Source organism: Mesorhizobium sp. Root157, from assembly GCF_001427385.1.
Classification (GTDB): domain Bacteria; phylum Pseudomonadota; class Alphaproteobacteria; order Rhizobiales; family Rhizobiaceae; genus Mesorhizobium.
Window position 1 is genome coordinate 286550 of record NZ_LMGJ01000012.1, and the last position, 114008, is coordinate 400557.

A 114008-nucleotide genomic window follows, 5' to 3' on the forward strand; every position below is an offset into this window, starting at 1 on the left:
GATGAGCAAGATAGGTGCGATGAAGGCGAACTCGACTGCCGCGACCGCCCGGCGGTCCTTCCCGAACCGGACCAGCCGCGACAGGAAGCCGGCCATTGGTCGATGTGCCCCCGCACGAAACATTTTCTTCGTTCCCTCTACGCAGCGCCCGAAAAGGCGGCTTGTCGTCAGTATGGTTCGTTCTGCCAGGTCATCGAGGCAAAGTGCAGCGTGGTTCCGTCATCCATGTTGGAGAGATATTTGCTCATGAAATCGGTCATCACCGGCCATTTGTAGAAGACCCGCAACATATTCTTGGACGATGCGGGGCCGAGCTTTACGTCGAATTCGTCGTCGCTGCCGTTGTTGGTCAGGACGACCTTGTCGCCGCTGATCCTGAAACTGAACTTTGCTGCCTGTTCGAACGTATCGAAACTGCGCAGGTCGACACTCAGGCCGGGGCAATCCTGTGAAACGATGATATCGAGCCGATCGCAGACAAGCTGCTCGAGGTCGACCTGATTGATTGTCTTGATCTGCCCCGTGCGCATTTGCCGGGCGATATCGTCGGTTGCGTTGGCCAGCACTTCCTGCCCGGCGAATGCGATGCAGCTTTCCAGGATGGCGAAGACCAGCATCGAGAAGGGAATGGCAAGCATCGTGAACTCGATGGCCACGCTGCCGTTGCGGTCGCGTCGGAACCTTCCCAGAAGGCCGCTTCGCCCTGTCCTGCCGCAGCTGTGCGCGATGCTGGAAACGCTGCCCATGTCTTGATCTGCCCCGACCCTTTTACGGTATCGGCCAGACAGTATCGAAGAGCCGTTGAAGTCCGGTTTGAATGACCGCTAAATTGCTTCGGGCGCTGTTAACGTTCGGCTAACCTTGCCGGACATCGGCCGGATGCGAGTTGGAGCGTCGCGATCCTTCAGATCCGCTGGCGCGCTCCAAGTTTTTGTTTTTATGCATGTCGTCATCCCGAAACCGGTTCCCACCTTCGGGCGACATGCATTAGGCAGCTTACTGGCTGCTCATCTCGGCTTCGGACAGCCGCTCGGCGTCGCTCTTGTAGGAGCTTTCGCAATAGGGTGAGCATGACATCGTCTGCACCTCGGCACGGCGATAGATCCGGACGGTGGACGCAGCCTGGCGGACGACCGTGACCTGCTCGTCGATGATCGGGTTGCCCTCCTTGTCGAGGATCACCAGATTTGTGACGCCGAAGCCCTTGCCCGTCAGCACCACCGTCGAGGCGTCCTGCACCGAGGCATCGGCAATGGCGGGATTTCCGACCACGATAGTGTCAGCGGCGCGCGCAAGTTTGACGATCTTGGCCTGGTTCATGATGACTTCGATACCGGAGGCCGCTGACGCCGGCGCAGAATATGCAGCCCCGACAAACAGTGCTGCCGCAAGAAAAACCGATTTCGACATGGCCATATCTGGTCTCCCGCCCCGCAGAGTGTTCAACGGAACATGAACGAGATTGGTGAACCAACGGTTAAAACCTGCTGGCGTGCGGGCCACGTCGAGTGTTCTCGTGCCGCATCGCCGAGGGTAATTTTCCCCTTTGCGCTCACCGATCCTTAACGCAGCACGCCTATAGAACTTCCATATTGCGATCGAACTGTCAGGTGAGGCCCATGCTTGAGGCGCTGATCTTTGTAGTCTTTCCCTTCTGCATGGTATTCGCTGCCGTGTCGGACATGTTGTCCATGACGATCGCCAATCGGGTGTCGCTTCTCCTCGTTGCCAGCTTCGTGGTGATTGCCCCGCTCACCGGCATGGGTTGGACGGATTTGGGCTGGCATCTGGTCGCGGGCGCGCTGATGCTGAGCCTGACCTTCACTCTGTTCGCTGTAGGGGGGATGGGCGGCGGCGACGCCAAGCTTATGGCCGCGACGGCAGTATGGATGGGCTTCGATACCGCTCTCGTCCAGTATCTGGTCGTCGCATCCGTGATCGGCGGTCTGCTGACGCTGGCAATCCTGATGTTTCGTAGTTCGATGCTTGCGCCCATTACCAGGACCAACATCTTCCTGCGCCATTTTGCAGATGAGAAGACCGGTATACCGTATGGAATTGCACTGGGAATCGGTGGTCTCATGACCTATCCGCAGACGCCGCTGATGGTCTGGGCGCTCGAACGTCTCTCTACCTGACACTTTCCATATCTGTACTGACTTGATGTCTGTTTACTGCCGTTGGAACGCGCAAAGCGGGGACGCTGTTCGTTGCCATTTGTATAAACGTTAAATTAATCACATTCGTAAGCATTGCATTAACCATAATTTGACGATTGCGGCTGCAAAGTCCCGCCTGGCTGAATGGTTTGCCAAGGGCGAGGTTCAAACATATGCCTGCATCCCGATTGATAATCCTGGGCGTGGCCGCGGTCGCCGCCGGCGGCGCGGGACTTGTCGCCAAGAACATGGTGGCGCCTCCGCCGGCACAGGTCGTCGTATCACCCGGCCCGCAAGCTCCCGCCGTTCCCGTGCAGGAGGTAGCGGTTCTTTCGGGCGATGTCCCGATGGGAAGTCCGCTGGGCAACAACATCAAGTGGGCGCCGTGGCCCGCCGATTCGATCAACACCAGTTTCGTGACGCGCGCCGCTGAACCCGAGGCGCTCGACAAGCTGAAGGGCTCGGTCGCGCGCATGTCGATGTACAGTGGCGAACCGCTGAGGCGGGTCAAGCTGATCGACGAGGGTCAGAGTTTCATGTCCTCGATGCTGCCGGCGGGCTCGCGGGCCGTGGCAACGTCCATCGCCGCCGACACTTCCGCCGGCGGCTTTATCCTGCCGAACGATTTCGTCGATGTGATCATGACCCGTCGAGCCGATGAGGCCGGCGGCGGCAGCGGTTTCAGCACCGAGACGATCCTGAAGAACATACGCGTGCTCGCCATCGACCAGACCATCCAGGAAGACGAGGAAGGCAAGAAGACCAGGGTAGGCCAGACGGCGACCCTGGAGCTTACGCCTGAACAGGCAGAGATCATCACCGTGGCACAGCAGATGGCCGATCGGCTGACACTGTCGCTTCGCTCGATCAGGGACACGCAGGAGACGAACCTGGACCAGGCCGACTATCTCGTGAACGGCGCGGGACGCCGCGGCACGGTGCGGCTGATCAAATCCGGCGAGATTTCCGAAGTGGGGGCAAGGAAATGAGGTCACATCGCAAACTGCCGCTCACGCTGGCGGCAACGCTGGCCCTGGTCTTCACCGGGGCGAATACGCTTCTGCCGACCGATGCGAATGCGGCCAGCAGCGCTCGTGTCGGGGCGACCGCCGCCAATCAGCGCATCAAGCTGGGCCTCAACAAGTCCGTCGTGATCGACCTGCCGAGCGACGCCTACGACATCCTGGTTGCCAACCCCGCCGTCGCCGATGCCGTCACACGCACGTCGCGGCGTATCTACCTGTTCGGGAAGTCGGTGGGGGAAACCAATATCTTCGTGTTCGGGCCGAACGGCGAGCAGATCGTGAGCCTCGATCTCGCGGTCGAGCGCGACGTTGCCGGCCTTGAGGATTATCTCGAGCGCTTCATCCCCGGCTCCGACATCAACGTCGAACTGCTCAATGACAACGTCGTCCTGACCGGCACCGTCGAGACGCCGCTGGATGCCAAGCGCGCCAGCCAGTTGGCGCAGGCGTTCGTGAAGGGCGGCGAAGCAACCACGGGTCAGTATTCGCAGACCGCCTCGGGCGGCTCGGGCGACGGTGGCGTCGACATCAACAATCCGGACTCCGAGCGCCAGCAGAGCGCCATCATCAACATGATCGAGATCATGGGCGAGGACCAGGTCACCTTGAAGGTGACGGTCGCCGAAGTCAGCCGCTCCGTCATGAAGCAACTCGGCGTCAACATGATCGGCAATGGCGGCAGCAACGGTATCAGCTGGCAAGCGATCGGCAGCAACAATTACGGGCTAGGCAAGCCTTTGTCCCAGTTTTCGGGTCTTTCCCTTGGCTCGTCGGGGCTGGACATGTACCTGAATGCAATGGAACAAAGCGGCGTCATGAAGACGCTGGCCGAGCCGACCCTGACTGCCATCTCGGGCGAGAAGGCAACCTTCCGGGTGGGTGGCGAATACAACCTCATCACCGGCCGTTCCAGCGCCAAGTCCGACGACAATCAGGACGGGGCAACGACTTACAGCAGCCAGAAGATCGAGTACGGCATCGGATTGGAGTTCCAGCCGGTCGTCCTGTCCGCCGGGCGCATCAGTCTCAAGGTCAGGACCTCCGTTTCCGAGCCGACGACGGAAGGCGCCACGACGCTTGAAGGCTTGAGAGGCTTGCCGGGCACCACCATGCTCTCGATCCGCAAGCGATTGGCCGATACCACCGTCGAACTGCCTTCCGGCGGCTCCATGATGATCGCCGGGCTTGTCCGCGACGATATCCGTCAGGCGGTCAGCGGCTTGCCCGGCCTGACCAAGATACCGGTGCTGGGCACGCTGTTCCGCAGCAGGGATTTCGTCCGCAACGAGTCCGAACTGGTCGTCATCATCACGCCGTACCTGGTTCGACCGGTTGCGCGAAACGACCTGGCCAGGCCTGACGACAATTTCAATGCCGCAAGCGATGGGGCAGGCATGTTCCTTGGCCGCGTCAACCGTGTTTACGGCACCATGCAGACCGACAAGCCCGCCGGGCGCTATCACGGCGTGGTTGGCTTCATCTACAAGTGAGCGGGGAAACGGGCATGTCCGAGGCAGCATTCGACACAAGGACCGCCGCTGTGGCGAGCCGGTCCACCCCTTTGCGCAGGTTCAAGCCGGCGCTGCCGGTCCTGGCCGTGGCGATCGCAGTCCTGCTGGCAGGCTGCGCCAACCGTGACAGTGTCGTCGTCGGCTCCATCCCCGACGACTACCGGACCAACCATCCGATCATGATCTCGGAGAAGGACCAGAAGCTGGATCTCCCGGTCGCGGCTTCCGCCAAGGGCATGACCCAGACGCAACGCCAGGCGCTGCTCGGCTTCTTCGATGCCTACGACACAGGCGCGGCACCCGTTCTGACCATCGCCGTGCCGTCCGGCTCGGCCAACGAGCTTGCCGCCAGGGCGGCGGCGCGCGACTTCGCTCGGCTGGCAGGTGCAAGCGGCATCCGTTCGAACCGCATTGCCATGGCAAGCTATCAGGCTTCGGGGGCCGAGGTCGCGGCCCCTGTCAGGCTGATCTACACCTCGATCCGAGCCCACACCGACAAATGCGGACGCTGGCCGGACGACCTTCTGGAGACGACCGAGAACAAGCACTACGCCAATTTCGGCTGCTCTTACCAAAACAACCTTGCTGCCCAGATTGCCAATCCGACCGATCTGCTCGGACCGCGCAAGCGCACGACGATCGATGCGGAAAACCGCAGCGAAGTGATCGACATCTACCGCAGGCGCGGCATCTCGGACGAGTTCCTCGGCAATTCGGAAGTCAATTACTAGGCGGCGCGAAGTCAAGGAAAGAGCACGACCATGAGCAATCTGGCCTATGAGCCCACAGACGATGCCGGCGAACTCGCGCAGCGCGAAATCTCGGCCCTGCAGGCGCTGCGTCCGATACCGCGCATCTCCATCCAGGCGTTCTGCGACACCGATGGCGTTGCCAACCCGATCGAGCGCGCCGCCGAAGATCGCCGCATGGCCAAGGCGCACGTCAAGGTCCACATGGGCGGCATCGCCACGGCCATCGAATTCTACCAGTCGGCGCCGACGCCCAACCTGATCATGCTGGAATCGCGCAGCGAACCGAAACAGCTGCTTGAACAGCTCGCACAGTTGTCGGAGCATTGCGATCCGACCACGAAGGTCGTCGTCATCGGCCACTATAACGATGTCGGCCTTTATCGCGAACTGATCCGCAACGGCATTTCGGAGTACGTCATCGCGCCCGTGTCGATGGCCGACATCGTCAGTGTCGTCTCCACGATCTTCGTCGACCCGGACGCCGAGCCGATCGGCCGCTCGATCGCCTTCGTCGGCGCCAAGGGCGGCGTGGGATCTTCCACCCTTGCCCACAACGTCGCCTGGGCGATGTCCACTCTGTTCAAGTCCGAGGTGGTGGTCGCCGATCTCGATCTTGCCTTCGGCACGGCCAACATCAACTTCGACCAGGATCCCGCCCAGGGAATCGCCGAAGCGGTATTCTCACCGGAGCGGATCGACGAGGTCTATCTGGACCGCCTGCTAGCGCAGTGCGCCGAACATCTGTCGCTTTTGGCCGCGCCCTCGACGCTGGAACGCGTCTACGATTTCGATGCCGACGCATTTTCGCAGATCATCGATACGGCGCAGCGCACCGCGCCTGTCCTCATACTCGACGTTCCGCACATCTGGAGCGGCTGGAGCAAGACCACGCTCATGAAGGCAGACGAGGTCGTCATCACGGCGACGCCGGAACTGGCCAATCTGCGCAATACCAAGAACCTCATGGACATGCTGAAGCGGCTGCGTCCCAACGATCCGCCGCCGAAGCTGGTCCTCAATCAGGCCGGCGTGCCGAAACGGCCAGAAATCACGGCCCAGGATTTCGCCGAGCCGCTGGGCATCACCCCGATGGCGATCATTCCCTTCGAGCCGCAGTTGTTCGGCAATGCCTCCAACAACGGCCGCATGCTGGGCGAGATGGACACCAAGAGCCCGATTGTCGCCACGGTCAACGAAATCGCCCATGTGCTGACGGGGCGCAGCGAGATCAAGGTCAAGAAGAAGGCCGGCCTGGGCAACTTTCTGGGCAAGTTGAAGCGCGGCAAATGACAGCCGCTGGGCGGGACGGGTAGTCGATCATGTTTGGTAGAAGAGGCAATGACGATGTCGGCAGGCCTGCTGGTGCACGGCCGGCTCCGGCATCCTCGCAGCAAAAGACGGTTGACGCGGCGCTCGTACTCTCCGCCAAGCCGGCTGAGCCGAGCGCGCCGGTAACGCCGCGGCGTGCCGTCGAGGCGCCGCCGCTCGCATCGGAGCCCCGGCAGGTCCAGCGTGAGCGCAACGAAAACTACTACGACACGAAGAGCCAGGTCTTTGCCGCGCTCATCGACACGATCGACCTGTCGCAACTCGCCAAGCTCGATCCCGAAAGCGCGCGCGAAGAAATTCGCGACATCGTCAACGACATCATCGCGATCAAGAATTTTGCGATGTCGATCGCCGAGCAGGAAGAACTGCTCGAAGACATCTGCAACGACGTGCTGGGCTATGGTCCGCTGGAGCCGTTGCTGGCCCGCGACGACATCGCCGATATCATGGTCAACGGCTCCCGGAACGTCTACATCGAAGTCAACGGCAAGGTGGAGCAGACCAGCATCCGCTTTCGCGACAACCAGCAGCTTCTCAATATCTGCCAGCGCATCGTCAGCCAGGTTGGACGCCGCGTCGATGAATCCTCGCCGATCTGCGATGCACGCCTTCCCGACGGCTCGCGCGTCAACGTCATCGCCCCGCCATTGGCCATCGACGGCACAGCGCTCACCATCCGCAAATTCAAGAAGGACAAGCTGACGCTCGACCAGTTGGTCAAGTTCGGAGCCATCTCGCCCCAGGGCGCGGAGGTTTTGAAGATCATCGGCCGCGTGCGCTGCAATGTCGTCATCTCGGGCGGTACCGGCTCCGGCAAGACGACGTTGCTCAATTGCCTGACCAACTATGTCGACCGCGACGAGCGCGTCATTACCTGCGAGGATTCGGCCGAACTGCAATTGCAGCAGCCGCATGTCGTACGCCTTGAAACGCGTCCCCCCAATCTCGAGGGCGAGGGCGAGGTGACGATGCGCGATCTGGTCAAGAACTGCCTGCGCATGCGGCCCGAACGCATCATCGTCGGCGAAGTGCGCGGACCGGAAGTGTTCGATCTCTTGCAAGCGATGAACACCGGCCATGACGGCTCGATGGGAACGATCCACTCCAACAGCCCGCGCGAGTGCCTGAACCGCATGGAATCGATGATCGCCATGGGCGGCTTTTCGCTGCCGCAGAAAACGGTGCGCGAGATCCTTGTCGGTTCCATCGACGTGATCGTCCAGGCCGCCCGTCTGCGCGACGGTTCGCGCCGCATCACTCATATCACCGAGGTGATCGGCCTCGAAGGCGACGTTATCATCACCCAGGACCTGGTCGTCTATAACATCAAGGGTGAAGACGCGAGCGGAAGGCTGATCGGCGAGCATGTATCGACCGGCATCGGCAGGCCTCATTTCTGGGATCGCGCCCGCTATTACGGCGAGGAGCAGCGTCTCGCCAACGCACTTGAGGCGATGGAGAAGCGCGCTGACTGAGCGATCGCGATTCGTGGGGTCCTGCATTCATGTTCGGAATTGACAGCACCGTATTGGCTTTCGTCTTGCTTGCCGGCTTGAGCGCCGGTGCGATCGCATATGCGTTCCTGTTCAGCAGGATCAGCGATGAGAAGAACGTCGGCAAGCGCCTGCAGTCGATCAAGGCGGCGGAGTCCGACCGCGCTGTCGTGAAGGCTTCACGCGACCGTGTCGCCGAGGCTGCAAGGCGGCGCAAGTCGGTGCAGGATTCGTTGAAGGAACTGGACGAGAAACAGAAGGACCGGGACGTCAATGTCCGCAAGCCTCCGCTCAAGATCCAGATCCGTCAAGCCGGGATGCATGTGACCATCGAGCGCTTCTACCTTTATTCGGTGGTGTGCGGGGTTGTGATGACCCTGGTGGCCTTTGTGGCGGGATTGCCGCTGATCGTCCTGCCGGGCGTGCTTGTCGTCGGCGCCCTTGGCCTGCCGCGCTGGTTCGTGTCGCTGCGCCGTGCCCGCCGCGTCAAGGCCTTCCTCAAGGAGTTTCCGAACGCGCTGGACGTCATCGTGCGCGCCGTGAAGTCGGGACTGCCGCTGAACGACGGTATCCGCCTGATTGCCAATGAATCGCCGGAGCCGGTCAAGACCGAGTTCCGCCGCATCGTCGACGCCCAGCAGATGGGCCTGTCGATCCCCGAGGCGACGTTGCGCATGCCTGAAACGATGCCGTGCACGGAAGCAAGTTTCTTCGGCATCGTCATCCAGATCCAGGCGCAGGCCGGCGGCAACCTGTCGGAAGCGCTGGGCAATCTTTCACGCGTGCTTCGTGACCGGAAGAAGATGAAGGCCAAGGTTCAGGCGCTGTCGATGGAAGCGAAGGCCTCGGCCGCCATCATCGGTGCGCTGCCCTTCATCGTCGGGCTTCTCGTTTATCTGAGCAGTCCCACCTACATCATGCCGCTGTTCACCACCAGCGTTGGCCATCTGATCCTCGGCGTATCGGCCTTCTGGATGTCGATCGGCATTTTCGTGATGCGCAAGATGATGAATTTCGATGTCTAGAGCCTTGATACTGGCCGAAGTCAATTGATGAGCAGGCAACCATGACCGAGCAAGTCGTCAAGACCCTTACCGACCCGGCCTTCCTGATCGCGATGCTTGTCGGGATCGCCGTCTTTGCGACCGTCTTCACCGTGCTTCCAGCCTTCGGCGGCAATCAACTCAAGTCGCGCATGAAGTCGGTTGCGCTCGAGCGCGACGAATTGCGCGCCAAGCAGCGTGCATGGCTGGCGGCCAACGCCGACCGGCGTGGCAAGGGCGGCTTGCGCGAAGAGCAGTCCGTCGGCATGCGCAGCATCGTCGAAAAACTGGACCTGAGGCGCTTGCTGGCCGACGAAGGGACTATGCGCCAGCTCAGGGTGGCTGGTTTTCGTGGCCAGAACCCGCTGACCAGATTCTTGTTCTTCCGGCTCGTCCTGCCTTTCGTCGGTCTGGCTCTGGCCGTGCTGATCGTGTTTGGCCTCGGTTACCTGGCCGACAAGCCGATGATGGTCAAAGTCCTGGTGTGCGTGGTCGCCGCCTATGCGGGCTTTTACGCTCCGATTCTCTACGTCTCCAATCGCGCCAGCAAACGCAGGCAGTCGATCCAGATGGCTTGGCCGGACGCGCTCGACCTGATGCTCATTTGCGTCGAATCCGGCATGTCCGTGGAGGCTGCCATGCGCAAGGTCGCCGAGGAGATCGGCGCGCAGTCGGTCGAGCTTGCCGAGGAATTCGTATTGACCAATGCGGAACTCTCCTTCCTGCAGGAGCGGCGCCAGGCATATGAGAATCTCGCAACGCGCACCGGCCTTGAATCGGTCAGGTCAGTGGCACAGGCGCTCGTCCAGGCCGAGCGCTACGGCACGCCGGTTGCCCATGCCCTGCGCGTGCTGGCCAGCGAGAGCCGCGATATGCGGCTGAACGAGGCTGAGAAGAAAGCTGCGGCGCTTCCCCCCAAGCTCACGGTGCCGATGATCCTGTTCTTCCTGCCGGTGCTGTTTGCCATCATCCTTGGCCCGGCCGGCATCCAGATCAGCCAGCGCGGCATTTTCGGCGACAAGGCGAACAACTCCTCGGACATCAACACGCAATAGCGCGCGCAGAAGCAGACAAGAAAAAGCCTTACCGGCGGAAAGTCCGGTAAGGCTTTTTAATGTTTGAAGCTGCTGCGGGGCTGCCGCCACGGATTGTCAGTTTGTGGCAGGCTTGGCCTTGTCCTGCGCCTTCAACTGGTTCCAGGCGTTCTGCTGCGACAGCATGGAACGCAGATAGGTGACGTTGGCCTGAGCCTGCTGCGGCGAGAGTTCCTGCGAGGCAATCTGCTCGGCCTCGTCGAAGCGGCCCTGCAATCCGACCACCAACGCCAGGTTCTGGCGCACGCGGCTGTCGGAATTCGGCTGCTGGGTTGCCGAACGCAGATAGGTTTCCGCCGTCCTGAGGTCGCCGCTCAGCACATAGGACATGCCGAGATTGGACAGGATCGACGGTTCGTTCGGCTTCAGGTCGAGCGCCTTGCGGTAGGTCTGGCGGGCTTCATCCTTCTGCCCGATCTGGTCGAGAATAGCGCCTTCAGCCGACATCAGCCGCCAGTCGGGATATTCCGGTGTCTGCGCCCGGCGCACCGCATCCAGCGCCGGTTCAAGCTGGCCGCTAGCGGCGAGCGCCTTGCCGTAGGCGGCAAGGACATCCCGGTCTTTCGGATAGGCGATGGCCAATTTGCGCATGACCGCAAGCGACTGGTCGGCATTGCCGTCCATCTGCAAGACGGTCGCGAACTTGATTGCTGTGGATTTGTCGCTCGGATTGGCCGCGTAGGACTTTCCAAGCAGGGCCGACGCGTTGCTCAATTCGTCCGTCGACATGGCCTCGATCGGCTTGCCGCTGGATCGGGCAATCGAACCCGTGGTCATCTTGCTGGTCGATGCGCACCCGGCAGCGCCGGCCATCAGCGCGATTGCAAATGTCGTCGCAAGCAAGCGGCTGGATGTCACGGTGTGGGTGCGCGTGCGCGGCATCGGAGCTAGACCTTCCGTTCGTGGCTGCGGCAATCGAATGGCCGACTTCCCTAGTCGAGAAATATTCTGTTAACCCTAATGGTTGGTTAACAAGGCCGACTCGCGCTCGGGTCAAAGGGGGAGAAATGGCTGTCGAGCTGGCGCCAAACAAATTTGCCAAGGCTTTGCCGGTTCATCTGGTGGCCAGGGATGGTCTGGAGACGGCGGGGCTTTCGCTCTCGACTGTCGTGTGGGCCAAGGCCAACGGATTTTCAGGCGAGGCGGGCAGGGTGCTCGTGCTGCCGGGAGAGGGCGGCGGCGTGGGTGGCGCGCTGTTCGGCATCGGCAAAGGCGAAGGCGCCCTGGCGGTGGGGGCATTGGCGAAAATGTTGCCGGACGGCGACTGGCAATTCGCCACGGCGCCCGCCAATGCGGATCTTGCCGCGCTGGCCGTCGTGCTGGGTGGCTACGCCTTTACGCGCTATGGCAAGAAACCCGGCCGGGCCTTGCGCTTTGGGCTGCCGGCAGGCGCGGATGCGGCCCGTATCCGCCGCATCGCCGATGGCGTTTTCCTGGCGCGCGATCTCGTCAATACGCCGACTAACGACATGGGCCCCGATGCGCTGGAGAAGGCCGTGCGGGATCTGGGGGCGGCGCATGACGCGGACGTCAAGGTAACGGCTGGCGAATATCTGCTGCGCAAGAATTTTCCGATGATCCATGCGGTCGGCCGGGCGTCTTCGCAGGCGCCGCGTCTGATCGACCTGCGCTGGGGGCCGAAATCCGCACCCAAGGTGACACTGGTCGGCAAGGGCGTCTGCTTCGACACCGGCGGCCTCGATATCAAGCCTGCCGCCGGCATGCTTTTGATGAAGAAGGATATGGGCGGCGGGGCCAATGTGCTGGGGCTGGCCTCGATGATCATGGCGGCCCGCCTCAAGGTTCGGCTGCGGGTGCTGATCCCGGCGGTGGAAAACGCCATCTCCGCCAACGCCTTTCGCCCCGGCGACGTTCTGACCAGCCGCAAGGGCATCACCGTCGAGATCGGCAATACGGATGCCGAAGGACGGCTGGTTCTTGCCGATGCATTGGCGCTGGCCGATGAGGACGAACCGCAGATGCTGGTCGACATGGCGACGCTGACGGGGGCTGCGCGGGTGGCGCTCGGCCCCGACCTGCCGCCGTTCTACACCGACGACGAGAAACTTGCGGCAGAGCTTGCGGCGGCGTCCGTGGCGGTGGAGGACCCGTTGTGGCGCATGCCGTTGTGGCGGCCCTATGAGCCCAAGCTTGCTTCCAAGATCGCCGACATGAACAACGTCACCACCGACGGGTTTGCCGGCTCGATCACTGCAGCACTGTTTCTCAAGCGCTTTGTCGAAAAGACGCCCGCATGGGTGCACTTCGACATCTTCGCCTGGAATCCGGTCGACCGTCCGCACGGCCCTGCCGGCGGCGAGGCCCAAGGCATACGGGCGCTGGAGCAGGTGATAGTCAACCGCTTCGGATAGATTCAGATGAAGGCGGCCTGCGAAAGGCGGCTCGCCCGACCTGAATTTGATCTCAAGCGGGAATGAAACGGAACCGAAACAATTTGCCGCGATAATGGGCGCATGGCGATTTCCATGCGTCCGATCCAGGCATTGCGGCTGTGGCAGCAGGTGGCGCTGCACGCGGTGCAGGGCGACGCGCACGATCTCACCATGCGCCAGATGGCGATCCTGTTCACAATCTATCTGGACGCGCCGCCGCATACGGTGCGCGGGCTGGCCGCCAAGCTCAACGTCACCAAGCCGGTGATCACCCGCGCTCTGGATACGATGGGTGCGATGAAGCTGGTGTCGCGCCATCGCGACGAGCGCGACAAGCGCAACGTCCTGATCCGCCGCACGGTGGAAGGTGCGCTCTATGTAGAGCGCTTCGGCGATGATATCATCGCCAAGGCTCTCGACCTCCCATTGTGAAAGCACCAGCCTTGACCGTTCGCGATACCCGCCTTCATGCCTTTCGCCCCGACCTGGCCGACGCCCGCCTGCAAGGCGAAGTCGTTGCCGAGCGCTTCGTCGCCGGCACGCCTGCACGCCTCGCGGTGCCTGTCGCCGATGTGCTGAAGACGCCGGCGGTGGGGGCCGGCATCGATACGCAGTTCCTCTATGGCGACGATGTCCTTGTCTTCGAAGCGGCCGCCGGCTTTGCCTGGGTGCAGGCCGAACGCGACGGCTATGTCGGTTATGTCAGGGAAAGCGATCTTGCTGGACGCGACGGCCAGCCAACGCACATCGTGTCGGTGCCGCGCACCTTTCTTTATCCCGGACCGGACCTGCGTTTTCCAAGGGCCGGGCAATTATCGATGGGCTCGACGGTGACCGTGACTGGTGCAGCCGAAACGCGTGGCACCCAATATGTCGTGCTGGCCAGCGGGCAGGCACTGATCGCCAAGCACTTGATGCCGGTGGTGGACCGCGCCGCCGACTATGTCGCAGTGGCCGAGACGTTTCTGGGTACGCCCTATCTTTGGGGCGGTGCATCCGGCTTCGGCATCGATTGCTCAGGCCTTGTCCAGCTTGCCATGCGCATGACCGGTCGCGACGTGCTGCGCGATTCCGACATGCAGGCGGAGGGGCTTGGCGCGCCGCTCGATCCGGGGGCGGATTTTTCCGGCCTGCGCCGTGGCGACCTGGTGTTTTGGAAAGGCCACGTCGCCATTATGACCGATGCGGAAAATATGATCCACGCCAACGGCCACACCATGCTGGTGTCGCGCGAAGGCTTGCGCGAAGCCATCGACCGCATCGGCTATCTTTATGGTGTGCCGACGGGATTCCGGCGGCCCTGAATTGCCGTGCTATTTGCCGCCGCGGCGCAGATGCTCGTCCAGCCGGGGCATGATTTCCACGAAATTGCAGGGCATGTGCCGATAGTCGAGCTGGGCCTTCAGGATGCTGTCCCAGGCATCCTTGCAGGCGCCCGGCGAGCCGGGCAGCACGAACACGAATGTGGCGTTGACGACGCCGCCGGTGGCGCGTGACTGGATCGTGGATGTGCCGATCTTGTCGAAGGAGATGCGGTGGAAGACTTCGGAGAAGCCATCCATGCGCTTTTCAAAGATGGCTTCGAGCGCTTCCGGTGTGACGTCGCGTCCGGTGAAGCCGGTGCCGCCGGTGGTGATGACGACATCGATGCCGCCGTCCTTCGACCACGCAAGCACCTTGTCGCGGATCTTGTCCTTGTCGTCGGTGACGATGTCGCGCGCCGCCAGCACATGGCCGGCTTCCACGATGCGGTCGGCCAGCGTCTGGCCTGACTTGTCGTCGGCGGGCGTGCGGGAATCCGACACGGTCAGCACCGCGATGCGCACCGGGATAAAGGTACGGACCTCGCTAGGCGTCGCCATCGTCGTTGGCCTCCCATGCCATGCTGCGCGTTGCGGCAACGAACCAGGTCGGGTGCTTGGCCCTGATGGAAACGGCGGCGCGCTTGGCGACGTTGCCGGTTTCGAACAGGCCAAAGCAGGTCGCGCCGGAACCCGACATGCGCGAAAATCCGGAACCGGCCTTGTTCAGCGCGGCCAGCGCTTGACCGATCACCGGCTGGATGCTGCGGGCTGCGGGTTCGAGGTGGTTGTGCGTCGTTTCCAACCAATTCCGAAGCGAATGGAAATCCACTTTCGAAGGAAGCGGCGGCAGGTTTTCGTTGTCGCGCCGTTCAAGTTTTTCGAAGACGTCCGGGGTCGAAACGGCAACGCCCGGATTGACGAGGACCAGCGCCAGGGCCGGAAAATCCGCGACAGGCTCGACGAGGTCGCCGATGCCCTTGGCAAGCAGCGGGCGGGCGGACAGGCACATGGGAACGTCGGCGCCGAGGGAACGGGCGATTTCGGCCAGTTCATGCTCTCCAAGGCCGCAGTTCCACATCTGGTTCAGTGCCTTGAGGACGGCAGCCGCGTCACTCGATCCGCCACCGACGCCTGAGGCGACGGGCAGGTTTTTCTCAAGCCGGATGGAGACGGGTGGGAAGCCAGAGGGGTGTGATGAGGAGCGCAAGCCGTCACCTGATCGGCCAAGGCAGGCCCGCCGCAACGCGTCGCGAGCGCGAATGACGAGGTTGGTGTCATCAGCGGCGAGGTCGCCGCCGAAAGGACCGGTGATCGAAAATTCGTGCGCGGCCGCCGGTTCCAGATGGATACGGTCGCCGAAGCGGGTGAACACCGCCAGGCTTTCGATGTCGTGATAGCCGTCGGAGCGGCGGCCCGTCACATGCAAGGCCAGATTAATCTTGGCCGGCGCCAGCGCGACACTGGCCGCCGACACTGCCGGCACGATCGCAGGCTGGGGCACGCTCAATCCTTCGACAGCCGGTATTCGCCTGTTTCGGGATCCTTGACCAGCGTGCCGGTAGCGCCGTTGGCAGCCTGTTTCTCGGCGCGGCGGATTTTCGCCGTCACGCGCTCGGCCTCCTTGATGAAGGTCCGGTAGCCGACATAGGCGACAAGGCCGACGGCCGTGAAGAAAATGATCTGCGGCATCTCAAAACTCCTCCGGCACAGCGTCGGCACGCGAGGCCGATTGGGTCGGGTAGCTTGTCATCCTAATGGTTTCCCGCGGCTTTTCAAAGACCGAAGCGCGACCACAGCGCGCGTTCTTGTGCCGCATCGATGAGGCCTTCGGCGGCGGACGCGGCAATTTGGGATGCCGAGATTTTCGAGCCGAACGGCGTGAAGCGCGAAAGCAGGCCGCGCTGGGCGCTGATCAGCTTGACCTGGGTCTTGGGTCCGTAGCGCGCCTTCAGCACCGAGCGCATGTCGCCCAGCGCATCGACAAGGCCGAGTTCCAGCCCCTTCTTGCCGGTCCAGAACAGGCCGGTGAACATATCGGGGTCGTCCTTGAGCTTGGCGCCGCGCCGGCTCTTGACCAGATCGATGAAGGTGTCGTGGACTTCGAGTTGCAGCGCCTTCAGCCGCTCGATGTCTTCCTTCTTTTCCGGTTTGAAGGGGTCGAGCACCGATTTGTTGTTGCCGGCGGTGTGGACACGGCGCTCGACGCCGATCTTCTTCATCAGTTCGGGGAAACCGAACGAGGCCGATACGACGCCGATCGAGCCGACGATGGAGGAGGGGTCGGCGATGATCTCGTCGCCGGCAGCCGCGATCATGTAGCCTCCGGAAGCCGCGACGTCCTCGACGAACATCAGCACTTTCTTGTTCTTCTCCACGGCAAGGTCGCGAATGCGCTTGAAGATGAGGCGCGATTGCACCGGCGAGCCGCCCGGCGAGTTGACGGAGAACGCAACTGCCGGCGCGTCGAAGGCGAAGGCCTTCTCGATCAGGCCGGCGCTGGAGGCGAGCGAAAGCGAAGGCCGTAACTGGCCGCCGCCGGCCATGATGGCGCCGTGCAGGCGCACGACCGGAATGGTGACGACGCTCGAACGCCAGGATTTCGGCAGCATGCGGTTGATGAGGCGCTTCAAGGCAGATGTCTCCATGATCGTGCGAGGCATGTAGGCATTCGCACGGGAACGGCAATGCTGCCGCGCCCGTCAATCGCCGAAAAGCGACGCCATACCGTTGTTGATCATGTCGGTATGTTGGGAAAAGCCCTCGCCCGGCATGTCGTGCAGGACAAGGGCGGGGCAGATCGAAAGCTTGCCGCGCGCGCCGCGAGTGCTGCGTACCACGATGCGGATGGCGGCAGCGTCGGCGCGCGGGTGCACGGCCTTCAGTTCGGTGTTGCCGAAGCGGCCGGTCAGCGCGTCGAGGATCGGGCGCAAGGATTCGGGGCGTGCGATGATGGCAATGCCGCCGCGCGGGCGGGTGACGGCGGCGGCACTGCGCACCCAGCGCTCGAACAGGCCGTCTTCCATCACATGCGCTTGCCGTTTGAGGTCATCCGGGGTTGCCCGGTCCCATGCCGCATTGAAGGGCGGGTTCATGACGACGAAGTCGAAGGAATTGTCGGCAAGGCCGGCGGCGTTGCGGGCGGCACCGCTCAGCGTCACATCGGCGCGAAGCACCGAGGCGCGGTGACCGAGATGGGCGTTGGCGGGATGGGCCAGCGTCGCGTCCGCAAACGCAGCCATTTCCGCCGAGCGCTCGACCAGGACGGCGCTGGCGCTGGAGCAGCGTGTAAGTGCGGCAAGGCCGGCAGCACCGGCCCCGGCGCCGAAATCGGCCAACCGGCCGGCGAAATCGGAGGGGACGGCAGCACCCAGCATCATGGCGTCCATGCCGGCGCGATGGCCGCTCCTGGCCGGCTGGACAAGCCAGAAGCGTCCGCGATGGAAGGCATCGACGGTATGGGCCGGCGTCACGTCCAAAGCGGCCTGCGTGCTCATGGTTCGCGGATTTCGTTGGCGATGCCGGCATCAGTAAGGATCTTGCGCGCGGCGTCGGCCTGTTCGGCATCGACGAGGATGCGGCGCGGCAGGATACCGAGCGACCCGTCCAGCACGCTCATGTTCTGATCGGCGACCAGAAAGGCGATGTCGGCATCGCGCATCAGCGACTCCACGAAGGAGATGATGACGGCGTCGTTGGTGCGGACAAGTTCGATCATGATGTGACGTTCGCAGTTTGCCGCGCCGATGTAAACGCAGGCAGGCCGCAGCGCCAGTGCCGCGCCTTCGTCATTGCTGCCGGAAGTAGGCCTTGAGCCTTTCGATGTTTGTGCTGGACCAGCCCTTGACATCGGTGACCTCGACCCAGGCGTCGATATAGTGCTGCGGCGCATAGACGTGGCCGTGGCCCATGGGCGCGGTGGTGGCGGTTGCGATATCGACCAGAAGTTGCAGGAAGCTGACGACCGGGTACCAGCGCAATTCCGGCGACACGTCCGGCCCGCGCGGCTGGCTCATCCACTCGGGCGCCCGGTAGAACGACAGCGGGTCGAAGAAGGTGACGGAATCGCTGGCATACTGAAGATAGACGACCCGCATCGGCCCCCAGTGCGCATTGGGAAGGGCAAGCGCGTCCTGCTGGCTGGTGAAGCGGACATAGGAGCCGTCCCGGAAGCGGGGCAGCCAGAACGGCGAGCCTTCGTTGCGGCGATCGGTGATCGAGCGCCAGACGCGGCTGGCAAAGGGCGGGCCGCTCCAAAGCGCCCCCTGATAGGGGTCGCCAAGCACTTCGAACAACTCGCTCGACCGCTCCGAGTTCATGGCGCCGAGGCTGAGGCCGTGGAGATAAAGCTGTGGCCGGTGGTTCTTGGGCAAGCTTGTCCAGTAGCCGTAGATCTCGGTGAACAAGGCGCGCGAAGCTTCGCCGCCATAGCCGGGCTCGACCAGCAAGGAGAGCCAGCTTGCCAGATAGGAATACTGGATGGCGGCGCTGGCGACGTCGCCGCCATGCAGATATTCGAGCGTATCCATGGCGGCCGGATCGACCCAGCCGGTGCCTGTCGGCGTAACGATGACGAGGACCGAACGGTCGAAAGCGCCGACGCGCTTCAGTTCTTCCAGGACAAGCCTGGCGCGGGCTTGAGGCGTTTCGGCCGAATTGAGGCCGGCATAAACGCGGATCGGTTCACGTGCCTCGCGCCCGAGGAATGCGCCGATTTCCTGCGCTGACGGCCCGGAGGCAACGAATTCGCGCCCGGCGCGGCCAAGCTCGTTCCATTTCAGCAGCGAGGCCGAACTGCCGGTCTTGTCCGGGTCGGTCGGCCGCTTGGTGTCGGGCTCGATCAATTCGTCGAACGCCCGGTAGGAACCATCGGCGACGTAGAGCGCGTATCGGAACACCAAGCCGTTGGCGAGGCTGGCGAAGACGGCAAGTGCTGCGGCGGCGCCGATGACGTTGGCGACCCGGCGCGGTATGTAGCCGCCAAGCCGCCCGGCAATCAGGCCAAGCGTGAAGAAAAACAGGCGGCCGATCACCAGAAGCAGCGCAAAGGTGCAAAGGGCGATGAGCGCGATCCGCAGCGGGTCGACACTGTCGACCGGCTCCATCTGCATCAGGTCGCGGATCGAATTCTGCCAGCCTGAGGCACGCCACAGGAACAGCACGGCGATGACCGAGCACAGGGCCGCGGCGACCCGTTTGATCCACGATCCGACGCCGCCCTTCGGGGTAGGCAGTTCCAGATAGGTCCACAGCCAGGATGCGAAGACGCCGATGCCGTAACCTGCGCCGAACGCGAAGCCTGAAAGCACGCCTTGCACCAGATAGGCGCGGGGAATGAGGGAAGGCGTGAACGAGGCCGCGAAGAACAAGGTGCCGACGAGCAGGCCGACCGTCGAAAACGACCGCCATAGCCGTGAAGCGAGGTTTTTTATCATACTGTGGCTCTCGCGATCTCTGCTGCCATGGCAGATTAATGATAGGGCGGCCAAACGCAAACCCGGCATACCGCGCCAATTCGCCACTTGCCGTCCTTGTGCCATCTCCCTAGAGTCAAAAGAGGTGGGTGGACGCCGTCGAAGGCTATTTGGACGGGAGTGCTTTTTGGGTATCGTTGTCAATCTCGAGGGCGGCACACGCGAAGCCGCATCAATCAAGGATCTGATCGATCTGACCGCTTCGGACATGGGGCGCGTCAATGAGTTGATATTGTCCAAGGCCGGCTCGGACGTGCAGATGATCCCCGAGGTCGCCAATCACCTGATTTCATCGGGCGGCAAGCGCCTGCGGCCGATGCTGACGCTGGCTGCGGCGCAGATGTTCGGCTACTCCGGCGACGGCCACGTCAAGCTCGCGACAAGCGTCGAGTTCATGCACACGGCAACGCTGCTGCATGACGACGTGGTGGATGAAAGCGGCATGCGGCGCGGCAACAAGACCGCGCGCATGATCTGGGGCAATCAGGCGAGCGTGCTGGTCGGAGACTTCCTGCTCGGCCAGGCTTTCCGCATGATGGTCGATGTCGGCTCGCTGGACGCGCTCGATATCCTGTCGTCAGCCGCATCGATCATCGCCGAGGGCGAAGTGATGCAGCTTGCGGCCGCCAAGAACCTCGAAACCACCGAGGACGAGCATTTCGCTGTTATCAAGGCCAAGACCGCAGCACTGTTTTCCGCTGCCGCCGAGGTCGGGCCGGTGATCGCCAGTGCCTCGCGCAACGATCGTGCGGCGTTGCGCTCCTACGGCATGAACCTCGGCCTCGCCTTCCAGTTGATCGACGATGCCCTGGATTATGGCGGGTCGAGCCAGGATCTGGGCAAGAATGTCGGCGACGATTTCCGTGAAGGCAAGGTGACGCTGCCCGTCATCCTCGCCTATCGGCGCGGCACAGCTGATGATCGGACCTTCTGGAAGACGGCGATCGAGGACAATGCTGCCGACGACGCCGGGCTGGAAAAGGCAATCGGCCTGATGGCTCGCCATGGCGCAATCGCCGACACCATCGGCCGCGCGCGGCATTTCGGCGAAATCGCCCGCGATGCGCTGGCGCCGCTGGGCGCCACGCCGCAGAAATCGGCGCTGATCGATGTGATCGACTTCTGCATCAGTCGGGTCAACTAGGCGCGCTGATTCAGGTGATGGTGGCCTGCAAATGGCGGCTTTCTGTGCTTCCGGTGCTCATGTACCAAAACGTACACTGCGCTCCGGTTCTCAAAATCCACCATTCTCGGCTCACCCTGACCTGAATCTCGACACACCCTGGCTAGGTAGCTCCTGAAATCGCTGCTAGTGGGCGCAGCAGTTTTCTGTAGCGCCGCTGCTGTGTGCCGCCTGTACCGGCGGGCAGGCATCCGACCCGTAGGAACAATAGACGCAGCACTCGCCCGCTTTGGGCCTAAGCAGGGTGCCGCAGCCATTGCATTCATGGAAGAACTGGCAAGCGTCGGTGGGCATGGTCTCGGTTTCCCGGTGACCGCAGGCCGGACAGGTGATCGTGTTTTGCAGGTTTTCCATGATGCTTGTTATTTCCATTCCCTGTGCGAGTGAGTCTGATCCGCCAGCGTCTCGATGACGCGGCATTCGCCGATTCGGCCGCAGGCGCAGCCTTCGATCATCTTGTGCAATTCCCTGCGCAAGGCGTTCAGGCTGGCGATGCGCTGGTCCACTTCCTTGAGCCGCGCCTTGGCGATCTGGTCGGCCTGGGCGCAGGGCTGGTCCGGCTCGTCCTGGAGCAACAGCAGCGTGCGGATAGCGTCCACCTCGAAGCCGAGTTCGCGCGCATGGCGGATGAAGGCGAGCCTGGCGACAGCGGGCTTTCCATAGCGGCGCTGCTGCCCCTCGGTGCGGAATGTCTCGGGCATCAGGCCGATCTGCTCGTAGTAGCGGATGGTCGGGACCTTCACATCCGCGCGCCGCGCCAGTTCGCCGATTGAAAATGCCATGAAAATCCTCTTGATCCTCTAGTGACTAGAGAGATTACGGTGATTTTGAAAAGGAGTCACCAAGATGAGCGAACATTGTTGCGGGCACGAGGACGCCACCCGATCGGCAATCCATTCCCATCCTCATGGGCATTCTCATTCGGCCAAGGACATGGCCGCCGCGAAGTCGGGCGACGCCTGCTGCTCCGGCGGCGTGCCGGTGTTCGACGGCATGGATGTTCGCTACAAGCGCATCTTGTGGGCCGTGATCGCCATCAACGGCACCATGTTCCTGACCGAGATGACGGCGGGACAGCTTGTCGGCTCGCAGGCGCTGAAGGCCGACGCGCTGGATTTCCTCGCCGACACCGTGACCTATGGCTTGAGCCTTGCGGTGATTGGGGCAAGCCTGCGCACACGGGCGACGGCGGCACTGTTCAAGGGCCTGTCGCTCAGCCTGATGGCGGTCTGGGTATTCGGTTCCACCGTCTATCAGACACTGGTGCTGGGTGTGCCGAGTGCGGAGGTGATGGGCATCATCGCCCTGCTGGCGCTCGCCGCCAACGTTGCATCGGTGGTGCTCCTGCTGCCGTACAAGGACGGCGACGCCAATGTGCGCTCGGTGTGGCTGTGCTCACGCAACGATGCCATCGGCAATGTGGTGGTGATGGCGGCCGCACTCGGTGTGTGGGGAACGTCGTCGGCATGGCCCGACCTTGCGGTCGCGGCACTGATGGCCGGCATTTTCCTGACTTCGTCGGTGCAGATCCTCCGCCAGGCATGGGCCGAGTATCGAACGGACGCCCGGCACCCGGCCCTGCCGGCGGAATAGGAACGCAGCAGGCGGGGCAAGCCTGATTGCCCCGCCTGCTGCCAGGCTGCGTTACGCCGCGCGCTTCCCTTCCATGGGTCTTACGTTCTGGTTCATCCGGAACATGTTCATCGGGTCGTAGCGGCGCTTGATGTCGACCAGTCGCCTGTAGTTCGCGCCATAGGCCGCCTCGACACGATCCACCTCGTCTTCCGGCATGAAGTTGATGTAGGCGGTGCCGGCTGCAAACGGTTTGGCCGCTTCGTAGATGCCGCGAGCCCAGCCGATGCAGGTCTGGTCCATGCTGGCCTCGCGCCAGCGCGCATGGACATTCATGACGAAATGCGAGCTTCGCTGCGGAAATGCCGTGGCATGGGCCGGCACGCGACCGGCCGCACCGCCGACATGACCGACGAAGATTTCGCATTCGGGGCCTGGAAGCTTGCGGATGGCGGAGGCGAGCACACCCACCGCAGGATCCGGCAGATCCATGAAATCGTGGCTCTTCCAGTAGTTGCGGGCGCCGGGCGTCAGCAGCGGGTCGAAGGCCTGCTGCCAGCCGGTGAACGGGTGCGGCGCGACGACATCGACGATCGGCTTGCCGATGCCGCGCAACCGGGCCGTCGCCTTCTCGCCTTCCTCCAGGTCGCCGCCATAGCACATGGCCAGCACCACCACTTCCTTGCCGTGCCATTCGGCGGGCAGGAACGGCAGCGGCGGTGCCTGCCGCATCACCACCCAGCAGGTCAGTTCGTCCGGAGCTTCTTCGAGAGCGGCCCGATATTCGCGCATGACGTTCTCGACATCGGCGAAGGGATGAACGACGAGGCCGGACAGCACTTCCGGGCCGAATTTGTGAAGCTGGAAATCGAATGCCGTGACGATGCCGAAATTGCCGCCGCCACCGCGCAACGCCCAGAACAGGTCCGGATTTTCCGCCACGCTGGCGCGTACCAATTCGCCGTTGGCTGTAACCACGTCGGCTGAATGCAGGTTGTCCAGCGTCAGTCCGAATTTCCGCGTCGTCCAGCCGAAGCCGCCGCCGAGGGTAAGCCCGGCGATGCCGGTGGTGGAGTTGATGCCGGTGGGCACCACCAGCCGGAAGGCCTGCGTCTCCTTGTCGACATCGGCCAGCGTCGCGCCGGGTTCGACCGTAGCCCGACGGCCGGCCACGTCGACACGCACCGATTTCATCGGCGACAGGTCGATCATCAGCCCGCCGTCGCAGACCGCTGTCCCAGCGATGTTGTGGCCACCGCCGCGCACCGAGACGAGCAGCCGGTTGTCGTGTGCGAAGCGAACGGCGCTGACGACGTCGGCAGCGCCGGCGCATCGCACGATCAGGCCCGGCCGCCGGTCGATCATGGCATTCCAGATCGAGCGCGCTTCGTCGTAGGATGCATCTTCCTTGCGCAAAGCCGTGCCGCGCAACTGCGCTGACAAGGCTTCAAGCGCCGCGGCCTTGATGGTTGTCTTCCCGAACTCGAGTGTGGTGAGGGTCAAATCATTCATGGGTTCCTCCCGATTTGACTGCGAAGCGCCCCCTCCCTTACCCGCAGATAGTGCGCTTATATTAGAGATTGCACAAGTAAATGGCCGCTCGCGCCAGCCCCGGTTCGCACGTTTCGCCACGGTCTTTGAGAGGCATTTGTCGCCTGACCGGATTGTGACACGGTGGCGGATTGAAGCATGATCCCAAAAAATGCCATGCTTTACCGCGACATGAAGTGTTGCGGCGGGTCCAGGCAGGTTGCCGGGCCGCTTTCGCCTGAAAGGAATACGATGCGGCAAAGACGCGTTCTCTGGCTTGCGGGCCTGGCAGTGATGACCGGCCTGGTGTTTCCAGGCCAAGCCGCCATTGCCAAGGAAGCGGCAAAGCCTATTGAAATCACTTCATTTTCGGGCGCGTTCCTGGCAGCGCGCGTTGCCGAGGGCGACAATGACCTCGACAATGCGATCACCTACTACAAGCAGGCGCTGGCGTTCGCGCCGGACGACACCTCGCTGCAGCAAAGCCTGATGCTGTCGCTGATCGCACAGGGCCGTTTCGACGAATCGCTGCCCTATGCCGACAAGCTCAAGGAAGTGCCCGATGTGGAGCGCTTCTCCCGGCTGGCGCTGGCGATCGATACGTTTCGCAAGAAGGACTACGGCAAGGCCGAATACTGGCTGAAGCTGTCGTTGCAGGCCGATCTCGACCGGCTGATCGCCGGCATCATGACCGGCTGGGCGCGGGCAGGGGCTGGCGATGGCGTTGACGCAATGGCCTATATCGACAAACTGCAGGGGCCCGAATGGTTCGGCCTGTTCAAGTCGTATCACCGTGCCCTGATCGCCGACGCCGCGGGCCTGAAGAAACAGGCCGACGAAGCCTATGATGCAACGGTGAAGAACACGGCTGCTGCCGGTGCCGCACCCGAAACCTGGCTGCGCTGCGCGGAGGCCTATGCCCGTTTCCTGGCCATCAACGGCGAGAAAGACAAGGCGCTTGGCGTGCTCGACCAGGCCGAGACATTCGTGACCGGCAAGGTCGAGATCACGGCGCTGCGCGAAAAGATCACCAAGGGCGAAAAGGTCGAACCGATGGTAGCCGGCCCGGCCGATGGCGCTTCCGAGATACTCCTCGATCTTGCGACGGCGTTGAACCGGGGCGGCGGCGAGCCGTTCGTGCGGCTTTATCTGGAATATGCGCTTGCGTTGAAGCCGAACAGCGACGCGGCGCTGGTGCAACTGGCGGCCGTTGCCGAGCAGCAGAAGGATGGGGAGCGCGCCATCGGCTTCTACAAGCGCATTCCCGAGACCTCGCCGCTCAAGGCGGTGGCTGAACTGCAGCTTGGCCTCAACCTTGCCGATCTGGACCGCAACGACGAGGCGATCGCGCATCTGAAGAAGCTGGTCGAGGCGCACCCCGACGAAATGCGCGGTTATCTGGCGCTGGGCGGGGTCTATTCCTCGAAAGAGGATTTCCGCGCCGCCGCCGGCCTCTACGACAAGGCAGTGGAGCGTCTGACCGACCCGCAGCCGGCCAACTGGAATATCTTCTATCAGCGCGGCATCGCCTATGAGCGGCTGAAGGATTGGCCGAAGGCGGAGCCGAATTTCCGCAAGGCGCTCGAACTCAACCCCGAGCAGCCGCAGGTCATGAATTATCTCGGCTATTCCTGGGTCGACAAGAACATGAACCTGACCGAAGCGCTGGAAATGATCCAGAAGGCCGTCGATCTGCGGCCGAGCGACGGCTACATCGTCGATTCGCTGGGCTGGGCCTATTACAAGCTGGGCCGCTTCGAGGATGCCGTGCGCGAACTGGAGCGCGCCGTGTCGCTGAAGCCGGAAGATGCGGTGCTCAACGATCATTTGGGCGACGCCTACTGGCGGGTCGGCCGCAGGCTGGAAGCGACCTTCCAGTGGAGCTATGCGCGTGACCTGAAGCCGGAACCGGACGTGCTTGCCTCGGTGCAGGAAAAGCTCGCCAAGGGCCTGTCGCCGATCGAAGCCAACACCGCGCAGGACACGCCGCCGACCAAGCCGAAGCCGGTTCCTGCGCCCAAGGGGTGACAACCCGGTCTGCCCATTGGAGGATCGGAAGGTCCGACAACTGAAGGGCGCTTGAGGCGATCGCGCTATCCGTGGCTCGTCCGTCGCGACCATTGTCGCATCGGGGGAAGGGCCGTTTGCCTTGACGCCCATGGACAGGGGCACTAGGGAAAGCCGCATCCTGCCATTGCCGCCGAGGCCATTTCCGTGAGCGCCGACCTTCCCGCCCATATGCATCCCAGCCGCTCGTTCCAGGGGCTGATCCTGACCTTGCACAACTACTGGGCAAACTACGGTTGCGTCGTGCTGCAGCCTTACGACATGGAAGTGGGTGCCGGTACCTTTCATCCGGCAACGACGCTGCGGGCGCTGGGGCCGAAGGCATGGAACGCGGCCTATGTGCAGCCTTCGCGCCGGCCCAAGGACGGGCGCTATGGTGAAAACCCCAACAGGCTGCAGCACTACTACCAGTATCAGGTGATCCTGAAGCCCAATCCGGACAATCTGCAGGAGCTTTACCTTGGCTCGCTGAAGGCGATCGGCGTCGATCCGCTGCTGCACGACATCCGCTTCGTCGAGGACGATTGGGAAAGCCCGACGCTGGGCGCCTGGGGGCTTGGCTGGGAATGCTGGTGCGACGGCATGGAGGTGTCGCAGTTCACTTACTTTCAGCAGGTCTGCGGCATCGAATGCGCGCCGGTGGCGGGCGAACTGACCTACGGGCTGGAGCGGCTGGCCATGTATGTGCAGGGCGTCGACAACGTCTACGACCTCAATTTCAACGGCCGCGAAGGCGCTGACAAGGTGACGTACGGCGAGGTCTTCCTGCAGGGCGAGCAGGAATATTCGCGGCACAATTTCGAGTTCGCCAATACTGCGATGCTGCTGAAGCATTTCGATGACGCCGAGGGCGAATGCCTGGCGCTGCTGGCCGCCGGCGCGCCACTGCCGGGCAGCAATGTGCCGCACAAACTGGTGCTGCCGGCTTACGACCAGTGCATCAAGGCCAGCCACGTCTTCAACCTGCTCGATGCGCGCGGCGTCATCTCGGTGACCGAGCGGCAAAGCTACATCCTGCGCGTCCGCAACCTTGCCAAGGCATGCGGCGAAGCCTTCCTTTTGACCGACGCCGGCGGTTTTTCCCTTGTCGGGGAGGCCGCGTGATGCCCGATCTGCTTCTTGAACTTCGCTCAGAGGAAATTCCGGCCCAGCCGCACCCCCGCAGCGCCGCAGGCGCGAGGGCGTGCAAACCAAGAAAAAGCATGCGGGTGGAAAAACTCTGATGCCCGACCTTCTGCTTGAACTTCGTTCCGAAGAAATTCCGGCCCGCATGCAGCGCAAGGCGGCGGGCGATCTGAAGAAACTGGTGACCGACGGGTTGGTCGACGCCGGCCTGACCTATGAGGCGGCCCGTGAATACTGGACGCCGCGCCGGCTGGCGCTGGACATTCGTGGGCTGACCGCACGTTCGAAGGATATTCGCGAAGAGCGCAAGGGGCCGTCGACCAAGGCGCCTGAACAGGCAGTCCAGGGTTTTCTTCGCTCGGCCGGGCTAAGCTCGATTGACGAGGCGCACGTCCATTCCGATGCCAAGAAGGGCGATTTCTACGTCGCCCTCATCTCCAAACCAGGCAGGGCGGCGGAAGAGATCATCGCGGACCTGATGCCGGGCATCGTCAAGTCCTTCCCGTGGCCGAAATCGATGCGCTGGGGCGCGGCCTCCGGGCCGAAGGGGATGAGTTATGGCGGCGTCGAAGGGCGCGGCGGCGCTGCGCTGCGCTGGGTGCGGCCGCTGCAATCGATCCTGTGCACCTTCGGGCCGGAAACCGAGGAGCCGGTGGTGGTCGACTTCGAGGTCGACGGCATCCGGTCGGGCAACGTGACCTATGGCCACCGCTTTCATGCGCCGGACGCAATCACGGCCAGGCGCTTCGATGACTACGCGGCAAAGCTGGAGGCGGCTAAGGTTGTGCTCGATGCCGACCGCCGCAAGGAAATCATCCTTGCCGACGCGAAGAACCTGGCGTTCGCCAACGGGCTCGATCTGGTCGAGGACGAGGGCTTGCTCGAGGAAGTGGCGGGGCTGGTCGAATGGCCGGTGGTGCTGCTTGGCGAATTCGAGAAGGAATTCCTCGCTATTCCGCCCGAGGTGATCCGCTTGACCATCCGTGCCAACCAGAAATGCTTCGTTACGCGCCCGCAAGGCGAGAGCGGGGACCTCGCCAACCGCTTCCTGCTCGTCGCCAATATCGAGGCGAAGGACGGCGGCAAGGAGATCGCCTACGGCAACGGCAAGGTGGTGCGGGCGCGCCTCTCCGACGCGGTGCATTTCTGGAAGACCGACCAGGCCAATGTGCCGGACCTCGACCAGTTGCAGGCATCGGCCGAAAAGTTCGGGCTGGATCTCACTAAGCCGCTCGACCAGCGCATGGCGCGGCTCGATCATCTCGGCGTCACCTTCCATGCCAAGCTCGGCACGCAAGGCGAGCGCGTCGAGCGCATCCGCGAACTGGCGTGCGAGATCGCGCCGCTGGTCGGCGCCGATCCCGATCTGGCCGCCCGCGCGGCTGTGCTGGCCAAGGCCGATCTGACCACCGAGATCGTCGGCGAGTTCCCCGAACTGCAAGGAGCGATGGGCCGTAAGTATGCGCTTCTGCAAGGCGAGGATGCCTCGGTCGCGGCGGCAATCGAGGACCACTACAAGCCGCAAGGCCCATCCGACCGCGTGCCGACCGATCCGGTTTCGGTCGCCGTGGCGCTTGCCGACAAGTTGGATACGCTGGTCGGCTTTTGGGCGATTGACGAGAAGCCTACCGGCTCGAAGGACCCATTTGCACTGCGCAGGGCGGCGCTGGGCGTGATCCGGATTCTGGTTGAGAATGGGGTAAGGTTGGAATTGAATCCTCTCGCGGTCGAAGTTGGCGAAGTCCTGGCCGAGGAACTGGCTGAAAGGGAATTCGCTGATGAAGCTGAAAGTGCCTCGCTGCTCGACGCTTCGCTGGGTGGAGACTCGCGCTATGATGAAGTGCTCGAGCGTCGGGAGGTTGTCAGGCACACAAAAATCGGCGAGTGGAAATCTCAACAAAAGGACCTCCTCTCCTTCTTCCATGACCGCCTGAAGGTCTATCTGCGCGATCAAGGCGCAAGGCACGACCTGATCGATGCGGTGATCACGCCGAAGTCCGACGACCTTCTCACCATCGTCCGCCGCGTCGAGGCGCTGGGCAAATTCCTTGAGACCGATGACGGCAAGAACCTGCTCGCCGGCACCAAGCGTGCGGCCAACATCCTCGCCGCCGAGGAGAAGAAAGGCACCGCCGTTGCGGCTTCCGTCGAGCCTTCGCTGTTCAAGGAAGACGCGGAGAAAAACCTGTTCGACGCGGTGAATCAGGCCGAGAAGAAAGCTGGCGAAGCGATTCAAAACGAAGACTTTTCCGGCGCGATGCTGGCGCTTAGCGTTTTGCGTGAACCAGTTGATTCATTTTTTGAACAGGTGCTGGTCAACGATGACGATCTGGCGGTGCGGGCCAATCGCCTTGCATTGCTGACGCGCATCCGCGCGGCGACAGATCAGGTGGCCGATTTCTCGAAGATTGCCGGCTGAGCCACCGAGCCAGTCTTGAGCGCGCGTCGCGATCTTTCAGATTGGCTGGCGCGCTCCAAGTGTTGGTTTTTATGCATGTCGTTATCCCGAAACCGGTTCCCACTTTCGGGCGACATGCATTGGCACTGAACCCGGCCTTGGCCGGGTTTTGCTATTGGGCTTCCGGCACCGGCGTACGTTCGACGATGATCGGTTCCGACTTGTCTTGCGAAGCTGGGTTGGAAGGGCTGCGCGGTTGTGCGGAAGCCTGCTGCGTGCCCGGCGTACTGGCCGGCGTGAACGCATCGCCGACGATGCCGCCCCGGATGACCATGGGGGCGAAGTTGGCCTTGGACAGCGGCTTTTTCGGAATGGACGCCACCTTCTCGTAGGTGACAGGCGGCAGTGGCTCGCCGAGCGCAATGACCGAAGGGCTGATGACTTGCATCTCGGCGGTTGCCGCGACGGGCGCGTCCATCCAGCTTCCCGGCGTCATCTGGCGCAACGCCTGCTGGGGCGGATCGGCAGGGGCCGCCGTTTCCTCAACTGCCGTTGCAACGGCCTGGACGGGGTCGGGCGCGCCCATGACGACAATGGACGGCGTCGAGGCGGGCGCGGGGTCGCCGAAGGTGACGAACGACGAGGCAGCGGCGCTGCCCGTCATGGCCGCCATCGCCAGCACTCCAAACGTGATGATGCGTATGGACAAGAGCTTGTTCCCCCAGCTTCCGCCGGAACCTTAGCGCGCGAGCGTTGATATCCGCTTGTGCCTGCCGTTCGCATTTTAATGAATTGCCTTGACCAACGGGCGCTTGCCGCGTCCTGCCCGCCGCTGTAGGCAAGCGCTGGAAAGGTCGTACACAATTGGCTGAGATAGTTCCCGCCGACAAGGCCTTGGATCGCGCATTGGCGCTGCTTGGCGCAGGCGAGGTCGTCGCCATTCCGACCGAGACCGTCTACGGCCTGGCCGGCGATGCCACTAGTGGCGGGGCCGTCGCACGCATCTACGAGGCGAAAGGCCGGCCCCGCTTCAACCCGCTGATTGCCCATGTCTGCGATCTCGCCATGGCCGAACGCATCGGTGTGTTCGATCCGTTGTCGCGCAGGCTGGCCGAATTGTTCTGGCCCGGACCGCTGACGCTGGTGGTGCCGCTAAAGGCCGATGCCGGCATCCATCCGCTGGCGACCGCGGGGCTGGATACGATCGCGCTGCGCATGCCGCGCGGCTTCGGCGGCAAGCTGATCGCAGCACTCGGCAGGCCGCTGGCGGCCCCGAGCGCCAATACGTCTGGCCATATCAGTTCCACCTCGGCAGGCGCGGTGGCGGCCGATCTCGGCAGCCGCATCAAGCTGGTGGTCGATGGGGGTGCGACGCCGGTCGGTGTGGAATCGACCATCGTCAAGGTTCATGACGGCAAGCTGAAATTGCTGCGGCCGGGCGGCGTAGCCGCCGAAGAGATCGAGGCTGCTATTGGCTTGAAGCTGGAGCGCGGCGCCAAGGGCATCCAGGCGCCGGGCATGATGGCCTCGCACTATGCGCCGAACGCGGCGATGCGACTGCGTGCGGTGAGTGTCGACCAAGGTGAGGCGTTGCTCGCCTTCGGGGCGACGCGCGCCAAGGGTGCCGAAAATGCGGCGGCGGTGCGCAACCTGTCGCCGTCCGGCGACTTGCGGGAAGCGGCGACCAATCTGTTTTCCTTCATGCTGGAACTGGACCGCGCCGGTGCAAGCGTGATTGCCGTCGAGCCGATTCCGATGGAGGGGTTGGGCGAAGCGATCAACGACCGGTTGGCGCGCGCTGCCGCCCCGCGTGACATGGAAGCGGCTGGGGAATAGTTTGCATCCATGAACGATACGGCACGTCCTCTCGATCCCGCCCTGATCCAGCGCTTTGCGACAATCGTCGGCGACAGATATGCACTGCGTGCACCTGAGGATATCGCACCTTATCTGACCGAACGGCGGGGCTTGTGGCATGGTCGCAGCTCGCTCGTGCTGAGGCCGGGCAGCGTCGACGAGGTAAGCCGCATCATGCGGCTCGCCACGGAAACGCGCACGCCTGTCGTGCCGCAAAGCGGCAACACGGGGCTGGTCGGCGGGCAAGTGCCGGATGCCAGCGGGCAACAGGTGGTGCTGTCTCTGTCCCGGCTGAACCGCATTCGCGAGATCGACACGCAGTCGAACACGGTGACGGCCGAGGCGGGCGTCATCCTGCAGAGCCTGCAGGAAGCGGCGGATGCCGCCGACCGGTTGTTCCCGCTTTCGTTGGGCGCGCAAGGCTCCTGCCAGATCGGCGGCAACCTGTCTTCCAATGCCGGCGGCACCAACGTGCTTGCCTACGGCAATACGCGCGAATTGTGCCTGGGAGTCGAGGTTGTGTTGCCGACCGGCGAGGTGTTCGACGATCTGCGCAAGCTGAAGAAGGACAACACCGGCTACGATCTGAAGAACCTGTTCGTCGGGGCCGAGGGTACGCTGGGCGTGATCACGGCGGCGGTGTTGAAGCTGTTTCCGAAGCCGAAGGGCCGCGAGGTTGCCTTTGTCGGCCTGCCCTCGGCTGAGGCCGCACTTGCTCTGTTCGGCATGACGAGCGGGCGCGCCGGCAGCGCGCTGACCGCGTTCGAACTGATCGGCAAGCGCCCTTATGACTTTACGCTTTTGCATGGAGTAGGCGTGGTGCGGCCGCTGGAAGGCGATTGGCCGTGGTATGTGCTGATGGAGATTTCCTCCGGACGCTCGGCAGAGGATGCACGCGCCCTGATCGAGGATATATTGTCGGCGGCGATCGAAACGGAACTCGCCGGCGATGCGGTGATTGCGTCGAGCCTGGCGCAAAGTGCTGCGTTCTGGAGTTTCCGCGAGGTGCTGCCGGAATCGCAGAAGCCGGAAGGCGCCTCGATCAAGCACGATATTTCCGTCCCGGTGTCTTCGATCCCCGCCTTTATCGAGCGGGCGGAGAAAGCCGTCGCTTCGGTGAACCCCGATGCGCGTATCGTCTGCTTCGGCCATATGGGCGATGGCAATTTGCATTATAATATTTCGCGCCCGGCCGATGGCGACGACCAGGCCTTCCTCGACCTTTACCACGCGATGAACAAGGCGGTGCATGACGTGGTGCGGGCGCTTGATGGCTCGATCTCGGCCGAGCACGGCATCGGGCAGTTGAAGCGCGATGAATTGATCGCGACCGCCCCGCCGATGGCCGTCGACCTGATGCGGCGGGTGAAGGCTGCTTTCGATCCGGCCGGCATCATGAATCCCGGTAAGGTTATCTGATCCTTTCCAATCCGATCAGTTGGTCGGATTCCGATAACCATCTGGCAGATCAGCAAAATTTAACCGACTTTTTTAAGCCCGGCGGTAAGGTCGGCGCGCTACCGTCATCTCCATAACGAGGCCGGACAACCGGCCCGGAGAGACCGGAAAACCGGCTCTCAGGAGAAACAGGAAGGCACCGATGAAATCTGGACTGAAGCCAGTCTGGGCGGGACGCAACATGCGCCTCGACCCGTTCCGATTGCCGCAGGTGGTCAGCTATGCGACCCGCGACGACCATGGCGATGTGACCTCGACCATCGACCACCGCGGCGCTGTCATCCGCCGCACGCTCGAGATGAGCGGCCTTCCGGCGATCATCGCCTTGCCCGCCAATGCCTTCCGCGGCGTGGCGGCACGCGCCATGGAAGACGAGAGCGGCAATGTTACCGTGACGCTGGAATTGCTGCACAACGATCCGATGCTTTCAGTGCCGCTGCTGGTGGCGGACGATCTGGACGACGTGGCCGCGGACTGGCGCGCCTGGGCCGAGGCCTATCGGCTGCCGATGCTGCTGATCGAAGCCGATGGCGAGGCGCGCACGCTGGAGGAATCGCTGGGGGCGGCGATCAAGACATTGCCGCCGCAGGAGCGCCGCAAGGGCCGCGCCTCCAACCAGAGGCGGCCGCGCTTCCTTGCCCGCCGCCGCGCCGGTGACCTCGGCCTCAGGCTGGTGATTGACGGCGAGGAAATGATCTCGGCAGATTGTTGATTCAGGTCAGTGCGCCCTGACCTGAATCTCGGGCACCTTTCCAAGAGAGCGGGAGATGGCTACAGCAGCGGCTTGAGCGCCGCCCACGCCGCGCCACCGACGATGCCGAGGAAGATCAACCAGCCGACCTCGTTGTTCGACTTGAACAGACGCAGGCATTGGTCGGGATTGTCGATGTCGAGGGTGGCGATCTGGCGCGCCATATGCGCGCCGGCGGCGATCAGCCCGGCCATCACCGGAACCGGCGCCTGCGCATTGGCAAAGGCGACGGCGAAACACATCAGCGCACCCGCATAGAGGCCGATCAGCCACGACTGGGTGTTGTCGCCGAACAGGCGAGCGGTGGAGCGTACGCCGACGATGGCGTCGTCCTCCTTGTCCTGGTGCGCGTAGATGGTGTCGTAGCCGATGACCCACAGGATCGAGCCGATGTAGAGCAGCACGGCCGGGCCGTCGACGTCGCCGAATTCCGCCGCCCAGCCCATCAGCGCGCCCCAGGAAAAGGCGAGGCCCAGGACCAGTTGCGGCCAGTCCGTGAACCGTTTCATGAATGGGTAGATCGCGACGATCACCAGCGACGAGATGCCGAGCCCTACCGCGAAACTGTTGAACTGCAACAGCACCGCAAGCCCGACCATAGCCTGAAGTACCAGGAAGACCCATGCCTGGCGGCGCGTCACCTGTCCCGATGGCAGCGGGCGCGATCGCGTGCGCTCGACCTCGCTGTCGATGTCTTCGTCGACGAGGTCGTTGTAGGTGCAGCCGGCGCCGCGCATGGCGATTGCGCCAAGCGTGAACAGGGCCAGCGTCGACAGTTGCGGCAGCAGCGACAGCACCGGATCGCCGGGGCGCGCATAGGCCGATGCCGCGAGCGCTGCCGACCACCAGCACGGCCACATCAGGAGTTGCCAGCCGATCGGCCGGTCCCAGCGCGCAAGCTGCGCGTAAGGCCACAAGCGGCGCGGCAAGGCGCGGTAGACCCAGTGCCCGCTGGGCGCATCGGCGACGCGCCCCTGGGCGACTTTCGACTGAACAGGTTCCATGGCGCTGGAGTGGCAGCGCTGGGCGGTGCAGTCAAGTCAGCGAATTGCCCTTGATAAATTCCCGCAAAGCTTGACCGTGCGGCCCCGGAGCCATACCGAAAGTTTTCGCCACCGGTTTGGACAGCGAGGTGCACCAGGCATGAAAGTTCTTCTTCTCGGCTCGGGCGGCCGCGAGCATGCGCTGGCCTGGAGGCTTGCCGCGTCGCCGCTGCTGACCAAACTTTATGCGGCACCCGGAAATCCGGGCATCGCCAAGGAAGCGGAACTCGTTGCGCTGGACATCGCCGATCATTCGGCGGTCGGCCGGTTCTGTCTCGACAATAAGATCGACCTCGTCGTCGTCGGACCGGAAGCGCCTCTGGTAGCCGGCATCGCCGACGATTTGCGCGTGCAAGGCATCCGCGTCTTCGGCCCGTCCAGGGCGGCGGCGCAGCTTGAAGGGTCAAAAGGCTTCACCAAGAATCTGTGCGCCCGCTACGACATTCCGACCGGAGCCTATGGCCGCTTCGACAATCTTGCGGCGGCGAAAGCCTATGTCGAGGAAAAGGGTGCGCCGATCGTCGTCAAGGCGGACGGGCTGGCCGCCGGCAAGGGTGTTACCGTCGCCATGACGTTGGCCGAGGCGATTTCGGCGCTGGAAGCCTGTTTCGACGGTTCGTTCGGCAGCGCCGGCGCCGAGGTGGTGGTCGAGGAGTTCCTGGCCGGCGAGGAGGCAAGCTTCTTTTGCCTTTGCGATGGTAGCACGGCCTTGCCCTTCGGCACGGCGCAGGATCACAAGCGCGTCGGGGAAGGCGACACCGGGCCCAACACCGGCGGCATGGGCGCCTATTCGCCAGCGCCGGTGATGACACCCGAGGTGGTGGATCGTACCATGCGCGAGATCGTCGAGCCGACCATGCGCGGCATGGCCGAACAGGGCATGCCGTTCTCCGGCGTGCTGTTCGTCGGCCTGATGATCGATGGCAAGGGGGCACCGAAACTGATCGAGTTCAATGCGCGTTTCGGCGATCCGGAATGCCAGGTGCTGATGATGCGCCTGAAAGAGGATTTGCTGGTGCTGCTCAACGCCGCCGTTGACGGGCAATTGGCGCACATGTCGGCGCGATGGCGCGACGATACGGCGCTCACCGTGGTGATGGCAGCGAACGGCTACCCGGCCTCGCCCGAAAAAGGTTCAGTCATCCGCAACCTGGATGCAGCTGCAGGCAAGGGCGTCGAGATATTCCATGCCGGCACGGCGCTGCGCGGCGGCGATCTGGTCGCCAATGGCGGGCGTGTGTTGAATGTGACCGCGACCGGCGCGACGGCCAGCGAAGCGCAGAAGAAGGCCTATGCCGCGGTAGACCTGATTGACTGGCCGCAAGGCTTCTGCCGCCGCGATATAGGCTGGCGCGCGGTCGACAGGGAGTTCGTGAAATGAGCGTCACCATCTACCATAATCCCGCGTGCGGCACCTCGCGCAATACCCTGGCCATGATCCGGGCCTCGGGCGAGGAGCCGGAAGTCATCGAATATCTGGAGACGCCGCCGTCGCGGCAAAGGCTGCTGGAGTTGCTCGACCTGCTGCGCATGAGGCCGCGCGACCTGCTGCGCATGAGGCCGCGCGACCTGCTGCGCAAGAAGGGCACGCCCAATGCCGAGCTTGGCCTGGACGATCCGAAATGGAGCGACGATGAGATCGTGGATCTCATGATCGCCAACCCGATCCTGATCGAGCGCCCGATCGTCATAACGGACAAGGGCGCGGTGCTGGCGCGACCCTCGGAAAAGGTTCTGTATATCCTAGCCAATCCTGACATTGGCGAGTTCACCAAGGAAGATGGCGAGGTTGTTAAGGCGCGGCCGACCGCTCAGGGCCAGTAGGGCTGCGCGTCTTCCTTGATCGATCCCGTTGCGATCGGATCGACGGCAGGCTCTGCCTCGGCAACGAGCGATATTTGTGCCTCTTGCTTGGCGTATGCGTATTCGGCCATGCCGTGCCGATATGGGTTGTCGTCGACAGGTTCGCTGGCGACGACGGACTGCATCCAGCCGGCGCGGAACTTCGTCCAACCGGTGCCGAATGCCACCATCAACTCCTCGAAGGTCGGAGGGGTGGCGACCGCCGCATAGGTGATTTCAACCTTGCCTTTGAGGCCGTCCTCACGTGCGATCGGAACCGGAACGCTGGCCAGATAGTCGACCGGTACGTCGATCAGGTTGCCGAATGGCCACTGTGCGCGCAACTCCGCCGCGGTCATCGGTGCGACGTTGACATCGATGTCCATCGGCGTGCCGGGTGGCCGGTAGGGACAACTGCGCTTGTCGCAATTGGCCTGCGCGGAGAACTGCCACAGCGCGTAGCCTTGCCAGTTGCCCTTCGGGAAATGCATGTCGATCTCGGGTTTGTAGCGCGCATACCAGAGCGGCAGCCGGGACAGGAGGCGATAGCGGAAACGATTGTCGGCGATATGCTTTGCGGTGGAGCCGTTGGTGTAGAGGACAGGAAAGCGGCCGATGCGGCGATGAACCTGACGCACGAATTCCTCGGCGTCGTCCAGCGACATCCACTGCGCGGGATCGTTGTCCTCGATGTCGAGGGCAAGCAGGTCGTCGGGAGCCGGCTCGGCGAAATCGATGAAGTTGTTGGCCTGATCGACCGGATTGCCGGGGCGGGCAAGATGATAGGCGCCCCATTCGAGCCCGAGCGCCTTGGCCACCGTCCTGCGGGTATGGAACAGTTCGCGCGCCACGGCGTGGCGCTTCCACAGCGCCTTGCAAAGCTTGACCGCTTCTTCGTTGCCTGAGCAGGCGTAAGGCGGCGGCAGGCCATCCGATGCCTTGTTGATGAAACCGACGATGCGCTTGTCGGAGGCAAGCGCATTCCAGTCGATGGAATTGTATTCGTAAGCATCTATGACCAGCGCGCGGTCGGCCTTCTTCCAGGGCTGTGAGAAGTCCGAGGCATGGGCGGCCGGAAGTGTGGCTGCGGCCAGGGTCGCTGCTGCCAGTGCTGCCCGCCAGAAAGTGTGCGCTGGCAATCCCAAGCCTGATTCCCTCATGTCTGGCGTAAATACTGGATAGTTATGGTTAATGAATGCTTGCAGGGCTAACGATGCGTCCCGGTGCTCACGCCCTTATGCCTGCTTTTGGCCGGAAGTGAGGAAGAAGGGCTCAGGCACCGGCATCTGGCGGACCCATTCGATACAATGGTCTGATCTGGCGAGCATGGCGATGTGTTTCGCAATCCTGTATGAATCGCGCAATAGGCGGCATGCAAAAATCAGCGTGACAAAATTTGACGTTTACGTAAAGTGCAGTCCAATACGACTGGCAGTTGCATTTTGGCCGGCCGAAGCCCGAAAATGATGGCAGTCACAGGAGCAAGCTCGAATGTATCGCGCACCCGTCGAGGAAATAGCCTTTACGCTGAAGCATGTGGCCGGCCTCAAGGAAGCTCTGGCGACGGGCGCATTCGGTGACCTTGGCGAGGACCTGGTCGACGCCGTGCTGCAGGAAGCGGGGCGGTTTGCATCGGAGGAAATCGCGCCGCTCTACAAGGCGGGCGATGAGGCGGGCGCGGTGTTGAAGGATGCTGCCGTCACCACGCCGCCGGGCTGGAAGGAGCTATACAAGAACTGGGCCGGAGGCGGCTGGAACGCTGTGTCGGCGCCCGAGGAGCATGGCGGGCAGGGGCTGCCGATGATGCTGTCGGTGGCGGTGCTTGAAATGTGGAATTCGGCATCTGTCGCCTTTTGCCTTGGCCCGATGCTGACGATGGGTGCGGTCGAGGCGCTGGACAAGCATGCGACGGACTATCTCAAGCAGACATATCTCGCCAAGCTGGTCTCGGGCGAATGGATGGGGACCATGAACCTGACCGAACCGCAGGCCGGTTCGGACCTCGCCGCCTTGCGCACCCGCGCCGAACCTGTCGGCGACGGCACCTATCGTATTTTCGGCCAGAAGATCTTCATCACCTATGGCGAGCACGATTTCACCGACAATATCGTGCATATGGTTCTGGCGCGGCTGCCGGATGCGCCGGCCGGCACGCGCGGTATTTCCCTGTTCCTGGTGCCGAAATTCCTGGTCAACCAGGACGGCTCGCTAGGCGCGCGCAACGACCTGTTCTGCTCCGGGCTGGAAGAAAAGCTCGGCATCCATGGCTCGCCGACCTGCACCATGATTTATGGAGACGGTTTTGCCGGCGACAGGCCGGGCGCCGTCGGCTGGCTGATCGGCGAGGAGAACAAGGGGCTGGCGTGTATGTTCACGATGATGAACAACGCACGGCTCAATGTCGGCATGCAGGGCGTCGGCATCGCCGAGATGGCATTCCAGAAGGCGCTTGCCTATGCCAACGAGCGCCGTCAGGGCAGGGCCGCCAGCTACAATGGCAACGGCATGGCGCCGATCGTCCATCATCCGGATGTGCAGCGCAATCTCTTGACCATGAAGGCGCTGACGCAGATTTCGCGCGCCATCAGCTATAGTTGCGCCCACGCCATCGACATGGCGCGGGTGTCGAACGGGGCCGAGGCGGACAAGTGGCGCGGCAGGGCCGATCTGCTGACGCCGCTGGCCAAGGCGTTTTCAACCGATGCCGGTGTCGACGTCGCGTCGCTCGGCGTGCAGGTGCATGGCGGCATGGGCTTTATCGAGGAGACGGGAGCGGCCGCCCTTTACCGCGATGCGCGTATCGCGCCGATCTATGAAGGCACCAATGGCATCCAGGCTATCGATCTGGTGATGCGCAAGCTGCCGCTGCGGGACGGCGAGGAGGTGCACAGCTATATCGACGACCTTGTCGCCATCGCCAGCGCCGTGCGCACATCCGGGCAGGCAGGCTTCGGCCAGGCCGCCGACCTGCTCGACCAGGCGCTGGACGATCTGTCGGAGACGACGCGGTTCCTGCAATACCAGTTGGAGAAGGGGCAAACCGAGGCGGCGCTGGCAGGAGCGACGCCGTATCTCAGGCTATTTTCGCTCGCCGCCGGCGGCGCCTATCTGGCGCGCGCAGCACTTGCCGACCCGTCCGAGGCCCGTCTCACGCTGTGCCGTTTCTTTGCGGAGAACATGCTGGCCGAGGTGGCGGCGCTCAAGGACCGGGTCATCGAAGGCGCCTCCAGCCTGGTTGCGGCCGGCAAGACGCTGATTTCAGCCTGACCTTTCAATGAGGGAATTTCGGATTTTGACTGACCACATCCTCATCGAACGGCACGGCGCCGTGCAGATCATCCGCATGAACCGGTCGGAAAAGAAGAATGCGCTGACGCGCGCCATGTATGCGACCATGTCGGCGGCGCTGACCGAGGGCGATGCCGATCCGTCGATCCGTGTCCATGTCTTCCTGGGCGTGCCGGGCGCTTTCTCGGCCGGCAACGACCTCACCGACTTCCTCGCTGTCGCCACTGGCGCCGGGGGCGGCAATGAGGTCTGGGATTTCCTGATGGCGTTGGCCAATTCGCAAAAGCCGATTGTGTCGGGCGTCGACGGTATCGCCGTTGGCATCGGCACTACGCTCAACCTGCACTGCGACCTGACCTTCGCCACGCCGCGCACGGTGTTCCGCACGCCCTTCGTCGATCTGGGCCTCGTGCCGGAGGCTGGCTCAAGCCTGCTTGCCCCGCAGATACTCGGTCTGCAAGGGGCGTTTGCGCTGCTCGGGTTGGGCGAGGGGATTTCAGCCGAACGTGCCGTGCGGGCCGGGCTGATCTACGACGTGGTCGAGGAGGACGGCCTTGAGGGGGCTGTGCTGGCCGCGGCGGAAGATATTGCCGCCAAGCCGCCTGAGGCGCTCAAGATCGCGCGCGACCTGATGCGCGGTCCTCGCGACGGGCTCGTTGCCCGTATCCGGGAAGAAGCCGAGCATTTCCGCGAGCGGCTGCAATCGGACGAGGCGCGGGCGGCGCTGGTCGCCTTCATGAACCGCAAGAAGGCGCGATAAGGGCGCGGATCAGGGATACAGCCGCTTGGTGTCCCAATTGCCGCTGTCGTTGTGTGAAAACACGACGCGGTCATGCAGGCGGAACGGCCTGTCGTGCCAGAACTCGATCGTTTGCGGCAGGATGCGGAAGCCCGACCAGTGTTTCGGGCGCGGAATTTCGCCGATGGCGTAGCGGGCGGTGTATTCGGCGACGGCTTTCTCCAGCGCGAATCGGCTTTCCAGCGGCCGCGACTGTTTCGAGGCCCAGGCGCCGATGCGGCTGCCGCGCGGACGGGACGCGTAATAGGCATCGGCTTCCTCGTCGGTGACGATCTCGACCGCACCGCGCACCCGCACCTGCCGGCGCAGCGATTTCCAGTGGAAGCATAGCGCCGCCTTCATGCTGCCCAGGATTTCGCGGCCCTTGGCGCTTTCGAAATTGGTGTAGAAGACAAAGCCGCGCTCGTCGAAACCCTTCAACAGCACCATGCGCACATCGGGAAGGCCGTCGGTATCCACGGTTGCCACCGCGACGGCGCTGGGGTCGTTGGGCTCGGATTTGGTGGCGTCCTCGAGCCATTGCGAAAACAGCCGGTATGGCTCGACGGCTTCGGTAAAGTCATTTTCTGTTAACTTGCTATCGTTCATAGTTTATTCAAACTCTATTACCGTGTCGGGAGATACCGATTGTCGCGTATCGCGCAAGCTTTTGACAGTCGGCAAGACCGCATTTTCGCTTCAGCCAGCATGAAGATCGCGGCCATGGCTGGCGTGCTGGCGCTGGCCGGCTGCGGCGTTGGCGGCTTCAGTCTGGAAAAGGCCGCGATCGACCGTTCGATCGTTACCAGCAATGTACCGACGGACTCGGTAGCGGCGGATTACGGCCTGGTCGCCGACCAGGTGACGATCCGCAATGCGGTGTCGTCCGCCGACCTTGAGGAAATGGCTGGACGGCAACTGTCGTGGGCCAATGCCGACACCGGATCGCGCGGATCGATTACGGGGCTTGCCGAAAGCCGGACCAAAGGCGAGCTTTGCCGTGATTTCGCCGCCACGAGGGAAAGCTTCGACGGCATCGCGCTCTACGAGGGCCGCATCTGCATGGTCGGCGCGGGCGCCTGGCGCATCGACGCTTTCAGGGCTGCCTGACTTCTCCCGTTTTGTCGCGGCACTGGAATTTCTTCCTATTGAAGCGCATATAAGGGCCGACCCTACCTATTCCTCTTGCAGGCAGGATTGATGCGCGATCCCTATGAGGTGCTGGGCGTTGCAAAAAACGCTTCGGCCAAGGAAATCAAATCGGCGTACCGCAAGCTCGCCAAAAAGGATCATCCGGATCAGAATCCGAATGATCCCAAGGCGAAGGATCGCTTTGCCGCCGCCAGCCAGGCTTACGAGATTCTGGGCGACGAGAAGGCGCGCGCCGCATTCGACCGCGGCGAGATCGGCGCCGACGGCAAGCCGCGCTTCCACGGCTTCGAAGGGACGGCAGGCGGCGATCCGTTCGCCGGCTTCCGCCGCCAGCAGGGGCCGGGCGGCGCTCATTTCGAGTTCCGCGGCGGCGGTGCGGGGCAGGAAGGGTTCAGCAGCGACATATTCAGCCAAATTTTCGGCGATGCCATGGGACAGCAGGCACGTGGCCAGGGACCGTGGTCCGGGGCGGATCGCCGGCGCGCCGCGCCCCAGGGTGCCGATCTGAACGTGGTGCTGGACATCACCATCGAGGAGGCGGCAACCGCTCCCAAGGTCACGGCGCAGTTTCCCGATGGGCGCAAGGTTGCGGTCAAGCTGCCGGCCTATGTCGAGGACGGCCAGACCATCCGCTTGAAAGGGCAGGGCGAGCAGGGACCGGGCCGGGCGGGCGATGCGCTGATCAAGATCCGGTTTCGCCGCCACCCGCGCTATCGGGTCGAAGGGCGCGACTTGCACGCCGACCTGCCGGTAGCGCTGAAGGATGCGGTGCTTGGCGCAAAGGTGCCGGTCGAAACGCCCGCCGGCAGGCTGGCGCTCAATGTGCCGGAATGGTCGAGTTCGGACAAGGTTCTGCGCATAAAGGGCAGGGGCCTGCCGGAAAAGACGGGCGGCCATGGCGACCTTTACGTGCATGTGCGCCTGATGCTGCCGGAAGGCGGCGACAGTGACCTGGAAGCCCTGATGCGCGGCAAATAGAGCAGGTTTGCCCGCCACGCCCGCCGGAACTCCCGTTGTGGGCACGCGTTTGAGCGCTTGAAGGTAGGGTGAGCCTGTGCGATAGGGCACCCTCCAAGCAAAAACCTGCGGAGAACGCTGATATGGCGGGTGGACAGGGCCTTATGGCCGGCAAGCGCGGCCTCATTTTGGGCGTCGCCAACAATCGCTCGATCGCCTTCGGCATTGCCAAGGCCTGTGTCGACCATGGTGCCAAAATTGCGCTGACCTATCAGGGCGAGGCGTTCAAGAAGCGCGTCGAGCCGTTGGCGGCGGAACTTGGCGCCCATGTCAGCGGCCATTGCGACGTCACCGATCCGGCGAGCCTCGATGCCGTGTTTGCCGATGTCGCCGGCCATTTCGGCAAGATCGACTTCCTCGTCCACGCCATCGCCTTCTCCGACAAGGAAGAACTTGACGGCCGCTATGTCGAGACCAGCCGCGCCAACTTCGCACGCACCATGGAAATCTCGGTGTTTTCCTTCACCGACATCGCCAAGCGCGCCGAAGCGATCATGAATGACGGCGGTTCGCTGCTGACCTTGACCTACTATGGGGCGGAAAAGGTCATGCCGCACTACAACGTCATGGGTGTCGCCAAGGCGGCACTTGAGGCGAGCGTGCGCTATCTGGCCGTCGATCTCGGCGGCAGGGGCATCCGCGTCAACGCCATATCGGCCGGACCGATCAAGACACTGGCTGCCTCCGGCATCGGCGACTTCCGCTACATCCTGAAGTGGAACGAATACAATTCTCCGCTGAAGCGCACCGTGACCCCGGAGGAAGTGGGCGATTCGGGGCTCTACCTGCTGTCGGACCTGTCGCGCGGCGTCACCGGCGAGGTTCACCACGTCGATTCGGGCTATCACGTCGTCGGCATGAAGGCGGTCGACGCCCCCGATATTTCTACCGTCAAGGACTGAATCCCGGCACACCTTGAGCACCTGAAAGACCCCCGGACGCCATGTCTCCGCTCGTCTACATCGTGCGCCACGGCCAGACGGACTGGAACGTGGAGGAACGCCTGCAAGGGCAGGCCGATATCGACCTCAATGCCCAGGGGCGTGGCGAGGCGACCGGCAATGGCCTGAAATTGGCAGAACTGATTGCCGATCCGCAGTCTTTCGATTTCGTTGCCAGCCCGATGATCCGCACCCGTCACACCATGGAACTGGTGCGGCTGGCGATGGGTCTTCCCAACAACGGCTACCGCACCGACCCGCGCCTGATGGAGATGAATTTCGGCGATTGGCAAGGCTACACGATTGCCGAACTGGAAGCGCGCCATCCCGGCTCGACCAAGGGGCGAGTTCTCGACAAATGGGATTTCAGGCCGCCGGGCGACGCAGCCGAGAGCTACCAGATGCTGCTGGACAGGGTGCGGCCGTTTTTCGCAGAGTTAGACCGCCCCACTGTCTGCGTGACACATGGCGGCGTCATCCGGGCGCTGTTTCGCCTCGTCGAAAAGGTTTCGAAGGCCAAGGCCGGTTCCGTGGACACTCCGCAGGACCGTATCTTGCGCTGGCGGGATGGCCGTCTCGAGTGGCTTTGACGGCCGAATTGCCTACTCTGGCAATTGCATGTCGGTGATGACGTTTTCACCCTTTGTCACGTCGAAGGCGATGACGATGTCCATTCCGGGCTGCAGCGAATCGACATCCATCTCGGCGTTCAGCTTGTAGGCCTTGCCGTCGTCAAGCGTCAGCGTCATCGCTTCCTTGTCCACCTTCTTGATCACGCCTTCCGTCTGTGCGGCAAAGACGGCGGTCGAAATGAACAGCATGGCGGCAATCGCGCCAAGGAGCGTACGCCCGATCCGGGTAAGCATGGTCGTCCTCTTGGTTTCTTGCGCCCTTGGCCGCACCGGCGGCTGGGCGATTGTGGGGCTCGGCGAAGAGAGCAGAAACCAGCCCAATGTGTCAAAGCTTGGACAGCACTGATCACAGTTTGACCACTGCAAAAAACGCCAATAGAACGCGCAATTGAACCGGCCAGTCGCCGGGCAGGGCTATTTTGATGTCTCACAACACCTTCGGCCACCTGTTTCGCGTGACCACCTGGGGCGAGAGCCACGGCGTGGGGCTAGGCTGCGTGGTCGATGGCTGCCCGCCCGGCATCCGCTTCACGCTTGCCGACATCCAGGCCGAGCTCGACCGGCGCCGGCCCGGCCAATCGCGCTTCGTCACGCAGCGGCGCGAGCCCGACGAAGTCAAGGTGCTGTCCGGCTATGTGTTCGATGACGATGGCACAACCATGATCACCACCGGCACGCCGGTTTCGATGATGATCGAAAATGTCGATCAGCGGTCGAAGGACTATGGCGACATTGCGCGCCAGTACCGCCCCGGCCATGCCGACTACGCCTATGATGTAAAGTATGGCCTGCGCGACCATCGCGGCGGCGGCCGCTCCTCGGCGCGCGAGACGGCGGCGCGGGTGGCGGCGGGTGCTCTGGCGCGCAAGGTCGTGCCCGGCCTCGTGGTTCGAGGCGCGCTCATCTCAATGGGCGAGAAGAAGATCGACCGGGCGAACTGGAACTGGAATTTCGTCGGTGACGCCGAAAATCCGTTCTTCACGCCGGATCCAGCCTCGGTGCCGGTGTTCACGGCCTATCTCGACGGCATTCGCAAGGCGGGTTCTTCGGTTGGCGCGGTGATCGAGATCGTCGCCGACGGCGTTCCTGCCGGTCTCGGCGCACCGATCTATGCCAAGCTCGACCAGGACATCGCGTCCAACCTGATGTCGATCAACGCCGTGAAGGGCGTCGAGATCGGCAACGGTTTCGAAGCCGCAACCATTACCGGCGAACAGAATGCCGACGAAATGCGTATGGGCAATGACGGCAAGCCGGTCTTCCTGTCCAACCATGCCGGCGGGATTTTGGGTGGCATTTCGACCGGCCAGCCGGTGATTGCCCGTTTCGCGGTCAAGCCGACATCGTCTATCCTGACTCCACGCAAATCCATCGACAAGGATGGCCACGATGTCGACGTGATGACCAAAGGCCGCCATGATCCATGTGTCGGCATTCGGGCCGTGCCGATCGGCGAGGCCATGGTTGCCTGCGCCATTGCGGATCACTATCTGCGCCATCGCGGACAGACGGGACGAATTTAGCCAATAGCAAACAAGGAGTAGCGAAGAGGAAGAACGGCATCAGCGCAGCAGGACATCAAACCTGCTCTCTATTGTCTAATCCCTATTCGCTCACAACGCAGCGAGCACAAATGCCATACGACCAGAAGAAAATCGTCGAAGCCCTGCGCGCCTTCGAGCGCGGCGAGATCGTCGTGGTCATGGACGATGACGGGCGCGAGAACGAAGGCGACCTGATCGTCGCCGCCGTTCATTGCACGCCGGAAAAGATGGCTTTCATCGTGCGCCACACTTCCGGTATCGTTTGCGCCCCGATGCTGCGCGAGGATGCCAGGCGGCTGAACCTTGCGCCGATGGTGGCAGACAACGATTCGGCCCACACCACCGCCTTCACCGTCAGCGTCGACTTCAAGCATGGCACGACGACCGGCATTTCCGCCGATGACCGCACGCTCACCGTGCGCAACCTCGCCAACGGCAATGTCGGCCCGTCCGATTTCGTGCGCCCCGGCCACATCTTTCCGCTGATTGCGCGCGAAGGCGGCGTACTGATGCGCTCGGGCCATACCGAAGCGGCGGTGGACCTTTGCAAGTTGGCCGGCTTGCCGTCGGTCGGCGTGATTTCAGAGTTGGTCAATGACGACGGCACGGTCATGCGTGGTCCGCAGGTGTCGGCGTTTGCAGAACAGAACGGCCTCAAACAGGTGTCGGTTGCCGACCTCATTGCCTATCGCCAGCGCCAGGAAACGCTGGTCGAGCGCGTTGCCTGCACCGATATCGAAACATCCGGCGGCAAGGCCAAGCTCTACGCCTACACGCTGCCGTGGGATCCGATGCAGCATCTGGCGATCGTCTTCGGCGATATTCGCGACGGCGTGGACGTGCCGGTTCGCCTGCATCCCGAAGATGTCGTGGCCGACGTTTTCGGCACTGCCCACAGGCTGGACGCCATCATGAGCGCCATGGGCGAGCAGCAGCGCGGCGTGATCGTCTATCTGCGTGAAGGCTCGGTCGGCGTGGCGCATCAGGAACGCAAGCGGCCCGCCAGCGACCATGAGGATCATGAAGAGGCGCGGCGACGCGAGAGCGAGTGGCGCGAGATCGGTCTCGGCGCGCAGATCCTCAAGGACCTGGGCATTTCCTCGATCAACCTGATTTCATCGCGCGAGCGCCACTATGTGGGGCTAGAAGGCTTCGGTATTCATATCGCCAGCACCGAGATCGCTTAGGGACGTACCGCAGTGCATGTTGCCCGAAAGTGGGAACGGGTTTCGGGATAAAAACAAATATCTGGAATGCGTCCAGTGATCTGAAAGATCGCGACGCGCACGAGCGGAGCACGGCTTGGGCGCGCTGCGCCCAATCGGTTGACCTTCCGTCGTATTGTCTTCATCTTCCCGGCTCGCTGGTGAAGGGGGAATCAGGCGATGTGGGATTTCAGCGTCAGTGCCTCGCTGTCCATCATGATGCGGACATGGCCCTTCATCGTCCTGCGCATGATTGTCTATTTCGGCATCACGCTGGCCTATATCCTGGCCACCGGATCGGGCGCCGGTGTCGGGTATGGCGTCGGCCACATCTCCTCCGATCCCGATGGGCCGGCATCCTTCGCAGTATGGGGTGGCGTCGTAGGCTTCGGCCTGGTGTCGATTGCCGTCTACTGGGTCCGCGAATACATCCTCTACATCGTCAAGGCAGGCCATATCACGGTCATGGTCCATCTGGTCGATGGACGTGAGGTGCCGGATGGCCAGAACCAGATCGCCTATGCAAGGCAGATCGTGACGCAGCGCTTTGCCGAGGCGAACATCCTGTTCGTGGTGGGTCAGCTTGTGAAGGGCGCGACCCGCGCCATCACCGGCCTGATCGGAGGTATTGCCGCGTTCCTGCCCATACCGGGCCTCGACGGGCTGGTGCGTTTTGCCAACACAGTGGTGCGGATTTCGCTGACCTATGTCGATGAGATCATCCTTGGCTACAATATCCGCATGAATTCTTCCTCTCCATTCGAGAGCGCCCGGCAGGGCGTCGTGCTTTATGCGCAGAACGGCAAGGTGATGCTCAAGAATGCGGTATGGCTGGCGGTGATGATGTGGGTGGTGTCGTTCCTGATCTTCCTCGTCATGATCGCGCCGGCGGGAGCGATCCTCTATCTTATGCCCGGCCAACTCGGCGGCTGGGCCTTCGTGTTCGCAATCGTGTTTGCCTGGGCGTTCAAGGCGGCGTTCATCGAGCCTTTCGCCATAGCGTGCCTGATGCAGGTCTATTTCCGCGCCATCGAGGGCCAGGTGCCCAATCCCGAATGGGACCGCAAATTGGCGGAAGCATCGGGGAAGTTCCGCGAATTGAAGGACAAGGCGATCGGGTCATTTGGTGGCGGGCGGGCGGCGCCGGGTACCTGAATCTGTTGATCGTCGTGCCTTGAGGCCGTGAAAACATGGCCAAGCGGCGCCGGCGCGCCTATATCGGGGCATGGTCACGCGCCTCTACACCCATCCGATCTACCTTGAGCACATAACCCCGCCAGGCCATCCCGAGCGGCCCGACCGGCTGCGCGCCATTGAGCGGGCGCTGGGTGACGAGGCATTTTCTGCACTTGATCGCGTGCAAGCGCCGGAGGGCGACGAAGCAACCATCCTCTATGCGCATCCGGCCGACTTCGTCGCGCGCGTGCGCGCATCTGTTCCGGATACAGGTATCGCCCGCATCGACGCCGATACCACCGCCAGCCCGAAAAGCTGGCAGGCGGCGCTGACCGCCATAGGTGCTGCCAATGCCGCCGTCGACGATGTGTTCGAGGACCGGGCCGCCAATGCCTTCGTCGCTGCCCGCCCGCCGGGCCACCATGCCGAGAAGACGACGGCGATGGGCTTTTGCCTGTTCAACAATGCGGCCATCGCCGCCCGCCATGCCCAGAACAAGCATGGCGCCGAGCGTGTCGCCATCGTCGATTGGGACGTGCATCACGGCAACGGCACGCAAGACATCTTCTGGGACGATCCGAGCGTGCTTTACTGTTCGACGCATCAGATGCCGCTTTATCCCGGCACCGGCGCGAAGAACGAGACGGGCGCAGGCAACATCGTCAACGCGCCGCTTTCTCCGCAGACCGGCTCCGACACCTTCCAAGAAGCGTTCGAGACGCGGATTTTGCCGGCGCTGGACGAATTCCGGCCTGACCTGATCATCATTTCGGCGGGTTTCGACGCGCACCACCGCGATCCGCTGGCCGAGATCAATCTGGTCGAGGATGACTTCGACTGGGCAACCGGCCAGTTGATGGATCGCGCGGGGCGCTATAGCAGCAATCGGCTCGTCAGCCTGCTGGAAGGCGGCTACGATCTGCAAGGACTGGCATTTTCGGTCGCGGCCCATGTCGCGCGCTTGATGAAGGGATAGGACATGGCTGGCGAGGCGAATGAAGACGTCAGGGCGATGAGCTTCGAGCAGGCGCTCGACGCCTTGGAGAAGATCGTCGTGGACCTGGAGCGTGGCGACGTGGCGCTCGACCAGTCGATCCGCATCTATGAGCGCGGCGAGGCGCTGAAGGCACATTGCGACCGGCTTCTGAAGGCGGCCGAGGACAAGGTGGAGAAGATCCGCCTGTCGCGCGACGGCAAGCCGGTTGGCACGGAGCCGCTCGACGGCGAATAGGCCGCCGTTTCAGGCGGCGACGATTGAACAGTACGTCGCGGCTTTGCGGCTTTCTCGTCCAGCCTGCGGCGTATAGACTTTCCGCCATGTGCTGAAGCAAGGAGCCGCGCTAATGAGCTTCTTTCCCGGGAACGATCCCAGTATCGGCGATGCCTTCGCCTGCGACGCCATCGAATTGATGGTGATCCCCAACGCCCGCGACATTGACGGCTTCCAGGTACGGCGCGCCTTGCCGACCGCGCGGCGAAGATTGGTCGGTCCGTTCATCTTCTTCGACCGCATGGGGCCGGCGATCCTGAGGGCAGGGCAGGCGCTCGATGTGCGTCCGCACCCGCATATCGGGCTCTCCACGGTCACCTATCTGTTCGACGGCAAGATCAGGCACCGCGATTCTCTCGGCACCGAGATGGTCATCGAACCGGGCGACGTGAATTTGATGACGGCCGGGCGCGGCATTGTCCATTCCGAACGCACGCCGGAGGAATTGCGCGGCGCGCCGATGTCGGTGTCCGGCCTGCAGACATGGCTGGCCTTGCCTGACAGCAAGGAAGAAGTCGCGCCGTTGTTCGAGAACACGGCCAGCACCACCTTGCCGCAATTCGATGCGGAAGGGGTGAAAGGGCGCGTCGTCATCGGCTCTTTTTCAGGCATGCAGTCGCCCGTGCGGGCAACTTCGGAAACGCTCTATGCCGACATCAGGCTTTCGTCCGGAGCCAGGGTCAAAATTCCGGCAGATAGCGAGGAGCGGGCAATCTATACGCTGGAAGGCGAGGTTTCGATTTCAGGCGACCGCTTCCCGGCCGAGCGCCTGCTGGTATTCAAGCCCGGTGACGAAATCGTGGTGTCGTCGGAACTTGGCGCGCATTTCATGCTGTTCGGCGGCGCTTCGCTGGGCTCCAAGCGCTACATCTGGTGGAATTTCGTGTCTTCGTCCAAGGAACGCATCGAACAGGCCAAGGAAGAATGGAAGACCGGCCGCTTCGATATCGTGCCCGGCGACGAGGAGGAATTCATTCCGCTGCCCGAGGGCTGACGGGAGGCGTTCTCGCATTTACATTCGCGACTGCACGGCCTATCGGCTTGTCACCGATAGGAATCTGGATGGGCCGCTGACGTGAACCCCAAACCCGACACCCCGCTTCTGGACAAGGTTCGTATTCCAGCGGATCTGCGCGGCCTTGCCGAATCGGCCTTGCCGCAATTGGCGGCGGAACTGCGCATCGAGATGATCGACGCCGTGTCGCAGACCGGCGGCCATCTGGGCGCGGGACTGGGCGTCGTCGAACTGACCGTCGCCCTGCACTACGTCTTCAACACCCCGCAGGATCGCGTGATCTGGGACGTCGGCCACCAGGCCTATCCGCACAAGATCCTGACCGGCCGCCGCGACCGCATCCGTACATTGCGGCAGGAGGGCGGACTGTCGGGCTTCACCAAGCGCGAAGAGAGCGAATACGACCCCTTCGGCGCAGCCCACTCATCGACCTCGATCTCGGCCGGCCTCGGCATGGCGGTGGCGCGCGATCTGTCCGGCGGCAGGAACAACGTCATTGCCGTCATCGGTGACGGCGCGCTGTCGGCCGGCATGGCCTACGAGGCCCTGAACAATGCCGGCGCGCTGGGTTCGCGCCTCATCGTTATTTTGAACGACAACGACATGTCGATCGCGCCGCCGGTCGGGGCGATGAGCGCCTATCTGGCGCGTCTTTCGTCCGGCAGGACCTATCAGGGCTTCCGCGAACTCGGCAAGAAACTGACGGCTTATCTCGGCGAGCGGGCCGACCGGGCAATCACCCGCGCGGTGGAGCATGCGCGCGGCTATGTCACCGGTGGCACGCTGTTCGAGGAAATGGGCTTTTTCCACATCGGCCCCATCGACGGGCACAATCTGGAACATCTGGTTCCGGTGCTAAAGAACGTCCGCGACCACGGCACGGGACCTGTGCTGATCCATGTCGTGACGCAGAAGGGCAAGGGCTACGCGCCGGCCGAGGCCGCGGCCGACAAGTATCACGGCGTCAACCGCTTCGACGTCATTACCGGCGCGCAGGCCAAGGCTCCGGCCAACGCGCCGAGCTACACCAAGGTGTTTGCCGAAAGCCTGATCCAGGAGGCGCGCGCGGACGACCGCGTCGTTGCTGTCACAGCGGCCATGCCGGGCGGGACCGGTCTCGACCTGTTTGGCGAGGCGTTCCCGAGCCGCACCTTCGATGTCGGTATTGCCGAGCAGCATGGGGTGACGTTTGCCGCCGGCCTCGCCACGGAAGGCTATAAGCCGTTTGCCGCGATCTATTCCACCTTCCTGCAGCGCGCCTACGACCAGGTGGTGCATGACGTGGCGATCCAGAAATTGCCGGTTCGCTTCCCTATCGACCGCGCCGGCTATGTCGGGGCGGACGGCGCCACCCATTGCGGCGCGTTCGACACCACCTTCCTTGCCTCCTTGCCGGGCTTCGTCGTCATGGCGGCTGCGGACGAGGCCGAGTTGCGCCACATGGTGCGCACCGCCGCAAGCTATGACGGGGGTCCGATTTCCTTCCGCTATCCGCGCGGCAATGGCGTCGGCGTCGACCTGCCCGAGCGCGGTTCGGTGCTGGAGATCGGCAAGGGCCGGATCGTCAAGGAAGGCACCAGCGTCGCGCTGCTTTCCTTCGGAACACGGCTTGCCGACTGCCTGCTGGCCGCCGAGGAACTTGGCGCGGCTGGACTTTCGACCACTGTTGCCGATGCGCGCTTTGCCAAGCCGCTGGACGAGGACATGGTGCGGCGGCTCGCCCGTTCGCACGATGTGCTGGTGACGGTCGAGGAGGGTGCCATTGGCGGCTTCGCCAGCCATGTGCTGCACTTCCTGGCGCATGAGGGCCTGCTCGAAACCGGGCTGAAGGTGCGCCCGCTGGTGCTGCCGGATGCCTTCACCGATCATGGCAAGCCGGAAAAGATGTACGCCGACGCCGGGCTGGATGTGGCCGGTATAGTGCATGCCGTCTTTGCCGCGCTCGGCCGATCCGTCGATGCGCAACGCGCTTGATTGGGACGTCGGAACTTGAAGCGGCCCGTCTAGCCTGAGCCGTTTCCATGACCCGGCCTGCTCGTGGTGCTTGCCTTCGCTGCCGCCTTTCGTCAATGAAGACCGATGAAGCCTTTCCAGCCAGCCAGCGCGCGCCAGCGGCTTGACGAACTCCTCGTCAGCCGCGGGCTGTTCGCCAGCCGCTCGCGTGCCCGCGATGCCATCGAGCGCGGCACGGTGAGCGTGGAGGGTGCAATCATGCGCAAGGCAGGGCAGGGCGTGTCCTGCGATGTGGCAATCGCCGTCGACGATCCCGCACAGGCCTATGTCTCGCGGGCGGCGCTGAAACTGATCGCCGGGCTGGAGCATTTCCGCTTTGATGCCTTGGGTTGCGAAGCGCTCGACATCGGCGCTTCGACCGGGGGCTTCACTCAAGTGCTTCTGGAACGTGGTGCGGCGCATGTCAGCGCCATAGATGTCGGCCACGGCCAGATACACGAAAAGATTGCCGCCGATCCGCGCGTGACGTCCATCGAAGGGTTGAACGCCCGCGACCTCACCGTCGCCGATCTCGGCGGACGCATGCCCGATTTCATCGTGTCGGACGTCAGCTTCATTTCGCTGAAACTGGCGCTGCCGCCGGCGCTGGCTTTGGCCGAAACCGGCGCGAGGGCCGTCCTGCTCGTCAAGCCGCAGTTCGAGGCCGGCAAGGACGCAATCGGCAAGGGCGGCTTGCTGAAGAACCCGGACGATGGCGACCGCGTTGCCGAAGAGTTGCGGGCCTGGCTCGATGCCATGCCGGGCTGGCGGGCGATCGGATTTTGCCCGTCGCCCATCGAAGGCGGCGACGGCAACCGCGAGTTCCTGCTTGCCGGAGAAAAGACGCGATGAACGCGCGCTTTACCATCGAAAAACTTGGCTCGCAGGGCGACGGTATTGCCGAAACCGAACAGGGCGACGTTTTCATCCCGTTCGCGCTGCCGGGCGAAACGGTGAACGCCGCGCGTCAACGCGACCGCGCCACACTGATGGCTGTGATCGAGCCTTCGCCGCTGCGCGTGGCGCCTGCCTGCCGGCATTTCACCGAATGCGGCGGCTGCGCCGTGCAGCATCTGGAGGCGCAAGCCTATCTGCAATGGAAGCGTGGCAAGGTTGAGTATGCGCTGAAGATGAAGGGCATCACCGCCGAAATCGCCCCGATCGTGCCCTGCGAACCGCATAGCCGCCGCCGCGTCGTCTTCACCGCCCGAAAGGCGGCCGGTGAAATGTTGTTCGGCTTCGTCCGGGCGCTATCCAGCGAAGTCATTTCCATAACCGAATGCTCGATTACCCTGCCGGAAATCGTCGCCGCGCTTGACCCTTTGAAGGCGCTTGCCGGGCTGATCTGCGCGACAACCAAATCCTTCCATATGACGGTGACGGCGACCACTGCCGGCCTCGATATCGCGGCCCAGGATTCAGGCACGCTGGGCGAACACCAGCGCCGCATCGCCGCCAACTTCGTCATCGCCCAGAAGTTCGCGCGCCTGACCATCGATGGCGAAATCATTGTCGAGCCAAGGAAGCCTGTGGTGACGTTCGGCACGGTCGCGGTCGCCGTTCCGTCTGGCGCATTTCTGCAGGCGACGCAGGCGGCCGAGCAGGCGATGGCCGCGATGGTCGGCCAGCATCTGGCGCGCGCCAGGAAGGTGGCGGATCTGTTTGCCGGTTGCGGCAGCTTTGCGCTGCGGCTTGCGGCGAAATCGGAAGTCCACGCGGTGGAAGGGGATGCGGCTGCCCTTGCAGCGCTCGACCATGGCTTTCGCTTCGCCACCGGCCTCAAACGCGTCACCACCGAGCGCCGCGACCTGTTTCGGCGGCCGCTGACCTTCAAGGAATTGAATACCTTCGACGGCGTCGTCTTCGATCCGCCGCGTGCCGGTGCGGAAGACCAGTCGAAGCAACTTGCGAGGTCCGACGTGCCGTTCGTTGCCGCCGTGTCGTGCAATCCGGTAACCCTGGCGCGCGACCTCGCCATCCTCATCGACGGCGGCTACCGCCTGAAAAGCATCACTCCCGTCGATCAATTTCTATGGTCTGCGCATGTCGAGGCAGTGGCGCTGCTGGAGAAGCCGAAGAAGCGCCGGTAAGAGCCTGCGCTTGAATTGCACGTCTTTTGCGCCTATTTTGATGGTATCAAGTCAATTCATGCATGGAGGAGGCATCATGACCTCCGCAGTCCTTGAAATTCCGGCCTCGCGCTTCGGTGAGGGCAAGTCGCCATTTTTGTCGGCACGGCGGGTGGCCGAACTGCTTGGCGTCAACCTCACCGAACTGGCCGGCCTGATCGGCGTCGCCCGCAACACGCTTGCCGCCAAGGCGGGCGCGCGCAAGGTCGACGCGGCGCTGAGCCCGGTCGTGCGCATCCTGGCGATGGCGGGCGAGATGGCCGGCGACGAGCAGCGCGCCGCGATCTGGTTCAAGCACCAGCCCATCCCCGGCTGGGCGGGCAAGACCGCCTACGACCTCGTGCATGAAGGCAAGGCCGACAAGGTTCTCGCCTATCTGGAGGCCGTGCGCTCCGGCGTCTATGCCTGACACCGGGCAGAAACTGACCCTGTGGCGCGCCTTCGTGCCGCAATGGGCGCATATGCCGTTGTCGGGCGACGGTGCTGCCCGCTTCGGCGGCCGCTGGAATCCGGTCGGCGCCCCGGCGATCTATGCGGCGCGCGAACTCTCCACCGCTTGGGCCGAGTACAATCAAGGCTTTGTCCAGCATCCGGCCTTGATCGCGCAACTTGAATTGTCCGGCGCGCGGCTGGCCGACCTGACCGACCGAAACATACTTGCCGAACTCGGTGTGAGCGACGCCATCCACAAATGCGAGTGGCGCGATGCGATGGATCGCAAGCAAGTTCCGCAAACGCACAGATTGCGCAAGAGCCTGCTGAAGGACGGATGGCACGGCGTTGTCTATCCGTCCTTCATGTCGCCCGGCGGCACTTGCGTTGCGCTGTGGGACTGGAATGGCAAGGGCGGACCGCGCCTCGATGTCATCGATCCCGACCACCGCCTGCCCAAATCGCCCGCTTCATGGCTGTGACGTAAATTCAGACCTGGGTGCCGCCGACCGTCATCTGGTTCATGCGCAGATGCGGCTGGCCGACGCCGACCGGCACGCCTTGCCCGGCCTTGCCGCACATGCCGATGCCTGTGTCGAGCTTCATGTCGTTGCCGATCATGGAAACCCGGTGCATGGCATCCGGACCGTTGCCGATCAGCATGGCGCCCTTGATCGGCTGGGTGACCTTGCCGTTTTCGATCATGTAGGCCTCGGTGCAGCCGAACACGAACTTGCCTGAGGTGATGTCGACTTGGCCGCCGCCGAAGGACACGGCGTAGATGCCTTTCTTCACCGAAGAAATAATTTCGTCCGGCTCCATGTCGCCGGCAGTCATGTAGGTGTTGGTCATGCGCGGCATCGGCTGGTGGGCATAGCCTTCACGCCGCCCGTTGCCGGTGGCGGCCATGCCCATCAGGCGGGCATTCTGCCGGTCCTGCATGTAGCCGACCAGCTTGCCGTCCTCGATCAGCACGTTGTGGGCAGAAGGCGTGCCCTCATCGTCAACCGTGAGTGAGCCGCGCCGTTCGGCTATGGTGCCGTCGTCCACCACGGTGACGCCCTTGGCGGCGACCTGCTGACCCATCAGTCCGGCGAAGGCCGAAGTCTTCTTGCGGTTGAAGTCGCCTTCCAGCCCGTGGCCGACCGCTTCGTGCAGCATGACGCCCGGCCAGCCGCTGGACAAAACGATGTCGAAAGTGCCGGCGGGCGCAGGCACGGCCTCGAGATTGACCAGCGCTTGCCTGAGCGCCTCCTTGGCGGCGTGCTTCCAGCTATCCTCGATCAGGAATTCGCCGAAACCCTTGCGGCCGCCCATGCCAAAGGAGCCGCTTTCCTGCCGCTCGCCGTCACCGACGATGACGGCAACGTTGATCCTGACCAGAGGGCGGATGTCGCGCACCAACTGACCGTCGCCACGCAGGATCTCGACATGCTGCCACGACGACGCCAGCGAAGCAGTGACCTGCCGCACGCGCGGGTCTTCGGCGCGCAGCCATGCATCGATTTCCTGAAGGAGTTTGGCCTTGGCCTCGAAGGGCGGCGAGGGGATCGGGTTCTCGTCACTGTAGAGATGGCGGTTGGTGCGCTGAGGCGCTGCCGCAAGCTGGCCGGAATAACCGCCCTTGACCGCCGAGACCGCGTCCGAGGCTCGCAGCAGCGCCGCTTGCGACAACTCGCTCGAATGGGCGTAGCCGGTTGCCTCGCCGGCAACGGCGCGCAACCCGAAGCCCTGGTCGGTGTTGAAATTCGCCGTCTTCAGCCGGCCGTTGTCGAACATCAGCGCTTCGCTCTCGCTGTATTCGAGATAGAGTTCGCCGTCGTCGGCGCCTTGCAGCGTATCGGCGACCACTTTGCGGATACGGTCGTCGGAAATGTCGAACTGGCTGATGAGGCTGGTCATGGCGCGGCTACCTTCAGGGCAGGGTTTCGCAACCGATGTAGGCGCGCGAAGGCCGCTCGGCAATGCACATCGTTGAAGCGAGGCTTAAGGCAGCGCGGCGAAGCCGTCGGCGAAACCCTGGAGGTCGACCGGAATGCCTATGCCCTCTTCCGGCGTCTGGAAGATGATGAAGGTGGCCGCCGTTCCGGTCTTCAGCGTATCCAGCAACGACTTTTCCAGGATGACTTCCGCATAGCAGCCATCCTGGAAGCAGCGCACGAAGTAGGCGCGGCCGATATCCTTGCCGTCGACGTTGAGGCCGAGGCCGTTGGGAAGCAGGACACCCAGCGGTGCCAGCACGCGCAGAATCTCGGCTTTGTTGTCGGCCGTGCGCAAAACGACCACCGACAGGCCCATTTCGGGGCGATCCTCGGCGACGACGTTCTGCATCATCACGCATTGTTCGGCGCTGGCGCCTGCCGGGGTGTCGCAGATGATCGACCACGCACCATGAGTGGAGCGCACGCTGCCGCTTGGCTGCGCGGCGAGACTTGAGCCGGCGCACAACAAGGCGGCGAGAAAAATGACCTTCGCCAAGGTTCTCGAAACCCAAGAATTCATGACGGCTCCACTGCGAATCATGCCACTTTAAGCTGCGCCGAAGCCAAGCGAAAGGACGAGGATGGGTTCAATCGCCTTCGACTGCGGCAATAATGGGGTTTTCAAGCAATTTTTACATGAGTTGGCCACCGGTAGCGAGCCTCGATCCGCTTTTTACTCCAGGGTCCGCTTCGAATCCGCCTGCGTTTGGGCTGCCAGATGGCCTCCACCCCGGCCGCGCGCGCAAAAATGCCGCATGATGACTGGCCCTCCTTTCTTGCGGCGGGATAAAGAGTATGGTTTGAACCACCAACGGAATGTCCGGGATTCCCGTCCCGGCGTGCATTGTATATTCTTGCGGCCGAGCCGCGAGGCAGGGGAGATGATGAGGGCGATGAGAAATTTCGTTGCAGGTGGCTTGAGTGCTGCGGCCGCATTGCTTGCCGGGGCGTCGGCCCAGGCGGCTCAGCCGGCGGAATGGGAAATGAACTTTCAGCCGGCCGCCACCGACATAATGCACCAGATCACCTGGTTCGAGCATTATACGCTGTGGTTCATCGTGCCGATCACCCTGCTGGTCCTTTTCCTGCTCGCCTATTGCATCATCAAGTTTCGCGCCAGCGTGAACCCGGTCGCCTCGCGCACCAGTCATAACACGCTGATCGAGGTGATCTGGACGGTCGGCCCGGTGCTGGTCTTGCTGTTCATGGCGGTGCCCTCGTTCCAGCTCCTCACCGCGCAGTATTCGCCGCCGGAAGAGGCCAAGCTGACGGTCAAGGCGACGGCCAACCAGTGGAACTGGGACTACGAATACCAGACCGAGGACTTGCTTTCCTTCAACTCCGCCGTGCTGACCGATGCCGACCGCGCCGGTCTCGGCAAGGAAGACACCGGCGTCTATCCTCGCTTGCTGGCGGTCGACAATGAGATGGTGGTTCCCGTCAATACCATGGTCCGCGTGCTGGTTACGGCTTCCGACGTGATCCATGCCTTCGCGATGCCTGCCTTCGGTCTCAAGACCGACGCAGTGCCCGGCCGTACCAACGAGACCTGGTTCAAGGTCGAGAAGGAAGGCATCTATTACGGCCAGTGCTCTGAACTGTGCGGCAAGGACCACGCCTATATGCCGATCGCCATCCGCGTCGTTTCGCAGGCGCAGTACGATACGTGGTTCGCTGCGGCCAAGGCCGATCTGCCCGGCGCCAACAAGGCGCTGATGGCCGAGATCGGCAGCTCGAACAAGGTAGCGGTCGCCGGCAAGTGATGCCGCGACCCGTTTAGATCAGGCAACGGAGCCGAACATGGTATATGCTGCAGCTCACGACGATCACCACCATCCCCGCGGCTGGGTGCGGTGGGTCTACTCGACCAACCACAAGGACATCGGGACGCTTTATCTGATCTTCGCGGTGATCGCGGGGCTGATCGGCGGCTTCATGTCGGTGATGATGCGTATGGAACTGGCCGAGCCGGGCATCCAGATATTCACCGGCTTTGCCCAGATGGTCTACGGTTTCGAAGGCGACGCTGCCGTCGATGGCGGCAAGGCGATGTATAACGCCTTCACCACCATGCACGGCCTGATCATGATCTTCTTCATGGTCATGCCTGCCCTGATCGGGGGCTTCGCCAACTGGATGGTGCCGATCATGATCGGCGCGCCGGACATGGCTTTCCCGCGCATGAACAACATCTCGTTCTGGCTGTTGCCGCCGGCACTGATTCTACTGCTCATCTCCTTCTTCGTGCCGAGCGCGCCCGGTTCCTACGGCATCGGCGGCGGCTGGACCATGTATCCGCCGTTCTCCACTTCGGGCCAGCCGGGCCCGGCCATGGACCTGGCAATCCTGTCGGTCCACATCGCCGGCGCGTCCTCGATCCTTGGTGCGATCAACTTCATCACCACCATTTTCAACATGCGTGCTCCCGGCATGACGCTGCACAAGATGCCGCTGTTCGCCTGGTCCGTGCTGATCACCGCTTTCCTGCTTTTGCTGTCGCTTCCGGTGCTCGCCGGCGGCATCACCATGCTTCTCACCGACCGCAATTTCGGCACGAGCTTCTTCTCGCCCGATGGCGGTGGTGACCCGGTCCTGTTCCAGCATCTGTTCTGGTTCTTCGGGCATCCGGAAGTGTATATCCTGATCCTGCCGGGCTTCGGCATCATCAGCCATATCATCTCGACCTTCTCCAAGAAGCCGGTGTTCGGCTATCTCGGCATGGCTTACGCCATGGTGGCAATCGGTGCCGTCGGCTTCGTCGTGTGGGCGCACCACATGTTCACCAGCGGCATCTCGCTCGACACCCAGCGCTACTTCGCCTTCGCCACCATGGTCATCGCGGTGCCGACCGGCGTGAAGATATTCTCCTGGGTCGCCACGATGTGGGGCGGTTCCATCACCATCCGTACGCCGATGCTGTGGGCGATCGCCTTCGTGTTCCTGTTCACGGTCGGCGGCGTCACCGGCGTGCAGCTTGCCAATGCCGGCTTCGACCGCTCCGTGCACGACACTTATTACGTCGTCGCGCACTTCCACTACGTGATGTCGCTGGGTTCGGTGTTCGCCATCTTTGCCGGATGGTACTACTGGTTCCCGAAGATGACCGGCTACATGTATTCGCCGCTCATCGCCCGCGCTCACTTCTGGGTCACCTTCATCGGCGTCAACCTGGTCTTCTTCCCGCAACACTTCCTCGGCCTGTCCGGCATGCCACGCCGCTATATCGACTATCCGGATGCGTTCGCGGGCTGGAACATGGTTTCCTCCTACGGCTCCTACATCTCGGCTTTCGGCGTGCTGATCTTCCTCGTTGGCGTATTCGAGGCGTTTTCGAAGAAGCGGATCGCCGGCGCCAATCCTTGGGGCGAGGGTGCAACGACATTGGAGTGGCAACTGCCTTCGCCGCCGCCCTACCACCAGTGGGAGCAACTGCCGCGCATCAAGTGAGCGGCGGACTGTAGAAATCGAAGCCGCCGGCCATGGTCGGCGGCTTTGGCCAAACGGAATGATAGGACTTTTGAGTACGCATGGCCCTGGTCGACCATAGAAGCATCGAGGACGCCGACTTCCGCATGTCGGAAGCAACAGCCGGCGATTTCTTTGCGCTGCTGAAGCCGCGGGTGATGTCGCTGGTGGTGTTCACCGCGTTCGTCGGCCTGGTGGCGGCACCCGTGACGATCAACCCGTTCATCGCCGTGATTGCCATTTTGGCGATCGCCATCGGTGCGGGCGCCTCCGGTGCCCTCAACATGTGGTACGACGCCGACATCGATGCGGTCATGAGCCGAACCGCCAGCCGGCCGGTGCCGTCCGGCAAGGTTACCCCGGGCGAAGCGCTGAGCTTCGGTCTGGTGCTGTCGGTGCTCTCGGTTATGACCCTTGGCGTGCTGGTCAACTGGCTCTCCGCGTCGCTGCTTGCCTTCACCATCTTCTTTTACGCGGTCGTTTACACGATATGGCTGAAGCGCTGGACACCGCAGAACATCGTCATCGGTGGGGCAGCCGGAGCCTTCCCGCCCATTATCGGCTGGGCGGCCGCAACAGGCTCCGTCAGCCTCGAAAGCGTGATCCTGTTCCTGATCATCTTCCTGTGGACGCCGCCGCACTTCTGGGCGCTGGCTTTGTTCAAGTCTGACGATTATGCGCGTGCCGGCGTTCCGATGATGCCGAATGTCGCCGGCGAGGCTTCGACGCGCAGGCAGATCTTCGCCTATGCGCTGCTGTTGGCGCCAATTGGGGCGTTGCCCTGGGCGCTTGGCTATACGACCGCCGTCTATGGCATCGTTGCCGCGCTTTTGGGGGTAGGCTTCGTCTGGTATTCGTGGAAGGTGTTGCGCATGAGCGATACCGACCGCGCGATGAAGCCGGCCAAGGCGCTGTTCGGTTATTCGCTGCTTTACCTGTTCGCGATCTTCGCCGTTTATCTGGGCGACCGTCTCGTCGAACACGCACTGGGCCTTGGCGGAGTGTGATGGCGATGGACGATCTTGAACTCGTGACGCTTACCGAACGCCAGAGGAAAGCCCGGCGCAACCGTTCCATCGCGATCGGACTGGCGCTGGCAGCGCTGGTCGTCATCTTCTACGTGGCGACCATTGCCAAGTTCGGCCCCGCCATCCTCAATCGGCCGATGTGAGCGAGGCGATGAACGCAGCACCAGACATGGATAGGGCAAGGCAGAAGAGCAATCGCGCCGTTGCGGCCGTTTGCTTGGCCTTCTTCGTCGGGATGGTCGGCATGGCGTATGCCGCGGTGCCGCTCTATACGCTGTTTTGCCAGGTGACCGGTTACGGCGGCACCACGCAGCGCGTGACGCAGTATGCCGACCGGGTGCTCGATCGCGACATCACCATTCGCTTCGACGCCAACACCGCCGGAATTCCGTGGAAGTTCGAGCCGGTGGTGCGCTCGGTGACGATCAAGATCGGCGAGACGACGCAGGCGCACTACACGGCCACCAACGTGGCGAGCCAGCCGGTTACAGGGCGGGCGACCTTCAACGTCACGCCCGATCTCGCCGGCGCCTATTTCAACAAGGTGGAATGCTTCTGCTTCACCGACACCACGTTGAAGCCGGGCGAAACTATGGATATGCCGGTCGTGTTCTATGTCGATCCCGACATCGTCGATGTGCCGGAACTGAAGGATATCAAGACGATCACGCTGTCCTATACGATGTTCCCGATAGAGGGAGACAAGCCGGTAGCCGCAGCGCCGGTCGAGGAAAGCGGCAAGACAATTCCGAACACCGAAGGGAATCTCGGGGGCTGACATGGCAGACGCGCACGCAAAACCGCAACACGACTACCACATCATCGATCCCAGTCCGTGGCCGTTTATCGGCTCGGTCGGCGCGCTGGTCATGGCCATCGGCGGCGTTGGCTGGATGCAATACCTCAAGGGCAACGAGTTCCACCTCTTCGGTGTGAATTTGGCGACTCCATGGATTTTCGCCATCGGCGTGCTCATCGTTCTCTACACAATGTTCGCCTGGTGGTCGGACACCATCAAGGAAGCACACGAGGGCCACCACACCCGCGTCGTGTCGCTGCACCTGCGCTACGGCATGATCATGTTCATCGCCTCGGAGGTGATGTTCTTTGTTGCCTGGTTCTGGGCCTTCTTCGATGCCAGCCTGTTCCCGAATGAAGCGCACCAGTATGCACGCGCCGAGTTCACCGGCGGCGTGTGGCCGCCAAAGGGCATCGAGGTGCTCGACCCCTTCCATCTGCCGCTCTACAACACCATCATCCTGCTGCTCTCCGGCACGACGGTGACGTGGGCGCATCACGCGCTGATCCATGGTGACCGCAAGGGCCTGATCAACGGACTGGCGCTGACGGTCGGCCTTGGCATCCTTTTCAGCTTCGTGCAGGCTTACGAGTACATTCATGCTCCGTTCGCTTTCAAGGACTCGATCTACGGCGCGACCTTCTTCATGGCGACCGGCTTCCATGGTTTCCACGTTCTGATCGGCACCATCTTCTTGACGGTCTGCCTGATCCGCGCCATCCGCGGCGACTTTACGCCCAAGCAGCATTTCGGCTTCGAGGCTGCTGCCTGGTACTGGCATTTCGTCGACGTGGTGTGGTTGTTCCTTTTTGCCTCGATCTACGTCTGGGCCTCTTCCGGAGCGGTCATCGCTCACTGACCGGAAACAGGAATGCGACATCAAGGCGGCTGCGGCAACGTGGCCGCCTTATCTTTTGGAGCGGCTTGCTGGTAGTGTGACGCCGATGAATGAGGACAAGGCCATCTGGCCACCCATCGCTCCGGTTCAGGCCGGCCTTGCCGGCAGATGCCCACGCTGCGGGGAAGGGCGTCTGTTTTGCGGCTTCCTTACCGTCGGTAAGGGGTGCGGCAATTGCGGCCTGGATTATTCGTATGCGGACGCTGGCGACGGCCCGGCCGTTTTCGTCATTCTCATCATCGGTTTCATAGTGGTCGGGCTAGCCCTGTGGACGGAAGTTTCCTTCAACCCGCCGCTATGGCTGCATTTCGTGCTTTGGGTTCCGCTGGTGCTGATCCTGTGCCTGACCGCGCTGAGGCTGATCAAGGGCGTGCTTTTGACCCTGCAATACCGCAACAAGGCTGCCGAGGGCAGGTTGGACGAGGGCCAATGACAAGCTCTTCCGGGTCGGTTGGCGCGCCATCGCGGCGCCGCACCTTGATTGCAGCCGTACTTGGCTTGGCTGGTATCGCCGTTCTTCTGGCGCTGGGTACCTGGCAGGTGCAGCGACTGCACTGGAAAGAAGCCATTCTCCAGACCATCGACCAGCGCATGCATGCAGCACCTTTGCCGCTGGCAGAGGTCGAGACGAAGTTCGCCGCCGATGGCGACGTCGACTATATGCCGGTCACGGCGACGGGAACGTTCGTGCACGAAGCGGAGCGACACTTCTTCGCCACTTGGCAAGGCCAGTCGGGCTTCGATGTGTTTACGCCGCTCAAATTGGATGATGGCAGCTTCGTCTTCGTCAATCGCGGCTTTGTTCCTTATGAAATGAAGGACCCGGCCAAGCGTCCCGAGGGGCAGGTCGCGGGCATCGTGACTGTGACAGGCCTCGGCCGCAATCCGCTCACTGGAAAGCCGTCGGGAATGGTGCCGGACAATGATCCGGCCAAGAACATCTTCTACTGGAAGGACCGCGACGCCATGGCTGCGAGCGCCGGCCTGGCTTCCGGCTACCGCTTGGTGCCGTTCTTTATCGATGCCGACGCGACGCCCAACTCTGGCGGCTTGCCGGTAGGTGGCGTTACCCTTGTCGACCTGCCCAACAACCATCTGCAATACGTCATCACCTGGTATGGCTTGGCGGCGGCCCTTGCCGGGGTTCTGCTCATCTCGTTGCGACGCCCGAAAAGGCCGGGACGACCCTAGCCGACCTTGACAGGACGGGGATGCCCGTCCCATGTCGGGCCTCACACGAGATGCGGAATTCATGCAGCAGACGAGACTGGCCAACACCGAAGTGACCGAGACCAAGCCACCGCTGACGATCAGGCTTTGCCAGCCGCGCGGCTTCTGCGCCGGTGTCGACAGAGCCATCCAGATCGTCGTGCTTGCCTTGAAGAAATATGGTGCGCCGGTGTATGTGCGCCATGAGATCGTGCACAACCGCTATGTTGTCGAGGGGCTTCAAAACCTTGGCGCGGTCTTCATCGAAGAACTTTCCGAGATACCTGACGATCACCGCCACTGCCCCGTGGTGTTCTCCGCCCACGGTGTGCCGAAGTCTGTTCCCGCTGATGCCGTGGCGCGCAATCTCTTCTATCTCGACGCCACCTGTCCGCTGGTTTCGAAGGTCCACAAGCAGGCCATGCGCCACCAGCGCCTTGGCCGCCACGTGCTGTTGATCGGTCATGCTGGGCATCCGGAGGTGATCGGCACCATGGGGCAGTTGCCGGAAGGCGCGGTGACGCTGATCGAAACCGAGGGCGATGCGCGAAGCTTCACGCCGGCCGATCCGCTGGCGCTGGGCTTTGTGACCCAGACCACGCTGTCGGTCGAGGACACGGCGCACATCATAGAAGCGTTGCAGGAACGCTTTCCCGCCATGCAGGCGGCGGCGGCGGAATCGATCTGCTACGCCACAACCAACCGCCAGGAAGCCGTGAAGGAAACGGCACCGGGCGCTGATCTCTATTTGGTCGTGGGAGCACCCAATTCATCGAATTCGCGCCGGCTGGTCGAAGTGGCGGAGCGCGCCGGCGCGCGCATGTCACTGCTGGTCCAGCGCGCGACCGACATTCCATGGCAGGAGGTCGGGGACATTACGACGCTGGGTCTTTCGGCTGGCGCATCGGCGCCGGAAATCATCGTCGACGAGATCATCGACGCCTTCCGGGCGCGTTTCGATGTCTCGGTGGAACTGGCGGTTACGGCGACGGAGACGGAGGATTTCCCGGTGATGCGCGTTCTGCGCGATGTCGAATTGACCAAAGCCGACATGGCATTCGTCAACGGGACGCGCTAGCCGATGGCGGTCTACACCGATATTTCCGAAATCGAGTTGGCGGCATTTCTCGCCAATTACGACATCGGCGAATTGCTTTCCTACAAGGGCATCGCAGAGGGGGTCGAGAACTCGAACTTCCTGCTCCATGCATCGAGTGCGCCCTATATCCTGACGCTCTATGAAAAGCGGGTCGACCGCAATGACCTGCCGTTCTTCCTCGGCCTGATGCGGCATCTGTCCGACAAGGGCATCCGCTGCCCGCTGCCGGTCAAGCGCAATGACGGCGAGACTATCGGCGAACTGGCCGGGCGGCCGGCGGCTATCGTCACCTTCCTTGAAGGGATGTGGATGCGGCGGCCGACCGTCGAGCACTGCAGTGAAGTCGGTGCGGCACTGGCCGCGATGCATCTGGCCGGCCAGGACTTCGCGCTCCGGCGCAAGAACGGCCTCACCGTCGATGACTGGCGGCCCTTGTGGGAACGGGCGCGCGATCGCGCCGATGAAGTCGAGTCAGGGCTGGAGGCGGAAGTCGAGGCCGATCTCGCCGAGTTGGAAGCCAACTGGCCGTCCAGCCTGCCGACCGGCGTGATCCATGCCGATCTTTTCCCCGACAACGTCTTTTTTCTCGGCAAGAAACTGTCCGGCCTGATCGATTTCTATTTCGCCTGCACCGACCTTCTGGCTTATGACGTTGCCGTTTGTCTCAATGCATGGTGTTTCGAAAAGGACAATTCCTTCAATCTCACCAAGGGCATGGCGCTGCTTGGCGGCTACACCGCAGTCCGGCCTCTGTCGAAAGAGGAAGTGGAAGCGCTGCCCATGCTGGCGCGAGGCTCGGCGATGCGTTTCATGCTGACCAGGCTTTATGATTGGCTCAACACGCCCGCGGGAAGCTTGGTGGTGAAGAAGGATCCGCTGGAATATCTGCGCCGCATGCGCTTTCACCGCCGCATCGCCTCGGCGGCCGAATATGGATTGAGGGTGTAGCGTGAAGAACGTCGAGATATTCACCGACGGAGCTTGCTCCGGCAATCCGGGGCCTGGCGGCTGGGGTGCAATCCTGCGCTTCAACGGGGCGACGCGCGAATTGTCCGGCGGCGAAGCGCTGACCACCAACAACCGCATGGAATTGATGGCGGCGATTTCGGCACTGGATGCGCTGAAGGAACCTTGCGTCGTCGATCTGCATACGGATTCGAGCTACGTCAAGGACGGCATTTCCAGCTGGATCGAGGGCTGGAAGCGTCGCGGCTGGAAGACCGCCGACAACAAGCCGGTGAAGAATGTCGAGCTTTGGCAGGCGCTTGACGAGGCGCGCAAGCGCCACAAGGTCGCCTGGCACTGGGTGAAGGGACATGCCGGCCACCCCGAGAATGAGCGTGCCGACGAACTTGCCCGCACCGGCATGGCCCCATTCAAGAAAGGGCCGGTGAAGAAACCGGCGGAGACCGTGAAGGCGCTGAAGCCGAGCAGCAACGGTGCCGAGCCGGCTTCAAGGAAGCCTCGGCGTTCACCGCAAAGCTATTGATCGGCCCCCGCCCGCTACCGGTGGGTCTCGCCTTCACAACTGTTCGAGGACCTTTGCCGCGCCGGCCTCCACGGCCTGCCCTGCCACGCTCTCGATGTTCAAGGTCGTGACGGTGCCGTCATCGACGATCATCGAGAAGCGTTTTGAACGCAGTCCCATGCCGCCGCCGGAAAAATCCGCATCGAGACCGACCGATTTGACGAACTGGCCATTGCCGTCGGCAAGATAGACGATCTTGCCCTCTCCGCCGGTGAACCGTGCCCAAGCGCCCATGACGTGATGATCGTTCACAGCCACGACGGCGATCGTGTCCACGCCGCGCGCGAGTAGCGCATCGTGGTTCTCAAGATAGCCGGGAAGATGGTTGTTGCTGCATGTCGGTGTGAAGGCGCCGGGAACGCCGAACAGCACGACTTTCTTGCCGGCAAATATCTCCGCCGTCGTCAGGCTTTTGGCGCCCTCCTCGGTCATCGTCTTGAAAGTCGCTTCGGGCAGTTTCTCGCCAACGGAAATCGTCGTCATTACAGTCCTCATTCTTTCGAAAATTCAGGGAGAGGCGGCTCGGCGCATGTGACCTAGCCCAGCACAAGCCGGGCTGCAATCTTCGGGCTTTCACGGATAGGGCAACACCCCGGAGACGGCTTCACCGGCATTCGTCAGGGTGTAGAACAGCCCGTCGCCGCTTGGCGCCTCGGACGGGCGGTCGAGGATCGGCACCGTGAAGATGGTCTTGCCGGCCTCGGTGCTTTTGACCGGAGTGCCGAACATATAGCCCTGTTCACCGGCAACGAAGAAATCCGACGAGGCGGCATTACCGGGAACGGTAGCAGCCACGATCATTGTTTCCTCGTCGCCGGGCAGGGGGGTAATACCGAACTCGGGCCGGGCAGCGCCGGGCAATCCAGCCAGAGCCGCCATGATCACCGCAGCGTCGGCCCGGTCGTCGGAGCCGATGTCGGGATCGATGCTGAATCTGGCCTGCAGGGGGATACAGATCGTTTCGCAGATGCCGATCAGGACATCGGCTTCGATCCTGACGGGTTCGTCAGGGGAGCCGATGGTGAAGGCAATCGGCAAGGCGACAGGGTGGTCGTAGCCTGCCCATTTGCTGTAGCCGTCGTCGTGGCGTTGCGGGGCGGGGTAGGCCAGCACGGCTGTGGTGACATTGCTGCTGCGGGCCACGTCGATATGAGGCGGCACGCCGCTGTCGCCGGGGTCGCGCCAATAGGTTTTCCAGCCGGGCCTGAGTGCGATCTCCAGCACGCCTTGCAGCTTGCCTTGGGCGTCCGGCTTTCCGGTGGTGACGATGCGCACCTTGCCGCCTTCGCTGTCATGCCATTCGGATGATGACGCTTCTGCAGAGGCTGCAGCGGCCCCAAGGGCCAGGGCGGCGGACGCCATTATGATCACGCTTCGCATGAGAGCTGAAGTGAGTGTTACCCGACGGGAAGGCAACCGGTCTTGACGCGTCGCCGGCATCATATTTGCGTTACCATATGTGCGCTTCCAGGCTTCAAATAGTTTCGCCCTGACTTTGGCGCATCTTTCATAGAACAAGGAAACGCGCTACCCTTTGGATATGGATTTGTTGCGCGACAAGAGCAAGGCTGCCGAGGGCGGCTTCCTTGACGACCAGTTCCTCATCGCCATGCCCGGCATGAAGGACAACAGGTTTGCGCGCTCGGTTATCTATGTCTGTGCCCACAGCGACGAGGGCGCGATGGGGCTGATCATCAACCAGACCCAGCAGATGCTGTTTCCCGACCTGTTGGTGCAGCTTGGCATCATGGACGAGCAGGAGGCGATCCGATTGCCGGCGCCGGCACGCGATTTCGTGGTCCGCAATGGCGGGCCGGTGGACCGCAGCCGCGGCTTCGTGCTGCATTCTGGCGACTACCGTGTCGAGTCCTCCCTCAACGTGTCGGATGAGGTTTGCCTGACCGCCACGGTGGACATCCTGCGCGCCATTTCCACCGGTCGCGGGCCGCGCCGGGCGCTGATGGCGCTTGGCTATTCGGGCTGGGGCGCCGGTCAGTTGGAGAGCGAAATTGCCCAGAACGGCTGGCTGACCTGCCCGGCGACGCCGGAACTGCTGTTCGATCCCGACATCGACAGCAAATACGATCGTATCCTGGCTGCCATCGGCATCGACATCGCGCATCTGAGCTCCGCCGCCGGCCACGCCTGAACGGCACTCCTGCGACGCGTGCGGCAGTAGAACGTTCCCGTTACGCCTGAGCGAGCGGATACTGCTCTTTCAGCATCTTCAGCACCTGGTCGCCGGCCACCGGCGCCCCGAACATGAAGCTCTGAACGTATTCGCAGCCGATCTGGCGCAATTCCAGTGCATCGCTTTGATCGGAAACGCCTTCCGCCACGACCGACAAGCCAAGTTCGTGCGCCATGTTGACCATCGACTTGATGAGCATGGCGCGCTTTGGCGTGGTGTCGTCGACGAAGCTCTTGTCGATCTTGATGGTGTCGAAGGGAAAGCGCGTCAGGTAGGACAAAGATGAATAGCCGGTGCCGAAATCGTCCAGCGACAGGCCGATGCCGAGGCGTTTCAGCTTGTTCAGCACATGCACCGCCTGTTCGGGATTGTCCATCACCAGGGATTCGGTGAGTTCCAGCCTGAAGCAGCGCGCCTTGAGGTTGGCCCGGGCGATGACCGAGCGCACGTCGCTGACCAGATCGCGGCGGATGAGTTGCCGGCTGGACAGGTTGACGGAGACCGAGAGCGGCGCGTCGCTGATCTGTTTTTGCCACGAGGCCAGGTCCTCGGCGGCGCGCTGCATCGCGAACAGGCCAAGCTGGACGATGAGGCCGCAATTTTCAGCGACGGGGATGAAGTCGGCCGGCGGGATCATGCCACGACGCGGATGGTCCCAGCGCAGCAATGCCTCGAAGCCGGCTATGCTGTTGTCTTCCAGCCGCACGATCGGCTGATAGGCGAGCGTGAATTCGCGCCGCTCGATCGCGCGCCTGAGATCGGACTCGAACTGCAGCTTGTCGGTACCGACGGTACGGAAGGCGGGGCGGAAGGGTTCGATCCTGTCGCCGCCGAAGCGCTTGGCCTGGTGAAGGGCGAGCTCGGCGTCCTTGACCATGTCTTCTGCCGAAGTCTGGTCCGAGGTCCAGGTGATGAGGCCCATCGAGGCGGTCAGCACGATCTCGCGCTTGGCGAAGGTGATCGGTGCGCTGATGGCGTGCTTGATGGCTTCGGCCACCGCTGCGATGCGGGCCGGGTCTTGCTCGGACAACAGCATCAGCGCAAACTGGTCGCCAGCGAAGCGGGAAAGCGAATCCTTCGGCTTGAGCAAGCGGTGCAGGCGTCGTGCGATGGTGAGCAGGATGGTGTCGCCGGCCGAGATGCCGAGCCCGTCATTGACCTGCTTGAAACGGTCGATGTCGATGACGAATACTGTCGGGCGAACCTTTTCCTCGGTTCGCGCGATCGAGATCACCGCGTCGAGCCGGTTCATGAACAATTCGCGGTTGGGCAGGCCGGTCAGATTGTCATGCACCGCATCGTGCAGGAGCCGCTCCTCGGCCTTCTTCTGTTCGGTCACGTCGACCATCGTGCCGACGCAACGGATGACCTCGCCGTCCGAACCGATCACCGGGCGGGCGCGTAGCGCGAACCAGTGATAATGGCCGTCGGCGCCGCGCAGGCGGAAGTTCTGGGCGACACGGCCGCGCCGATGTTCAAGCACGATATCCAGCGTGGTGCGGAAGGTGTCGCGGTCGTCGGCATGCAGAACCGGCAGCCAGTTGCGGGCCGGGCCGCCGAGACTGTTGGGGGCGAGACCCAGTTGCAGGCTGACGTCGGGGCGTGTCACGACGCGGTCGCGCAGCACATCCCAGTCCCACACGATATCGCCCGAGCCGATCACGGCCAGCGCCTGGCGTTCGATATCGGAGAAAAGCCCCTGATGCAGCGCGCCGCCGGAAAACGCATGCTGCATGACGGTGAAGCCGATAAGCAGGATGATGAGGATCAGGCCGCCGCCAAGCGCCGGCTGGACGATATCGTTGTCCAGCAAGCCGTTCACCGCCATCCACGATCCGGCAAGCCACAACAGGACCATGACCCAGCTTGGAACAAGCATGATCGCCCGGTCGTAGCCGCGAATGCCGAGCATGATGATGAGGCCGACGCCGATCACCGCCGTTGCCGCGAACGACAGGCGCGCGATGCCGGCGGCCACAGCCGGATCGATGATGGCGATGCCGGCGATCAGCCCCAGGCCAAGCACCCACACCAATGCGCCATAACTGAAATGGCCGTGCCATCGGTTGAGGTTGAGATAGGCGAACAGGAACACCACGAAGGTTGCGGCAAGCCCGACCTCGGTGCCCGCTCGCCACAATTGCTCGTTGCCGGGCGACATCTCGATGATCTTGCTGAGGAAGCCGAAATCGACGCAAATATAGGCGAGGACCGCCCATGACAGGGCTGCCGTCGCTGGGAACATCGAGGTGCCCTTGACTACGAACAAGATGGTCAAGAACAGCGCCAGCAGGCCGGCGATGCCGATGACGATGCCGCGATAGAGCGTGTAGGAGTTGACGGAATCCTTGTAGGCTTCCGGCTCCCAAAGATAGACCTGCGGCAGCTTCGGCGACGCGAGATCGGCCACAAAGGTGACGACTGCGCCGGGGTTCAACGTGATTCTGAACACGTCGGCGTCCGGGCTTGCCTGGCGGTCGAGCGCGAAGCCTTCGCTGGGCGTGATGGCGGCGATGCGCGTCGAGCCGAGGTCGGGCCAGAACAGCCCGGAATTGACCAGGCGGAAATGCGGCGCAACGATCAGCCTGTCGATCTGCTGGTCGGTCGTGTTGGCCAGCGCAAACACCGCCCAGTCGCCGGTGGAGCGATTGTCGTTGGCTTCCACCTCGATGCGCCGCACGATGCCGTCAGGGCCGGGAGCCGTCGAAACCTGGAAGTTCTCGCCCTGATTGCGATAGATTTCGACCGCTCCGGAAAGATCCAGCGCCACGTCGTCGCGAGCGATCTTGATCGGCTCGATCGCATAGGTGGAACTTACCGAGCAAACGGTGACCAGAGCCGCGAGAAAGAATGCGAGCAGCGACCTGATTCGCGGAAATATCGTCAAAAATCAGCCCTTTGTTCGCGTGCCCGGCAGATCGTCCACGATCCGGGCGTAAAGATAGTGGTCTTGCCAGGAGCCATTGATCCTGAGGTAGGATCGTAACAGTCCTTCGCGCTGGAATCCGGCTTTTTCAAGCACGCGGATCGAGCGGGCGTTGTCGGGGATACAGGCAGCTTCGATCCGGTGCAACTTTAGCGTATCGAAAGCGAAACGCACCAGTACATTCAGCGCATCCGTCATCAGGCCGCGCCCGGCGTAACGCTCGCCCATCCAGTAGCCGATATGGGCGCTTTGGCAAACACCGTGGCGAATGTTGCCCAGCGTTATGCCCCCAACCAGCTTGCCGCTGGCCTTTTCCACAATGAAGAGCGCGATGGCGCTGCCTTGCGCGTAATCCTCGCGGTAGCGGCCGATCCTGTGACGCCACGCGGTGCGATCCAGTTCGTCCGGCATCCAGCGCGGTTCCCAGCGTTCGAGAAAGGCGCGGCTTGAGCCGCGCAAGGCGGCCCATTCCCGATAATCGTTGGCCAGCGGAAAACGCAGGGTTATTTTTTCGCCCTTCAGGGCCGGCAGGTCGCGGCGAAAGAAAGGAAGCGCGAACACAATGGTTTACACCAGCGGGGTTACACGAGGGGGCGCCCTTGCGGACGCTCAACTGGCGATTTGGCTTCGTGCTTCAGCATCGGAATATCCCAGAACCCGTTCTCGCGTCGCGGTCCGACGCTTCATACGGCGAAGCGGCGTGCCGCCATTGCGTTGGGCATGACGTCGAGTATGGATTCATAAGGCGCCAGCGTTCCCACCGGACCGACGGCGGTGAGCGTCGGCTTGGTGGTGAAGAGCCGTGCCGACAGATCGGTGAGCCTGCCGATGGTCAGAGCTGAAAGGCGCTCCATCAACTCTTCCTTGGGAATGGGTCGACCGAACAGAAGAAGCTGGCGCGCGATTTGCGAAGCGCGGCTGGCCGGGCTTTCCGCCGACATGATGAGGCCGGCCCTGTACTGCGCCCGCGCACGGTCCAGTTCTTCCTGAAAAATCGCCTCGCCGGCCTTCTGCAATTCGTTAGCGATTACCGGCACCAGTTCGCCGATGTTGCTTTGGCCGGTCGCGGCGTGGACGCCGAAGATACCGGTGTCGGAAAAGCCCCAGTGGAAGGCATAAACGGAATAGCAAAGGCCGCGTTTCTCGCGCACCTCCTGGAACAGGCGAGACGACATGCCGCCGCCGAGGATCATCGACAGCACCTGCGAGGCATAGAAATCGCGCACATGGTAGGCGCGCCCTTCGAAGCCCAGCACGATCTGCGCGTCCATGAGGTCGCGGTCTTCACGGAAGTCGCCGCCGACATATTGGGCATACTGCGGTGTGACGCTTTCGGCGTGCGGGCGAAAGCCGCCGAGCTTGTCTTCCACCTGCCGCACGAAATCGTCGTGCTTGATGTCGCCGGCGGCGACCAGGACCATGCGGTCGGCGCCGTACTGGCGCTCCATGAAGTCGTGCAATTGCTTCGAGGTAAAGGATTGCACCGTTTCCGGCGTGCCGAGGATGGAGCGGCCAAGGGTCTGGTGACGGTAGGCCGTTTCGGTGAAACGGTCGAAGACGATGTCGTCGGGCGTATCGTGTGCTGCGCCGATCTCTTGCAGGATGACGTGCTGTTCGCGCGCCAGTTCATTCGGATCGAAAGTCGAATCCTGCAGGATGTCGGCAAGTATGTCCACTGCCAGCGGCACATCGTCGGTGAGCACTCTGGCGTAGAAGGACGTGGTTTCCACGCTGGTCGCTGCATTGATCTCGCCGCCGACGTCCTCGATATCGGAAGCGATCTGGAAAGCGGTTCGCTTGCCGGTACCCTTGAACGCCATGTGCTCAAGCAGATGAGCCATTCCGTGCTCGTCGTCACGCTCGTTACGGGCTCCGGATTTGACCCAGGCTCCTAAAGCGACGGATTCGATGCTTGGAAGGGTTTCGGTGGCGACTGTCAGGCCGTTCGACAGACGGCTTACCTCAACACCCATATAACAAAAACTCCCTAGAGGGCCGCACGAGCGTGCTGGCCTATGTAATCTTCCAACATTTTCTTGTCGGATGGAAGCACTGTGTATTTCTCTTCCAAGGCCGTCAATCCGGCAAGCCAGGACGGCAATTCCGGCGAGACGCCGCAGGCGGCTTCGACGGCGGCTGGAAATTTCGCCGGATGAGCCGTTCCGAGAACGATCCTCGGAGCGTTGCTGTCCTTGTTCTTTGCAGCGACATGCACAGCCGTCGCCGTATGCGGATCGAGGAGGTAGTTGCTTGCGCCAAGCGTCGAACGGATGGTTTCGGCTGCCTTTGCCATCGAGGCGCGCCCGGCGTCGAATTCGGCGCGAATGGCGGCCAGTTCTCCAGCCTCGATGGTGAACGCGCCGGACTGCTTGAGGCCCGCCATGTAGCGCCTCACCGTTCCGGCGTTGCGGCCGGACGCCTCGAACAGGAGCCGTTCGAAATTGGACGACACCTGGATGTCCATTGATGGCGAGGTTGTCGCAACGACGCCTTGCATGCGGTATTCGCCGGTGGCCAGCGTGCGCGCCAGGATATCGTTGTCGTTGGTGGCGATTTCGAGCCGCTCGATCGGCAGGCCCATCTTCTTGGCGGCGTAGCCGGCGAAGATGTCGCCGAAATTGCCGGTGGGAACGGTGAACGAAACGGGCCGGTCCGGCGCGCCGAGCGACAGAGCCGAAGAGAAGTAATAGACGATCTGGGCCATGATCCGCGCCCAGTTGATCGAGTTGACGCCCGACAGGGAAACGCGGTCGCGAAAGCCGTGATCGTTGAACAGGTCTTTCAACAATCCCTGGCAATCGTCGAAATTGCCCTCGATGGCGAGCGCATGGACGTTGCCGGCTGTCGAGGTCGTCATCTGCTTCTGTTGCACAGGGGAGACGCGGCCGTTGGGAAACAGGATGAAGATGTCGGTGCGGTCACGTCCGGCGAATGCGTCGATGGCCGCTCCTCCGGTATCGCCCGATGTGGCTCCCACTATGGTCGCGCGCTGGCCGCGCTCGGCAAGCACATGGTCCATGAGGCGCGCAAGCAGTTGCATCGCCACGTCCTTGAAGGCAAGCGTGGGACCGTGGAACAACTCCAGCACGAAGGTGTTGGGCGCGATCTGCACCAGCGGGCAGACGGCCTGATGCCGGAATGTGGCATAGGCCTCGCGCACCAGGCGTTCGAACACCGGTTGCGCGATCTCGCCGCCGAGGAAGGGCGTCAACACGCGGATTGCAAGGTCGGGATAGGCAAGGCCGCGCATGGCCCGGATCTCGGCGGCTGAAAACTGCGGCCAGACGGCTGGAACGTAGAGCCCGCCGTCGCGGGCCAGACCGGCCAGGATCGTATCGGAGAAGCCGAGTTGAGGTGCCTCGCCACGAGTGCTCACATACTGCATTTGATCGGTCTTCCGTTGTTTGCGGAGTGTGGATTTGTTGCTTTCGTCAGTCGCATTTTCGCCGCCGGGTTGCTATAGGACACCAGCGTTGCGAGAGGGAAGTGCAGTTCATGGCAGTTCGTACATCGGGTCGTCGCTTTTTTACCGGATTGGCGTCGTTTGGCTTTATGTTTGTCGTCGCAGGCTGCCAGTCGGGCGGCAACGGACTGCTTGGCGTGGGCGACAAGCAGGCTCCCACGCAGGCTGACGCCCAGGCGCAGGGCAAGGTGCTGGCCAGCGAATTGAGGGCCTATTGCCCGAACGTGACACTGCGCGAAGGCACTGCCTACTTCAACACCTATGCCAGCGGCGGCCAGGACGATCAGTCCAAGCTGATCTATCAGGCCGCGATCGCCAACGTGACCCGCGACTGCAGCTACGGTACCGGCACGCTGACCCTGAATGTCGCCGTTGCCGGCAAGGTCGTGCCCGGTCCGCTCGCGTCGGCCGGCGCCATCACCATGCCTATCCGCATCGCGGTTACCCTGGGCGACCAGGTGCTTTACTCGCAACTCCACCAATACAAGGTGCAGATCGCCGATACTTCGACGGCCACCCAGTTCGTCTTCAATGATCCCAACGTCACCGTTCCTGCGCCGTCAGCGCGGAACTATCAGGTGTTCGTCGGCTATGACGAAGGCCCGCCGAAGGCCGCCCCGAAGCCGGCCAGGGTCGCGAAGAAGGTGGTGAAAAAGAAACCGGTTGCGGCTGTGGCCCCGGCGGCACCACCTGCTCAGTCCTCCATCTCGGACATTCCGCGCTAGCTGAACACCTGGACCATATCGCGGTCAGGGCGTCGTCGTTTACGCGCCGCAGCCTGACCGCTGTGTTGAAACGGCAAATGCTACGCGTTTTCGGACCACTCGGAGAGGGCGGCAAGCACGCTTTTCAGTTCGGCCCAGCGTCGGATGACTGTTTCCGCCCCGGCCTCGGTCAAGGCGTCGGCATGGCCCGGATAGCTGTGCGAGGCGCCGGTGAAGCCGATGACGCGCATGCCGGCGGCGGTGGCGCCGTTGATGCCGTGTACCGAATCTTCGATGACGAACGTGCGCGCGGGGTCGGCGCCGAGCGTTTTGGCAGCATGGAGAAATACGTCCGGAGCAGGTTTGGTCTTGCCGCTCGGCGTATCGAGCGCTGAAAAGATCCTACCGGCAAAGAGCGGCAAAAGCCGCGTCTTTTCCAGCATGAATTCAATGCGGTCGGCGCGCGAGTTGGAACAGATGCAACGTGGCGTGGCCACTTGCGCCACCGCTTCGTGAACGCCGTCGATGGCACGCACGTCCTGTTTCAGCCGCCGGTCGATCAATTCCTCGGCCTTGTCGATCAGCGAGGCTTGCAGCGGAATGCCCGCCCTTTGCTCGACGCTGAGAAGAATGTCCTTGAAGGTCAGACCGGCATAGGTTTCCGCCAGTTCTTCGGCCGATATCTCGAACCCCGCCTCTGTCAGCAACTGGGCCTCGACCCGCGCGGCAAGGATTTCGGAATCGACGAGCACGCCGTCACAATCAAAAATAACGAGGTCGAGCTTGTTCATGTCGGTCCGGCGAAACTCGGGGAAGGGGAAACCCGGTATTGCCCAGGCGGGGCGGGGATACACCAAAGAACCGCCCTTCGCAAATCAGCCCGTCCGCTTCACTGAATATTTACGCTGATCGGTAACCATAACAGCGGGTAAACAGTAACGTGTCTTGGGTGTCAAAATGTCAGCAGTCCGTCGACTCGACGAACTTTCGCATGCTCCTCACCGATCCGAGTGGCTGGATACGATTCTCAAGGGCGACTGCGTTGCGGCGCTGGACCGGCTGCCGGAAAAATCGATCGACGTCATCTTCGCCGACCCGCCCTACAATCTCCAACTCGACGGCGACCTGCACCGGCCCGACCAGTCCAAGGTCGATGCAGTCGACGACGATTGGGATCAGTTCGACAGTTTCGAGGCGTACGATGCCTTCACCCGCGCCTGGCTGCTTGCGGCGCGCCGGGTGCTGAAGCCGAATGGCACCATCTGGGTCATCGGCTCCTACCACAACATCTTCCGTGTCGGCGCCAAGATGCAGGATCTCGGCTTCTGGATCCTCAACGATGTCGTTTGGCGCAAGACCAACCCGATGCCGAATTTCCGCGGCCGCCGTTTCCAGAACGCGCACGAGACCATGATCTGGGCCACGCGCGACCAGAAGAGCAAGGGCTACACCTTCAACTACGAAGCCATGAAGGCGGCCAACGACGACGTGCAGATGCGCTCGGACTGGCTGTTTCCGATCTGCACCGGCAACGAACGCCTGAAGGACGAGCACGGCGACAAGGTACATCCCACCCAGAAGCCGGAGGCGCTTTTGGCGCGCATCATGATGGCCTCGACCAAGCCGGGCGATGTCGTGCTCGACCCGTTCTTCGGCTCAGGCACAACGGGCGCGGTCGCCAAGCGGCTCGGGCGACACTACGTCGGCATCGAACGCGAGCAGGCCTATATCGATGCCGCGAACGAGCGCATCGCTTCGGTGACGCCGCTTGAAGGGGCCAATCTCACCGTGCTTTCGGGCAAGCGCGCCGAGCCGCGCGTCGCGTTCGTCAGCCTGCTCGATACCGGCCTGATGACGCCTGGCGCGACCCTCTACGACGCCAAGCGGCGCTTCGCGGCCAAGGTGCGCGCCGACGGCACGCTCGCGATCGGCGACAACGCCGGGTCGATCCACAAGGTTGGAGCCAGGGTGCAGGGGCTGGACGCCTGCAATGGCTGGACCTTCTGGCATTATGAGCGCGCAGGCGGCCTTACCCCCATTGACGAACTGCGCCGCATCGCCAGGCTGGGCATGGAGCGGGCAGGAGCCTGAAACCGCGCAGCGGTAGCCGATTCAGCGGGTGAAGTCGCTGAACCGGCGTTTCGGACGTCGCCGCGACCGGTTCAATTCAAAGTGCAATTTCCATCCGACCGAGATCGGCTTCGAGAGCCGCCGCATCGGTGAACAGCACCGCCTGCCAGCCGGCGGCTTTGGCCCCATCGACGTTCTTCTGGCTGTCGTCGATGAACAGCGCATGGGCCGGCTCGATACCGAAGCTCGCGGCATGGTGATCGTAGATGCCGCGTTCCGGCTTGATCATGCCGATTTCGCCCGACACCGTGACGCCGCGTGGGCGCTCGAGGAACGGGAAACGTCCGCGCGCTTCGGCAAAAGTATCGGCGGCCCAATTGGTCAGCAGCGTCACGTCGTGCCCGGCATCGAGCAGGCGGCCGAGCAGCGCCACGCTGTCGTCATAGGCGTACGGAACCATCTCGTGCCAGTGGCGGCGGAAGTTGCGAATGTTTTCAGCATGGCCGGGGTGCTCGGCAATCAGCAGCGCCTCGGCGTCTTCCCATTTGCGGCCGCGGTCCTGTTCTATGTTCCAGGCGCTGGTGCAGATGTTGTCGAAGAACCATTTGCGTTCGGCAGGATCGGGAATGAGCCGGCTGAAGGGAAGGTCCGGATCGTAGTGGACGAGCACCTTGCCGATGTCGAAGACGATGTGGCGGATTTCCATTCTGTCAATGCCTTTGTTTTCGCGTTGCACCCGGAATGGCTAACTCGATGGCCTTTTTCATGACGGTCGGTAGGGCCTCGCCCGAAATTTCGGCTGTCCGCGACCAGAAGCAGCCGGCAGGCGTGCTGCCATCGGTCTCGGCCCGATAGACGTCGAGTTCCAACGTGAAATGGGTAAAGACGTGCGATATGCTGCCTGCGCGTCGCCACTTGGCGGCAAATGGCGCAGCCTCTACAGAAACGTCGCCGTCGATGCGCGCCGTCCATCCGGTCGTCGGCACTTCGCTCATGCCGCCAAGCAGGCCCTTCTCCGGCCGCTTTCGCAAAAGGATCGCGCCGTCCTTTCTGACCGCAACGAAGGCCGCACCCCGCCGCGAGGGCTTCTCCGGCTTGGCCAAGCGAACCGGATAAAGCTGCGGGTCGCCGGCCAGGATCGCGCTGCAATCCTCGCGTAGCGGGCACAGCATGCATTTCGGCTTACGCGGCGTGCAGATCGTAGCGCCAAGGTCCATCATCGCCTGGGCAAAGTCGCCGGAACGCTCAGGCGGAACCATGCCTTCGACATGCGTCCGGATTTCGCCCTTGGCCTGAGGCAACGGAGTGGAGATGGAAAAGAGCCGGGTGACGACACGCTCGACATTGCCGTCGACGACGGCCGCCGGCCGATCGAAGGCAATGGCGGCGATGGCCGCTGCCGTATAGGGGCCGATGCCGGGCAGGGCACGCAGCCCTTCCTCATTGTCGGGGAATTCGCCTCCGTGGCCGGCAATGAAGTTGGCGCAGGCCTTGAGGTTGCGGGCACGCGAATAATAGCCGAGTCCTGCCCAAGCCTTCATCACATCGTCAGTATCCGCCGCCGCTAGTGCGTCAATCGTCGGCCATTTGGCGGTGAAAGCGGTGAAATAGGATTTCACGGCCTCGACGGTTGTCTGCTGCAGCATGATTTCCGAAAGCCATACACGGTAGGGGTCGGGCCGCACGCCGCGGGACAGATCGCCTGGCGCCACACGCCACGGCAGTTCGCGGTGATGCGCGTCGTACCAGGCAAGCAGGCGGGCTGGAACGTCATCATTCGCCAAGGCGGGCTTGCGGCTTGTGTTGTGCGGTGCCATTGATCGGACGTTGGCTTCTGTGCTGAACGTTTTTGAAGATCGTCGCTGGAGAACGGACATGGCAGGGAAAAGGCCCTGGGGCAATCCCGTTCCGGTCAGCGACCTGGCAACGGAAATCCTCGACCCGATGCTGCGCAAGCGCGCCGGAATTTCCATTGGTCTGGTCCAATCCTGGGAAGAGATCGTGGGGGTGAAGCTGGCCGCCAGTTCGCGTCCGGAAAAGATCCAGTGGCCGCGCCGCATGCATGAGGACGATCCGTTCGAGCCGGCAACGCTGGTTGTCGCGTGCGAGGGCATGGCCGCACTTCATCTGCAGCATCAGACCGGAGAAATCATCGGCAAGGTCAACGCGTTTCTCGGCTTCATGGCCATTGGCCGCGTCAAGATAGTTCAAAAACCGCTGACTTCCGCCAGGCACCGCGAGATTCCAGTGTTGCGGCCACTGTCGGAGCCTGAGAAAACCCGGTTGGCGAGCACCGTCAAGCACATTGAAAATGACGAGCTTCGTGCTTCCCTGGAACGGCTTGGAGCGACCGTCCTTGGCAAAAAGAAATGAATTCTCGCAATTTCGTGATCGAAGGAGCGAGCTTTCGCGATTGGATTGGGGATGGCAATGCCTTAATTCGCGCCAACTCTCGCTTTTCCGTGCCTTTGCGTTGCAAAATCCAACCAAAATCAGGTGATTCGCATGATCCGTGTCTTGTCCCGCAGAACCGTTCTGACCTCGCTGGCCGCAGTGCCCGCCGCCGTGCTGCTTTCGGCCTGCAGCGATTCCGGTGAGGATGCCAAGGCGGCGGCTCCGACGGACGCGGCCAAGCCTGCCGAGGCGCCGGCGTCGACCGCCGCAGCGCCTGCTTCTGCAGGCGATGTGAACATGGCCGAACTCTTGAAGCCCGGTGCGTTGCCCGACAAGGCGCTCGGCAAGGAAGACGCCAAGGTCACCATCGTCGAATACGCTTCGATGACCTGTCCGCACTGCGCGCATTTTGCCGAAACGACCTACCCGGAGTTGAAGACGAAATATATCGATACCGGCAAGGTCCGCTTCATTTTCCGGGAGTTCCCGTTCGATCCGCGCGCCGAGGCCGGCTTCATGCTGGCGCGCTGCGCCGGCGACAACTATTTCCCCATGATCGAGGTGCTGTTCAAGCAGCAGCAGACCTGGGCAGCGGCCGAGAACGTCAAGGACGCGATGTTCCAGCTTTCCAAGCTCGCCGGTTTTACACAGGAGAGCTTCAACGCCTGCTTGACGGACCAAGCCCTTCTTGACCAAGTGAGAGCTGTCCAGAAGCGGGGCGCAGACGAATTCAAGGTCGACTCGACACCGACCTTCTTTATCAACGGGAAAACCTACAAAGGCGCGCTGTCGATTGAGGAAATGTCGGCCATCATCGACCCTCTTGTCTAAGGTTTCGGCTGCGCCGGGGCGGTTCGGCTTCGGCGTTCTTTCCGGCATGAGGCGCGCATGAAGTTTTCGCGCCTGCGTCTTCTCGGCTTCAAATCCTTCGTCGAACCCGGCGAGTTCGTCATCGAACGCGGCCTGACGGGCATCGTCGGGCCGAACGGCTGCGGCAAGTCGAACCTTGTCGAGGCGCTGCGCTGGGTGATGGGCGAAAGCTCTTACAAGAACATGCGTGCGTCCGGCATGGACGACGTGATCTTTTCGGGCTCGAACATGCGCCCGGCCCGCAATACCGCCGAAGTCACGCTTTTCCTCGACAATGCCGATCGCAAGGCGCCCGCCGCCTTCAACGACGCGGATGAATTGCAGGTGTCGCGCCGCATCGAGCGCGAAGCTGGTTCCGTCTATCGCATCAACGGCAAGGAGGCGCGCGCAAAGGACGTGCAGCTTCTGTTTGCCGATCAGTCGACTGGCGCGCGCTCGCCATCCATGGTGGGGCAGGGCCGCATCGGTGAACTCATCCAGGCCAAGCCCCAGGCCCGCCGCGCCTTGCTGGAAGAGGCGGCCGGCATATCCGGCCTGCACACCCGCCGCCACGAGGCGGAACTCAGGCTAAAGGCTACCGAACTCAATCTCGAGCGCCTGGACGATGTGGTCGGCGAACTGGAAGGCCAGATCGAGAGCCTGAAGCGCCAGGCGCGCCAGGCGTCCCGCTTCAAAAGCCTCTCTGCCGATATCCGCAAGGCGGAAGCTACCTTGCTGCACCTTCGCTGGACCTTGGCCAAGGCGCAGGAAGGCGAGGCGCGTTCGGCGCTGGCGGTCGCGACCTCTCTGGTTGGCGAACGGGCCGCCACGCAGATGAACGCCGCCAAGGACCAAGCCATCGGCGCGCACCGGTTGCCCGAGTTGCGCGATGCGTCGGCGGCGGCCGCCGCTGCCTTCCAAAGGCTTTCAATAGCAAAATCGCAGATCGAGGAAGAGGCTGGGCGTATCCGCTCGCGTCAATCCGAACTCGACCGCCGGCTGGAGCAACTCGACGCCGATATCGTGCGCGAGGAGCGCATGGTGGGCGACAATGCCGATGTTCTGGAACGTCTGGCTGTGGAAGAAGCCGGCCTGAACTCCGAAAACGCCAATGCGGCCGAGCGCGAGGCGGTAACGCGGTCGGCGTTCGAGCAGGCTGCGGCCACACTTGCCGCCAGCGAAGCCGGGCTTGCCGCATTGACGGCGGAACGCGCAGAGGCTGCCGCGTCGCGCAATCAGGTCGAACGAACCTTGCGAGAGACCGGCGAACGCCGCGACCGGTTCGCCCGTCAGCTTGCCGAGATGGACCGAGAACTGTCCGAGATCGGCTCCCGCATCGTCGGACTTGCCGATCCTGCCGAGAAAAGCCTGCTGGTCGAGCAGGCGTCCGGCCTTCTGGACGAGACTGAGGCTGCGGTTGAAGCCGCCGAACAGGCGGTGGCGGAAGCGCGCGAGGCTGAAGGTGAGGCGCGTGGCCCGTTGCAGGATGCCAAGGCGCAACTGGCCGGCATCGAAACCGAGGCGCGCACCTTGGCGAAGATCCTCAATGCGGCGAGCGGCGACCTTTTTCCGGCGGTGCTTGAGCAGATCAACGTCGAGCGTGGTTTCGAAACGGCGCTGGGCGCCGCTCTCGGCGAAGACCTCGACGTGCCGTTGGAGCGCAGCGCCCCTGTCCATTGGGGCGAGAACGAGCCGCAAGCCGGCGATCCCCTCCTCCCTGAGGGTGCGCGCAGCCTCGCAAGCGTTGTGCGCGCACCGCCGCAATTGGCGCGCAGATTGGCGCAGGTCGGTATTGTCGAGGCAATTGACGGTCCCCGCCTGCAGCCCTTGCTTGCGCCCGGACAGCGCCTTGTCAGTCGGGAAGGCGCCTTGTGGCGCTGGGATGGCCTGACCGCCAGCGCCGACGCCCCCACTGCGGCGGCACTGCGCCTTGCCCAGAAGAACCGGCTTGCCGAACTGGATGCCGAGGCGATCGACGCCACTCGCGTCGTGCGCGCCACGGAAGAAATATTGGCCAAGGCGGAAGCGGCAGTCCGCCAAAGCACCGAGGCCGAACGTTCGGCAAGGCAGGCATTGCGCGAAGCCCAGCAGGGTCTGGACAGCGCCAAGGCAGCCTTGGCTCAGGCCGAGAAGGCCGCGGGCGAACTGTCCAGCCGGCGCGAAGCGCTTGCGGATGCGCGCGCCCGCGTCATGGAGGAACACGAGGAAACCGCCGCCCTGTTTGCCGAGGCCGAAGCCTTGCTGCGGGAGGCACCCGACCTTGGCGATCTCCAGTCCAGGCTGGAACAGGCGGCATCGCATGTGTCGGGCGACAGGATCGCGCTGGCCGATGCCCGCGCCGTGCACGAGGGGCTTGGCCGCGAAGCCGAGGCACGCATGCGCCGGCTGCAGGCCATCGAAGGCGAACGCCGAAACTGGCTCGTGCGGGCCGAGAATGCCTCTGCCCAGATCGCTGCGCTCGGCGAGCGCAAAGCCGAGGCCATGGAGGAGCGCGAGAAACTGGCCGATGCGCCAGACGAACTCGATGCCCGGCGCCGCGCCTTGCTGACGCAGCTTTCCGAAGCCGAGGCGCTGCGTATGACGGCAAGCGACCGCTTGCAGGAGGCCGAAAACAAGCAGGCTGGACTCGACAAGGCAGCGACCGCTGCGATCCAGGGACTGGCCGAAGTACGTGAGGCACGCGCACGCGCCGAGGAGCGCCTGACGGCTGCCGACGAGCGTCGGCAAGAAGTCGAGGCGCGTATCCAGGAAGCGCTGAACACCCCGCCTCATCTGGTTGTCAGGCATACCGGGCTGGAAGCCGATAGCCCGATGCCGGACATGGGCGATATCGAACGGACGCTTGAGCGGCTCAAGGTTGAGCGCGAGCGGCTTGGAGCGGTCAACCTTCGCGCCGAGGAGGAGCAGAAGGAATTGTCGGAACGCCTGGAAGCCATCGTCTCCGAACGCGACGACGTGATCGAGGCGATCCGCAAGCTGAGACAGGCCATCCAGAGCTTGAACCGCGAAGGCCGCGAGCGTCTTCTTGCCGCCTTCGAGGTGGTCAACGGTCACTTCCAGCGCCTGTTCTCGCATCTTTTCGGTGGCGGAACGGCTGAATTGCAACTGATCGAATCGGACGATCCGCTCGAGGCTGGCCTCGAAATTCTTGCCCGCCCGCCTGGCAAGAAGCCGCAGACGATGACGCTTCTGTCAGGCGGTGAGCAGGCGTTGACGGCGATGTCGCTGATCTTCGCGGTGTTCCTGACCAATCCGGCGCCCATCTGCGTGCTCGACGAAGTCGATGCGCCGCTCGACGATCACAATGTCGAGCGCTTCTGCAACCTCATGGACGAGATGTCGGCGTCCACCGACACGCGTTTCGTGGTCATCACCCACAACCCCATCACCATGGCGCGCATGGACCGGCTGTTCGGCGTGACCATGGCCGAGCAAGGCGTCAGCCAACTCGTTTCGGTCGACCTTCAAGCCGCCGAGGCCATGCGCGAGGCAAGCTGATTGGTTGGCGTCCTCGCCACTCTGTCGCCGCAAACGTGATGAATAGGCCTCCGGAGGAGAGGATTGGCCCCCGGCATATCGGTGAGGGAGATTTTGACCGCGCCTGTCGGCCGTGGCCTTCGATAGAATGTTCAACCTGAACGAAAAGTTTTAGGTTCATTTCCCGCAAAGAGGGAATCGGTCCTAAAGTGCGTTGTTACGCGCGCGTTGCAGCGACAGAGGTGCAACGAAGGAGTGCAGGGATCAGATGGTGCTACGTGACGTCGTCAACGGGACCCGGCTTTGGCGGCTCGGCGGCTCCCTGCTCGATGTCTTCTCGGCCTCCACGGCATTCTGGCTGGCCTATTTTACCGCCTATGGAAACCAACTGTTGTACGCCGTGCCGGAACTGGGGCAGAAGACCCTGGGGTTCTCGGCGATCTTTCTTTTCTTTTTCTGGCTGTTTTCAATGCACCGGGGCTCGTGGCGCTACGTCTCGATCCCGGATCTCGTTACGGTCATCAAGGTAGCCGCGGCGTCGGTCGCCGCCTACACCATGGCCGCATTCGTCACGTCGCGCGGGCTGCATTTCCCCCGTTCCGTGCCTATTCTTTCGTTTATCTATCTGGTTATCGGCCTGTCCTCCACTCGGCTTGCATATCGCCTGGCGATGGAGCGGGCCCTGTTTTCGTGGCGTGATCTGGATGTCTCTCCTCCCAGGAAAGTCCGCGATGTCCTGCTCTACGGACTGACCGACAACGCTGACAGTTTCATTCGAGCGAACCGGCGGCGCGCCGGAAGCGAATTCAACATCGTCGGTGTTCTGGACGACAAGATCCTCAACCGAGCGCGCATGGTTCAGGGCGTGAAGGTGCTCGGCGGTTTGTCGGATCTCAAAACCGTCGTCGCCCGCCTTGCAAGAAAACGGATCGCCATTACGGAACTGATCGACACTGAAGTGGGGCCGGACCGTCAGCACCTTGCCGAACTGGTGGAAGCAAGCGCGCACCTCGGCATCAAAGCTTCGCGCCTTCCCGACTTCAGGGAAACGTCTCTGCTGACAAGCCAATCCATTCTGCAGCCCAAACCCATTGATTTGGGCGACCTGCTGGGGCGGCCAGAGATAACCGCCGATCTTGAAGGCGTGGCGTGGCTGGTCAGCGGCAAGGTCGTTCTCGTTACCGGTGCCGGCGGTTCCATCGGGTCGGAACTTTGTCGCCAGATCGCGGAGTATCGGCCTGATCAGTTGATCCTGACCGATAATTCCGAGTTCCATCTCTACAAGCTGGACATGGAGATTCGAGAGAACAATCCGAAGCTCAACGTGGCAACCGCGCTTATGAATGTGCGCGACCAAGGCAGGGTTACCAGTGTCTTTGCGCGCTTCAGACCCAATCTGGTCTTTCATGCCGCGGCGCTGAAACACGTGCCCATCGTCGAGAACGATTCGATCGAAGGCATCAAGACCAATCTGATGGGCACGCGTAACCTGGCGGACGCCGCGGTTCGCTCTCGCGTCAAGAATTTTGTCATGATTTCGACCGACAAGGCGGTGAACCCGACCAATGTCATGGGGGCTACCAAACGCGCGGCCGAAGCCTATTGCCAGGCCCTGGACCTCGCTTCGCCGGCCACAATGTTCACGACCGTGCGGTTTGGCAATGTCCTGGGATCCAACGGGTCGGTCGTGCCGCGGTTTGAAAGACAGATCAAGGCTGGCGGGCCGGTGACGGTCACCGATCCGGATGTCAGGCGGTTCTTCATGACTATCCCCGAAGCGGTTTGCCTGGTGCTCAACGCCTCCGCGGCACATGCAGACAGCAAGCGTGGGGACATCATGGTGCTGGATATGGGAAAGCCGGTGAAGATCCTCGATCTGGCGCAACGAATGATCCAGTTGGCTGGTTTCAAGCCGCATGTCGATATCGGCATCGTCTTTACCGGGTTGAGGCCCGGCGAGAAGCTCTATGAAGAGCTTTTCGATTCCGACGAGGTGAACCGGAGGGACCCGGATGCGCCCTATTTCTTTGCTTCGCCAAGGGTCGTCGACAAGGACGTGCTCTACAGGACGATCACAGCGCTGGAGAGCGCTATTGCCAACGAGGATCAGGCGCACGCAATAGAATTGCTCGGTCAAATAGTGCCGGAATATGTGCCTGCCAGCCACGGGATGTTGCGTGGAAACGGCCACCCCGGCGCGGAAGCCGAAGCTACAACAAAAAAATTCACGACACAGCCAAAGCCTGCCGCATAGAAACAGGTATTTAGAGCGCGGCCAGCGAATCTGAAAAATCGCGACGCGCTCTAAGATGGCGAGACGCAGCGCGCGGTCAGCCCAACAAGGGCGCCGCAAGGCATCGCTCCTCTTCAGTGGTCCTTTTTCACCTTGTCGCCTTGCCCGCGACCGCTGGCTGTTGCCATGATGATCCGAAAATCAAGCAGCAACGATTGAAGTGCCGCGTAGCGTGCGTCCCAGCGAGCCAAGGTCTCCGGTTCGCGCATGTCGATGCCGTTGACCTGGGCAAGTCCGCTGATTCCCGGCTTGAGTCGCAGCACGCCGCGCCGCCGCCTGGCCTCGATCAATTGCGTCTGGATTGGCAGGCAAGGCCTCGGGCCGATCAGGCTGATCTCGTTGCGCAGGATGTTCCAGATTTGCGGCAACTCGTCCAGTTTCGTCTTGCGCAGAAGACGGCCAAGTCTGGTCACAGAATTGGCCGAAACTTGGTCGGTCGCAGCCTGCACTGTGCCGACATGCATCGTACGGAACTTGTAGCAGGTGAACACAGCGCCGTTTCGCCCGACCCGTTGCTGGGCAAAAATTCCGGGGCCGGGCGACAGGATGCGCACCAATCCCCAAAGGAGAATGAGGCCCCACCAGAACAGGATGATCACCGCCAGAGCGAAACACACGTCGATGATCCGCCGGACGCCCCGATAAACGAGATTGCCGCTTTGGCCGTCCGACAGGATGATCTCGTCACCTTCGTCTTCGGCGGCACGATGTAACAGGAAGTCCGCCAGACGCGATACGTGCAGGACCGGTTTGAACGCCGCGAGTACCTGGAAAAGCATATGCGCCAGTCGCTTTGGCAGCTTGTTGAGAATGGCCAGCTTGCCGCTCCATTCGTTTCCGTAGACCGCCGGCAGAAACACGGAGATTGCTGCAATGCCCTTTACGCCGGCCAACTGCTTCCTGGCTTCCTGCTTGCTCCGCGCATAAGAGCTGCGGTTGTCGGGGTCCAGTGCATGGATCGATGAGATGTTTATGAAACGGGAGATGCCTGCCCGCTTGGCGGCGGAGGCAACCTCCAGAAGCTGCCTCACATTGACATCGTGGAATACGCTGGGAGGCACGTTTGCGTCATTGTTGACCACTGCCAGATGGACAAGCAGATCGAAGCCCGAAGCGTGTTGTTCGAGTTCGTCATATCCACAGGCCCGAGTGCCGGGAAAGCGCTGCGCTATCCGCTTGGGTTCCCGACCGACAAGAAGGAGTTCCACGCCGGCTTCATCAAGAATGGGGACCACGCTCCTGCCGACGAAACCCGTTGCACCCGTGACGGCAATCTTCATCCGACAGTCCCTCAAGCACGTCTTGCTGAATACACGCCGCCGTTCATCCTGCTAAGCCCGAAGCACAATCCGTACTAAAGCACCGAACCGAAAAGTTGACCCCATTTTTCGAATTCCGGCGCTGAATGTTGCCGTACGGGTGGCGAGAGCGCCTGCTGCAAATCTACAAAACCAGCAAGCCGCATATGGCCGTCGTCGGCCAGGTGCCGGGGCTGGAACACTATCGCAACATCGATCGCCACGAGGTGCTCACGCAGCCGCAGATATTGTCGATCCGTGTCGACGAAAGCCTTTACTTTGCCAATGCGCGCTACCTTGAGGACAGGTTCGACGTGTCGGCGCTTGAGAGCCTGGAAGAAATCAGCCGCCAGCTTGCCGATGCCGGCATTGGTTTCCATCTGTAGGAGATCAAGGGGCCGGTCATGGACCGGCTGAAGCGCACACGCTTCCTCGGCACCATCAACGGTCACGTGTTCCTGACCCAGCATGAGGCGGTCAGCACGCTGTCGAGCAGTGTAGCGTGACGGTGCGCCATGAGGTTGCCGCTTCCTTCTGCCGGGAAGAAAGCCGGTGGCTACCGGGAGCGCTGGCGCAAGTCGACGGCGCGCCCGTCGATGATCGTTTCCATCGAAAAGATGCCGGTCACTGTCGCCAGCTCGAAGTCGGTGATGAGTTTCTGGTAGAAGGCGTCGTAGCCCGCGATGCCCTTTGCGACGACCTTGATGAGATAGTCCCAGTCGCCGCCAATCCGGTAGAAATCGGTAACCCCCGGCAGTTTCTCGATATGGGCCCGGAATTTCTCCGCCCATTCCCGCGAATGATGGCGGGTGCGGATCATGACGAAAACCGTCAGGTCGTAACCCAGCGCCGACAAATCGATATGCGTGTGGGTTCCGCGGATGAGCCCGCTTGCCTTGAGGTTCTGCAGCCGTCGCCAGCATGCGTTCTGCGACAGCCCGACCTTGTCTGAAAGGTCGCGTTGCGAAATTTCGCCATCCTGTTGGAGGGCCGTCAGGATGCTTCTATCAATATCGTCGATTTTGATCATAGATTCGAATTTCTGACCCAATTTAAGGCCAGTTTTACATGACAACGGTGAGGTTTCAATTGTGCTTTTCGACTAAAAATCTCGCTAGCTGTCCTTGGAGGGTCTGATCGTGGTCGCACTTGCAAACAACCCGGTTTCGTCCGGTCTTCTGGAAGAGTTCAGGCAGTCGTTGGACGTCGCCGATCCGATCTCTGCCCTGCATGACGGGTTGATCGGCAATGACGCCATGGTGGATGGCCCGTTCGGCCAGCGCCATCTGATCTATGCCGACTATGTCGCGTCCGGGCGGGCGCTGCGGCAGGTCGAGAACTTCATTCTCGAACGCGTCCTGCCCTACTATGCAAACAGCCATACCGAGGCCTCCTACTGCGGAGGCTTCATGACCCGGCTGCGGCGTCAGGCCCGGGAGACGATAGCGGCATGTTGTGGTGCTGGTCCGGAGCATGCGGTCGTCTTCACCGGTTCCGGCGCGACCGCCGGCCTCAACCGGATCGTCAATCTGCTGGGCGTCTCCGGTACGATCGCAGCCGGGCGGCGGGTCCGCGTCCTCATCGGCCCTTACGAGCACCATTCCAATATCCTGCCGTGGCGCGAAAGCGGTGCCGAAGTCGTCGAAATCGCCGAAAGCGAAACTGGCGGCCCCGATCTTCGCATGCTCGAGGCAGCGCTGCGGCAACCGGCCGATCTCACCGTCTGTTCGTTTTCCGCGGCATCGAACGTGACTGGCATCGTCACGGATGTCGCCGCTGTGACGCGCATGGCCAAGGCGGCGGGCGCGCGCATGGTGTGGGACTATGCCGGTGCCGGCCCCTACCTGCCGATCGCGATGACGCCGGCCATGGACGCGGCAATCGACGCCATTGTCGTCTCTCCACACAAATTCATCGGCGGGCCGGGTTCTTCGGGCGTGCTGATCCTGCGCCGCGATGCGGTGGCAGTCTCCAAGCCGTCATGGCCCGGCGGCGGCACGGTCCGCTTCGTTTCGCCCGACGGCCACGACTATAGCGACAGCCTGGAGGCGCGCGAGGAAGCCGGAACGCCGAATGTCGTGGGCGATATTCGTGCTGCCCTTGCCTTTCTCGTCAAGGACGCCATCGGCGCGGAGGCGATGCAGGCGCGCAATGACGACCTGGTGCGCAAGGCTTTCGACGCCTGGAAGGGTCTGGGCCGCATGGAACTGCTCGGACCTTCGGGGCCGGCGCGACTTCCGATATTTTCGTTTCGGGTGCGCGACGGCCAAGGCGGTTTCGTTCACCAGCAACTCGTTACCCGCATGCTGAGCGACCGTTTCGGCATTCAGGCGCGCGGCGGTTGCGCGTGTGCCGGACCATATGTCCATCGCCTGCTTTCCATCGATGCGGAGGAGTCGCAGCGTCTGCGCGCGGCAATTCTCGAGGGGCAAGAGATGCTGAAGCCCGGCTTCACACGGCTCAATTTCAGCGTCCTTCTTCCGGATGCGAAAGTGCGCTTCATTCTGGAGTCGGTCGCCGAACTGGTCGCCGACGCCTCGCAATACGCACCGCGCTACGGGTTCGATGTCGCCCGTGCGATCTTCTTTCCGCTGGCGGCTGCGTAACACCAAAATTTGAAGTGCGTCGCCTGAATCTGTTCAAGAGCGCCGCGCTTCAGGCAACCACAAGGCAGGTCCCGGCCCACCGCCGGGGCCTGTCGTCTCTCGTTGATATTTGTAGCCGCCGACCGTTTGCGGCGATGGGGGCAATTTCATGAAAATCGGTGCAGCACGTGAAATCCTGACTGGGGAAAACCGGGTTGCCATGGGACTCGGCAAGGGAATTGGTGAAACTTGGCCACGAATGCGTCGTGCAGGCAGGTGCCGGTGCCGCCGCCGGGTTCCCCGATTCCGCCTGCGCGGGTATTGGTGGTCGGTGCGGGCGTCGCCGGCCTCGCTGCAATCGGCACGTCCGTCAGCCTCGGCGCGATCACCTACGCCTTCGATGTGCGGCTCGAGGTGACCAAGCAGATCGAATCGATGGGTGGCCGCTTCTTCGTCATCGGGAAAACGCAAACAGCCCGCCGCCGAGGAAAATGACGATCGTCACGGTCAGCCAGGCAAGGATGCCGACGCCGACTGCCGTGACGAAGTCGACGCGGGCGATAGCCCAATAGCAGGCCAGCAGGAAGGCGATATAGGCCGGGATGGTCTTCATGCCGGCAAGGCAGGTTTCGCGGAATGCCGCCATTTCGCCCTTGGCGCCGATCACGAGCAGGGCGATCAGGCCGAAGGTTGGAAACAGCGGCAATATTCCAGGCAGCACATTGCCGCGCTTGGAGAGCGCCACGATCAGTGCCGTGACAAGGCCGCCGACGATCCCTTTCCAGACGACGTCCATGGCCGCGCTCCCTTCACGTATTTTCGGGCGAACGTGTCAGGAATTTGAAATCGCAGCCATGTTCGGCCTGCAGCACTTCCTGCCGGTAGAGCCGGGCATAGCCGCGTTCCGGCAACGGCGCGGGCGGCGGCAGGGCGGCGCGGCGGCGTTCCAATTCGGCATCGTCGACGAGCAGGTCGATGCGCCGGTTGCTGATCGACAGCCGGATGCGGTCGTGGTTGCGCACGAGGCCGAGCGGCCCGCCGGATGCCGAATCCGGGCTGACATGCAGGACGATGGTGCCGTAGGCGGTGCCACTCATGCGCGCGTCGGAAATGCGCAACATGTCCTTGACGCCCTGACGAGCCAGCTTGGTCGGTATCGGCAGATAACCCGCCTCGGGCATGCGCGACGAACTGGTCGGCCCGGCATTCTGAAGCACCAGGATGTCGTCGGGCAAAACATCGAGATCCGGATCGTCTATGCGATTTGCCATGTCCTCGATCGAGGTGAAAACGATGGCGCGGCCTTCGCTCTCGAACAGGGCCGGATCGGCAGCGGCGCGCTTGAAGATGGCCCCATTGGGCGCAAGCGATCCGAATAGCGCGACGAGGCCGCCGACCGGCTGCAACGGCGTTTCCAGCGCATGGACGACGTTGCGGTCGACATAGGGGGCAACGTCGTCGTCCAGCCGTTCGCCCAATGTCGTGCCGGTGACGGTCATGCAGTCGAGATGCAGCAGCGGCTTCAGTTCGCGCAGCACCGCGCCGATACCGCCGGCGGCGAACAGGTCTTCCATGTAATAGGCGCCCGTCGGCTTCAGGTCGACCAGCACCGGCGTGGTATCCGACAATTCGTTGAGGCGGTTGAGGTCGATCTTGATTCCCGCCCGCCCGGCGATAGCCGTCAGGTGCAGGATGGCGTTGGTGGAGCCGGAGATGGCCAGCAGCACGCGAAGTGCGTTCTCGACCGATTTTTCGGTGATGATGTCGGTGGGCGTGATGCGCGACTTGGCCAGTTGCATCGCGGCGACGCCCGAAGCCTCGGCAGCGCGGATGCGGTCGGCATGGACGGCGGGGATCGCGGCCGTGCCGGGCAGCATCATGCCGAGCGCCTCGGCAAGCGATGCCATGGTGCTGGCCGTTCCCATCACCGCGCAGGTGCCGGCGGTCGTCGCCAGCCGCCCCTCGATCTCGTTGATCGTCTCGGTATCGAATTCGCCCGCCCGGTGCCGCGCCCAGAAGCGGCGGCAATCGGTGCAGGCGCCGAGCTTTTCGCCGCGCCAGCGTCCGGTCATCATCGGTCCGGTGACGAGTTGGACGGCGGGGATGTTGGCGGAAACGGCACCCATCAGCTGTGCCGGGACGGTCTTGTCGCAGCCGCCGATCAACACCACCGCATCCATCGGCTGGCCCCGGACCATTTCCTCGGTGTCCATGGCCATCAGGTTGCGGAAGAACAGGCTGGTCGGGTTGAGAAAGACTTCGCCGAGCGAAATGGTCGGGAACTCGAGTGGCAGGCCGCCGGCGGAAAGGACGCCGCGCTTCACGGCCGCGACAAGTTCAGGGACCAGACGGTGGCAATTGTTGAATTCGCTGTAGGTGGTCGCGATGCCCACAACCGGGCGCGCCAGCATTTCGTTCGAGTGCCCCATGGAACGTGCGAACGACATGCGCAGGTAACGGGAAAAATCCTTGTCCCCGTAGTTGGTCAGGCCGCGGGAAAGACCTGTCTCCGACGGTTCAGTCGTCATTGTTCGCCTCGAAATTAATGAAAATGCTGTTGGAGAGATTGCCGCCGATCAGTCGATCAAGGTTCCGAAGGTGCGCAGATATGCGTTCTTCGATGCGGGCAGATGGTTACGGCACAGATCTATCAGCGCCGCACGATCCTGGCGGGTGATCGCGTCGATCATCAGATGATGCTCGTCGCGGGCCCTGCGGCGCTGCGCCGGGCTCAGCAGGACATGGAAGCGGATGCCGTGCGCCCGCTGGGCGTAGGTTTCGATCGCTTCGGCGAGGAAGGTGTTTCCGCACAGATCGAACAGCTTGCTGTGAAAGCGCTGGTTCGAGCGAAACACCTGGACAAGATCGTCCTGTTCGATGGCCTTGTCATGGTCGCACTGGATTACCTTCAGCTCTTCCAGGTCTTCCGGCTTGACCGGAAACTCGATCTGCGCGGCAGCGGAGGTTTCAAGCATTTCGCGCAAGGAATAGAGCTGGTCGACGTCGCGGGTCGAAAAGGCCCGCACCAGCGCGCCGCGATTGGGAATCCGCTCGACGATGCCCATGCGGCTCAGTTCCGCAAAGACCAGGCGCAGGATATGGCGCGTCACGCCGAAGCGCTCGCAAAGATCTTCCTCGATCAGTCGTTCGCGTGGATGCAGCTTGCCGAGGACGATATCTTCCTCCAGCGCGGCCACGACGCGATCGAGGGCAGGGCCTTGGCGCAACTGGTCTTCCTGTGCGCTCTTTGGCGTCACCGGCGCCCTTGCTATTGCTGATGTCTTCAAAATTCCAACCCCGACATGCTTACCCAGCGAAATTGTATCGCTTGACTCGATCCGTACAATCACATTCGCATGCTCGGATTGGATTGTCGAATAAATTATCGACAATCTCGTTGACATAATGATTGACAGCCCATAACCCTATGGTGCGCAAGTTATGGGGCGCGTCACGCCAATCGTTTGGATGGGCGCGCCTGACGGTTCATCCGCCGGCAAAACCGTGCAGTGAGGTATGGGAACATGTGTTCAGAGTGCTTTGTAACTGCGGCAATGAAATCGCGCATCGCCGCCCACGGTGCGGCTTTCCGCAAGGCGACTGCCAGCCCGTTCGGTTCCGATGACGAGATCGGCATGCTGAACCTGGTCGACGCCGCCTCGCGTCAGGCGATCATGGATCGCGCCGATCCCACCAAGATCTATGATCTTTCGGTCGATAATTTCGTTGGCATGCCCGGCTGGTTCGGTGCCGAGGATCAGCCCTATCAGATCTGGATGACCCACACGCCTGAGGGCGAAAAGATCGATGACATCATGCGTGTCGGCAAGGAAGCGAACGACCTCGTCTCCTATTCGGGCGACTCGATCTCGATGTACACGCATACCGGCACCCATATCGATGCGCTGAACCACTTCGGTTACGACGGCAAGATTTTCAACGGCTTCTCCGCCAAGGAGCATCTGGGCAGCCGCGCCTGGCGCAAATCCGGCGCCGACAAGCATCCGCCCATCGTTGCGCGCGGCATCATGCTGGACGTGGCGGCGCTGCTCGGCGTCGACGTGCTGCCGCCGAGTTACGGCATCGGCGAGGCCGACCTGCGCGGCTGCCTGAAGCATCAGCGCGTCGAACTGCGCCCTGGCGACGTGGTGCTGATCCGCACCGGCCGCATGCGGCTGTGGCCCGACCGCGCCACATATCTGCCTGACCCTCCCGGGCTCAATCGCGAGGGCGCGGAGTTTCTGGCCAAGGCGGGTGCCATCATCATCGGAGCGGACAATCATTGCCTCGAACAGGCGCCGTCGGCCGATCCGGAAAACTGGCAGGTGGTGCATACCTATCTGCTGGCGGAGGCCGGCGTACCGATCCTTGAGATCGCCAACCTGGAGGATCTCGCCGAGGACAAGGTTCACGAATTCGCCTTCTTTGGTGCTTGTATCCGGTTTCGCGGTGCGACGGGTTCGCCGATGCGGCCCATCGCCATGCCACTGCGCTGATCGGGTGCCATTGCGTACGGGACTGTACGGATGTCGGCGCCGGCCGATGCCGCTTGGCGGGACGCGGCGTTTTCAATGCGGGAATTTCGAGGTGGCGGCGTGAGCACGCGGGTTCATTTGGTGACGGGGGCAGGCGGTCTGGTGGGGCGGGCGGTTGCAGCCCAACTGCGCGGCCGCGGCGACCGCGTCATCGGCGTCGACCGGGTGGCGTCCGGCGAGGGCGAGGAGCGCATCGTCGACTGCGACCTGCGCGATACGCATCGCCTGCACCAGCTGGCGTCCGACCCCGATCTGGATAGCATCATCCATTGCGGGGCTCATTCCGGTCCCATGGTGGCGCGCGACAACCCCTATGATCTCGTCGCCGTCAATGTGGTCGGCACGGCCAATGTGCTGGAAGTCGCCCGCATTCGTCGGCTGCGCCGCTTCGTCAACTGCTCCTCCGTCAGCGTCTACGGATCGACGGTTGCCGGGCCCGTCACGGAAGACATGTCGCTTCATCCGTCCACGGTCTATGGCGCGACCAAGCTTGCCGCCGAGCATCTGGTGACCGCCTATGCGAGAGAGCATCGGCTGGACACCGTGTCGCTTCGCCTTTCATGGGTTTATGGGCCGAACAGGACTACAATCTGCCTGCTGCGCCGCATGGTGGTCGATGCGATCGAAAGACGCCCCACCGCCGTCGACTGGGGTGCCGGGTTCCATCGCCAGTATATCCATGCCGACGATGCGGCTGCGGCGTTGATCGCGGCGGTCGACGCGGCAAGCGTCGACCAGCGCGCTTACAACATCACCGGCGACACCTATCAGACGCTTGCCGAAACGGCGGATCTGGTACGGCGCGTCTTGCCTCAAGCCGATATCCGGCTCGGCGAGGGCAATGACCCCGGCGACGATGTCCAGCATCGCTTCGACATCACCGCAGCCAAGCGCGACCTCGGCTACGTGCCGGCCGTCTCGCTGGAACAGGGAATCCGGCGCTTTGCCGAAACCATTGAAGCGCAGAGGCAATAGGTGAGCGACTTGGGTACCGATATTTTCTCTCTTGCCGGCCGCACGGCTGTCGTCACCGGCGGAAGCCGTGGCATCGGCGCAGCCATCGTCGAGCTTTTCCTTCGCTACGGCGCCAAGGTCGTCTTCTGCCATGCCGATGACGCTGCAGAGGCGCAGGCCCTGACGGCTCGCCTTGCCGGCGAGGGCTTTTCCGTATCCGGCCAGGAATGCGACGTCGCTGACCAGGCCGCGGTCGAGGCGTTTGCGCGGTTCGCAAAGGCCGAACTGGGTCACGTGGACATCCTGGTCAACAGCGCTGGCGTGAGCGGCGACAAGGCATTCGAGGACATCGCGGTCGCGGATTTCGACCGCATGACCGACATCAACCTGCGAGGAACGTTCCTGATGACACAGGCGTTTTTCTCCGAAATGGTCGAGCGAAAATACGGCCGCGTGATCAATCTTGCCTCGCAACTCGCTTACAAGGGCGCGCCGGCGATGGCGCATTATTGCGCCTCCAAGGGCGGCGTGGTCGGCTTTACGCGGGCGCTTTCCTACGATGGCGCTCCCCATGGCGTGACGGTCAATGCCATCGCGCCCGGTCCGATCGAAACGGCGCAACTCGCCGGAATGACGGACGATTGGCGGCGCATGAAACATGCCGAACTGCCGATCGGCCGTTTCGGAACCGTCGACGAGATCGCGCCGGTGGCACTGCTGCTTGCCTCCGCGGCAGGTTCCTATTTCGTCGGCCAGACGCTGTCGCCCAATGGCGGCGACGTGATGCTCTGACGCCATGCTGCAGCGCAACCCCGCATTTGAAGACCGAACGCCCCGACGTATCCTGCGCGGCGTGGACCGGCTCGCCGATCTGGTCGAGTTGACGCTTGGACCGGTCGGCCGTTCCGTGCTGATCGATCGCGGTGCTGCCTTGCCGCTTGTCGGCGACAGCGGCTATGCGGTTGCAACGCATTTCGATATGGCCGACCCGGTGGCGCAAAGCGGTGTCCAGGCGCTCCGCCATCTTGCCTGGGAAATGTCGCGCGATTTCGGCGATGGCGCGGCCACCGCGATCGTGCTTGCCCGTGCCGTCCTGGCCGGGTTGGTCAACATGATGGATGCAGGTTACGACCCGCAGCATCTCGGCGACGCGGTCGTTCGCCGTGCGAAGGCAATTGCTGCGCAGATCGAAGCGAGCGCCGTTCCGGCAAACGACATCGGCACGTTGAGGGCGGTCGCGACGACGGCAGCCGGGGGCGATGCCGGGTTGGGTGGCGCGATAGGCGAAGCCTTCCATTCCGTCGGCAGGGCGGGCACCGTCATCGTGGAAGCTGGGCACGGCGTTGGCGACGAGATCGAGACGCGGCCGGGACTGCATTTCGGCTCCGGCTGGCTTTCGCCGGCCTTCGTCACCGACGACGCACTCGGCAAGGCGATCTACGATGACGCCTATATCCTCGTCGCCAGTGGCCGTATCGATCGCTTCGACGAGATCCTGCCCATGCTGGAAGTGTTTTCCCAGCGCAAGAAGCCGTTGATCGTCGTCGCCGGCGAAGTGGCGGGTGAAGCGCTGGCAACGCTGGTGCTCAACCGGCGCAAGGCCGGTGCGCTGGTTTGCGCGGTGGCGGCGCCTGGCGCTGGCGACTGGAAAGCCATGAACCTGGGCGATATCGCGACTGCCACCGGCGCTACCTTGATTGGTGACGAGAGCGGCCATCGCTTGGCCGACATCAAGCCTGCAATGGTCGGGCGCGCCCGCCGCATCGAGATCGGCCGAAACCATACGGCGATTGCCGGCGGCGCCGCCGATCCGCAGGCGCTTGAAGCGCGCATGGCCCACATCCGGGGTGAAATCGCCAGCGCGCGGCATCTTGCCTACGACCGCGAGCAGCATGAACTGCGGCTTGCCCGTCTTTCCGGCGCAATTGCCCTTATCCGGATCGGCGCTGCGACAAAGCCCGCACTTGACCAAAGGCTGGAAGTTGCCAAACGTGCGGTCGCCGCGACAAGAAGCGCTCGCGCCGCCGGCGTCGTGCCGGGCGGCGGCACAAGCCTCTTTCGCGCTGCCGTTCAGGCAGCCGAAGCGGCGAGCGGCAGCGAGACCGAACTGATGGCCGCCAATGTTCTGGCGGGCGCGTTGGGCGCGCCGCTGCGCGCCATCGTCTCGAATCGCGGTCGCGACGCCGCGCACATGGCAGGCCTTGTAGCCGCCTCTTCCGATAGCTCCAGCGGCTACGACGCCGCCGGCGATCGGATCACGAACCTGCATGCGGCCGGCATCATCGACGCATGCGAGGTCATGGTCGAGGCTCTGACGCGAGCTGTCGCCACGGCCGCCACGCTTGGCTCGGTCGCGGCAGCGACTGCGTCTGCCTCGAAACGAAACGACCGGGGCGCAGCATGATGCCAAAGCCGTCCCGTCATACCACCACCCTCGCGACCGGCCCGACCGCCGGCCGTCAGGCGCGTCGGCGCGCCGATGCGCAAAAGGAAACCAGGATGCCAGAAGCAACACCGCAAACATTGCCGCCCGATGCCGGTTCCACGGCTTTGCCGCCCATGCTCGAAGTTATCGAGGCGACGCATCGCTATGGCGATGTCGTGGCGCTCGACGGCGTCACCGTGGTTGCCCGGCAGGGCGAATTCCTGACCATCCTCGGTGAAAGCGGCTCCGGCAAGACGACGCTGCTGCGCATCATCTCCGGGCTGGAGCGTCCGACCGCGGCCAAGGGCGTGCGTATCGGCGGCGCCGACGTGTCGGAGCTTGGCGCCAGCGATCGCGATTGCACGACGGTGTTCCAGCATTATGCCCTGTTTCCCCACATGTCCGTGCGGGAGAACGTGGAATACGGCCTGAAAGTGCGTGGCGTCGCGGCTTTCGAACGCCGCAAACGGGCCATGGAAGCGCTTGAACTGGTTCGCCTCGCCCATACGTCGGAGCGGCGCATCCACCAGTTGAGCGGCGGTGAACGTCAGCGGGTCGCGCTGGCACGCGCCTTCGTGACCCGGCCTTCCATCCTGCTGCTCGACGAACCGCTGGGCGCGCTCGACGAGAAGTTGCGCCTCGACATGCAGGAAGAACTGATCGCCATTCAGCGCAATCTCGGCATCACCTTCGTCTACATCACCCACAGCCAGGAAGAAGCCCTGACCATGAGTGATCGCGTGCTTCTTATGAAGTCGGGCAAGATCGCCCAGGAAGGGCAGCCGACCGAGCTTTTCGACCGTCCGAACAGCGCTTTCGCGGCCAGGTTCATGGGCGTGGAGAATATTCTCGAAGGCATCATCGAAAAAGTCGCGCTGCCTTACGTGACGCTCAGCACCGGCGGCCATTCCATCACCGGCCAATGGTGCGGCAAATCCACGCCTCGCGTGGGGGCAAAGGCGGTAACCGGCGTCCGCGCCGAGCGCGTGCGCCTTTCGAACGTCAATGAGGCCCCTGCGTCGGCCAACGGGTTTTCCTGCCGCCGCACGGCCTCGGTCTACAAGGGCAAATACCTCGACCTGACGCTGGATACGGAGGTCGGCCCGATCCGGTCCCGGCTCTGGGATGTCGACGCCGCGCCAGCCGAACCCACCTTCATCCACTGGTCGCACGACACGTGCACCGTCATGGATCCCTGAACGGATCCATCCACGATTCCGCGACCGTCAAGAAACGGCGATGGAACAACCGGAAGCAAAGGGAGTGAACATATGTCTACAGTAGAGAGCAACGACTTCGGCATGAGCCGGCGTTCGTTTCTGAAATCCGCCGGCGTCAGCGTCGCCTTTGCCGGCTCCAGCCTTGGCTTTGCCAGCCTCGGATTTGCGCAGGAAACCGTGCTGCACGCCTATGGCGTCACCACCGCGCAGATGGATGACCCCAGCCTGATCAGCAAGGCTACCGGCATCAAGCTGGAATTCACGCCGACGGATGCCGACATTGGCGTCTTCATGCGCGATGCGCTCGCCAACAATATCGGCGAAACGCACGACATCATGATCTTCGACGGCGGCACGCAGGATATCCTGGGCCCGCAGGGATTCTATGCCGAGATCGACGAGACGAACCCGGCGCTCGACCTTTGGGACCGGACGCCGGATTTCTGGAAAAAGTCCGACATCAGCGTCTATGACGGCAAGACCTACGGCGTGCCGATCCTCGGCAACTGCGACGCCTTCGCCTATTTCGCCGACGCCATCGGCGCCAACCCGAACGGCCAGGATGAAATCCCTTATTCGGTCCTCTACGAAGACGACCGCACCCGCGGCCGCGTCGCGCTGGATCGCGTTTTCTCCCAGTCGCTCGCCTGCATGGCCAATTTCCTCAAGGTCAATGGACGCCTGCAGATCGAAGACCCGGCGAACCTGACGCCCGAGCAGGCCAAGGCCGTCGTCGACTATGCGGTCGAGCGCAAGAAGGCCGGCACCTTCCGCACGCTGCACAACAGCTTCGAGGAGCAGGTGCAGCTCATTCAAAACCGCGAAGTCGACGTTCTCGAATGCTGGGAGCCGGCGGTGAAGGAAGCGGAAAAGACCATGAAGGACAAGGCTCCGGTCTATGCCTACGCGGTCGAGGGTGGCAAGAAGTGGGGTCACGGCGCCTACGTTCCGAAGCAGGCGCTGGAGCGCGGCAATGGCGAGGCCATCTACAAGGTCCTCAACTACTTCCTCGGCGGCGAGTTCCGGGCCTATCAGGCGCGCGACCGCTCCTATGCCGGACCCAACATGGATCTGGGCGTGGAATATGCCGAGAAGTCCGGCTGGAGCCCCGAGCAGGTCGAAGAACTGCGCGCAACCGACAAGAAGATCTCCCGCAAGATGTCGAACCCGAACGCGTTCTGGGCCAAGCCGACGGCACCGCACGCCGACGTCATGGAACAGGAGTGGCAGCGCTTCCTGAGCGCCTGACCACCGTCGTCAAAAGTACAAATCGAACCCGCCGGGCTGATCCTCGGCGGGGAAAGGTTGAGGCATGACCGCACTCGCTCTCTCATCATCGCCCCGTCGCCGCTGGCGGCTGCCGGGCACCGCCACAGGTTGGTTCACGGGCTGGTTCCTCGTGATGTGGATCGGCGTGGTCGTGCTGCCTCTGCTGATCATCTCGGCGTTCAGCTTCTTCAGCATGCGCCAGTATCAGATCGTCTACGATCCGACGTTCGCCACTTGGACCAGCCTTGTCGAGACGGGACGCTGGGTGGTCGTGCTACGCACCATCCGCTTCGCGGTGTCGGTGACGTTCCTCGAAATCCTGGTGGCGTTCCCCTTCGCGCTCTGGTTGGCAAAGGGCTGCCGCTCCGCTGCGGTCCGCGCCGGCGTCATCACGCTTTTGACCATCCCGTTTTTCATTGATGCTTCGTCGCGCATCATCGTCTGGCGTTCGATCCTGGGCACCAACGGCGTCGTCAACAATCTCCTCGTCGGCAGCGGCCTCATCGACAAGCCGCTGACATGGCTTCTCTATTCGGATTTCTCCGTCAGCTTCGGCATGTTCGGCAGCTATTTCCCGACCGCCGTGTTTCCGATCTTCCTGACGCTTAGCCTGATCGACGACGATCTCATCAAGGCCAGTGCCGATCTGGGCGCCAGCCGCCTGCAGACCTTGCGCCACGTCATCCTGCCTTTGGCCATGCCTGGCATCGTCGGTGGCATCGTGTTCACCTTCGTGCCGTTGATGGCGGCCTGGATCGAGCCGCAACTGCTCGGCGGCGGCCAGGTGAACCTGCTCGGCCAGTCCATCCAGAGCGCGCTGACCAACCTTAATTATCCCGTTGCGGCGGCGCTCTCGACCATCGTCATCGCGGTGCTCGTCCTGATGCTGGCGGCGCTGGTCGTCAGCCTGCGCGGACGCTTCAAGATGTCGTCCCTGTTCCAGAGCCTTGATCGTTAGGAGGCCCGCAATGACCCCCGCCGTGACCAGTGTCGCAGAAACAAACGCAATACCACCGCGCGGTCGCAAGATGCAGCGTCCATTGCTCGATCGGATCGCCGAAGCGTCGGGCTGGAACGTGGTTGCCATCGCGCTCGGCACGATCGCGCTCGCCCTCATCTATGGCCCGCTGATCTGGCTTGGCGTGATGTCGTTCAGCGCCGAGCCCTTGTCCGGAAAGCCCTATCCGCTGACGTTTGCCCACTACGGCTTGTTGTTTTCGAACGACAAGTGGCACGCTCCCTTCGTCAAGAGCGTCGTTCTGGGCCTTGTCGTGGCCCTGGCCTGCATGATCGTCGGCACCTTCCTGGCCCGCGCGCTTGTGCGGCTGAAAAGGCCGGGCGGCGTTTTGTTTGTCGCCCTTTTGCCGCTGTTCGTTCCGGGCCTGACGATCGGGGCTGCCCTGTTCATCTTCCTGCGCACGACGCTCGACCTTCGCCTGGGCATGTGGTCGCTGTTCATCGGGCACATGGTCTGGGCTTTCCCGTTCGCGTTGCTGCTGATCCTGATCGTCACCATCCGCTTCGACGTGAAGCTGATCCAGGCGGCCGAGGATCTCGGCGCCAAGCCGCTGCGCTGCTTCCTCGATATCGAATTGCCGCTGCTCATGCCCGGCATATCGGGAGCCGGCATCTTCAGCTTCCTTTTGTCGTTCAACGAGTTGCTGCGCTCCACCTTCCTGCGAGGCAGCGAGACGACCATGCCGGTCTACAATTGGGCCATGGCGTCGGCGCAGCAGTCGCAGGTGCCGATCGTGTTTTCGCTCTCGACCCTCATCCTGGCCGTCACCTTACCCCTGATGGGTGGCCTGTTCTTCATGCTGTTCGCGCGCAAGTGATCACTCAAAGTGACCACTCTTGGCGCCAAGCGCGATTTCCCTGAAACACAATTCCGGAGGCCCAATTGACCGACACCGTAACCGTTGCCGTTGCCCAAGTCCCTGCCAAGCTTGGCGATGTCCGTGCCAATCTGGACGCCATGGACGGCTATCTGCGCGAAGCTGCCGCCAAGCGGGCAAAGCTGCTCGTTCTGCCTGAATGCTACCTGTCGGGCTATATGTTCGACGACCGCGCCGCCGCTGCCGCCGCAGCCATCTCCGCCGACAGCGCCGAGATCGGCGAGATCGTCGCCATGTGCGCCAAGCACGGCCTCGAGTTGATCGTCGGCTTCCTCGAGGTGAACGGCGACAAGCTTTACAATTCGGCGGCTGTCGTGGGTGCGTCCGGCGTGATCGGCATCCACCGCAAGCGCCACCTGCCGTTCCTCGGCGCCGACCGCTTCGTCGACGAGCCGTCTGGCACCGAATTGTCGCTGTTTGAAACGTGCGTGGGCAAGGTCGGCGTGGCCATCTGCTACGAGATCCGCTTCCCCGAAATCATGCGCTCGCTTGCCCTGGCAGGCGCGGACTTCGTTGCCTTGCCGACCAACTGGCCGGTCCAGTCGGCGATCCTGGCGGAGCAGTTCACGCGCGTGCGCGCCGCCGAGAACTTCATCTACCTGCTCGTCGCCAACCGTGCCGACGCTGAAGGCGACGCCACCTTCCTCGGCCAGAGCCAGATCGTCGATCCGCTCGGGGCCGTGGTCGGCAATTCCGGCCGTTCGGAAGGCCTTCTCGTTGCCAGCGTCGATGTCGCGCGCGCCCGCAACAAGACGATCACCATCAAGGCGGGAGAATTCGAGGTCTCCCCCTTCAAGGACCGTCGCCCAGCCACCTACCGGATTTCGTAAGCGCGTTCACAGGAGGCTTTCATGCCGATCACCAGCGTCAAGGCGCAGGCCGTCTATATTCCGCTGAAGAAGCCGACGCGCATTTCGACGCGCATCCTCGACAAGCGCGACTTCGTCATCGTCACCGTGACCTGCGACGAGAGCGATGTCGTGGGCCAGGGCTATAGCTATCTGGGAACCGCCGGCGGCCGCGTTGCGGCGGCGGCCGTCGAGGACCTTTTGGCGCCGGTGCTCGTCGGAGCCGACACCGACGACATCCTCGGCCTATGGGACAGGATGTTTCAGGAGACGCTGCTGACTGGGCGGCGCGGCGTGGTCGTTCGCGCCATGTCCGCCGTCGACATGGCGCTGTGGGACCTCGCCGCCAAGCGTCGGGGAATGCCGATCGCGGTGATGCTCGGCGGCAGCGCGCGACCCGTCCCGGCATACGCATCGGGCGGCTATTATCGCCCGGACGACGGTTCGTGGACCGACGCCGTCAGCGCGGAAATCCGCTTTAACGTCGCCAACGGTTTCACCGATCACAAGATCAAGGTCGGCGGCTTGTCGATTGCCGAGGACGCTGACCGCGTCCGTGCCGCCATCGATGCGATGGACGGCAAGGGCCGGCTGGGACTCGACGCCAACAATGCCTACCGCGATTTCAGCCACGCGCTGGAGGCCGCCCGCGCATTCGAGCGGGCAGCGGGCGACCATGGCCTGTGGTGGTTCGAGGAGCCCTTGTCACCGGAAGACTATGAAGGCCATGCCAGGTTGAGCCGCGTTCTCGAGACCCGCGTGGCTACTGGCGAAATCCACCAGACGCGCCATGAGTTCCGGCGTCTGCTGGAGGAACGTTCGACGGACCTGTTGCAGCCCGACATCTGCGTTCTGGGCGGTGTCAGCGAATGGCTGCGCGTCGTCAAGACGGCTGAAAGCTTCGGCCTCAGCATAGCCCCGCACTGGCACGCCAATGCCCATGCGCCGCTGGCGGCGGCAGCACCCAACTGCATTGCCGTGGAGCACTTCATTCTTGAGAAGGACATCTACAATTTCGAGGCGATCATGACGCCCGAAAGCCGGCTGAAGACAGGCCGCAATTCGGTCGTTGTCAGCGACATGCCGGGGTTTGGCGTGGAACTGGATGACGAGAAAGTGCGCTTTTATAGCGGACGCCAATAAAACTTCGATCAATTCAGACCAGGGAGGAGTGATGGATTTCAGAACTGTGTATCGTAGATATGATATTACATTACAATTCGAAAGGCCGATTGAATGAACACTGAAGAACTACACCGTTGGGATCTCGCTCACGTCGTTCATCCCTGGAGCTATGCCGGGCCGTCGCTGATGATCGCCAAGGCCAAGGGAACGCGCTATTGGGATGCCGATGGCAAGGAATATCTTGACGCGCTGGGCGGTATCCAGAACTGCTCCGCCGGCCATAGCCGTCCAGAGTTGATCGAGGCTGCCAAGGCGCAGATGGACCAGCTCGAATATGTGCCGATGCACTGGAATTTCACCAACGAACCGGCGATCCGGCTGGCCAGGACGATCGCGGAACTGGCGCCGGGCGATCTGAACCAGACCTATTTCGTCAGCAGCGGCTCCGAAGCGACGGAAAGCGCCGTCAAGCTGGTAAGGCGCTATCACTATCTGCGCGGCGACACCAAGCGCGCCACCATTCTGTGCCTCAAGCAGGGCTACCACGGCGCGACGATCCTCGCGACCGCCGCCACCGGCTTCGACAATCTTCAGCAGGGTTTTGGGCCGCTTCCCGGCGGCATCAAGTTCCTCACGCCGCCGCATGCCTACCGCACCGAACTGTTCGGCAACGAAGACCCGGTCGAGTTCTGCATAAGGCAGTTGGAGCAGGTGATTGCCGAGGAGGGCGCCGATACGATCGCTGCCTTGATGGCCGAGCCGGTCCTGACTGTCGGTGGCGTGATCGTGCCGCCCGCCGAATACTGGCCTGCCGTGTCCGAGATCTGCCGCAAGCATGGCATCCTGGTCGTGGCGGATGAGGTCGTTACCGGCTTCGGCCGCACCGGCGCCTGGTTCGCCAGCCCCGGTCTTGGCCTCGTTCCGGACGCCATCGTCTTCGGCAAGGGCGTTAGCAGCGGCCATTTCCCGCTCAGCGGCGTCGTCATGTCGGACACGGTTGCCGAGGTGATCAAGGAGGCTCCCGACGGCTTGATGCACGGCTTCACCTATTGCGGCCATCCGGTCGGCTGTGCGGTCGCCAGCCGCAACATCGAGGTGCTGCGCGACAACAAGCTGCTCGAAAACTCCAGGGAGGTCGGCGGTTATCTGCTGGCAAGCCTGAAGGAAAAGCTGAAGGATTCCCCGATCGTCGGAGACGTGCGCGGTCACGGCATGTTGCTGGCTGTCGAACTGGTGTCCGACAAGACGACGCGCGCGCCGCTGCAGTTCAAGCGGCAACTGCTTGCCGACCGCATCCGCAACGAGCACGCGGTCGTCGTTCGCAGCATCGGCGCCAACATCATCATCGCGCCGCCATTGGTCCTCGACCGCTCTGAAGCCGACACCATCGCCCATGCGCTGGAACAGGTGATCGGCACGACCAACCCGGACGGAACGACCAAGTGACGCGCACCGGTTGAACCCGGTGCCGACACTTCGCTGCCGACGTTGAGGGGTGTTTGACCCCGCTGCATCGGCATGAGCAGAGTAATGAAACGCGGCCTGTTGCAGGGCCGCGTTTTCCATTCCGCGCTTTTGCGCCGCGCCGGCAATGCTGGCCGGGGGGAAGCCCACGCGCCAAAGGCCCGTCAAAAGGGCTATAGCCGCATCATTTTGTGTCGCTACCCGGCCAACCGTTTTCCAGTTATGCTTTGGAGTGTTCGATCCCGGCACCTGGGGCGGTTCAATGCGCTTGCTGCTGTTCCCGATCGTTTTCGTGTGCGGGCTGGCGGCCGTCGAGCGTAGTCACGCGCAACACCTCGTGTCATTCCTCATCGACGCGGGCAGCATGTTTCCAAAAGCTCCGTCAGTGGACTGCGAAGAGGCTTACGAACAAGCATATGACGCCTCGCAGCGCCTTGCCTTCAGCGCCGACAGGTTGCGCAGATGCGCGGAGAACGAGAGTGCTGACGGTTGCGTCGTCGAGTTGAGGCGCGTCCAGTCTGACCACTCGGCGTTTGCCAAGGCGATGGCCGGCGTCAATTCGAAATGCGGTTGACGATTGCCTTGAGCAAGCCCGGCGGCGATCCCGGTGCCCCGTTCATGTCTTTTGCCGTGGCACGCGTGAGTGATATTTCGCGAAATTCGCCATGAGATCGTTCAGGTTTTCGCCCTGGATCGCAATGTGGCTGCGCAGCGTGCGGGCGGCACGCTCGGCATCGCCCCTTTGAATAGCGTCCTGGACTTCGCGATGCTCCTGCATGGACTGCCCCAGCCTGCCGCGCACGCGTAGCTGGAGCCGCCGGAACGGTTTGAGACGCTTGTGCAGCTTGGACGCTTCCTGGGCGAGGAAGGAATTACCGCTGGCGTGATAGAGCACGTGATGGAAGCGCTCGTTTTCCCGATAGTATTCGTCGGTATCGCCTTTTTCCTCGGCCTTCTGGCAAGCGATCGCCGCCGCCTCCAGCCGGTCGAGTTCTTCATCGGTTATACGCCGCGCCGCGAGGCGCCCGCACATCGCCTCCAGTTCGGCCATGACGTCGAACATTTCGATCAGCTTGATGAAGCTCGGATAACGCACGAAGACGCCGCGGCGCGGGATCGTCTCCACAAGCCCGGAAGCGGCCAGCGCGTGCAGGGCCTCGCGCACCGGCGTGCGCGATACCGAAAAGCGCGTGGACAGCGTCATTTCGTCGAGCCGTTCGCCGTCGCCAAACTCGCCGGCCATGATGGCCTGTTCGAGTTCTTCGCGAATCCTGTCTGCATTTCTGAGTGCCATGGCCAACCTTAATGTGGGATTCTGCATTCAGCAATATCATTCTTGTATACAGAAATGTTGACATAGAGTGCACGACAAGTACAGTACGCGCGGCTTGGAGGAGCCGGACAAAACGCAGCGAAACGTCTGCAGGGAGGAAAACAAATGAAAACCTATCTCGCAATTCTGGCGACAGCCGTCGGTCTTTCGATCGCCTGCACAGGCAATGCCGGCGCGGTTACGTTGAAGGCGTCGCATCAGTTCCCAGGCGGCAAGGGCGATCCGCGCGACGAAATGGTGCAGATGATCGCCAGGGAAGCGAAGGCCGCCAATGTAGACCTTACCATCCAGGTCTACCCCGGCGCCTCGCTCTTCAAGGCGAAGGACCAGTGGAATGCCCTTATCAAGGGGCAGCTCGACATCACCTCTGTTCCGCTCGACTATGCGAGCGGGCGCGTACGCGAATTCGGCGCAACGCTTATGCCCGGCCTCGTGCGCAACCACGACCGTGCCCAGCGCTTGAACGATTCGCAGTTCATGAAGGACATCAAGGCCAAGATCGACGAAGCCGGCGCTATCGTCTTGGCGGATGCCTGGCTGGCTGGCGCGGTCGCCTCCAAGGAGGGCTGCATCCACAAGCCCGATGACATCAAGGGCCTGAAGATTCGCTCAGCCGGCCCGACCTTCGCTGCCATGTGGCAGGCGGCGGGCGCCTCGATCGTCTCGATCGCCAGCAACGAGGTTTACAACGCGCTGCAGACAGGCGTCGCCGATGCGACCGATACGAGTTCGGCGAGCTTCGTTTCCTACCGCCTCTACGAGCAGGTCAAGTGCATCACCGCACCTGGCGACAATGCGCTTTGGTTCATGTACGAGCCCGTGCTCATGTCCAAGAAGAGCTTCGACGGCCTCTCCAAGGAGCAGCAGGACGTCATAATGGCCGCATCCGAGAAGGCCGAGAAGTTCTTCGATTCAGAAGCGCGCAAACTCGACGAGAAGATGGAGAAGGCCTTCAAGGACAATGGTGTCGAGGTCATCACCATGACGCCCGACGAGTACGATGCCTGGATCGCCGTCGCCAAGGAGAGTTCTTACAAGCAGTTCGCCGAGGAAGTCCCGGATGGCCAGAAGCTGATTGATGAAGCTCTCTCCGTGAAATGACCGCAAGCAGACCGGATCGACACCGCGGGTGCCGGTTCGGCCTCTTTCGTCTCTCGGAGCACCGTGCGGCCAACCGGACGCATGAAGCGGCGCTCCGTCGGCAATCGCATTTCGGGCCGAGGCTCGACAGACCTCAAGCAAGTGAGGGATGATGGACGGATTCATCCGAACGGTCAGGCAAATGTCGACGTTGTGCGGGTTCGTCGCCGCTGGGCTCATCTCGGCCGGCGTGGTCGTCGTGTGCCAGATGGTCTTCGCACGCTTCGTACTCGGGTCGAACACGATCTGGCAGACCGATTTCACCACCTACAGCATCGTCGCGGCGACGTTCCTCGGCAGCCCCTACGTGCTTTTGACGCGTGGCCACGTCAACGTCGACATCCTGCCCCACTATCTCGGTCAGGCCGCGCGGTTTCGCCTGGCGATGCTGTCGGCGGTGATGTCGCTGTGCTTCTCGTTCGTCATGACCTGGCTGGCCTGGCACTACTGGTACGAATCGTGGTCGGGCAGTTGGGTGTCGGACACCATGTGGCGTGTCCGCCTGTGGATTCCTTTCGCGGCGATGCCGCTCGGCTTTGCCGTGCTCACGCTCCAGTACATCGTCGACGTCTACTGTCTCGCCGTCGGACGCGACCTGCCATTCGGCATAGAAGTCGAACATAAGGGAGAATCGGCATGAACCCGGCGATCGAAGGTGGCATCGTCCTGGTCGTAACGCTGCTCGTGCTGTTGTCAGGCGCTCCCGTGGCCTTTGGCCTCGGTGCCATAGCGCTGGTCTTCATCGCCATCTTCGAAGGGTTCGACGCGCTCAACGTCGCGGCCGAAACCTTCTACGGCGGCCTCAACGACTTCACGCTCGTCTCCATTCCGATGTTCGTGATGATGGGGGCAGCCATCGGTTCCTCGCCGGCCGGCCGCGATCTTTATGAGGCGCTCGACCGCTGGCTCTACCGATTGCCGGGCGGTCTGGTCATCTCCAACCTGGGCGCCTGCGCGCTTTTTGCGGCGCTGACCGGCTCTTCACCGGCAACCTGCGCCGCCATCGGCCGCATGGGCATTCCCGAAATGCGCCGTCGCGGCTATCCCGACGACGTGGCGACAGGCTCGATCTGCGCCGGCGGAACGCTCGGCATCCTGATTCCACCGTCCATAACCTTCATCCTCTACGGCATAGCGACCGAGACCTCGATCGGCCGGCTGTTTCTCGCCGGCGTCCTGCCCGGGCTCATGCTGACCAGCCTGTTCATTCTCTGGACCATCTTCCTGCTCTGGAAGCGCGGCTTCCACGCCTATGCCGCCGACTTCCGCTACAGCTGGAAGCAGAAATTCGAAGCCATTCCCAAGGTGGCGCCGTTCCTGGCGATCGTCATCGGCGTGATGTACGTCCTCTATGGCGGCGTCGCGACGCCGTCGGAGGCAGCCGGGGTCGGTGCTGCGCTCTGCGTGCTTCTGGCCGTGGTGATCTACAAGATGTGGCGGCCGACGAGCTGGTGGCAGATCCTGCGCGACACGACGCGGGAATCGGTCATGATCCTGATGATCATCGCCGCGGCGGTACTCTTCGGATACATGCTGACCTCGCTCTACCTGACCCAGACGCTGGCCCAGGCGATCGCCGACATGGACGTCAACCGCTGGGTGCTGATGTTCCTCATCAACATCTTCCTGCTCGTCTGCGGCTTCTTCATTCCGCCGGCCGCGGTGATCCTGATGACGGCGCCGATCCTGCTACCGATCATCACGGCGGCGGGCTTCGATCCGATCTGGTTCGGCGTCATCATCACCATCAACATGGAGATCGGCCTCATCCACCCGCCCGTGGGCCTCAACATCTATATCGTGAACTCCATCGCGCCCGACGTGCCGTTGACCAAGATCATCTGGGGAACGCTGCCCTTCGTCGTGTGCATGATGCTGCAGATCCTCATTCTGTGTTTCTTCCCCGAGATCGCCACATGGCTGCCTACCTATCTGATGGGGCCCGGCACGTGAGCAGGACCAGCTTCCTCCAGGATCTTCTCGCGACCATCTTCGAGCGGGCCGCGCCGCGCACGCCCAGCAACGATCGCCGCTCCATGAAGGAACTGTGCGCCGCGCTCATCTCGGAACAGGGCGAGGCATCCGGCTCGTCCATCGCCACGGCCATCCTCGATCGTTACGAGAAATCCTCGCCAAAGGAGAGGTCGGAGTTCTTCCGGCTGCTGGTCGAAGACCACGACATCGATGCCGATGCCATCATTGCGGCCGCCACGGCCTACAAGGCAACCCGCGACGCAGACATACTCGCCCGCCTTGTCGAGGAATCGGAACCGCCGAGACAGGAACTGCTGCGACGGCTGAACCGATTGCCGGGCGCCACGGGAAGGCTGGTCAAGATGCGCGAGGACCTGCTTGCCGCGCTGAAGGCCGATCCCTCCTTTCGTCGGGCCGATATCGATTTCCGGCATCTTTTCGCGTCGTGGTTCAACCGCGGCTTTTTGGTGCTGAGGCGGATCGACTGGGCAACCCCAGCCAACATCCTCGAAAAGATCATCGCCTACGAAGCCGTTCACGCGATCAACGACTGGGACGATCTGCGCCGCCGGCTGCAGCCGGCGGACCGTCACTGTTTCGCTTTCTTCCATCCGGCGATGCCGGACGAACCGCTGATCTTCGTCGAAGTGGCCCTGACCGATACCATTCCCGGCTCGATCGAAACGCTGCTCTCGGATGAGAGGCAGCCGATCGGCGAGACGGAGGCCACCACGGCCGTCTTCTATTCGATCTCGAACTGCCAGCGCGGGCTGGCCGGCATTTCATTCGGCAATTTCCTCATCAAGCAGGTCGCGACCGACCTGATGCTGTCGCTGCCGAATCTGAAGACGTTCGTGACGCTCTCTCCAGTCCCCGGCCTGACCAGGTGGATGCGCGACGAGGCGCAGTCGGCTGGCGATGATGACCGCCGCAAGCTGCTTTCGCGGCTGACCGAGGCGCAGTCGTTCGACGACCTTCAGGCCCACGGCCAGGTCCTGTCCACGCTGGCTGCCGAATATCTGGTCAGGGCGAAGCGCAAGGACGGTCTGCCGCTCGACCCCGTCGCACGGTTCCATTTCGGCAACGGTGCAAGCCTGGAGGCCATCCACCCGTTCGCCGACCTGTCGCAAAAGGCACTCGCCCAGTCCTGCGGCGTCATGGTCAATTACCGCTACGACCTCAAGACGGTAGAAGCCAACCACGAACTGTTCGCGCACAAGGGTGAGGTGGTCGCGACGCGGGCGATAAGATCAATGCTTGGCCCCGAACGGCCCGAGCGGAATTCACGGAGAACGGAAAATGCCCAACGTGCTCTATGATGCGCTGTTGGCGCCCCATCAGGGCAACCCCAAACCTTTCCTTTATCTGAAAGACGGCGCGGTCGTCTCTTACGACGCGTTTCTCAAGCTCTCCGCCCGCATCGCTCACGTGCTGCGGGACCACGGCGTCAAGCCCGGCGACCGCGTCGCGGTGCAGGTGAAGAAAAGCCCGCAGGCCCTGGCCCTCTACGCGGCATGCATCCAGGCCGGCGCCATATTCCTTCCACTCAACACGGCCTATACGCCGACCGAGGTGGAATATTTCGTCGGCAATGCCGAACCCGGCCTTGTCGTCTGCGACGAAGCGGCACGCGAGGCGTTGACGCCGATAGCAAAAAAGGCAGGTGCGCTGCTTTTGACGCTCGACGGCGACGGCAAGGGAACGCTGGCGGACGAAGCGGCGGCGCGCGACGAACGCTTCGAAACCGTCCCGCGCGGCGAAGACGATCTGGCGGCGTTTCTCTACACGTCAGGCACCACGGGGCGTTCGAAAGGCGCGATGCTGACGCACCGCAATCTGCTTTCCAACGCCCGCTCGCTGGTAGAAGCGTGGCGCTTCGACGAAAACGACGTGCTGCTGCATGCCCTGCCGATCTTCCACACGCATGGCCTTTTCGTCGCCTGCAACGTCATCCTGCTGGCCCAAGGCTCGATGATCTTCCTGCCGTCCTTCCAGATCGACGAGATGATCGAATGGCTGCCGAAGGCGACCTCGATGATGGGCGTGCCGACCTTTTATACGCGCCTGCTCGACGACCCGCGCTTCACCAGACAACTCACCTCCCACATGCGCCTGTTCACCTCGGGCAGCGCGCCGTTGCTTGCCGAAACGCATGTCGCCTTCGAGAAGCGGACGGGGCACCGCATCCTCGAACGCTACGGCATGACAGAAACCAACATGACGACATCGAACCCCTATGACGGCGAGCGGCGCGCCGGCACGGTCGGCTTTGCGCTGCCGGATGTCGAGATCCGCGTCGTCGATCCCGAAACGCGTGAAATCGTTCCGGGCGGCGAGATCGGCGTGCTCGAAGTGCGCGGTCCGAACGTCTTCAAGGGCTATTGGCGGATGCCGGAGAAGACCAGGGAGGAATTTCGTGAGGACGGCTTCTTCATCACCGGCGACGTGGTGACGATCGACAAGGACGGCTACGTCCAGATCGTCGGCCGTGCCAAGGATCTGATCATTTCGGGCGGCTACAACATCTATCCGAAGGAAGTCGAACTCCTGCTCGACGAGCAGGAAGGCGTGCTGGAATCGGCAGTAATCGGCGTGCC

111 protein-coding genes and 1 pseudogene (2 of these 112 running past the window's edge) are annotated in these 114008 nt (G+C 62.7%); 76 read left to right on the plus strand and 36 right to left on the minus strand.

Features of this window, described 5'->3' with window-relative positions; translation table 11 throughout:
• The 3 genes from ASD64_RS09370 to ASD64_RS09380 all read right to left on the minus strand — a co-directional run.
• Positions 1-96 carry the beginning of a TadE/TadG family type IV pilus assembly protein gene (locus tag ASD64_RS09370; RefSeq protein ID WP_244480747.1) on the minus strand. 498 nt of this gene lie to the left of the window's left edge, so the window shows 96 of its 594 coding nt (coding positions 1-96); the start codon lies at positions 94-96; its stop codon lies off the left edge, out of view.
• Positions 97-167: 71 nt separating this feature from the next.
• The gene (locus ASD64_RS09375) at positions 168-746 is read right to left on the minus strand and encodes a TadE/TadG family type IV pilus assembly protein (protein WP_056104094.1); all 579 of its coding nucleotides are present in this window, start codon (positions 744-746) and stop codon (positions 168-170) included.
• A 250-nt stretch (positions 747-996) separates the two neighbouring features.
• On the minus strand, positions 997-1410 hold the full coding sequence (locus tag ASD64_RS09380) for a pilus assembly protein N-terminal domain-containing protein (RefSeq protein WP_413813595.1): 414 nt from the start codon (positions 1408-1410) through the stop codon (positions 997-999).
• 209 nt (positions 1411-1619) lie between these two features.
• Here ASD64_RS09380 and ASD64_RS09385 point away from each other — a divergent pair, with 209 nt between their 5' ends.
• The 8 genes from ASD64_RS09385 (at position 1620) to ASD64_RS09420 (ending at position 10367) form a co-directional block, all read left to right on the plus strand.
• Positions 1620-2138: a prepilin peptidase gene (locus tag ASD64_RS09385; RefSeq protein WP_056104098.1), complete on the plus strand. Its 519-nt coding sequence runs from the start codon at positions 1620-1622 to the stop codon at positions 2136-2138.
• Positions 2139-2332: 194 nt separating this feature from the next.
• Positions 2333-3148: a Flp pilus assembly protein CpaB gene (gene cpaB / locus ASD64_RS09390; RefSeq protein ID WP_056104101.1), complete on the plus strand. Its 816-nt coding sequence runs from the start codon at positions 2333-2335 to the stop codon at positions 3146-3148.
• Positions 3145-4674: a type II and III secretion system protein family protein gene (locus ASD64_RS09395; RefSeq protein ID WP_056104106.1), complete on the plus strand. Its 1530-nt coding sequence runs from the start codon at positions 3145-3147 to the stop codon at positions 4672-4674. Before cpaB ends, ASD64_RS09395 begins: the two co-directional genes overlap by 4 nt.
• A 14-nt stretch (positions 4675-4688) precedes the next feature.
• Positions 4689-5426, plus strand: a complete 738-nt coding sequence (locus tag ASD64_RS09400; RefSeq protein WP_056104109.1) for a CpaD family pilus assembly protein — start codon at positions 4689-4691, stop codon at positions 5424-5426.
• A 30-nt stretch (positions 5427-5456) separates the two neighbouring features.
• Complete coding sequence (locus ASD64_RS09405) at positions 5457-6737, plus strand: AAA family ATPase (RefSeq protein WP_056104112.1); 1281 nt, start codon at positions 5457-5459, stop codon at positions 6735-6737.
• Positions 6738-6766: 29 nt separating this feature from the next.
• On the plus strand, positions 6767-8251 hold the full coding sequence (locus ASD64_RS09410) for a CpaF family protein (RefSeq protein WP_056104115.1): 1485 nt from the start codon (positions 6767-6769) through the stop codon (positions 8249-8251).
• A gap of 29 nt (positions 8252-8280) precedes the next feature.
• Entirely contained in the window at positions 8281-9294 is a 1014-nt protein-coding gene (locus ASD64_RS09415; RefSeq protein WP_056104119.1) for a type II secretion system F family protein, read from the plus strand.
• 41 nt (positions 9295-9335) lie between these two features.
• On the plus strand, positions 9336-10367 hold the full coding sequence (locus tag ASD64_RS09420) for a type II secretion system F family protein (protein WP_056104121.1): 1032 nt from the start codon (positions 9336-9338) through the stop codon (positions 10365-10367).
• A gap of 96 nt (positions 10368-10463) precedes the next feature.
• On the opposite strand, the gene ASD64_RS09425 is transcribed toward ASD64_RS09420, so the two are convergent.
• The gene (locus ASD64_RS09425; protein WP_056104124.1) at positions 10464-11288 is read right to left on the minus strand and encodes a tetratricopeptide repeat protein; all 825 of its coding nucleotides are present in this window, start codon (positions 11286-11288) and stop codon (positions 10464-10466) included.
• Between the two features lie 125 nt (positions 11289-11413).
• Here ASD64_RS09425 and ASD64_RS09430 point away from each other — a divergent pair, with 125 nt between their 5' ends.
• The 3 genes from ASD64_RS09430 to ASD64_RS09440 all read left to right on the plus strand — a co-directional run bounded on the left by ASD64_RS09430 (position 11414) and on the right by ASD64_RS09440 (position 14103).
• Positions 11414-12778 carry a leucyl aminopeptidase family protein gene (locus tag ASD64_RS09430; RefSeq protein ID WP_156460089.1) on the plus strand — a complete coding sequence of 455 codons (1365 nt, stop codon included), beginning with the start codon at positions 11414-11416 and terminating at the stop codon, positions 12776-12778.
• 102 nt (positions 12779-12880) lie between these two features.
• The gene (locus tag ASD64_RS09435; protein ID WP_056104130.1) at positions 12881-13231 is read left to right on the plus strand and encodes a MarR family transcriptional regulator; all 351 of its coding nucleotides are present in this window, start codon (positions 12881-12883) and stop codon (positions 13229-13231) included.
• 11 nt (positions 13232-13242) lie between these two features.
• Positions 13243-14103, plus strand: a complete 861-nt coding sequence (locus ASD64_RS09440) for a C40 family peptidase (protein ID WP_056105001.1) — start codon at positions 13243-13245, stop codon at positions 14101-14103.
• A 9-nt stretch (positions 14104-14112) separates the two neighbouring features.
• Here ASD64_RS09440 and moaB read toward each other — a convergent pair whose 3' ends face one another.
• The 7 genes from moaB to ASD64_RS09475 all read right to left on the minus strand — a co-directional run bounded on the left by moaB (position 14113) and on the right by ASD64_RS09475 (position 19535).
• Positions 14113-14661, minus strand: a complete 549-nt coding sequence (gene moaB, locus ASD64_RS09445; RefSeq protein ID WP_056104133.1) for a molybdenum cofactor biosynthesis protein B — start codon at positions 14659-14661, stop codon at positions 14113-14115.
• Positions 14648-15604: a 4-(cytidine 5'-diphospho)-2-C-methyl-D-erythritol kinase gene (locus ASD64_RS09450; RefSeq protein ID WP_244480748.1), complete on the minus strand. Its 957-nt coding sequence runs from the start codon at positions 15602-15604 to the stop codon at positions 14648-14650. Before ASD64_RS09450 ends, moaB begins: the two co-directional genes overlap by 14 nt.
• A gap of 2 nt (positions 15605-15606) precedes the next feature.
• Entirely contained in the window at positions 15607-15792 is a 186-nt protein-coding gene (locus ASD64_RS09455) for a hypothetical protein (protein ID WP_056104136.1), read from the minus strand.
• Between the two features lie 83 nt (positions 15793-15875).
• A complete protein-coding gene (locus ASD64_RS09460) occupies positions 15876-16733 on the minus strand; it encodes a S49 family peptidase (protein WP_056105005.1) in 858 nt (285 codons plus the stop codon).
• A gap of 69 nt (positions 16734-16802) precedes the next feature.
• On the minus strand, positions 16803-17597 hold the full coding sequence (locus tag ASD64_RS09465; RefSeq protein WP_056104139.1) for a tRNA1(Val) (adenine(37)-N6)-methyltransferase: 795 nt from the start codon (positions 17595-17597) through the stop codon (positions 16803-16805).
• Positions 17594-17818: a DUF2007 domain-containing protein gene (locus tag ASD64_RS09470; protein ID WP_056104141.1), complete on the minus strand. Its 225-nt coding sequence runs from the start codon at positions 17816-17818 to the stop codon at positions 17594-17596. The genes ASD64_RS09465 and ASD64_RS09470 overlap by 4 nt, the downstream gene beginning before the upstream one ends.
• Positions 17819-17888: 70 nt before the next feature.
• Entirely contained in the window at positions 17889-19535 is a 1647-nt protein-coding gene (locus ASD64_RS09475; RefSeq protein ID WP_056104144.1) for an alpha/beta hydrolase, read from the minus strand.
• A gap of 166 nt (positions 19536-19701) precedes the next feature.
• On the opposite strand from ASD64_RS09475, the gene ASD64_RS09480 reads away from it, so the two are divergent.
• Positions 19702-20718, plus strand: coding sequence for a polyprenyl synthetase family protein (locus ASD64_RS09480; protein WP_056104147.1), 1017 nt, complete (start codon positions 19702-19704; stop codon positions 20716-20718).
• Between the two features lie 165 nt (positions 20719-20883).
• Here ASD64_RS09480 and ASD64_RS21665 read toward each other — a convergent pair whose 3' ends face one another.
• Together ASD64_RS21665 and ASD64_RS09485 are read right to left on the minus strand one after the other, a co-directional pair.
• Positions 20884-21111, minus strand: coding sequence for a GDCCVxC domain-containing (seleno)protein (locus ASD64_RS21665; RefSeq protein WP_244480749.1), 228 nt, complete (start codon positions 21109-21111; stop codon positions 20884-20886).
• A gap of 8 nt (positions 21112-21119) precedes the next feature.
• On the minus strand, positions 21120-21539 hold the full coding sequence (locus ASD64_RS09485) for a MerR family transcriptional regulator (RefSeq protein WP_056104152.1): 420 nt from the start codon (positions 21537-21539) through the stop codon (positions 21120-21122).
• Positions 21540-21603: 64 nt separating this feature from the next.
• Here ASD64_RS09485 and ASD64_RS09490 point away from each other — a divergent pair, with 64 nt between their 5' ends.
• Positions 21604-22350: a cation transporter gene (locus tag ASD64_RS09490; RefSeq protein ID WP_056104155.1), complete on the plus strand. Its 747-nt coding sequence runs from the start codon at positions 21604-21606 to the stop codon at positions 22348-22350.
• Between the two features lie 51 nt (positions 22351-22401).
• On the opposite strand, the gene ASD64_RS09495 is transcribed toward ASD64_RS09490, so the two are convergent.
• Positions 22402-23841 (minus strand): FAD-binding oxidoreductase, encoded by a 1440-nt coding sequence (locus ASD64_RS09495; protein ID WP_056104159.1) that lies wholly within the window; start codon positions 23839-23841, stop codon positions 22402-22404.
• A gap of 270 nt (positions 23842-24111) precedes the next feature.
• Here ASD64_RS09495 and ASD64_RS09500 point away from each other — a divergent pair, with 270 nt between their 5' ends.
• The 3 genes from ASD64_RS09500 (at position 24112) to glyS (ending at position 29470) form a co-directional block, all read left to right on the plus strand.
• The gene (locus ASD64_RS09500; RefSeq protein ID WP_056105006.1) at positions 24112-25887 is read left to right on the plus strand and encodes a tetratricopeptide repeat protein; all 1776 of its coding nucleotides are present in this window, start codon (positions 24112-24114) and stop codon (positions 25885-25887) included.
• Positions 25888-26097: 210 nt separating this feature from the next.
• On the plus strand, positions 26098-27030 hold the full coding sequence (locus ASD64_RS09505) for a glycine--tRNA ligase subunit alpha (RefSeq protein ID WP_413813596.1): 933 nt from the start codon (positions 26098-26100) through the stop codon (positions 27028-27030).
• 118 nt (positions 27031-27148) lie between these two features.
• Positions 27149-29470, plus strand: a complete 2322-nt coding sequence (gene glyS / locus ASD64_RS09510) for a glycine--tRNA ligase subunit beta (RefSeq protein ID WP_056104163.1) — start codon at positions 27149-27151, stop codon at positions 29468-29470.
• Between the two features lie 151 nt (positions 29471-29621).
• Here the strand turns inward: glyS and ASD64_RS09515 are convergent, their stop codons facing one another.
• The gene (locus ASD64_RS09515; protein WP_056104165.1) at positions 29622-30158 is read right to left on the minus strand and encodes a hypothetical protein; all 537 of its coding nucleotides are present in this window, start codon (positions 30156-30158) and stop codon (positions 29622-29624) included.
• A gap of 155 nt (positions 30159-30313) precedes the next feature.
• Between ASD64_RS09515 and ASD64_RS09520 the strand changes: the two genes are divergently transcribed.
• The 3 genes from ASD64_RS09520 (at position 30314) to ASD64_RS09530 (ending at position 33476) form a co-directional block, all read left to right on the plus strand.
• Entirely contained in the window at positions 30314-31285 is a 972-nt protein-coding gene (locus ASD64_RS09520) for an L-threonylcarbamoyladenylate synthase (protein WP_056104167.1), read from the plus strand.
• 9 nt (positions 31286-31294) lie between these two features.
• Positions 31295-32725 carry an FAD-binding oxidoreductase gene (locus ASD64_RS09525; RefSeq protein WP_056104170.1) on the plus strand — a complete coding sequence of 477 codons (1431 nt, stop codon included), beginning with the start codon at positions 31295-31297 and terminating at the stop codon, positions 32723-32725.
• Between the two features lie 181 nt (positions 32726-32906).
• The gene (locus ASD64_RS09530; RefSeq protein WP_056104173.1) at positions 32907-33476 is read left to right on the plus strand and encodes a DUF6101 family protein; all 570 of its coding nucleotides are present in this window, start codon (positions 32907-32909) and stop codon (positions 33474-33476) included.
• Positions 33477-33535: 59 nt separating this feature from the next.
• Here ASD64_RS09530 and ubiA read toward each other — a convergent pair whose 3' ends face one another.
• Positions 33536-34519 carry a 4-hydroxybenzoate octaprenyltransferase gene (gene ubiA / locus ASD64_RS09535; RefSeq protein WP_056104176.1) on the minus strand — a complete coding sequence of 328 codons (984 nt, stop codon included), beginning with the start codon at positions 34517-34519 and terminating at the stop codon, positions 33536-33538.
• Positions 34520-34658: 139 nt separating this feature from the next.
• On the opposite strand from ubiA, the gene purD reads away from it, so the two are divergent.
• Together purD and arsC are read left to right on the plus strand one after the other, a co-directional pair.
• Positions 34659-35939 carry a phosphoribosylamine--glycine ligase gene (purD, locus tag ASD64_RS09540; protein ID WP_056104179.1) on the plus strand — a complete coding sequence of 427 codons (1281 nt, stop codon included), beginning with the start codon at positions 34659-34661 and terminating at the stop codon, positions 35937-35939.
• Complete coding sequence (gene arsC, locus ASD64_RS09545) at positions 35936-36382, plus strand: arsenate reductase (glutaredoxin) (RefSeq protein ID WP_056104181.1); 447 nt, start codon at positions 35936-35938, stop codon at positions 36380-36382. Before purD ends, arsC begins: the two co-directional genes overlap by 4 nt.
• Here the strand turns inward: arsC and ASD64_RS09550 are convergent.
• Positions 36370-37545, minus strand: a complete 1176-nt coding sequence (locus ASD64_RS09550) for a glycoside hydrolase family 25 protein (RefSeq protein WP_413813591.1) — start codon at positions 37543-37545, stop codon at positions 36370-36372. The two genes, arsC and ASD64_RS09550, sit on opposite strands and share 13 nt — an antisense overlap.
• Positions 37546-37891: 346 nt before the next feature.
• Between ASD64_RS09550 and ASD64_RS09555 the strand changes: the two genes are divergently transcribed.
• Positions 37892-39667 (plus strand): acyl-CoA dehydrogenase family protein, encoded by a 1776-nt coding sequence (locus tag ASD64_RS09555; protein ID WP_056104184.1) that lies wholly within the window; start codon positions 37892-37894, stop codon positions 39665-39667.
• Positions 39668-39692: 25 nt separating this feature from the next.
• On the plus strand, positions 39693-40448 hold the full coding sequence (locus tag ASD64_RS09560) for a crotonase/enoyl-CoA hydratase family protein (RefSeq protein WP_056105010.1): 756 nt from the start codon (positions 39693-39695) through the stop codon (positions 40446-40448).
• 9 nt (positions 40449-40457) lie between these two features.
• Here the strand turns inward: ASD64_RS09560 and pdxH are convergent, their stop codons facing one another.
• Entirely contained in the window at positions 40458-41075 is a 618-nt protein-coding gene (pdxH, locus tag ASD64_RS09565; RefSeq protein WP_056104187.1) for a pyridoxamine 5'-phosphate oxidase, read from the minus strand.
• 39 nt (positions 41076-41114) lie between these two features.
• Here pdxH and ASD64_RS09570 point away from each other — a divergent pair, with 39 nt between their 5' ends.
• From ASD64_RS09570 to ASD64_RS09585, 4 genes are all read left to right on the plus strand, one after another.
• Positions 41115-41576, plus strand: a complete 462-nt coding sequence (locus ASD64_RS09570) for an RT0821/Lpp0805 family surface protein (protein ID WP_056104190.1) — start codon at positions 41115-41117, stop codon at positions 41574-41576.
• A gap of 90 nt (positions 41577-41666) precedes the next feature.
• The gene (locus ASD64_RS09575; protein WP_056104193.1) at positions 41667-42596 is read left to right on the plus strand and encodes a DnaJ C-terminal domain-containing protein; all 930 of its coding nucleotides are present in this window, start codon (positions 41667-41669) and stop codon (positions 42594-42596) included.
• Positions 42597-42718: 122 nt separating this feature from the next.
• Entirely contained in the window at positions 42719-43537 is an 819-nt protein-coding gene (gene fabI, locus ASD64_RS09580) for an enoyl-ACP reductase FabI (RefSeq protein ID WP_056104195.1), read from the plus strand.
• Positions 43538-43578: 41 nt separating this feature from the next.
• On the plus strand, positions 43579-44166 hold the full coding sequence (locus tag ASD64_RS09585) for a histidine phosphatase family protein (protein ID WP_056104197.1): 588 nt from the start codon (positions 43579-43581) through the stop codon (positions 44164-44166).
• Positions 44167-44178: 12 nt separating this feature from the next.
• On the opposite strand, the gene ASD64_RS09590 is transcribed toward ASD64_RS09585, so the two are convergent.
• Positions 44179-44442, minus strand: coding sequence for a DUF1344 domain-containing protein (locus ASD64_RS09590; RefSeq protein WP_056105012.1), 264 nt, complete (start codon positions 44440-44442; stop codon positions 44179-44181).
• Positions 44443-44630: 188 nt separating this feature from the next.
• Between ASD64_RS09590 and aroC the strand changes: the two genes are divergently transcribed.
• The 11 genes from aroC to ASD64_RS09645 all read left to right on the plus strand — a co-directional run bounded on the left by aroC (position 44631) and on the right by ASD64_RS09645 (position 55453).
• Positions 44631-45731, plus strand: coding sequence for a chorismate synthase (aroC, locus tag ASD64_RS09595; RefSeq protein ID WP_056104199.1), 1101 nt, complete (start codon positions 44631-44633; stop codon positions 45729-45731).
• 110 nt (positions 45732-45841) lie between these two features.
• Complete coding sequence (gene ribB, locus ASD64_RS09600) at positions 45842-46939, plus strand: 3,4-dihydroxy-2-butanone-4-phosphate synthase (RefSeq protein ID WP_056104201.1); 1098 nt, start codon at positions 45842-45844, stop codon at positions 46937-46939.
• A 198-nt stretch (positions 46940-47137) separates the two neighbouring features.
• Positions 47138-48112, plus strand: coding sequence for a hypothetical protein (locus ASD64_RS09605; protein WP_056104205.1), 975 nt, complete (start codon positions 47138-47140; stop codon positions 48110-48112).
• 70 nt (positions 48113-48182) lie between these two features.
• Positions 48183-49109 (plus strand): histone deacetylase family protein, encoded by a 927-nt coding sequence (locus tag ASD64_RS09610; protein ID WP_056104208.1) that lies wholly within the window; start codon positions 48183-48185, stop codon positions 49107-49109.
• Between the two features lie 3 nt (positions 49110-49112).
• On the plus strand, positions 49113-49364 hold the full coding sequence (locus ASD64_RS09615; protein WP_056104212.1) for an exodeoxyribonuclease VII small subunit: 252 nt from the start codon (positions 49113-49115) through the stop codon (positions 49362-49364).
• Positions 49365-49476: 112 nt separating this feature from the next.
• The gene (locus ASD64_RS09620) at positions 49477-50397 is read left to right on the plus strand and encodes a pirin family protein (protein ID WP_056104215.1); all 921 of its coding nucleotides are present in this window, start codon (positions 49477-49479) and stop codon (positions 50395-50397) included.
• Positions 50398-50478: 81 nt separating this feature from the next.
• Complete coding sequence (gene dxs / locus ASD64_RS09625; RefSeq protein ID WP_056104218.1) at positions 50479-52392, plus strand: 1-deoxy-D-xylulose-5-phosphate synthase; 1914 nt, start codon at positions 50479-50481, stop codon at positions 52390-52392.
• A 105-nt stretch (positions 52393-52497) separates the two neighbouring features.
• Complete coding sequence (locus tag ASD64_RS09630; RefSeq protein ID WP_056104220.1) at positions 52498-53262, plus strand: TlyA family RNA methyltransferase; 765 nt, start codon at positions 52498-52500, stop codon at positions 53260-53262.
• Positions 53259-54500, plus strand: coding sequence for a class I SAM-dependent RNA methyltransferase (locus ASD64_RS09635; protein WP_056104222.1), 1242 nt, complete (start codon positions 53259-53261; stop codon positions 54498-54500). Before ASD64_RS09630 ends, ASD64_RS09635 begins: the two co-directional genes overlap by 4 nt.
• A 76-nt stretch (positions 54501-54576) precedes the next feature.
• Complete coding sequence (locus tag ASD64_RS09640; RefSeq protein WP_056105014.1) at positions 54577-54948, plus strand: antitoxin Xre/MbcA/ParS toxin-binding domain-containing protein; 372 nt, start codon at positions 54577-54579, stop codon at positions 54946-54948.
• Positions 54941-55453: an RES family NAD+ phosphorylase gene (locus ASD64_RS09645; protein WP_056104224.1), complete on the plus strand. Its 513-nt coding sequence runs from the start codon at positions 54941-54943 to the stop codon at positions 55451-55453. The genes ASD64_RS09640 and ASD64_RS09645 overlap by 8 nt, the downstream gene beginning before the upstream one ends.
• A 7-nt stretch (positions 55454-55460) precedes the next feature.
• Here the strand turns inward: ASD64_RS09645 and tldD are convergent, their stop codons facing one another.
• Together tldD and ASD64_RS09655 are read right to left on the minus strand one after the other, a co-directional pair.
• Positions 55461-56873 (minus strand): metalloprotease TldD, encoded by a 1413-nt coding sequence (tldD, locus tag ASD64_RS09650; RefSeq protein WP_056104227.1) that lies wholly within the window; start codon positions 56871-56873, stop codon positions 55461-55463.
• Positions 56874-56957: 84 nt separating this feature from the next.
• Positions 56958-57473 (minus strand): invasion associated locus B family protein, encoded by a 516-nt coding sequence (locus ASD64_RS09655; protein ID WP_056105016.1) that lies wholly within the window; start codon positions 57471-57473, stop codon positions 56958-56960.
• A gap of 373 nt (positions 57474-57846) precedes the next feature.
• On the opposite strand from ASD64_RS09655, the gene coxB reads away from it, so the two are divergent.
• The 11 genes from coxB (at position 57847) to rnhA (ending at position 66940) form a co-directional block, all read left to right on the plus strand.
• Positions 57847-58716, plus strand: coding sequence for a cytochrome c oxidase subunit II (gene coxB / locus ASD64_RS09660; RefSeq protein WP_200957819.1), 870 nt, complete (start codon positions 57847-57849; stop codon positions 58714-58716).
• A 37-nt stretch (positions 58717-58753) separates the two neighbouring features.
• Positions 58754-60400 (plus strand): cytochrome c oxidase subunit I, encoded by a 1647-nt coding sequence (ctaD, locus tag ASD64_RS09665; protein ID WP_056104230.1) that lies wholly within the window; start codon positions 58754-58756, stop codon positions 60398-60400.
• An 80-nt stretch (positions 60401-60480) separates the two neighbouring features.
• Positions 60481-61425, plus strand: coding sequence for a heme o synthase (locus ASD64_RS09670; protein ID WP_056104232.1), 945 nt, complete (start codon positions 60481-60483; stop codon positions 61423-61425).
• 5 nt (positions 61426-61430) lie between these two features.
• The gene (locus ASD64_RS21260; RefSeq protein WP_162249064.1) at positions 61431-61589 is read left to right on the plus strand and encodes a hypothetical protein; all 159 of its coding nucleotides are present in this window, start codon (positions 61431-61433) and stop codon (positions 61587-61589) included.
• A gap of 8 nt (positions 61590-61597) precedes the next feature.
• Positions 61598-62224, plus strand: coding sequence for a cytochrome c oxidase assembly protein (locus ASD64_RS09680; protein WP_056104239.1), 627 nt, complete (start codon positions 61598-61600; stop codon positions 62222-62224).
• A 1-nt stretch (position 62225) separates the two neighbouring features.
• Positions 62226-63104, plus strand: coding sequence for a cytochrome c oxidase subunit 3 (locus ASD64_RS09685; protein WP_056104241.1), 879 nt, complete (start codon positions 62226-62228; stop codon positions 63102-63104).
• Positions 63105-63189: 85 nt separating this feature from the next.
• Entirely contained in the window at positions 63190-63576 is a 387-nt protein-coding gene (locus tag ASD64_RS09690) for a DUF983 domain-containing protein (protein ID WP_056104244.1), read from the plus strand.
• Positions 63573-64334, plus strand: a complete 762-nt coding sequence (locus tag ASD64_RS09695; protein ID WP_056104246.1) for an SURF1 family protein — start codon at positions 63573-63575, stop codon at positions 64332-64334. The genes ASD64_RS09690 and ASD64_RS09695 overlap by 4 nt, the downstream gene beginning before the upstream one ends.
• A gap of 61 nt (positions 64335-64395) precedes the next feature.
• Entirely contained in the window at positions 64396-65430 is a 1035-nt protein-coding gene (gene ispH, locus ASD64_RS09700) for a 4-hydroxy-3-methylbut-2-enyl diphosphate reductase (protein ID WP_056104250.1), read from the plus strand.
• 3 nt (positions 65431-65433) lie between these two features.
• Positions 65434-66399: a homoserine kinase gene (locus tag ASD64_RS09705; protein ID WP_056104253.1), complete on the plus strand. Its 966-nt coding sequence runs from the start codon at positions 65434-65436 to the stop codon at positions 66397-66399.
• Position 66400: 1 nt separating this feature from the next.
• Positions 66401-66940, plus strand: coding sequence for a ribonuclease HI (gene rnhA / locus ASD64_RS09710; RefSeq protein WP_056104256.1), 540 nt, complete (start codon positions 66401-66403; stop codon positions 66938-66940).
• 33 nt (positions 66941-66973) lie between these two features.
• Here the strand turns inward: rnhA and ASD64_RS09715 are convergent, their stop codons facing one another.
• Together ASD64_RS09715 and ASD64_RS09720 are read right to left on the minus strand one after the other, a co-directional pair.
• The gene (locus tag ASD64_RS09715; protein WP_056104258.1) at positions 66974-67462 is read right to left on the minus strand and encodes a peroxiredoxin; all 489 of its coding nucleotides are present in this window, start codon (positions 67460-67462) and stop codon (positions 66974-66976) included.
• Positions 67463-67552: 90 nt separating this feature from the next.
• The gene (locus ASD64_RS09720) at positions 67553-68341 is read right to left on the minus strand and encodes a protein-disulfide reductase DsbD domain-containing protein (RefSeq protein WP_244480750.1); all 789 of its coding nucleotides are present in this window, start codon (positions 68339-68341) and stop codon (positions 67553-67555) included.
• A gap of 178 nt (positions 68342-68519) precedes the next feature.
• Here ASD64_RS09720 and ASD64_RS09725 point away from each other — a divergent pair, with 178 nt between their 5' ends.
• Positions 68520-69128: a YqgE/AlgH family protein gene (locus ASD64_RS09725; protein WP_056104262.1), complete on the plus strand. Its 609-nt coding sequence runs from the start codon at positions 68520-68522 to the stop codon at positions 69126-69128.
• A gap of 40 nt (positions 69129-69168) precedes the next feature.
• On the opposite strand, the gene ASD64_RS09730 is transcribed toward ASD64_RS09725, so the two are convergent.
• The 4 genes from ASD64_RS09730 to thrC all read right to left on the minus strand — a co-directional run bounded on the left by ASD64_RS09730 (position 69169) and on the right by thrC (position 75481).
• Complete coding sequence (locus tag ASD64_RS09730; protein WP_056104265.1) at positions 69169-72057, minus strand: EAL domain-containing protein; 2889 nt, start codon at positions 72055-72057, stop codon at positions 69169-69171.
• A 3-nt stretch (positions 72058-72060) separates the two neighbouring features.
• Complete coding sequence (locus ASD64_RS09735; RefSeq protein WP_056104269.1) at positions 72061-72657, minus strand: GNAT family N-acetyltransferase; 597 nt, start codon at positions 72655-72657, stop codon at positions 72061-72063.
• A gap of 122 nt (positions 72658-72779) precedes the next feature.
• Positions 72780-74069 (minus strand): M16 family metallopeptidase, encoded by a 1290-nt coding sequence (locus ASD64_RS09740; protein ID WP_056104273.1) that lies wholly within the window; start codon positions 74067-74069, stop codon positions 72780-72782.
• A gap of 14 nt (positions 74070-74083) precedes the next feature.
• On the minus strand, positions 74084-75481 hold the full coding sequence (thrC, locus tag ASD64_RS09745) for a threonine synthase (RefSeq protein ID WP_056104276.1): 1398 nt from the start codon (positions 75479-75481) through the stop codon (positions 74084-74086).
• Positions 75482-75591: 110 nt separating this feature from the next.
• On the opposite strand from thrC, the gene ASD64_RS09750 reads away from it, so the two are divergent.
• Positions 75592-76284 (plus strand): hypothetical protein, encoded by a 693-nt coding sequence (locus tag ASD64_RS09750; RefSeq protein ID WP_244480751.1) that lies wholly within the window; start codon positions 75592-75594, stop codon positions 76282-76284.
• Between the two features lie 80 nt (positions 76285-76364).
• On the opposite strand, the gene ASD64_RS09755 is transcribed toward ASD64_RS09750, so the two are convergent.
• Positions 76365-77054 (minus strand): HAD family hydrolase, encoded by a 690-nt coding sequence (locus ASD64_RS09755; RefSeq protein ID WP_056104279.1) that lies wholly within the window; start codon positions 77052-77054, stop codon positions 76365-76367.
• 166 nt (positions 77055-77220) lie between these two features.
• Between ASD64_RS09755 and ASD64_RS09760 the strand changes: the two genes are divergently transcribed.
• Positions 77221-78354 (plus strand): site-specific DNA-methyltransferase, encoded by a 1134-nt coding sequence (locus ASD64_RS09760; RefSeq protein WP_056104282.1) that lies wholly within the window; start codon positions 77221-77223, stop codon positions 78352-78354.
• Between the two features lie 76 nt (positions 78355-78430).
• Here the strand turns inward: ASD64_RS09760 and ASD64_RS09765 are convergent, their stop codons facing one another.
• Together ASD64_RS09765 and mutY are read right to left on the minus strand one after the other, a co-directional pair.
• Positions 78431-79039 (minus strand): HAD family hydrolase, encoded by a 609-nt coding sequence (locus ASD64_RS09765; protein WP_056104283.1) that lies wholly within the window; start codon positions 79037-79039, stop codon positions 78431-78433.
• Positions 79040-79043: 4 nt separating this feature from the next.
• Complete coding sequence (gene mutY, locus ASD64_RS09770; RefSeq protein WP_244480752.1) at positions 79044-80150, minus strand: A/G-specific adenine glycosylase; 1107 nt, start codon at positions 80148-80150, stop codon at positions 79044-79046.
• 58 nt (positions 80151-80208) lie between these two features.
• Here mutY and ASD64_RS09775 point away from each other — a divergent pair, with 58 nt between their 5' ends.
• From ASD64_RS09775 to ASD64_RS09790, 4 genes are all read left to right on the plus strand, one after another.
• On the plus strand, positions 80209-80706 hold the full coding sequence (locus tag ASD64_RS09775) for a DUF721 domain-containing protein (protein ID WP_056104289.1): 498 nt from the start codon (positions 80209-80211) through the stop codon (positions 80704-80706).
• Positions 80707-80838: 132 nt separating this feature from the next.
• Positions 80839-81558: a DsbA family protein gene (locus ASD64_RS09780; protein ID WP_056104291.1), complete on the plus strand. Its 720-nt coding sequence runs from the start codon at positions 80839-80841 to the stop codon at positions 81556-81558.
• Positions 81559-81615: 57 nt separating this feature from the next.
• Positions 81616-85074 (plus strand): chromosome segregation protein SMC, encoded by a 3459-nt coding sequence (gene smc, locus ASD64_RS09785; protein WP_056104294.1) that lies wholly within the window; start codon positions 81616-81618, stop codon positions 85072-85074.
• A 247-nt stretch (positions 85075-85321) separates the two neighbouring features.
• A complete protein-coding gene (locus ASD64_RS09790; protein WP_082549929.1) occupies positions 85322-87307 on the plus strand; it encodes a nucleoside-diphosphate sugar epimerase/dehydratase in 1986 nt (661 codons plus the stop codon).
• Between the two features lie 113 nt (positions 87308-87420).
• On the opposite strand, the gene ASD64_RS20600 is transcribed toward ASD64_RS09790, so the two are convergent.
• Entirely contained in the window at positions 87421-88626 is a 1206-nt protein-coding gene (locus ASD64_RS20600) for a hybrid nucleoside-diphosphate sugar epimerase/sugar transferase (protein WP_082549930.1), read from the minus strand.
• A gap of 185 nt (positions 88627-88811) precedes the next feature.
• Here ASD64_RS20600 and ASD64_RS21905 point away from each other — a divergent pair, with 185 nt between their 5' ends.
• A complete protein-coding gene (locus ASD64_RS21905) occupies positions 88812-89030 on the plus strand; it encodes a hypothetical protein (RefSeq protein WP_200957820.1) in 219 nt (72 codons plus the stop codon).
• Between the two features lie 170 nt (positions 89031-89200).
• On the opposite strand, the gene ASD64_RS09805 is transcribed toward ASD64_RS21905, so the two are convergent.
• Complete coding sequence (locus tag ASD64_RS09805; RefSeq protein WP_056104299.1) at positions 89201-89674, minus strand: Lrp/AsnC family transcriptional regulator; 474 nt, start codon at positions 89672-89674, stop codon at positions 89201-89203.
• 109 nt (positions 89675-89783) lie between these two features.
• On the opposite strand from ASD64_RS09805, the gene ASD64_RS09810 reads away from it, so the two are divergent.
• Both ASD64_RS09810 and ASD64_RS22020 read left to right on the plus strand, forming a co-directional pair.
• Positions 89784-91250: an aminotransferase class V-fold PLP-dependent enzyme gene (locus tag ASD64_RS09810; protein ID WP_244480753.1), complete on the plus strand. Its 1467-nt coding sequence runs from the start codon at positions 89784-89786 to the stop codon at positions 91248-91250.
• A 282-nt stretch (positions 91251-91532) separates the two neighbouring features.
• Positions 91533-91679 (plus strand): annotated as a pseudogene (locus ASD64_RS22020) (hypothetical protein); the annotation flags it as partial.
• 4 nt (positions 91680-91683) lie between these two features.
• Here the strand turns inward: ASD64_RS22020 and ASD64_RS09820 are convergent.
• Genes ASD64_RS09820 through ASD64_RS09830 form a run of 3 tightly spaced genes read right to left on the minus strand, consistent with a single transcriptional unit; the run spans position 91684 to position 94486 of the window.
• Positions 91684-92025 (minus strand): GlpM family protein, encoded by a 342-nt coding sequence (locus ASD64_RS09820; RefSeq protein WP_056104304.1) that lies wholly within the window; start codon positions 92023-92025, stop codon positions 91684-91686.
• A gap of 13 nt (positions 92026-92038) precedes the next feature.
• Positions 92039-93757, minus strand: a complete 1719-nt coding sequence (locus ASD64_RS09825; RefSeq protein WP_056104307.1) for a dihydroxy-acid dehydratase — start codon at positions 93755-93757, stop codon at positions 92039-92041.
• A 48-nt stretch (positions 93758-93805) separates the two neighbouring features.
• Positions 93806-94486 (minus strand): GntR family transcriptional regulator, encoded by a 681-nt coding sequence (locus ASD64_RS09830; protein ID WP_056104310.1) that lies wholly within the window; start codon positions 94484-94486, stop codon positions 93806-93808.
• Between the two features lie 297 nt (positions 94487-94783).
• Between ASD64_RS09830 and ASD64_RS09835 the strand changes: the two genes are divergently transcribed.
• From ASD64_RS09835 to ASD64_RS09890, 12 genes are all read left to right on the plus strand, one after another.
• Positions 94784-95725, plus strand: a complete 942-nt coding sequence (locus tag ASD64_RS09835; protein ID WP_320410192.1) for a cyclase family protein — start codon at positions 94784-94786, stop codon at positions 95723-95725.
• Positions 95726-95824: 99 nt separating this feature from the next.
• Positions 95825-96739: an NAD-dependent epimerase/dehydratase family protein gene (locus tag ASD64_RS09840; RefSeq protein WP_244480754.1), complete on the plus strand. Its 915-nt coding sequence runs from the start codon at positions 95825-95827 to the stop codon at positions 96737-96739.
• Positions 96740-97510: an SDR family NAD(P)-dependent oxidoreductase gene (locus ASD64_RS09845; protein WP_244480755.1), complete on the plus strand. Its 771-nt coding sequence runs from the start codon at positions 96740-96742 to the stop codon at positions 97508-97510.
• 4 nt (positions 97511-97514) lie between these two features.
• The gene (gene groEL / locus ASD64_RS09850; protein WP_056104316.1) at positions 97515-99122 is read left to right on the plus strand and encodes a chaperonin GroEL; all 1608 of its coding nucleotides are present in this window, start codon (positions 97515-97517) and stop codon (positions 99120-99122) included.
• A gap of 95 nt (positions 99123-99217) precedes the next feature.
• Positions 99218-100342, plus strand: a complete 1125-nt coding sequence (locus ASD64_RS09855; RefSeq protein WP_162249066.1) for an ABC transporter ATP-binding protein — start codon at positions 99218-99220, stop codon at positions 100340-100342.
• 72 nt (positions 100343-100414) lie between these two features.
• Positions 100415-101611 carry an ABC transporter substrate-binding protein gene (locus tag ASD64_RS09860; protein WP_156460092.1) on the plus strand — a complete coding sequence of 399 codons (1197 nt, stop codon included), beginning with the start codon at positions 100415-100417 and terminating at the stop codon, positions 101609-101611.
• Between the two features lie 64 nt (positions 101612-101675).
• A complete protein-coding gene (locus ASD64_RS09865) occupies positions 101676-102590 on the plus strand; it encodes an ABC transporter permease (protein WP_082549933.1) in 915 nt (304 codons plus the stop codon).
• A 10-nt stretch (positions 102591-102600) separates the two neighbouring features.
• Positions 102601-103467, plus strand: coding sequence for an ABC transporter permease (locus tag ASD64_RS09870; protein WP_056104328.1), 867 nt, complete (start codon positions 102601-102603; stop codon positions 103465-103467).
• 65 nt (positions 103468-103532) lie between these two features.
• Positions 103533-104357 carry a carbon-nitrogen hydrolase family protein gene (locus ASD64_RS09875; RefSeq protein WP_056104332.1) on the plus strand — a complete coding sequence of 275 codons (825 nt, stop codon included), beginning with the start codon at positions 103533-103535 and terminating at the stop codon, positions 104355-104357.
• A 21-nt stretch (positions 104358-104378) separates the two neighbouring features.
• Positions 104379-105518, plus strand: coding sequence for a mandelate racemase/muconate lactonizing enzyme family protein (locus ASD64_RS09880; protein ID WP_056104334.1), 1140 nt, complete (start codon positions 104379-104381; stop codon positions 105516-105518).
• Between the two features lie 93 nt (positions 105519-105611).
• On the plus strand, positions 105612-106946 hold the full coding sequence (locus ASD64_RS09885) for an aspartate aminotransferase family protein (protein ID WP_056104338.1): 1335 nt from the start codon (positions 105612-105614) through the stop codon (positions 106944-106946).
• 280 nt (positions 106947-107226) lie between these two features.
• Positions 107227-107538, plus strand: coding sequence for a hypothetical protein (locus tag ASD64_RS09890; RefSeq protein WP_156460093.1), 312 nt, complete (start codon positions 107227-107229; stop codon positions 107536-107538).
• A 42-nt stretch (positions 107539-107580) separates the two neighbouring features.
• On the opposite strand, the gene ASD64_RS09895 is transcribed toward ASD64_RS09890, so the two are convergent.
• On the minus strand, positions 107581-108258 hold the full coding sequence (locus tag ASD64_RS09895; protein ID WP_056104344.1) for a GntR family transcriptional regulator: 678 nt from the start codon (positions 108256-108258) through the stop codon (positions 107581-107583).
• Positions 108259-108402: 144 nt separating this feature from the next.
• Between ASD64_RS09895 and dctP the strand changes: the two genes are divergently transcribed.
• From dctP to ASD64_RS09920, 5 genes are all read left to right on the plus strand, one after another.
• The gene (dctP, locus tag ASD64_RS09900) at positions 108403-109398 is read left to right on the plus strand and encodes a TRAP transporter substrate-binding protein DctP (RefSeq protein WP_056104349.1); all 996 of its coding nucleotides are present in this window, start codon (positions 108403-108405) and stop codon (positions 109396-109398) included.
• Positions 109399-109549: 151 nt separating this feature from the next.
• Positions 109550-110077 (plus strand): TRAP transporter small permease, encoded by a 528-nt coding sequence (locus tag ASD64_RS09905; RefSeq protein ID WP_056105027.1) that lies wholly within the window; start codon positions 109550-109552, stop codon positions 110075-110077.
• Positions 110074-111390 (plus strand): TRAP transporter large permease, encoded by a 1317-nt coding sequence (locus tag ASD64_RS09910; protein WP_056104353.1) that lies wholly within the window; start codon positions 110074-110076, stop codon positions 111388-111390. Before ASD64_RS09905 ends, ASD64_RS09910 begins: the two co-directional genes overlap by 4 nt.
• Entirely contained in the window at positions 111387-112730 is a 1344-nt protein-coding gene (locus tag ASD64_RS09915) for a malonyl-CoA decarboxylase (protein ID WP_200957821.1), read from the plus strand. Before ASD64_RS09910 ends, ASD64_RS09915 begins: the two co-directional genes overlap by 4 nt.
• On the plus strand, positions 112711-114008 hold the 5' portion of the coding sequence (locus tag ASD64_RS09920) for a malonate--CoA ligase (protein WP_056104358.1). 217 nt of this gene lie beyond the right edge of the window; 1298 of the gene's 1515 nt are visible here — the first part of the coding sequence; the start codon lies at positions 112711-112713; its stop codon lies beyond the right edge, outside the window. Before ASD64_RS09915 ends, ASD64_RS09920 begins: the two co-directional genes overlap by 20 nt.

Coding starts and splice junctions, on each gene's coding strand:
- ASD64_RS09435 (WP_056104130.1), top strand. CDS start 12,881: ATGGCGATTTCCATGCGTCCGATCCAGGCATTGCGGCTGTGGCAGCAG.
- ASD64_RS09870 (WP_056104328.1), top strand. CDS start 102,601: ATGACCCCCGCCGTGACCAGTGTCGCAGAAACAAACGCAATACCACCG.
- ASD64_RS21665 (WP_244480749.1), bottom strand. CDS start 21,111: ATGGAAAACCTGCAAAACACGATCACCTGTCCGGCCTGCGGTCACCGG.
- tldD (WP_056104227.1), bottom strand. CDS start 56,873: ATGACCAGCCTCATCAGCCAGTTCGACATTTCCGACGACCGTATCCGC.
- ASD64_RS09790 (WP_082549929.1), top strand. CDS start 85,322: ATGGTGCTACGTGACGTCGTCAACGGGACCCGGCTTTGGCGGCTCGGC.
- ASD64_RS09615 (WP_056104212.1), top strand. CDS start 49,113: ATGGCTGGCGAGGCGAATGAAGACGTCAGGGCGATGAGCTTCGAGCAG.
- ASD64_RS09590 (WP_056105012.1), bottom strand. CDS start 44,442: ATGCTTACCCGGATCGGGCGTACGCTCCTTGGCGCGATTGCCGCCATG.
- coxB (WP_200957819.1), top strand. CDS start 57,847: ATGAGAAATTTCGTTGCAGGTGGCTTGAGTGCTGCGGCCGCATTGCTT.
- ASD64_RS20600 (WP_082549930.1), bottom strand. CDS start 88,626: ATGAAGATTGCCGTCACGGGTGCAACGGGTTTCGTCGGCAGGAGCGTG.
- ASD64_RS09895 (WP_056104344.1), bottom strand. CDS start 108,258: ATGGCACTCAGAAATGCAGACAGGATTCGCGAAGAACTCGAACAGGCC.
- ASD64_RS09775 (WP_056104289.1), top strand. CDS start 80,209: ATGGCAGGGAAAAGGCCCTGGGGCAATCCCGTTCCGGTCAGCGACCTG.
- ASD64_RS09755 (WP_056104279.1), bottom strand. CDS start 77,054: ATGAACAAGCTCGACCTCGTTATTTTTGATTGTGACGGCGTGCTCGTC.
- ASD64_RS09555 (WP_056104184.1), top strand. CDS start 37,892: ATGTATCGCGCACCCGTCGAGGAAATAGCCTTTACGCTGAAGCATGTG.
- thrC (WP_056104276.1), bottom strand. CDS start 75,481: ATGCAGTATGTGAGCACTCGTGGCGAGGCACCTCAACTCGGCTTCTCC.
- ASD64_RS09385 (WP_056104098.1), top strand. CDS start 1,620: ATGCTTGAGGCGCTGATCTTTGTAGTCTTTCCCTTCTGCATGGTATTC.
- ASD64_RS09430 (WP_156460089.1), top strand. CDS start 11,414: ATGGCTGTCGAGCTGGCGCCAAACAAATTTGCCAAGGCTTTGCCGGTT.
- dctP (WP_056104349.1), top strand. CDS start 108,403: ATGAAAACCTATCTCGCAATTCTGGCGACAGCCGTCGGTCTTTCGATC.
- ASD64_RS09455 (WP_056104136.1), bottom strand. CDS start 15,792: ATGCCGCAGATCATTTTCTTCACGGCCGTCGGCCTTGTCGCCTATGTC.
- ASD64_RS09425 (WP_056104124.1), bottom strand. CDS start 11,288: ATGCCGCGCACGCGCACCCACACCGTGACATCCAGCCGCTTGCTTGCG.
- arsC (WP_056104181.1), top strand. CDS start 35,936: ATGAGCGTCACCATCTACCATAATCCCGCGTGCGGCACCTCGCGCAAT.
- smc (WP_056104294.1), top strand. CDS start 81,616: ATGAAGTTTTCGCGCCTGCGTCTTCTCGGCTTCAAATCCTTCGTCGAA.
- ASD64_RS09695 (WP_056104246.1), top strand. CDS start 63,573: ATGACAAGCTCTTCCGGGTCGGTTGGCGCGCCATCGCGGCGCCGCACC.
- ASD64_RS09890 (WP_156460093.1), top strand. CDS start 107,227: ATGCGCTTGCTGCTGTTCCCGATCGTTTTCGTGTGCGGGCTGGCGGCC.
- ASD64_RS09415 (WP_056104119.1), top strand. CDS start 8,281: ATGTTCGGAATTGACAGCACCGTATTGGCTTTCGTCTTGCTTGCCGGC.
- ASD64_RS09465 (WP_056104139.1), bottom strand. CDS start 17,597: ATGAGCACGCAGGCCGCTTTGGACGTGACGCCGGCCCATACCGTCGAT.
- ASD64_RS09865 (WP_082549933.1), top strand. CDS start 101,676: ATGACCGCACTCGCTCTCTCATCATCGCCCCGTCGCCGCTGGCGGCTG.
- ASD64_RS09880 (WP_056104334.1), top strand. CDS start 104,379: ATGCCGATCACCAGCGTCAAGGCGCAGGCCGTCTATATTCCGCTGAAG.
- aroC (WP_056104199.1), top strand. CDS start 44,631: ATGTCTCACAACACCTTCGGCCACCTGTTTCGCGTGACCACCTGGGGC.
- ASD64_RS09860 (WP_156460092.1), top strand. CDS start 100,415: ATGTCTACAGTAGAGAGCAACGACTTCGGCATGAGCCGGCGTTCGTTT.
- ASD64_RS09760 (WP_056104282.1), top strand. CDS start 77,221: ATGTCAGCAGTCCGTCGACTCGACGAACTTTCGCATGCTCCTCACCGA.
- cpaB (WP_056104101.1), top strand. CDS start 2,333: ATGCCTGCATCCCGATTGATAATCCTGGGCGTGGCCGCGGTCGCCGCC.
- ASD64_RS09825 (WP_056104307.1), bottom strand. CDS start 93,757: ATGACGACTGAACCGTCGGAGACAGGTCTTTCCCGCGGCCTGACCAAC.
- ASD64_RS09725 (WP_056104262.1), top strand. CDS start 68,520: ATGGATTTGTTGCGCGACAAGAGCAAGGCTGCCGAGGGCGGCTTCCTT.
- ASD64_RS09500 (WP_056105006.1), top strand. CDS start 24,112: ATGCGGCAAAGACGCGTTCTCTGGCTTGCGGGCCTGGCAGTGATGACC.
- ASD64_RS09905 (WP_056105027.1), top strand. CDS start 109,550: ATGGACGGATTCATCCGAACGGTCAGGCAAATGTCGACGTTGTGCGGG.
- ASD64_RS09490 (WP_056104155.1), top strand. CDS start 21,604: ATGAGCGAACATTGTTGCGGGCACGAGGACGCCACCCGATCGGCAATC.
- ASD64_RS09740 (WP_056104273.1), bottom strand. CDS start 74,069: ATGGGTGTTGAGGTAAGCCGTCTGTCGAACGGCCTGACAGTCGCCACC.
- ASD64_RS09630 (WP_056104220.1), top strand. CDS start 52,498: ATGAAGCCTTTCCAGCCAGCCAGCGCGCGCCAGCGGCTTGACGAACTC.
- ASD64_RS09705 (WP_056104253.1), top strand. CDS start 65,434: ATGGCGGTCTACACCGATATTTCCGAAATCGAGTTGGCGGCATTTCTC.
- ASD64_RS09620 (WP_056104215.1), top strand. CDS start 49,477: ATGAGCTTCTTTCCCGGGAACGATCCCAGTATCGGCGATGCCTTCGCC.
- ispH (WP_056104250.1), top strand. CDS start 64,396: ATGCAGCAGACGAGACTGGCCAACACCGAAGTGACCGAGACCAAGCCA.
- ASD64_RS09400 (WP_056104109.1), top strand. CDS start 4,689: ATGTCCGAGGCAGCATTCGACACAAGGACCGCCGCTGTGGCGAGCCGG.
- ASD64_RS09640 (WP_056105014.1), top strand. CDS start 54,577: ATGACCTCCGCAGTCCTTGAAATTCCGGCCTCGCGCTTCGGTGAGGGC.
- ASD64_RS09485 (WP_056104152.1), bottom strand. CDS start 21,539: ATGGCATTTTCAATCGGCGAACTGGCGCGGCGCGCGGATGTGAAGGTC.
- ASD64_RS09525 (WP_056104170.1), top strand. CDS start 31,295: ATGAACGATACGGCACGTCCTCTCGATCCCGCCCTGATCCAGCGCTTT.
- ASD64_RS09645 (WP_056104224.1), top strand. CDS start 54,941: ATGCCTGACACCGGGCAGAAACTGACCCTGTGGCGCGCCTTCGTGCCG.
- pdxH (WP_056104187.1), bottom strand. CDS start 41,075: ATGAACGATAGCAAGTTAACAGAAAATGACTTTACCGAAGCCGTCGAG.
- ASD64_RS09575 (WP_056104193.1), top strand. CDS start 41,667: ATGCGCGATCCCTATGAGGTGCTGGGCGTTGCAAAAAACGCTTCGGCC.
- ASD64_RS21905 (WP_200957820.1), top strand. CDS start 88,812: ATGGCCGTCGTCGGCCAGGTGCCGGGGCTGGAACACTATCGCAACATC.
- ASD64_RS09655 (WP_056105016.1), bottom strand. CDS start 57,473: ATGAATTCTTGGGTTTCGAGAACCTTGGCGAAGGTCATTTTTCTCGCC.
- ASD64_RS09715 (WP_056104258.1), bottom strand. CDS start 67,462: ATGACGACGATTTCCGTTGGCGAGAAACTGCCCGAAGCGACTTTCAAG.
- groEL (WP_056104316.1), top strand. CDS start 97,515: ATGCTGCAGCGCAACCCCGCATTTGAAGACCGAACGCCCCGACGTATC.
- ASD64_RS09405 (WP_056104112.1), top strand. CDS start 5,457: ATGAGCAATCTGGCCTATGAGCCCACAGACGATGCCGGCGAACTCGCG.
- ASD64_RS09765 (WP_056104283.1), bottom strand. CDS start 79,039: ATGGAAATCCGCCACATCGTCTTCGACATCGGCAAGGTGCTCGTCCAC.
- ASD64_RS09505 (WP_413813596.1), top strand. CDS start 26,098: ATGCATCCCAGCCGCTCGTTCCAGGGGCTGATCCTGACCTTGCACAAC.
- ASD64_RS09420 (WP_056104121.1), top strand. CDS start 9,336: ATGACCGAGCAAGTCGTCAAGACCCTTACCGACCCGGCCTTCCTGATC.
- ASD64_RS09855 (WP_162249066.1), top strand. CDS start 99,218: ATGCCAGAAGCAACACCGCAAACATTGCCGCCCGATGCCGGTTCCACG.
- ASD64_RS09885 (WP_056104338.1), top strand. CDS start 105,612: ATGAACACTGAAGAACTACACCGTTGGGATCTCGCTCACGTCGTTCAT.
- ASD64_RS09475 (WP_056104144.1), bottom strand. CDS start 19,535: ATGATAAAAAACCTCGCTTCACGGCTATGGCGGTCGTTTTCGACGGTC.
- ASD64_RS09910 (WP_056104353.1), top strand. CDS start 110,074: ATGAACCCGGCGATCGAAGGTGGCATCGTCCTGGTCGTAACGCTGCTC.
- ASD64_RS09680 (WP_056104239.1), top strand. CDS start 61,598: ATGAACGCAGCACCAGACATGGATAGGGCAAGGCAGAAGAGCAATCGC.
- mutY (WP_244480752.1), bottom strand. CDS start 80,150: ATGGCACCGCACAACACAAGCCGCAAGCCCGCCTTGGCGAATGATGAC.
- ASD64_RS09410 (WP_056104115.1), top strand. CDS start 6,767: ATGTTTGGTAGAAGAGGCAATGACGATGTCGGCAGGCCTGCTGGTGCA.
- ASD64_RS09750 (WP_244480751.1), top strand. CDS start 75,592: ATGGCAGTTCGTACATCGGGTCGTCGCTTTTTTACCGGATTGGCGTCG.
- ASD64_RS09670 (WP_056104232.1), top strand. CDS start 60,481: ATGGCCCTGGTCGACCATAGAAGCATCGAGGACGCCGACTTCCGCATG.
- ASD64_RS09720 (WP_244480750.1), bottom strand. CDS start 68,341: ATGGCGTCCGCCGCCCTGGCCCTTGGGGCCGCTGCAGCCTCTGCAGAA.
- ASD64_RS09585 (WP_056104197.1), top strand. CDS start 43,579: ATGTCTCCGCTCGTCTACATCGTGCGCCACGGCCAGACGGACTGGAAC.
- ASD64_RS09690 (WP_056104244.1), top strand. CDS start 63,190: ATGAATGAGGACAAGGCCATCTGGCCACCCATCGCTCCGGTTCAGGCC.
- ASD64_RS09380 (WP_413813595.1), bottom strand. CDS start 1,410: ATGTCGAAATCGGTTTTTCTTGCGGCAGCACTGTTTGTCGGGGCTGCA.
- ASD64_RS09820 (WP_056104304.1), bottom strand. CDS start 92,025: ATGGACGTCGTCTGGAAAGGGATCGTCGGCGGCCTTGTCACGGCACTG.
- ASD64_RS09805 (WP_056104299.1), bottom strand. CDS start 89,674: ATGATCAAAATCGACGATATTGATAGAAGCATCCTGACGGCCCTCCAA.
- ASD64_RS09605 (WP_056104205.1), top strand. CDS start 47,138: ATGTGGGATTTCAGCGTCAGTGCCTCGCTGTCCATCATGATGCGGACA.
- ASD64_RS09470 (WP_056104141.1), bottom strand. CDS start 17,818: ATGATCGAACTTGTCCGCACCAACGACGCCGTCATCATCTCCTTCGTG.
- ASD64_RS09780 (WP_056104291.1), top strand. CDS start 80,839: ATGATCCGTGTCTTGTCCCGCAGAACCGTTCTGACCTCGCTGGCCGCA.
- ASD64_RS09685 (WP_056104241.1), top strand. CDS start 62,226: ATGGCAGACGCGCACGCAAAACCGCAACACGACTACCACATCATCGAT.
- purD (WP_056104179.1), top strand. CDS start 34,659: ATGAAAGTTCTTCTTCTCGGCTCGGGCGGCCGCGAGCATGCGCTGGCC.
- ASD64_RS09610 (WP_056104208.1), top strand. CDS start 48,183: ATGGTCACGCGCCTCTACACCCATCCGATCTACCTTGAGCACATAACC.
- ASD64_RS09835 (WP_320410192.1), top strand. CDS start 94,784: ATGAAATCGCGCATCGCCGCCCACGGTGCGGCTTTCCGCAAGGCGACT.
- ASD64_RS09375 (WP_056104094.1), bottom strand. CDS start 746: ATGGGCAGCGTTTCCAGCATCGCGCACAGCTGCGGCAGGACAGGGCGA.
- glyS (WP_056104163.1), top strand. CDS start 27,149: ATGCCCGACCTTCTGCTTGAACTTCGTTCCGAAGAAATTCCGGCCCGC.
- ASD64_RS09495 (WP_056104159.1), bottom strand. CDS start 23,841: ATGAATGATTTGACCCTCACCACACTCGAGTTCGGGAAGACAACCATC.
- ribB (WP_056104201.1), top strand. CDS start 45,842: ATGCCATACGACCAGAAGAAAATCGTCGAAGCCCTGCGCGCCTTCGAG.
- ASD64_RS09395 (WP_056104106.1), top strand. CDS start 3,145: ATGAGGTCACATCGCAAACTGCCGCTCACGCTGGCGGCAACGCTGGCC.
- ubiA (WP_056104176.1), bottom strand. CDS start 34,519: ATGGAACCTGTTCAGTCGAAAGTCGCCCAGGGGCGCGTCGCCGATGCG.
- ASD64_RS09530 (WP_056104173.1), top strand. CDS start 32,907: ATGAAATCTGGACTGAAGCCAGTCTGGGCGGGACGCAACATGCGCCTC.
- ctaD (WP_056104230.1), top strand. CDS start 58,754: ATGGTATATGCTGCAGCTCACGACGATCACCACCATCCCCGCGGCTGG.
- moaB (WP_056104133.1), bottom strand. CDS start 14,661: ATGGCGACGCCTAGCGAGGTCCGTACCTTTATCCCGGTGCGCATCGCG.
- ASD64_RS09635 (WP_056104222.1), top strand. CDS start 53,259: ATGAACGCGCGCTTTACCATCGAAAAACTTGGCTCGCAGGGCGACGGT.
- fabI (WP_056104195.1), top strand. CDS start 42,719: ATGGCGGGTGGACAGGGCCTTATGGCCGGCAAGCGCGGCCTCATTTTG.
- ASD64_RS21260 (WP_162249064.1), top strand. CDS start 61,431: ATGGACGATCTTGAACTCGTGACGCTTACCGAACGCCAGAGGAAAGCC.